The 113,481-nt window shown below is 72.1% G+C and carries 115 protein-coding genes, 1 pseudogene and 1 riboswitch (2 of these 117 cut by a window edge); of the genes and pseudogenes, 30 read left to right on the forward strand and 86 right to left on the reverse strand.

Going from position 1 to position 113,481, the window contains the following annotated elements:
- On the reverse strand, nt 1-1,912 hold the 5' portion of the coding sequence (gene dnaE / locus IOD16_RS28590; protein ID WP_201436833.1) for a DNA polymerase III subunit alpha. It extends 1,619 nt beyond the left edge of the window; the window shows 1,912 of its 3,531 coding nt (coding positions 1-1,912); it begins with the start codon at nt 1,910-1,912; its stop codon lies beyond the left edge, outside the window.
- Nucleotides 1,913-2,125: 213 nt separating this feature from the next.
- Here dnaE and IOD16_RS28595 point away from each other — a divergent pair, with 213 nt between their 5' ends.
- Entirely contained in the window at nt 2,126-3,037 is a 912-nt protein-coding gene (locus tag IOD16_RS28595) for an AsnC family protein (RefSeq protein ID WP_201436834.1), read from the forward strand.
- 211 nt (nt 3,038-3,248) lie between these two features.
- On the opposite strand, the gene IOD16_RS28600 is transcribed toward IOD16_RS28595, so the two are convergent.
- The 5 genes from IOD16_RS28600 to IOD16_RS28620 all read right to left on the reverse strand — a co-directional run bounded on the left by IOD16_RS28600 (nt 3,249) and on the right by IOD16_RS28620 (nt 9,159).
- Nucleotides 3,249-4,463 carry a multidrug effflux MFS transporter gene (locus IOD16_RS28600; RefSeq protein WP_201436835.1) on the reverse strand — a complete coding sequence of 405 codons (1,215 nt, stop codon included), beginning with the start codon at nt 4,461-4,463 and terminating at the stop codon, nt 3,249-3,251.
- A gap of 109 nt (nt 4,464-4,572) precedes the next feature.
- A complete protein-coding gene (locus tag IOD16_RS28605; RefSeq protein ID WP_123746126.1) occupies nt 4,573-5,508 on the reverse strand; it encodes an RluA family pseudouridine synthase in 936 nt (311 codons plus the stop codon).
- Complete coding sequence (gene lspA / locus IOD16_RS28610) at nt 5,505-6,089, reverse strand: signal peptidase II (RefSeq protein ID WP_236594440.1); 585 nt, start codon at nt 6,087-6,089, stop codon at nt 5,505-5,507. Before lspA ends, IOD16_RS28605 begins: the two co-directional genes overlap by 4 nt.
- Nucleotides 6,090-6,112: 23 nt before the next feature.
- The gene (locus IOD16_RS28615; RefSeq protein ID WP_201436836.1) at nt 6,113-7,435 is read right to left on the reverse strand and encodes an aminotransferase class V-fold PLP-dependent enzyme; all 1,323 of its coding nucleotides are present in this window, start codon (nt 7,433-7,435) and stop codon (nt 6,113-6,115) included.
- Nucleotides 7,436-7,472: 37 nt separating this feature from the next.
- Nucleotides 7,473-7,587: riboswitch (SAM riboswitch) on the reverse strand.
- Between the two features lie 90 nt (nt 7,588-7,677).
- Nucleotides 7,678-9,159, reverse strand: coding sequence for a potassium/proton antiporter (locus IOD16_RS28620; RefSeq protein ID WP_201436837.1), 1,482 nt, complete (start codon nt 9,157-9,159; stop codon nt 7,678-7,680).
- A 207-nt stretch (nt 9,160-9,366) separates the two neighbouring features.
- Here IOD16_RS28620 and IOD16_RS28625 point away from each other — a divergent pair, with 207 nt between their 5' ends.
- Together IOD16_RS28625 and IOD16_RS28630 are read left to right on the forward strand one after the other, a co-directional pair.
- Nucleotides 9,367-10,314 carry a M28 family metallopeptidase gene (locus IOD16_RS28625; RefSeq protein WP_201436838.1) on the forward strand — a complete coding sequence of 316 codons (948 nt, stop codon included), beginning with the start codon at nt 9,367-9,369 and terminating at the stop codon, nt 10,312-10,314.
- 119 nt (nt 10,315-10,433) lie between these two features.
- Nucleotides 10,434-11,432 (forward strand): IS481 family transposase, encoded by a 999-nt coding sequence (locus IOD16_RS28630; RefSeq protein WP_201436839.1) that lies wholly within the window; start codon nt 10,434-10,436, stop codon nt 11,430-11,432.
- On the opposite strand, the gene IOD16_RS28635 is transcribed toward IOD16_RS28630, so the two are convergent.
- Nucleotides 11,429-11,710 carry a DUF167 domain-containing protein gene (locus IOD16_RS28635; protein WP_201436840.1) on the reverse strand — a complete coding sequence of 94 codons (282 nt, stop codon included), beginning with the start codon at nt 11,708-11,710 and terminating at the stop codon, nt 11,429-11,431. The genes IOD16_RS28630 and IOD16_RS28635 overlap by 4 nt on opposite strands.
- On the reverse strand, nt 11,703-12,251 hold the full coding sequence (locus IOD16_RS28640; RefSeq protein ID WP_201436841.1) for a TetR/AcrR family transcriptional regulator: 549 nt from the start codon (nt 12,249-12,251) through the stop codon (nt 11,703-11,705). The genes IOD16_RS28635 and IOD16_RS28640 overlap by 8 nt, the downstream gene beginning before the upstream one ends.
- Before the next feature lie 60 nt (nt 12,252-12,311).
- Between IOD16_RS28640 and IOD16_RS28645 the strand changes: the two genes are divergently transcribed.
- From IOD16_RS28645 to IOD16_RS28660, 4 genes are all read left to right on the forward strand, one after another.
- On the forward strand, nt 12,312-12,773 hold the full coding sequence (locus tag IOD16_RS28645; protein ID WP_201436842.1) for an SRPBCC family protein: 462 nt from the start codon (nt 12,312-12,314) through the stop codon (nt 12,771-12,773).
- 68 nt (nt 12,774-12,841) lie between these two features.
- Nucleotides 12,842-13,402, forward strand: coding sequence for an RNA polymerase sigma factor (locus IOD16_RS28650; protein WP_123746119.1), 561 nt, complete (start codon nt 12,842-12,844; stop codon nt 13,400-13,402).
- Nucleotides 13,403-13,500: 98 nt separating this feature from the next.
- Nucleotides 13,501-14,067, forward strand: a complete 567-nt coding sequence (locus tag IOD16_RS28655; RefSeq protein WP_170185472.1) for an RNA polymerase sigma factor — start codon at nt 13,501-13,503, stop codon at nt 14,065-14,067.
- A gap of 281 nt (nt 14,068-14,348) precedes the next feature.
- Nucleotides 14,349-14,912 carry a snapalysin family zinc-dependent metalloprotease gene (locus tag IOD16_RS28660; RefSeq protein ID WP_123746117.1) on the forward strand — a complete coding sequence of 188 codons (564 nt, stop codon included), beginning with the start codon at nt 14,349-14,351 and terminating at the stop codon, nt 14,910-14,912.
- A gap of 56 nt (nt 14,913-14,968) precedes the next feature.
- On the opposite strand, the gene ileS is transcribed toward IOD16_RS28660, so the two are convergent.
- The 15 genes from ileS to IOD16_RS28735 all read right to left on the reverse strand — a co-directional run bounded on the left by ileS (nt 14,969) and on the right by IOD16_RS28735 (nt 30,517).
- Complete coding sequence (gene ileS, locus IOD16_RS28665) at nt 14,969-18,076, reverse strand: isoleucine--tRNA ligase (protein ID WP_201436843.1); 3,108 nt, start codon at nt 18,074-18,076, stop codon at nt 14,969-14,971.
- 263 nt (nt 18,077-18,339) lie between these two features.
- Nucleotides 18,340-18,864, reverse strand: a complete 525-nt coding sequence (locus IOD16_RS28670; protein WP_201436844.1) for a hypothetical protein — start codon at nt 18,862-18,864, stop codon at nt 18,340-18,342.
- 28 nt (nt 18,865-18,892) lie between these two features.
- Nucleotides 18,893-19,708: a DivIVA-like cell division protein Wag31 gene (wag31, locus tag IOD16_RS28675; RefSeq protein WP_073899667.1), complete on the reverse strand. Its 816-nt coding sequence runs from the start codon at nt 19,706-19,708 to the stop codon at nt 18,893-18,895.
- Nucleotides 19,709-19,753: 45 nt separating this feature from the next.
- Nucleotides 19,754-20,038, reverse strand: a complete 285-nt coding sequence (locus tag IOD16_RS28680) for a YggT family protein (protein ID WP_033437765.1) — start codon at nt 20,036-20,038, stop codon at nt 19,754-19,756.
- A gap of 20 nt (nt 20,039-20,058) precedes the next feature.
- Nucleotides 20,059-20,676 carry a cell division protein SepF gene (locus tag IOD16_RS28685; RefSeq protein ID WP_123746114.1) on the reverse strand — a complete coding sequence of 206 codons (618 nt, stop codon included), beginning with the start codon at nt 20,674-20,676 and terminating at the stop codon, nt 20,059-20,061.
- 71 nt (nt 20,677-20,747) lie between these two features.
- The gene (locus IOD16_RS28690) at nt 20,748-21,446 is read right to left on the reverse strand and encodes a YggS family pyridoxal phosphate-dependent enzyme (RefSeq protein WP_201436845.1); all 699 of its coding nucleotides are present in this window, start codon (nt 21,444-21,446) and stop codon (nt 20,748-20,750) included.
- A complete protein-coding gene (gene pgeF, locus IOD16_RS28695) occupies nt 21,443-22,147 on the reverse strand; it encodes a peptidoglycan editing factor PgeF (RefSeq protein WP_123746112.1) in 705 nt (234 codons plus the stop codon). The genes IOD16_RS28690 and pgeF overlap by 4 nt, the downstream gene beginning before the upstream one ends.
- Nucleotides 22,148-22,397: 250 nt before the next feature.
- The gene (ftsZ, locus tag IOD16_RS28700; protein ID WP_201436846.1) at nt 22,398-23,729 is read right to left on the reverse strand and encodes a cell division protein FtsZ; all 1,332 of its coding nucleotides are present in this window, start codon (nt 23,727-23,729) and stop codon (nt 22,398-22,400) included.
- Between the two features lie 209 nt (nt 23,730-23,938).
- A complete protein-coding gene (locus IOD16_RS28705; protein ID WP_201436847.1) occupies nt 23,939-24,451 on the reverse strand; it encodes a DinB family protein in 513 nt (170 codons plus the stop codon).
- Nucleotides 24,452-24,554: 103 nt separating this feature from the next.
- Complete coding sequence (locus tag IOD16_RS28710) at nt 24,555-25,199, reverse strand: cell division protein FtsQ/DivIB (protein WP_236594441.1); 645 nt, start codon at nt 25,197-25,199, stop codon at nt 24,555-24,557.
- A 177-nt stretch (nt 25,200-25,376) separates the two neighbouring features.
- Nucleotides 25,377-26,774, reverse strand: coding sequence for a UDP-N-acetylmuramate--L-alanine ligase (murC, locus tag IOD16_RS28715; protein ID WP_201436849.1), 1,398 nt, complete (start codon nt 26,772-26,774; stop codon nt 25,377-25,379).
- Nucleotides 26,771-27,874, reverse strand: coding sequence for an undecaprenyldiphospho-muramoylpentapeptide beta-N-acetylglucosaminyltransferase (gene murG / locus IOD16_RS28720; protein ID WP_442978065.1), 1,104 nt, complete (start codon nt 27,872-27,874; stop codon nt 26,771-26,773). Before murG ends, murC begins: the two co-directional genes overlap by 4 nt.
- Before the next feature lie 40 nt (nt 27,875-27,914).
- Complete coding sequence (gene ftsW / locus IOD16_RS28725) at nt 27,915-29,360, reverse strand: putative lipid II flippase FtsW (protein WP_201436850.1); 1,446 nt, start codon at nt 29,358-29,360, stop codon at nt 27,915-27,917.
- A gap of 61 nt (nt 29,361-29,421) precedes the next feature.
- On the reverse strand, nt 29,422-29,652 hold the full coding sequence (locus tag IOD16_RS28730) for a DUF397 domain-containing protein (RefSeq protein WP_201436851.1): 231 nt from the start codon (nt 29,650-29,652) through the stop codon (nt 29,422-29,424).
- Between the two features lie 19 nt (nt 29,653-29,671).
- On the reverse strand, nt 29,672-30,517 hold the full coding sequence (locus IOD16_RS28735) for a helix-turn-helix domain-containing protein (RefSeq protein WP_201436852.1): 846 nt from the start codon (nt 30,515-30,517) through the stop codon (nt 29,672-29,674).
- 103 nt (nt 30,518-30,620) lie between these two features.
- Here IOD16_RS28735 and IOD16_RS28740 point away from each other — a divergent pair, with 103 nt between their 5' ends.
- Nucleotides 30,621-30,929, forward strand: coding sequence for a hypothetical protein (locus IOD16_RS28740; RefSeq protein WP_201436853.1), 309 nt, complete (start codon nt 30,621-30,623; stop codon nt 30,927-30,929).
- On the opposite strand, the gene murD is transcribed toward IOD16_RS28740, so the two are convergent.
- The 8 genes from murD to mraZ all read right to left on the reverse strand — a co-directional run bounded on the left by murD (nt 30,917) and on the right by mraZ (nt 40,674).
- Nucleotides 30,917-32,281 carry a UDP-N-acetylmuramoyl-L-alanine--D-glutamate ligase gene (gene murD / locus IOD16_RS28745; RefSeq protein WP_201441616.1) on the reverse strand — a complete coding sequence of 455 codons (1,365 nt, stop codon included), beginning with the start codon at nt 32,279-32,281 and terminating at the stop codon, nt 30,917-30,919. The two genes, IOD16_RS28740 and murD, sit on opposite strands and share 13 nt — an antisense overlap.
- 2 nt (nt 32,282-32,283) lie before the next feature.
- Entirely contained in the window at nt 32,284-33,372 is a 1,089-nt protein-coding gene (gene mraY / locus IOD16_RS28750) for a phospho-N-acetylmuramoyl-pentapeptide-transferase (protein WP_123746101.1), read from the reverse strand.
- The gene (locus tag IOD16_RS28755) at nt 33,369-34,829 is read right to left on the reverse strand and encodes a UDP-N-acetylmuramoyl-tripeptide--D-alanyl-D-alanine ligase (RefSeq protein WP_201436854.1); all 1,461 of its coding nucleotides are present in this window, start codon (nt 34,827-34,829) and stop codon (nt 33,369-33,371) included. The genes mraY and IOD16_RS28755 overlap by 4 nt, the downstream gene beginning before the upstream one ends.
- Nucleotides 34,826-36,355: a UDP-N-acetylmuramoyl-L-alanyl-D-glutamate--2,6-diaminopimelate ligase gene (locus IOD16_RS28760; RefSeq protein WP_236594442.1), complete on the reverse strand. Its 1,530-nt coding sequence runs from the start codon at nt 36,353-36,355 to the stop codon at nt 34,826-34,828. The genes IOD16_RS28755 and IOD16_RS28760 overlap by 4 nt, the downstream gene beginning before the upstream one ends.
- A gap of 114 nt (nt 36,356-36,469) precedes the next feature.
- The gene (locus IOD16_RS28765; RefSeq protein WP_201436855.1) at nt 36,470-38,380 is read right to left on the reverse strand and encodes a peptidoglycan D,D-transpeptidase FtsI family protein; all 1,911 of its coding nucleotides are present in this window, start codon (nt 38,378-38,380) and stop codon (nt 36,470-36,472) included.
- A gap of 68 nt (nt 38,381-38,448) precedes the next feature.
- Nucleotides 38,449-39,129, reverse strand: coding sequence for a hypothetical protein (locus IOD16_RS28770; protein WP_201436856.1), 681 nt, complete (start codon nt 39,127-39,129; stop codon nt 38,449-38,451).
- Nucleotides 39,126-40,073, reverse strand: a complete 948-nt coding sequence (gene rsmH / locus IOD16_RS28775; protein WP_123746097.1) for a 16S rRNA (cytosine(1402)-N(4))-methyltransferase RsmH — start codon at nt 40,071-40,073, stop codon at nt 39,126-39,128. Before rsmH ends, IOD16_RS28770 begins: the two co-directional genes overlap by 4 nt.
- Nucleotides 40,074-40,242: 169 nt before the next feature.
- Nucleotides 40,243-40,674: a division/cell wall cluster transcriptional repressor MraZ gene (gene mraZ, locus IOD16_RS28780; RefSeq protein ID WP_053715381.1), complete on the reverse strand. Its 432-nt coding sequence runs from the start codon at nt 40,672-40,674 to the stop codon at nt 40,243-40,245.
- A 488-nt stretch (nt 40,675-41,162) separates the two neighbouring features.
- Here mraZ and IOD16_RS28785 point away from each other — a divergent pair, with 488 nt between their 5' ends.
- From IOD16_RS28785 to IOD16_RS28795, 3 genes are read left to right on the forward strand one after another with little or no spacing between them, the layout of a single operon-like run.
- Nucleotides 41,163-42,272, forward strand: a complete 1,110-nt coding sequence (locus IOD16_RS28785; protein ID WP_123748408.1) for an AAA family ATPase — start codon at nt 41,163-41,165, stop codon at nt 42,270-42,272.
- 1 nt (nt 42,273) lies between these two features.
- Entirely contained in the window at nt 42,274-43,539 is a 1,266-nt protein-coding gene (locus tag IOD16_RS28790) for a DUF58 domain-containing protein (RefSeq protein WP_123746096.1), read from the forward strand.
- Entirely contained in the window at nt 43,540-45,978 is a 2,439-nt protein-coding gene (locus tag IOD16_RS28795) for a transglutaminase family protein (protein ID WP_201436858.1), read from the forward strand.
- Between the two features lie 191 nt (nt 45,979-46,169).
- Here IOD16_RS28795 and IOD16_RS28800 read toward each other — a convergent pair whose 3' ends face one another.
- The 6 genes from IOD16_RS28800 to IOD16_RS28825 form a co-directional block, all read right to left on the reverse strand.
- Nucleotides 46,170-46,553 carry a DUF3040 domain-containing protein gene (locus tag IOD16_RS28800; protein ID WP_033437744.1) on the reverse strand — a complete coding sequence of 128 codons (384 nt, stop codon included), beginning with the start codon at nt 46,551-46,553 and terminating at the stop codon, nt 46,170-46,172.
- Between the two features lie 1,140 nt (nt 46,554-47,693).
- Nucleotides 47,694-48,617, reverse strand: coding sequence for a hypothetical protein (locus IOD16_RS28805; protein ID WP_201436859.1), 924 nt, complete (start codon nt 48,615-48,617; stop codon nt 47,694-47,696).
- A 177-nt stretch (nt 48,618-48,794) separates the two neighbouring features.
- Complete coding sequence (locus IOD16_RS28810; protein WP_201436860.1) at nt 48,795-49,052, reverse strand: hypothetical protein; 258 nt, start codon at nt 49,050-49,052, stop codon at nt 48,795-48,797.
- Between the two features lie 84 nt (nt 49,053-49,136).
- Nucleotides 49,137-49,778 carry a Crp/Fnr family transcriptional regulator gene (locus IOD16_RS28815; RefSeq protein ID WP_123746092.1) on the reverse strand — a complete coding sequence of 214 codons (642 nt, stop codon included), beginning with the start codon at nt 49,776-49,778 and terminating at the stop codon, nt 49,137-49,139.
- 97 nt (nt 49,779-49,875) lie between these two features.
- A complete protein-coding gene (locus tag IOD16_RS28820; RefSeq protein ID WP_201436861.1) occupies nt 49,876-51,159 on the reverse strand; it encodes a DNA polymerase IV in 1,284 nt (427 codons plus the stop codon).
- A 37-nt stretch (nt 51,160-51,196) separates the two neighbouring features.
- Nucleotides 51,197-52,297 carry an amidohydrolase family protein gene (locus IOD16_RS28825; protein WP_201436862.1) on the reverse strand — a complete coding sequence of 367 codons (1,101 nt, stop codon included), beginning with the start codon at nt 52,295-52,297 and terminating at the stop codon, nt 51,197-51,199.
- A gap of 36 nt (nt 52,298-52,333) precedes the next feature.
- Here IOD16_RS28825 and IOD16_RS28830 point away from each other — a divergent pair, with 36 nt between their 5' ends.
- Entirely contained in the window at nt 52,334-53,665 is a 1,332-nt protein-coding gene (locus IOD16_RS28830; RefSeq protein ID WP_201436863.1) for a glutamine synthetase family protein, read from the forward strand.
- Between the two features lie 6 nt (nt 53,666-53,671).
- On the opposite strand, the gene IOD16_RS28835 is transcribed toward IOD16_RS28830, so the two are convergent.
- The 3 genes from IOD16_RS28835 to IOD16_RS28845 form a co-directional block, all read right to left on the reverse strand.
- Complete coding sequence (locus tag IOD16_RS28835) at nt 53,672-54,283, reverse strand: sigma-70 family RNA polymerase sigma factor (RefSeq protein ID WP_201436864.1); 612 nt, start codon at nt 54,281-54,283, stop codon at nt 53,672-53,674.
- Between the two features lie 210 nt (nt 54,284-54,493).
- On the reverse strand, nt 54,494-55,084 hold the full coding sequence (gene shbA, locus IOD16_RS28840; protein WP_201436865.1) for an RNA polymerase sigma factor ShbA: 591 nt from the start codon (nt 55,082-55,084) through the stop codon (nt 54,494-54,496).
- A gap of 78 nt (nt 55,085-55,162) precedes the next feature.
- The gene (locus tag IOD16_RS28845; protein WP_201436866.1) at nt 55,163-55,885 is read right to left on the reverse strand and encodes a class I SAM-dependent methyltransferase; all 723 of its coding nucleotides are present in this window, start codon (nt 55,883-55,885) and stop codon (nt 55,163-55,165) included.
- A gap of 34 nt (nt 55,886-55,919) precedes the next feature.
- Here IOD16_RS28845 and IOD16_RS28850 point away from each other — a divergent pair, with 34 nt between their 5' ends.
- From IOD16_RS28850 to IOD16_RS28865, 4 genes are read left to right on the forward strand one after another with little or no spacing between them, the layout of a single operon-like run.
- Complete coding sequence (locus IOD16_RS28850; protein ID WP_170185251.1) at nt 55,920-56,756, forward strand: ParA family protein; 837 nt, start codon at nt 55,920-55,922, stop codon at nt 56,754-56,756.
- A complete protein-coding gene (locus IOD16_RS28855; protein WP_201436867.1) occupies nt 56,753-57,385 on the forward strand; it encodes a LysE family translocator in 633 nt (210 codons plus the stop codon). The genes IOD16_RS28850 and IOD16_RS28855 overlap by 4 nt, the downstream gene beginning before the upstream one ends.
- The gene (locus IOD16_RS28860) at nt 57,372-58,166 is read left to right on the forward strand and encodes an Fpg/Nei family DNA glycosylase (protein ID WP_201436868.1); all 795 of its coding nucleotides are present in this window, start codon (nt 57,372-57,374) and stop codon (nt 58,164-58,166) included. Before IOD16_RS28855 ends, IOD16_RS28860 begins: the two co-directional genes overlap by 14 nt.
- A gap of 10 nt (nt 58,167-58,176) precedes the next feature.
- Nucleotides 58,177-59,199 carry a quinone-dependent dihydroorotate dehydrogenase gene (locus IOD16_RS28865; RefSeq protein WP_201436869.1) on the forward strand — a complete coding sequence of 341 codons (1,023 nt, stop codon included), beginning with the start codon at nt 58,177-58,179 and terminating at the stop codon, nt 59,197-59,199.
- A 50-nt stretch (nt 59,200-59,249) separates the two neighbouring features.
- Here IOD16_RS28865 and IOD16_RS28870 read toward each other — a convergent pair whose 3' ends face one another.
- From IOD16_RS28870 to rimO, 7 genes are all read right to left on the reverse strand, one after another.
- Entirely contained in the window at nt 59,250-60,494 is a 1,245-nt protein-coding gene (locus IOD16_RS28870) for a uracil-xanthine permease family protein (RefSeq protein WP_123746082.1), read from the reverse strand.
- A 220-nt stretch (nt 60,495-60,714) separates the two neighbouring features.
- On the reverse strand, nt 60,715-61,494 hold the full coding sequence (gene pspM / locus IOD16_RS28875) for a phage shock envelope stress response protein PspM (RefSeq protein ID WP_201436870.1): 780 nt from the start codon (nt 61,492-61,494) through the stop codon (nt 60,715-60,717).
- Between the two features lie 16 nt (nt 61,495-61,510).
- Complete coding sequence (locus IOD16_RS28880; protein WP_201436871.1) at nt 61,511-62,374, reverse strand: PspA/IM30 family protein; 864 nt, start codon at nt 62,372-62,374, stop codon at nt 61,511-61,513.
- 285 nt (nt 62,375-62,659) lie between these two features.
- Nucleotides 62,660-63,085 (reverse strand): helix-turn-helix domain-containing protein, encoded by a 426-nt coding sequence (locus tag IOD16_RS28885; protein WP_201436872.1) that lies wholly within the window; start codon nt 63,083-63,085, stop codon nt 62,660-62,662.
- 157 nt (nt 63,086-63,242) lie between these two features.
- Nucleotides 63,243-63,716 (reverse strand): CinA family protein, encoded by a 474-nt coding sequence (locus IOD16_RS28890; protein ID WP_201436873.1) that lies wholly within the window; start codon nt 63,714-63,716, stop codon nt 63,243-63,245.
- Nucleotides 63,713-64,246, reverse strand: coding sequence for a CDP-diacylglycerol--glycerol-3-phosphate 3-phosphatidyltransferase (gene pgsA / locus IOD16_RS28895; protein ID WP_170185471.1), 534 nt, complete (start codon nt 64,244-64,246; stop codon nt 63,713-63,715). Before pgsA ends, IOD16_RS28890 begins: the two co-directional genes overlap by 4 nt.
- Before the next feature lie 47 nt (nt 64,247-64,293).
- Entirely contained in the window at nt 64,294-65,670 is a 1,377-nt protein-coding gene (rimO, locus tag IOD16_RS28900; protein ID WP_201441618.1) for a 30S ribosomal protein S12 methylthiotransferase RimO, read from the reverse strand.
- Between the two features lie 647 nt (nt 65,671-66,317).
- Here rimO and IOD16_RS28905 point away from each other — a divergent pair.
- The 5 genes from IOD16_RS28905 to IOD16_RS28925 all read left to right on the forward strand — a co-directional run bounded on the left by IOD16_RS28905 (nt 66,318) and on the right by IOD16_RS28925 (nt 69,021).
- A complete protein-coding gene (locus IOD16_RS28905) occupies nt 66,318-66,818 on the forward strand; it encodes an amino-acid N-acetyltransferase (protein ID WP_123746076.1) in 501 nt (166 codons plus the stop codon).
- A gap of 63 nt (nt 66,819-66,881) precedes the next feature.
- On the forward strand, nt 66,882-67,733 hold the full coding sequence (locus IOD16_RS28910; protein ID WP_201436874.1) for a MerR family transcriptional regulator: 852 nt from the start codon (nt 66,882-66,884) through the stop codon (nt 67,731-67,733).
- The gene (locus tag IOD16_RS28915) at nt 67,730-68,032 is read left to right on the forward strand and encodes a hypothetical protein (RefSeq protein WP_201436875.1); all 303 of its coding nucleotides are present in this window, start codon (nt 67,730-67,732) and stop codon (nt 68,030-68,032) included. Before IOD16_RS28910 ends, IOD16_RS28915 begins: the two co-directional genes overlap by 4 nt.
- Nucleotides 68,029-68,286 carry a hypothetical protein gene (locus IOD16_RS28920; protein ID WP_201436876.1) on the forward strand — a complete coding sequence of 86 codons (258 nt, stop codon included), beginning with the start codon at nt 68,029-68,031 and terminating at the stop codon, nt 68,284-68,286. Before IOD16_RS28915 ends, IOD16_RS28920 begins: the two co-directional genes overlap by 4 nt.
- A 303-nt stretch (nt 68,287-68,589) precedes the next feature.
- A complete protein-coding gene (locus IOD16_RS28925) occupies nt 68,590-69,021 on the forward strand; it encodes a phospholipase (protein WP_236594443.1) in 432 nt (143 codons plus the stop codon).
- Nucleotides 69,022-69,228: 207 nt separating this feature from the next.
- Here the strand turns inward: IOD16_RS28925 and IOD16_RS28930 are convergent, their stop codons facing one another.
- Both IOD16_RS28930 and IOD16_RS28935 read right to left on the reverse strand, forming a co-directional pair.
- Nucleotides 69,229-69,915: a glycoside hydrolase family 12 protein gene (locus tag IOD16_RS28930; protein WP_123746072.1), complete on the reverse strand. Its 687-nt coding sequence runs from the start codon at nt 69,913-69,915 to the stop codon at nt 69,229-69,231.
- A 251-nt stretch (nt 69,916-70,166) separates the two neighbouring features.
- The gene (locus IOD16_RS28935; protein WP_201436877.1) at nt 70,167-72,626 is read right to left on the reverse strand and encodes an FtsK/SpoIIIE family DNA translocase; all 2,460 of its coding nucleotides are present in this window, start codon (nt 72,624-72,626) and stop codon (nt 70,167-70,169) included.
- A gap of 131 nt (nt 72,627-72,757) precedes the next feature.
- Between IOD16_RS28935 and IOD16_RS28940 the strand changes: the two genes are divergently transcribed.
- Nucleotides 72,758-73,537, forward strand: a complete 780-nt coding sequence (locus tag IOD16_RS28940) for a lysophospholipid acyltransferase family protein (protein WP_201436878.1) — start codon at nt 72,758-72,760, stop codon at nt 73,535-73,537.
- Nucleotides 73,538-73,729: 192 nt separating this feature from the next.
- Here the strand turns inward: IOD16_RS28940 and IOD16_RS28945 are convergent, their stop codons facing one another.
- The 7 genes from IOD16_RS28945 to thyX all read right to left on the reverse strand — a co-directional run bounded on the left by IOD16_RS28945 (nt 73,730) and on the right by thyX (nt 80,237).
- On the reverse strand, nt 73,730-74,299 hold the full coding sequence (locus IOD16_RS28945) for a dienelactone hydrolase family protein (RefSeq protein WP_201436879.1): 570 nt from the start codon (nt 74,297-74,299) through the stop codon (nt 73,730-73,732).
- Between the two features lie 26 nt (nt 74,300-74,325).
- A complete protein-coding gene (locus IOD16_RS28950; protein WP_201436880.1) occupies nt 74,326-76,008 on the reverse strand; it encodes a ribonuclease J in 1,683 nt (560 codons plus the stop codon).
- Complete coding sequence (dapA, locus tag IOD16_RS28955) at nt 76,005-76,901, reverse strand: 4-hydroxy-tetrahydrodipicolinate synthase (RefSeq protein ID WP_201436881.1); 897 nt, start codon at nt 76,899-76,901, stop codon at nt 76,005-76,007. Before dapA ends, IOD16_RS28950 begins: the two co-directional genes overlap by 4 nt.
- A gap of 38 nt (nt 76,902-76,939) precedes the next feature.
- The gene (locus IOD16_RS28960; RefSeq protein ID WP_123746067.1) at nt 76,940-77,560 is read right to left on the reverse strand and encodes a TIGR03085 family metal-binding protein; all 621 of its coding nucleotides are present in this window, start codon (nt 77,558-77,560) and stop codon (nt 76,940-76,942) included.
- A gap of 9 nt (nt 77,561-77,569) precedes the next feature.
- Entirely contained in the window at nt 77,570-79,000 is a 1,431-nt protein-coding gene (locus tag IOD16_RS28965) for a serine/threonine-protein kinase (protein ID WP_236594444.1), read from the reverse strand.
- 88 nt (nt 79,001-79,088) lie between these two features.
- The gene (locus tag IOD16_RS28970) at nt 79,089-79,478 is read right to left on the reverse strand and encodes an ACT domain-containing protein (RefSeq protein WP_123746065.1); all 390 of its coding nucleotides are present in this window, start codon (nt 79,476-79,478) and stop codon (nt 79,089-79,091) included.
- A 6-nt stretch (nt 79,479-79,484) separates the two neighbouring features.
- Entirely contained in the window at nt 79,485-80,237 is a 753-nt protein-coding gene (thyX, locus tag IOD16_RS28975) for an FAD-dependent thymidylate synthase (protein ID WP_123746064.1), read from the reverse strand.
- Between the two features lie 165 nt (nt 80,238-80,402).
- Between thyX and IOD16_RS28980 the strand changes: the two genes are divergently transcribed.
- Together IOD16_RS28980 and IOD16_RS28985 are read left to right on the forward strand one after the other, a co-directional pair.
- Nucleotides 80,403-80,927, forward strand: a complete 525-nt coding sequence (locus IOD16_RS28980) for a toxin-antitoxin system HicB family antitoxin (RefSeq protein WP_123746063.1) — start codon at nt 80,403-80,405, stop codon at nt 80,925-80,927.
- Nucleotides 80,928-80,936: 9 nt separating this feature from the next.
- On the forward strand, nt 80,937-81,827 hold the full coding sequence (locus tag IOD16_RS28985) for a DUF4097 family beta strand repeat-containing protein (protein WP_201436882.1): 891 nt from the start codon (nt 80,937-80,939) through the stop codon (nt 81,825-81,827).
- Between the two features lie 59 nt (nt 81,828-81,886).
- Here IOD16_RS28985 and IOD16_RS28990 read toward each other — a convergent pair whose 3' ends face one another.
- From IOD16_RS28990 to IOD16_RS29005, 4 genes and pseudogenes are all read right to left on the reverse strand, one after another.
- Entirely contained in the window at nt 81,887-82,474 is a 588-nt protein-coding gene (locus IOD16_RS28990) for a TetR family transcriptional regulator (RefSeq protein ID WP_201436883.1), read from the reverse strand.
- 70 nt (nt 82,475-82,544) lie between these two features.
- Nucleotides 82,545-83,472: pseudogene (locus tag IOD16_RS28995) on the reverse strand (aldo/keto reductase).
- A 147-nt stretch (nt 83,473-83,619) separates the two neighbouring features.
- The gene (locus IOD16_RS29000) at nt 83,620-84,831 is read right to left on the reverse strand and encodes a winged helix-turn-helix domain-containing protein (RefSeq protein ID WP_201436884.1); all 1,212 of its coding nucleotides are present in this window, start codon (nt 84,829-84,831) and stop codon (nt 83,620-83,622) included.
- Entirely contained in the window at nt 84,821-85,717 is an 897-nt protein-coding gene (locus tag IOD16_RS29005; RefSeq protein WP_236594445.1) for an EamA family transporter, read from the reverse strand. The genes IOD16_RS29000 and IOD16_RS29005 overlap by 11 nt, the downstream gene beginning before the upstream one ends.
- Before the next feature lie 106 nt (nt 85,718-85,823).
- On the opposite strand from IOD16_RS29005, the gene IOD16_RS29010 reads away from it, so the two are divergent.
- The gene (locus tag IOD16_RS29010; RefSeq protein WP_201436886.1) at nt 85,824-86,375 is read left to right on the forward strand and encodes a GNAT family N-acetyltransferase; all 552 of its coding nucleotides are present in this window, start codon (nt 85,824-85,826) and stop codon (nt 86,373-86,375) included.
- Between the two features lie 21 nt (nt 86,376-86,396).
- Nucleotides 86,397-86,897 carry a hypothetical protein gene (locus IOD16_RS29015; RefSeq protein ID WP_201436887.1) on the forward strand — a complete coding sequence of 167 codons (501 nt, stop codon included), beginning with the start codon at nt 86,397-86,399 and terminating at the stop codon, nt 86,895-86,897.
- On the opposite strand, the gene IOD16_RS29020 is transcribed toward IOD16_RS29015, so the two are convergent.
- From IOD16_RS29020 to rimP, 21 genes are all read right to left on the reverse strand, one after another.
- Entirely contained in the window at nt 86,845-87,222 is a 378-nt protein-coding gene (locus tag IOD16_RS29020) for a hypothetical protein (RefSeq protein ID WP_201436888.1), read from the reverse strand. The genes IOD16_RS29015 and IOD16_RS29020 overlap by 53 nt on opposite strands.
- 61 nt (nt 87,223-87,283) lie before the next feature.
- Complete coding sequence (locus tag IOD16_RS29025) at nt 87,284-88,060, reverse strand: cellulose-binding domain-containing protein (protein WP_201436889.1); 777 nt, start codon at nt 88,058-88,060, stop codon at nt 87,284-87,286.
- Between the two features lie 58 nt (nt 88,061-88,118).
- Nucleotides 88,119-88,241, reverse strand: coding sequence for a hypothetical protein (locus IOD16_RS41125; RefSeq protein ID WP_268957644.1), 123 nt, complete (start codon nt 88,239-88,241; stop codon nt 88,119-88,121).
- Nucleotides 88,242-88,288: 47 nt separating this feature from the next.
- A complete protein-coding gene (locus IOD16_RS29030; protein WP_123746054.1) occupies nt 88,289-88,744 on the reverse strand; it encodes a tetratricopeptide repeat protein in 456 nt (151 codons plus the stop codon).
- Nucleotides 88,745-88,804: 60 nt separating this feature from the next.
- On the reverse strand, nt 88,805-89,563 hold the full coding sequence (dapB, locus tag IOD16_RS29035) for a 4-hydroxy-tetrahydrodipicolinate reductase (RefSeq protein ID WP_201436890.1): 759 nt from the start codon (nt 89,561-89,563) through the stop codon (nt 88,805-88,807).
- The gene (locus tag IOD16_RS29040) at nt 89,560-90,966 is read right to left on the reverse strand and encodes a M16 family metallopeptidase (RefSeq protein ID WP_201436891.1); all 1,407 of its coding nucleotides are present in this window, start codon (nt 90,964-90,966) and stop codon (nt 89,560-89,562) included. Before IOD16_RS29040 ends, dapB begins: the two co-directional genes overlap by 4 nt.
- Nucleotides 90,963-93,206 (reverse strand): polyribonucleotide nucleotidyltransferase, encoded by a 2,244-nt coding sequence (locus IOD16_RS29045; protein WP_123746051.1) that lies wholly within the window; start codon nt 93,204-93,206, stop codon nt 90,963-90,965. Before IOD16_RS29045 ends, IOD16_RS29040 begins: the two co-directional genes overlap by 4 nt.
- A gap of 222 nt (nt 93,207-93,428) precedes the next feature.
- Complete coding sequence (gene rpsO / locus IOD16_RS29050; RefSeq protein WP_123746050.1) at nt 93,429-93,698, reverse strand: 30S ribosomal protein S15; 270 nt, start codon at nt 93,696-93,698, stop codon at nt 93,429-93,431.
- A gap of 378 nt (nt 93,699-94,076) precedes the next feature.
- On the reverse strand, nt 94,077-94,565 hold the full coding sequence (locus IOD16_RS29055; protein WP_123746049.1) for a helix-turn-helix domain-containing protein: 489 nt from the start codon (nt 94,563-94,565) through the stop codon (nt 94,077-94,079).
- Nucleotides 94,566-94,656: 91 nt separating this feature from the next.
- Nucleotides 94,657-95,598, reverse strand: coding sequence for a bifunctional riboflavin kinase/FAD synthetase (locus IOD16_RS29060; RefSeq protein ID WP_201436892.1), 942 nt, complete (start codon nt 95,596-95,598; stop codon nt 94,657-94,659).
- Nucleotides 95,599-95,645: 47 nt separating this feature from the next.
- Nucleotides 95,646-96,023 carry a hypothetical protein gene (locus IOD16_RS29065; RefSeq protein WP_201436893.1) on the reverse strand — a complete coding sequence of 126 codons (378 nt, stop codon included), beginning with the start codon at nt 96,021-96,023 and terminating at the stop codon, nt 95,646-95,648.
- Between the two features lie 17 nt (nt 96,024-96,040).
- Nucleotides 96,041-96,943: a tRNA pseudouridine(55) synthase TruB gene (gene truB / locus IOD16_RS29070; RefSeq protein ID WP_201436894.1), complete on the reverse strand. Its 903-nt coding sequence runs from the start codon at nt 96,941-96,943 to the stop codon at nt 96,041-96,043.
- 11 nt (nt 96,944-96,954) lie between these two features.
- Nucleotides 96,955-98,277, reverse strand: coding sequence for an MFS transporter (locus IOD16_RS29075; protein ID WP_236594446.1), 1,323 nt, complete (start codon nt 98,275-98,277; stop codon nt 96,955-96,957).
- A 110-nt stretch (nt 98,278-98,387) separates the two neighbouring features.
- Nucleotides 98,388-99,689 carry an MATE family efflux transporter gene (locus IOD16_RS29080; protein WP_328809366.1) on the reverse strand — a complete coding sequence of 434 codons (1,302 nt, stop codon included), beginning with the start codon at nt 99,687-99,689 and terminating at the stop codon, nt 98,388-98,390.
- Between the two features lie 112 nt (nt 99,690-99,801).
- Nucleotides 99,802-100,809, reverse strand: a complete 1,008-nt coding sequence (locus tag IOD16_RS29085; RefSeq protein WP_201441620.1) for a DHH family phosphoesterase — start codon at nt 100,807-100,809, stop codon at nt 99,802-99,804.
- A gap of 28 nt (nt 100,810-100,837) precedes the next feature.
- On the reverse strand, nt 100,838-101,287 hold the full coding sequence (gene rbfA / locus IOD16_RS29090) for a 30S ribosome-binding factor RbfA (RefSeq protein WP_123746043.1): 450 nt from the start codon (nt 101,285-101,287) through the stop codon (nt 100,838-100,840).
- A 49-nt stretch (nt 101,288-101,336) separates the two neighbouring features.
- Entirely contained in the window at nt 101,337-101,633 is a 297-nt protein-coding gene (locus IOD16_RS29095; protein WP_077006828.1) for a DUF503 domain-containing protein, read from the reverse strand.
- 71 nt (nt 101,634-101,704) lie between these two features.
- Entirely contained in the window at nt 101,705-104,788 is a 3,084-nt protein-coding gene (infB, locus tag IOD16_RS29100) for a translation initiation factor IF-2 (protein WP_201436896.1), read from the reverse strand.
- 88 nt (nt 104,789-104,876) lie between these two features.
- Nucleotides 104,877-105,302 carry a YlxR family protein gene (locus tag IOD16_RS29105; protein WP_123748402.1) on the reverse strand — a complete coding sequence of 142 codons (426 nt, stop codon included), beginning with the start codon at nt 105,300-105,302 and terminating at the stop codon, nt 104,877-104,879.
- On the reverse strand, nt 105,244-106,266 hold the full coding sequence (nusA, locus tag IOD16_RS29110; protein WP_053719952.1) for a transcription termination factor NusA: 1,023 nt from the start codon (nt 106,264-106,266) through the stop codon (nt 105,244-105,246). The genes IOD16_RS29105 and nusA overlap by 59 nt, the downstream gene beginning before the upstream one ends.
- Nucleotides 106,263-106,787: a ribosome maturation factor RimP gene (gene rimP, locus IOD16_RS29115; RefSeq protein WP_123746041.1), complete on the reverse strand. Its 525-nt coding sequence runs from the start codon at nt 106,785-106,787 to the stop codon at nt 106,263-106,265. Before rimP ends, nusA begins: the two co-directional genes overlap by 4 nt.
- A gap of 307 nt (nt 106,788-107,094) precedes the next feature.
- Here rimP and IOD16_RS29120 point away from each other — a divergent pair, with 307 nt between their 5' ends.
- Both IOD16_RS29120 and IOD16_RS29125 read left to right on the forward strand, forming a co-directional pair.
- Complete coding sequence (locus IOD16_RS29120; RefSeq protein ID WP_236594448.1) at nt 107,095-107,541, forward strand: hypothetical protein; 447 nt, start codon at nt 107,095-107,097, stop codon at nt 107,539-107,541.
- Nucleotides 107,538-107,972: a ferritin-like domain-containing protein gene (locus IOD16_RS29125; protein WP_236594449.1), complete on the forward strand. Its 435-nt coding sequence runs from the start codon at nt 107,538-107,540 to the stop codon at nt 107,970-107,972. Before IOD16_RS29120 ends, IOD16_RS29125 begins: the two co-directional genes overlap by 4 nt.
- Before the next feature lie 12 nt (nt 107,973-107,984).
- Here the strand turns inward: IOD16_RS29125 and IOD16_RS29130 are convergent, their stop codons facing one another.
- The 4 genes from IOD16_RS29130 to IOD16_RS29145 are packed head-to-tail and all read right to left on the reverse strand — an operon-like array spanning nt 107,985 to nt 111,085.
- A complete protein-coding gene (locus tag IOD16_RS29130) occupies nt 107,985-108,749 on the reverse strand; it encodes a hypothetical protein (RefSeq protein ID WP_201436897.1) in 765 nt (254 codons plus the stop codon).
- A 25-nt stretch (nt 108,750-108,774) separates the two neighbouring features.
- Nucleotides 108,775-109,782 carry an aminotransferase class V-fold PLP-dependent enzyme gene (locus IOD16_RS29135; RefSeq protein ID WP_201436898.1) on the reverse strand — a complete coding sequence of 336 codons (1,008 nt, stop codon included), beginning with the start codon at nt 109,780-109,782 and terminating at the stop codon, nt 108,775-108,777.
- 7 nt (nt 109,783-109,789) lie between these two features.
- Complete coding sequence (locus tag IOD16_RS29140) at nt 109,790-110,269, reverse strand: DUF4442 domain-containing protein (protein ID WP_201436899.1); 480 nt, start codon at nt 110,267-110,269, stop codon at nt 109,790-109,792.
- A 30-nt stretch (nt 110,270-110,299) separates the two neighbouring features.
- Entirely contained in the window at nt 110,300-111,085 is a 786-nt protein-coding gene (locus IOD16_RS29145; RefSeq protein ID WP_236594450.1) for an SDR family NAD(P)-dependent oxidoreductase, read from the reverse strand.
- A gap of 49 nt (nt 111,086-111,134) precedes the next feature.
- Here IOD16_RS29145 and IOD16_RS29150 point away from each other — a divergent pair, with 49 nt between their 5' ends.
- Nucleotides 111,135-111,542, forward strand: a complete 408-nt coding sequence (locus IOD16_RS29150) for a YjbQ family protein (RefSeq protein ID WP_201436901.1) — start codon at nt 111,135-111,137, stop codon at nt 111,540-111,542.
- Here the strand turns inward: IOD16_RS29150 and IOD16_RS29155 are convergent.
- On the reverse strand, nt 111,438-112,469 hold the full coding sequence (locus IOD16_RS29155; protein WP_201436902.1) for an ABC transporter permease: 1,032 nt from the start codon (nt 112,467-112,469) through the stop codon (nt 111,438-111,440). The two genes, IOD16_RS29150 and IOD16_RS29155, sit on opposite strands and share 105 nt — an antisense overlap.
- A 127-nt stretch (nt 112,470-112,596) precedes the next feature.
- Here IOD16_RS29155 and IOD16_RS29160 point away from each other — a divergent pair, with 127 nt between their 5' ends.
- On the forward strand, nt 112,597-113,481 hold the 5' portion of the coding sequence (locus IOD16_RS29160) for a hypothetical protein (RefSeq protein WP_201436903.1). Its footprint extends 33 nt past the window's final position; the window shows 885 of its 918 coding nt (coding positions 1-885); it begins with the start codon at nt 112,597-112,599; its stop codon lies off the right edge, out of view.

Genomic DNA, 113,481 nt, shown 5'->3' on the forward strand with positions numbered 1-113,481 from the left:
CGCCGCCGTCGAGCTGGAACACGCCCAGGGTGTCGCCGCGGCCCAGCAGCTCGTAGGTCTTGCGGTCGTCCAGGGGCACGGTCGAGATGTCGACGTCGCCCTTGCCGTTGAGCGCGATGTTCTTCAGCGCGTCGTCGATCGTGGTCAGGTTGCTCAGCCCGAGGAAGTCCATCTTCAGCAGGCCGAGCGTCTCGCACGTCGGGTAGTCGAACTGGGTGATGATCGACCCGTCCTGCGGGCGCATCCAGACCGGGATGTGGTCGGTCAGCGGCTCCGCGGACATGATCACCGCGCAGGCGTGCACGCCCGCGTTGCGGATCAGGCCCTCCAACCCGCGGCCGGTGTCGATGATCTCCTTGACCTGCGGGTCCGTCTCGTACAGCGCGCGCACCTCGGCGGCCTCGGAGTACCGCTTGTGCGCCGGGTCGAACACGCCGGCCAGCGGGATGTCCTTGCCCATCACGGCGGGCGGCATCGCCTTGGAGATGCGGTCGGCGACCGCGTAGCCCGGCTGCCCGTACAGCACCCGGGCGGAGTCCTTGATCGCCGCCTTCGCCTTGATCGTGCCGAACGTGATCACCTGGGCGACCTTGTCGACGCCCCACTTCTCGGTGACGTACCGGATCACGTCGCCGCGCCGGCGCTCGTCGAAGTCGATGTCGATGTCGGGCGGGCTGACGCGGTCCGGGTTGAGGAACCGCTCGAAGATCAGGCCGTGCGCCAGCGGGTCCAGGTCCGTGATGCCCATCGCGTACGCGATCAGCGCGCCCGCGGCGGAACCGCGGCCGGGACCGACGCGGATGCCGTTGGCCTTCGCCCAGTTGATGAAGTCGGCGACCACCAGGAAGTACGACGGGAAGCCCATCTGCAGGATCACGTCGATCTCGAACTCGACCTGCTTGCGGTGGACCTCGTCCACGCCCTCCGGGAACCGGCGGCGCATGCCCTCCCAGACCTCGTCGCGGAAGTAGTCCGCCTCGGTCTTGCCCTCGGGGGTCGGGTAGCGCGGCATCAGGTTCTGGAAGGCGAACATGCCGGTGGTGTCGACCTTCTCGGCCACCAGCAGGGTGTTGCGGCACCCCTCCTGCCAGGCGTCGGAGGAGTCGATCGCGCGCATCTCGTCCGGCGACTTCAGGTGGTAGCCCGTGCCGTCGAACTTGAACCGGTTCGGGTCCGCGAGCGTCTTGCCGGTCTGCACGCACAGCAGCGCCGCGTGCGCGTCGCGGTCCTCCGAGTAGGTGTAGTGCGAGTCGTTCGTCACCACGAACGGGATGCTGAGCTTCTTGGCGATGTCGACCAGCCCGCCCCGGACCCGGCTCTCGATCTCGATGCCGTGGTCCATCAGCTCGACGAAGAAGTTGTCCGCGCCGTAGATGTCGCGCCACTTCGCGGCGGCCTCCAGGGCCTCCTTCTCGTGGCCGAGGCGGAGCCTGGTCTGCACCTCGCCGGAGGGGCAGCCGGTCGTCGCCATCAGGCCCGCCGAGTGCTCGGCGATCAGCTCGACGTCCATCCGGGGCCACTTGCCCAGCTGGCCCTCCGTGGAGGCGCGGCTGGACATCTTCATCAGGTTGTGCAGGCCCTCGTTGTTCCGGGCCCAGATCGTCTGGTGGGTGTACGCGCCGCTGGCCGAGACGTCGTCGGACTTCTGGCCGGGGTCGCCCCACAGCACGCGCTTCTTGTTGAAGCGGGACTCCGGGGCCAGGTACGCCTCGATGCCGACCACCGGCTTGATGCCGGCGGCGGTCGCCTGCCGGTAGAAGTCGTACGCGCCGTACATGTTGCCGTGGTCGGTGATCGCGGCGGCGGGCATGCCCATCCGCTCGCACTCGGCGAACATGTCCTTCAACTTCGCCGCGCCGTCGAGCATCGAGTACTCGGTGTGCACGTGGAGGTGCACAAACGAGTCGGACACCCAAACCCCCCTGAAGATCGCAGCGGGCCCGGGACGAAGCGCTCGGGCAGAGACTCGGCCGACCCTATAACGCCCTCCGGGGATCCCGAATGGCGGCACGCCGACGTCACCGGGAGCGACCTCGGCGTCCCCGCGCGTGCAGCGAGGTGAAGACCGCGCGCCGTCGGCGGGGCGATGGCGCGAAGATCCTCCCAGGCGGGTAGCGTTCGAGGTGTGGTAGCGCCGGACCCCGTCGACGCCCGTCTCCTGGCCATGATCGCCGAGATGGGCCGTGCCGCCGTGCACGAGGTGGCCGCGCGACTGGGCATGGACCCGCGGGAGGCCGCCACCCGGTTGATCACGTTGTCCGGCAGCGGGTTGCCGCTGCTCGTCGGCGTGGAGTGCGACCCGAACGGCATCCGCAAGGCGTTGGCCAACAGCGTGGCGTGGGGCAACTACTCGGGGCCCGGCGGCCAGGCCGCCCGCGGCACGCCGAGCGGACCGTACCCGCCCGCGCCCGGCACGGTGCAGGGCACGCCGTCCGGCTCCTACCCCGGCTACCCGGTCCCGCAGGGGCCGCCGAGCACGCCGTTCCCGGCGCAGCCGCAGACCGGCCCGCAGCCCGTGGCGTCCGGCCCGGTGCGCGTGCCCGAGCCGGTCAGCACCTGGGGCGTGCCCGGCACGTCCGGCTGGGCGCGCGGCGACCAGGCCCCCGCGCCCCGCTCGCGCACCGGCAAGATCGGCAGCACGCTGGAGACCGAGGGCCTGGAGGGCGCCCGGTTCACCATCCAGCTGGTCGAGGTGGTCGACCCGGCGGACTTCCTGTTCACCGCGGCCGGCTACAAGCTGGCCGACGGCGAGCGCGCCGTGGTCGTGCACACGGAGCTGGCGAACATCGGCCAGGTGCCGTTCAACGCGCTGCCCGACATGTACCTCGTGCTGATGACCAACAAGGGCGAGACGGTCGGCAAGGCGCCGGTGTCACTGTCCTCCCGCCCACCGCACAAGATCGGCGTGCAGCCGGGCGAGACGGCCGGCGGCCACACCGTCTACGTGCTGCCGGAGGACACCGTGATCTTCTCGGTGCGCTGGAGCTCCCGCCCCGAGACCGACCTGAACACCCTCGTCTGGACCATCGACGACTGACCCGAGAGTCCTACTCCCAGGCCACGAGAGTCCTACCTCCAGAACCCGCGTGTCCTACCTCCAGAACACCCGTGTCCTACGTTCGCGTACCCCGAGTTGAACACTCAGCACAGTCGATCTTGTGCTGAGTGTTCAACTCGGGTGTTCCGAACGTAGGACACGGGTGTTCCGAACGTAGGACTCGCGCGGTCCGGAGGTAGGACTCTCGGGGTCAGGCGGTGGCCGGTGACGGTTCGGTGTCCCGGGTGATGCCGACGTCGCCCCTGGTCATGGTGGCGAACAGGAGCACCGCCAGCAGCGTCGCGCCGGCCATCACGGTCACCATCGGCAGCACGCTCGCCGAGCCTCCGGCACCCACCAGCGGCGCCATCAGGCCGCCCACCATGAACGTCGTCACGCCCAGCACGGCCGACGCGCTGCCCGCCGCCTCCGGGTGCCGCGCCATCGCCAGGGAACCGGCGTTCGGCATGAGCAGGCCCACGCTCATCGTCAGCACGAACAGCGGCGGCAGGAACGTCGCCAGGCCGCCGCCGACGAGCCCGCCGACCAGCAACCCGACCCCGCCGACCGCGGCGCCCGCCAGCCCGATCTTGAGCAGCGGGCGCGGCATGATCCGGCCGGTCAGCCTGGTGTTGAGCACACCGGCCAGCACGATCGCCACCGAGTTGGCGCCGAACACCAGGCTGAACTGCTGCGGGCTCAGCCCGTACACGCCCTGGAGCACGAACGACGCGCCCGCGACGTAGCCGAACAGCGAGCCGAGCGCGAGCGCCGACGCCAGCGCGTAGCCGACGAACTTGCGGTCGGCCAGCAGCCCGCCGAACACCTTGATCGTGAGCAGCAGGTTCGCCGGACGCCGCTTGTTCTCCGGCAGCGTCTCCGGCAGCCCGACGGCCAGGGCGATCAGCAGGGCCAACCCGATGAGCGCGAGCGCGATGAACGTCCCGCGCCAGCTCGTGAACCGCAGCAGCTGGCCGCCGAGCACCGGGGCGACCACCGGCCCGAGGCTGTTGACCAGCATCATCAGCGACATGAACCGGGCCATCGCGAGGCCTTCGAACCGGTCGCGCGCCACCGCCATCGCCACCACGAACCCGGCGGCCACGCCGAGCCCTTGCAGCAGCCGCAGGCCGGAGAGCGCGAACGCGCTGGGCGCCACCGCGCAGAACAGCGAGATCACGACGTAGCTGCCGATCCCGACCAGCAGCGGGCGCCGCCTGCCCCACGAGTCCGACAGGGGGCCCACCAGCAGCTGCCCGACCGACAGGCCGAGGATGAACGTGGTCAGCGACAGCTGGATCTGCGACTCGGTCGAGCCGAACTCCGCCGCGATGCTCGGGAACGCGGGCAGGTACGTGTCGATCGAGAGCGGTCCGAGCAGGCACAGGGTGCCCAGCAGCGCCACCAGTCGGGACCTGTTGTCCATCGCAACCCCTCACAGGCTCGTCTGGCAGAAGCTTCGCAAGCCGAACGATCCGAGGAAAGCGATATGTCCGAGGTCACGCGCCAGGCGCAAGTGTTTCGCCCCGGACGGCTCAATACCCCTCTGCGCGCAGTAGTTCCAGGGCGGCGGAGAGGTCGTCGGGGTACTCGCTGGTGAACGACACCCACTGGTTGTCGGCCGGGTGGTGGAAGCCGAGCGTGCGGGCGTGCAGCCACTGCCGGGTGACGCCGAGGCGCTTGGCCAGCACCGGGTCCGCGCCGTAGGTGATGTCGCCGACGCACGGGTGCCGCAGCGCGGAGAAGTGCACCCGGATCTGGTGCGTGCGACCGGTTTCCAGGTGCACGTCGAGCAGCGACGCGGCGCGGAACGCCTCCACCACCTCGTAGTGCGTGATGCTCGGCTTGCCGTTGGCCATCACGGCGAACTTGTAGTCGTGCTTGGGGTGCCGGTCGATCGGCGCGTCGATGGTGCCCTTGATCGGGTCCGGGTGGCCCTGCACGAGCGCGTGGTAGAGCTTGTCGACCGTGCGTTCCTTGAACGCGTGCTTCAACGCCGAGTAGGCGTGCTCGCTCTTGGCCACGACCATGACGCCGGTCGTGCCGACGTCCAGCCGGTGCACGACGCCCTGCCGCTCGGCCGCGCCCGACGTGGCGATCCGGATGCCGGCCGCGGCCAGGCCGCCGACCACGGTCGGGCCGGTCCAGCCGGGGCTGGGGTGCACGGCCACGCCGACCGGCTTGTCGACCACGATCACGTCGTCGTCCTCGTGCAGGACGACCAGGCCCTCCACGGGCACGGCCTGCACCTGCGCCGGGCGTTCGGGTTCGGGGAGGGTGACCTCCAGCACGGAGCCGGAGATCAGCCGGTCCGACTTGCCGGCGGGCCGGCCGTCGAGCACGACGTCACCCGATTCGGTCAACGCGGCCACCACGGTGCGCGACAGGCCGAGGAGCTTGGCCAGCCCGGCGTCGACCCTCATCCCGTCCAAGCCGTCGGGCACCGGGAGGGATCGGTAGTCGCCGCTCATGCGCCCGCCTTCTTCTCGCTGGACTTCTTCTCCACGCGGGTGCCGTCATAGTCGCGCTGGAGCAACGCCATCAGCACGATCACGCCGCCGCCCACGCAGATGGCGGAGTCCGCGAGGTTGAACACGGGGAAGAAGTTGCCCCACGGGTCGAGCACCGAGATGAAGTCGACGACGCCGCCGCGCAGCGGGCCGGGCGCCCGGAAGATCCGGTCGACCAGGTTGCCCATCGCGCCGCCGAGGACCAGGCCGAGGCCGATGGCCCAGCCGACCGACCGCAGCCGGCGCGCGATCCACAGGATGAACACGACGACACCGGCCGCGATGAGGGCGAGGATCACCGTCCAGCCCTCGGCCAGGCCGAACGCGGCGCCGGTGTTGCGGATCAGCGGCAGGTAGAGCAGGCCGCCGAGCAGCTCGACCGGGTCGCGCCCCTCCAGGTTGTCCACCGCGATGATCTTGGTGACCAGGTCGAGCGCCAACACCAGCGGCGCGATGACGGCCAGCAGCAGGACCCGTCGCTTCGGCAGCGGTGCGTCCGGCTCGTCCGGCGTGTCCGGCTCGGTGTTGGGATCGGTGCTCACCGGGCCATTGTCCAGCATCGGAGTCAGCGCAGGAACGGCGGGAGCGCGCGCTGGTCGTCCGAGGGCGTCCAACGGCCGTCGCGGAGCTCGTACTCCCACCGCGAGCCCTCGACGACGAGCGTGCGCAACGCGGCCACGAACCGGTCCACGTGCTCCTCGGTGGTGCCGAGCCCGATGGACGCCCGCAGCGCGCGTTCACCGCGGGTGAGGCGGTGCACGGCCACGTGGGCGCAGAACGCGCCGTCGCGCACGCCGATGCCGTGCTCGGCCGACAGCACGGCGGCCAGGTAGCCGGCGTCCTGGCCGCCGACGGTGAAGCTGACCACGCCCACGCGGTCCCGGTCCGAGCCGAACAGCGTCAGCTCGTGCACGCCGGGAACGGTCCTCAGGCCTTCCCGCAGCCTCGCCAGCAGCACGCGCTCGTGCTCGGTGGTCTGCTCCCAGTGCCTGCCCAGCACGTCGCACGCCACGGCCAGCGCGTGCACGCCCACCACGTTCGGCGTGCCCGCCTCGTGCCGCTCCGGCACCGCCGACCAGGCCACGCCCAGCCGGTCGCCGTGGTCGGTGACGCGGGCCGTCGCACCGCCGCCGACCAGGTACGGCTCGGCGGCCTGCAACCAGTCGGACCGGCCGACCAGCGCACCGGCGCCGAACGGCGCGTAGACCTTGTGCCCCGACAGCACGGTGTAGTCCACGTCCAGGGCGCGCACGTCCACCGGCCGGTGCGGCGCGAGCTGGGCTGCGTCCAGGGCGATCCGGGCGCCGTGCGCGCGGGCCACCCGGGACAGCTCGGCCACCGGCCAGATCTCGCCGGTCACGTTGGACGCGCCGGTCACCACGACCAGCCGCGGGCCGACCGGCGCCTCGCGCAGCGCCCGGTCCAGCTCCAGCACGGCCTGGTCGGGTGAGGCGGGCGTGCGCAGCCGGCGCACGTTCGGGCCGCGCCACGGCAGCAGCGCGGCGTGGTGCTCGGTGTCGAACAGGATCACGGCGGTCCGCTTGGGCAGGCTCCTGGCCAGCAGGTTCAGCGCGTCGGTCGTGTTGCGGGCGAACACGACGGCGTCGCTGTCGCGGGCGTTGAGGAACCGGCGGACCGACGAGCGGGCCTGCTCGTAGACCTTCGTGCTGACCTGCGAGGCGAAGCCCGCGCCGCGGTGCACGCTGGCGTACCAGGGCAGCACCTCGTCGACGGCGTCGCGGACCTGCTCCAGGCAGGGCGCGCTGGCCGCGTGGTCGAGGTTGGCGTACTCCACGCGCTCACCGGTGACCAGCGGCACGCGCAGCGACGCGCCGACGACGCGGGGAAGGGCAGCGGTGGTGGTGGTGACGGGAACTGCGATCGTCATGACGCCCTCCGGGGGTCCCGGGACACCCGTGGGAGGGAGCCCGCGCTTGCCGGGCGCCCTGCGCGCCAGGCCAGGTCCTCACCAGGGGCACCCCACCGCGGTAGGAGGGTTGCCGGCCAGCAAGCCCGGGCTTAGCGCTGGCACTCATGACCTTCGCGTCGAAGGTAACCCGGCCCGCGCGCCTGCGTCGAGGGGCGTTCACATCCTGGGAGCGCCACGCGCGGGCCGGCGCGCCGCCCGTGTCACGGTCGGCCGACGTCGCCCTTCCAGCGCGCGAACCGGCCCGCCCGGTCCACGGCCCGGATGCGGTCCTCGGTCGCCGTGCGCATGGCCTCGGTGCACACCACCAGCAGCTGGTCGTGCTCCTGCAACCGGGTCGTCGGCTGCGGCGTGAAGCCGTTGTCGTCGCGCACCACGAGGCTCACCGACGAGCCCGGCGGCAGCCGCAGCTCCGACAGGTACACGCCGTGCAGCTTGGAGCCGGGCTGGATGCGCACCTGCAGCAGCTCCGCGCCGAGGTCGTCCAGCGCCGACGAGTCGACCTGCACCTCGTGCGCCTCGCCGGACTTGACCAGCCCCAGCCACTTGGCCAGCCACGGCAGGGACGTGCCCTGCACCAGGGTCAGCACCACGACCAGCACGAACACCGCGTCGACCAGCTGCTGCGCCCCCTGGACGCCCTGGATCAACGGGATCAGGGCGAACACGATCGGCACGGCGCCGCGCAGCCCGGACCACGAGATGAACACCTGTTCCCGCCACGGCACCCGGAACGGCGCCGCCGCGAACAGCACCGACAGCGGTCGGGCGAGCAGCACCAGCACCGCGCCCGCCACCAGCGCGGGCACCAGCGCGTCGAGCAGCCGGCCCGGCGAGGCGTAGAGCCCGAGCAGCACGAACAGGCCGATCTGCGCGATCCAGCCCAGGCCCTCGGCGAAGGAGAGGGTGTCGGCCCGGTGCGGCAGGCGGGCGTTGCCGAGCACCAGCGCGGCGATGTAGACGGCGAGGAAGCCGGACGCGTGCGCGAGGTCGCCGACGGTGTAGGCGAGCAGGCACACCGCGACCGTGGCCAGCGGGTACAGGCCGGTGGCGGGCAGCGCTGCCCGGCGCAGGCCGACGCCGCCGAGCCAGCCGAGCACGATGCCGATCACCCCGCCCGCGATCAGCTCGTAGCCCATCAGCAGCGGCGCGGTCCACGAGATCGGGTCCGGCGCGGCGAGCAGCACGACGGCGATGTAGACCGGCGCGTCGTTGATGCCGGACTCCAGCTCCAGCGCGCCGATGAGCCGCTTGCCCACGCCCACCCCGCGCAACACGCTGAACACGGCCGCGGCGTCGGTGGACGACAGCACCGCGCCCCACAGCAGCGCCGTGCGCCAGTCCATGTCCAGCAGGAAGTGCAGCCCGAACCCGGTGACCGCGATGCTCACGCCGACGGCGACGGTCGACAGCGTGATGCCGAGGCCCAGCGCGGGTTTCACCGCGGTCCACCGGGTGGTCAGGCCGCCCTCGGTGAGGATCAGCACGAGCGCGACCGTGCCGAGCGAGCGGGTCAGGTCGGCGTCCTCGAACTGGATGCCCACCACGGCTTCGCCGAGCAGCACGCCGATGCCGAGGTAGAGCAGGAGGGACGGCAGACCGAGCCTGATCGAGACCCTGACCGCGATGACCGAGAGCAGCAGGACCGCGGCGGCGATGCCCAGGTAGCCCGTCACATCGCCCACTCGACCTCCACATCACCGCTCCGTCACCCGACAGGGTCATTCTCCCCGGTGATACCGAAATGGACGAATCCGGCACCGCACGGAGCGTCACCAGCCGAACGTCGCTAGCGCGAACCATGCGAAACCGTGCATGTTGACAACAGGGTCCGCCGCCCCGGTCAACTCCCCCGTTCCCTCCGAGAGACACCCATCCCCGCGGGAGACACCGTGAAGTTGCGAACGATCTCCATCGCGCTGGTCACCACCGGCGCGCTCCTCGGCTCAGGCCTCGGCTCGGCCACCGCCGCGCCGCCGACCGCCCTGGCCGGGCCGAACATCCCGGTCTCCGCCGTCCAGGCCGACCTGGCCCAGCTCCAGAGCATCGCCACCTCGAACGGCGGCAACCGGGCGCACGGCCGTCCCGGCTACCTGGCCTCGGTGAACTGGGTGAAGTCCAAGCTGGACGCCGCCGGGTTCACGACCAGGGTCCAGTCGTTCACCAGCAGCGGCGCCACCGGCTACAACCTGATCGCCGACTGGCCCGGTGGCGACCTGGACAACGTGGTCATGCTCGGCGGGCACCTCGACAGCGTGTCGGCGGGCCCCGGCATCAACGACAACGGCACCGGCTCGGCCGGGCTGCTGGAGGTCGCGCTGGCCGTGCGGTCCAGCGGCTTCCAGCCCACCAAGCACCTGCGCTTCGCCTGGTGGGGCGCGGAGGAGCTGGGCCTGGTCGGCTCCACCTACTACGTGAACTCGCTGTCTACGACGGACCGCTCGCGGATCGACGCCTACCTCAACTTCGACATGATCGGCTCGCCGAATCCGGGCTACTTCGTCTACAGCGCGTCCGGCCAGCCGTCGGGTTCCCTCCAGCTCCAGCAGACGCTCCAGGGCTACTTCAGCTCGATCGGCGTGCAGACCGAGCTGACCAGCGTCGGCGGGCGGTCCGACCACGCGGCGTTCGCGCGGGCCGGCATCCCGGTCGGCGGCACGTTCACCGGCGCCGAGGGCATCAAGACCTCCGCCCAGGCCCAGAAGTGGGGCGGCTCGGCGGGGGTGGCGTTCGACCGCTGCTACCACCGCTCGTGCGACACCTCGTCGAACGTGAACGCGACCGCGCTCGACCGCAACACCGACGCCATCGCGCACACCCTGTGGACGTTGGCGGCCTAGCTGTTCTGTCCGGGGAGGTTGTGAACGGTCCGACACGTAGTCGGATGATGTTGGAATGAGGGAGGGCCTCCGGGTTCGGTGTGGATTGCGACGTCTACACCTGACCGACGGAGGCCCTCGTGACCCACGCTAACGCACCGCTGACTCCGGCGGGCAGGCTGCGCCTGGCCCGGTGTGTCGTGGAGGACCGGTGGCCGTTGCGGCGGGCCGCGGAGCGGTTCCAGGTGTCGGTGTCCACCGCGAAACGCTGGACGGACCGCTACCGCGACCAGGGTGGTGCGGGCATGGTCGACCGGTCCTCGCGTCCGCGTACGAGTCCGCGCCGCACTCCGACCCGGACCGAGCGGCGGATCGTCAAGGTGCGGGTGCTGCGCCGGTGGGGCCCGGCCCGGATCGCCTCACATCTGGGCCTGGTGTGCTCGACGGTGCACCGGGTGCTGGTCCGCTACCGGTTGGCGCGGCTGTCACACCTGGACCGGGCCACCGGTCGCGCGGTGCGGCGCTACGAACACGCCGCGCCCGGCGACCTGGTCCACGTGGACATCAAGAAGCTCGGCAACATCCCCGACGGCGGCGGCCACAGGGTGCACGGCCGGCACGCGGGTCGGCGCAACAGCTCCGCACATCGCGATCCCGACCGGCCCCGCACGACCCACCGCCATCCCAACCTGGGCTACTCCTACCTGCACAACGCCGTGGACGACCACAGCAGGCTCGCCTACACCGAGATCCTGCCCGACGAGACCAAGGGCACCGCGACCGCGTTCTGGACCAGGGCACAGGCGTTCTTCGCCGCCCACGGCATCACGGTCAAGCGGGTGCTGACCGACAACGGGTCCTGCTACCGCTCACGCCTGTGGCACGACACCCTCACCGGTGCCGGGATCACGCACAAACGCACCCGCCCCTACCGGCCCCAGACCAACGGCAAGGTCGAACGCTTCAACCGCACCCTGCTCGACGAATGGGCCTACGCCCAGCCCTACGCCTCGGAGGCCGAACGACGAGCGGCGCTGCCGCGATGGCTGCACACCTACAATCACCACCGCGGCCACACCGCACTCGCAGGCCAGCCACCCGCCAGCCGCGTCCCCAACCTCACGGGGCAGTACACCTAGCCGTCCAGCAGTCGCGCCAGCACCTCGGCGGCGCCGGCCGGGGCGGGGTCCACCCGCACGACCTTGTCCCGGCCGCGCTCGCCCGAGACCACCTCGACGTCCTGCCTGCGCACGCCGAACGCCTTGGCCAGCGCCTTGCGGACGGCCTCGTTCGCCTTGCCCTCCACGGCGGGCGCGGCGACCGCGACGACCAGCGCGCCGTCACCCCACCGGCCGCCGACGGCTTCGCGCTTCGCGCCGGGCTTGACCCTGACCCCGAACCGGAGCGCGTCAGCCACGGCACAGCACCACGGTCAGCGTCTCCTCCAGCAACGCCCGCCGCTGCGCGACCAGGTCCGGGGCGGCCGACAGCAGCAGCGCCTGCCCCAGGTAGACCGAGTAGGCGAGCACGGCCCGCCGGCGCGCGACGTCCGCGGCGAAGCCCAGCCCGGCGAACAGCTCCTCCAGGTAGCCGATGCGGCGCTCGGTGACGCGACCCAGCACCGGCGCCACCGCCGGGTCGTCCTTGGCCGCGAGCATGGCCAGCTCGACCGCGCTGTGCTCGACGTCCTCCAGCACCGTCGAGAACAGCAGCCGCAGCCGCCGCAACGGCTCCGACGCCGACTCGACCAGCTCGATCACGGCCTCGGTGTGCTCGCGCTCCCAGCGTTCCAGGGTGGCCTTGAGCAGGGCCTCCCGGTTGGGGAAGTGCCAGTAGGCGCTGCCCTTGGTCGCGCCGATGCGCGCCGCGAGCGGTTCCACCGCGACCGCCGCGACCCCGCCCTCGACCAGTGCTCGCAGGGCCACCCGGGTCCAGTCGTCACGCGTCCGCCGTGCCATGAATCCGTACGCTACCGTACGGTAATGGACCGTACGGTCCCGTACGGAAGAGGTGTCGTGATGATCGAGAACGTGCACACCCGGCTGTTCCCCGACAGCGCGGGCCTGGTCGACCGGATCGTCGAGCTGTGGCCCTCCGACCGCTGGCCGCCGCTCGTGCTCGACCGACCGCTCGGCGTCGGCGCGGACGGCGGGCACGCGTTCGTGCGCTACCGCTGCACCGCGCACGAGCCCGGGCAGCGGGTCGAGTTCGCCTTCGACCCCCGCATCGGCATCACCGGCACGCACGTCCTGGAAGCGGTCCCCGGCGGGTTGCGGCACACTCTCACCGGTCGGCCGCACGGCCTGATGCGCCTGGGCTGGCCGCTGGCCGTGCGGTGGTTGCACGACGCCCTGATCGAGGACCTGTTCGACGACGCGGCCCGCGCCGCCGGCCACCCGCCCGCCCGTCCGGCCCGGTGGTCGCCGTGGGTCCGGTTGCTGCGCCGGGCGTCGAGGAGGGGCGCCCAGCGACCCGCTTGACCGGATTTCCTCCACAACCCCCGGTCTCGTCCGTCTACCCGTTACCGGGACCAGAGGGGGGAGGGTTCGTGACGCCGGAGGATCCCGACGACCACGCGGCCACCTTCAGCGACTTCTACCACCGCGAGCGCACCCGGCTCTTCCGCTTCGCGGCGGTGATGTCGCCGCACCTGGACCACGAGTCCGCGGTGCAGGAGGCGTTCGTCGGCGCGTGGCGGCACTGGCCGGTGATCGCTCCCGGTTCCCGACGTGCTTGGCTGGTGAGGACGATTCGCAACCTGCTGGTGGACCAGGCCCGCCGGCGGGAGCGGCCGGGCGACCTGACCGACGAGGTCGTCGCCCGGCAGCGCGGCACGTACCGGATCCTGCTGCCCGGTCAGCGGGACGCCGAGACGTGGCACGAGCTGGTCAGCACGCTGGCGGCGGTCGCGAACCTGCCGGACCACCTGCGCACCGCGCTGGTCCTGCGGTTCTGGGACTTCGACGACGACGAGATCGCCGACGTGCTGGGCTGCCGGCGCGAGTCCGTGCGGCGGTACGTGTCGCAGGCGCGGTCGCGGGTCAGCGTGCGGGTCGGCAACGAGGACCGACGGGTGCGCGGCTCCCAGCGCGGGAAGGAGACGTCATGACCGACGAGCTGGACCCCCGGCTCGACCACCTGCGCGCCGAACTGGCCGACGCCATCCCGGAGGACCCCGGTCCGGACGCCCTCGGCGTGGCGGCGATCATGGCGCAGGCGACGAGGCACGAGCGGCAGGCCGCGCTGGTCGAGGCCGCGCGCGCCGGGTCGCGGCAGGCGCTGGACTCGCTGGTCGTCGAGCTGACCCCGCTGGTGTGGCACGTGGCCAGGGGCAACGGCCTCGACCAGAGCACCGCCGAGGACGTCGTGCAGACCGTGTGGCTGAGTTTGCTGCGCCACCTGGACCGCCTGGTCGAGCCGCGGGCCGTGGCCGGCTGGCTGATCGTGGCCACCCGCCGCGAGGCGCAGCGGGCCTGGCGCGACCGCAACGGCCGCCCCGCCCTGTCCACCGACTCGGCCGTCGACCTGCCCGGCGACCGCTGGCTGCCGGAGCCCGAGGCCCTGCGCGACGACCGCGACCGCCGCCTCTGGCACGCGTTCAACGCCCTGCCCCGGCGCTGCCAGGAACTGCTGCGCCTGACCGTCCTGGCGGGCCGGGCCGAGTACCGCGCCGTGGCCGAGGCGCTGTCGATGCCGAGGGGGTCGATCGGCCCGACGAGGGGCCGTTGCCTGACCCAGCTGAAGGCCCGGCTGGAAGAGGACGACGTGCGCTGAGCGCCGTTCGACGAATTCGACATCGCGATGTCGCGCGGAGAGCCGTCGGGCGGTGAGAGGCGGTCCGTCCGGCCACCGGACGTTTCCGGCAGACAGAACCGGCATCCCACGCGAACCGGACCGCCCTGGTCACGCTGCGGAAGCGGCACTAGGCCGAGCCGGTAGGTGAATTTTCTTCTGAATCAACCGAATGACCGGCGATTGCCGGCGGGATCGCTCCCTACGTTGAGACACGAGCCTCGCGGCTTCCCCTGCAAGTCCCCTGTTTGCGAGGAGTCATCGTGTTGCGCAAAGCACTTCTGTCCTTGGCCTTGGCGGCGTCCGCCGTCTTCGTCCCGCTGAGCGGTCAAGCCTCGGCCGAGGAAGCCTCACCGCCCACCGCGGCGGCGGTCACCGTCTACTTCGACACCACCAGCGCGCCCACCTACCGCAGCGCCATCCGCCAGGGCGCCGCCAACTGGAACTCCCGGGTGACGAACGTCAAGCTGGTCGAGAACGCCTCCGCGGCCACCCTGCGCTACCGCGAGGGCAACGACTCGCGCGGCTCGTGGGCGAGCACCGACGGCCACGGCCGGGGCACGATCTTCATCGACCACACCCAGGCGCGGCAGTACTACGTCGTGCGCATCACCGCGCACGAGACCGGCCACGCCCTCGGCCTGCCCGACCACTACTCCGGCCCCTGCTCGGAGCTGATGTCCGGCGGCGGCCCCGGCACGTCCTGCACCAACGCCTACCCGAACTCCACCGAGGCGAGCCGGGTCAACAGCCTGTGGGCCAACGGCTTCGCGGGCACCTACGAGTGGAAGGTGATCTACGAGCAGCTCCCCGTCGCGGTCGGCTGACCGCGCGGCGGGGTGGCAGGCCTCGACCTGCCACCCCGCCGGGGCGGACGGGACGGTCAGACGCGGGCGACCGCGACCCTGACCTTCTGGCCGTCGCCGACCACGCCGTCCGAGCCCTCGACGACCTCACCGTAGGCGACCGACACGGCGAGCGTCTCCTCCTTCACGAACGCCTCGAACCGGCGCACCGCGGCCTCCACGGCCGGCGGCAGCTGCACCGTCAGCGCGATCCGGTCCGACACGTCCAGCCCGGCGTCCTTGCGCGCCTGCTGCACCACCCGCACCAGGTCGCGGGCGACGCCCTCGGCCGCCAGGTCCTCGGTCACGACGGTGTCGAGCACGACCAGCCCGCCGCTGTTCGGCAGCGCCGCCGTCGCGCCCTGGTCGGTGGCGACCAGCCGCTGCTCGTACTCCTCCGGGAACAGCTCGATCCCGGCGGCCACGACGCGACCGCCCACCTCCTGCCAGTCACCCGCCTTCACGGCCTTGATGACCTTCTGCACGTCCGGCCCGAGCCGGGGACCGGCGGCCCGCGCGTTGACCGCGAGCTGGAAGTGGCCGTGCGCGTCCACGTCCGTGGTGAGCTCGACCTCCTTGACGTTCACCTCGTCCCGCAGGATCCCGGTGAACGCCTCCAGCTGCGCCACCTCGCCGGAGGCGATCACGAGCTTCGCCAGCGGCAGCCGCACCCGCAGCTTGTTCGACTTGCGCAGCGACAACGCCGTGGACGCCACCTGCCGCACCTGGTCCATCGCGGCCACCAGCGCGTCGTCCGCGGGCAGGTCCGCCGCCGAGGGGTAGTCGGCCAGGTGCACCGACCGGCCGCCGGTCAACCCGCGCCACACCGACTCGGTGGTCAGCGGCAGCAGCGGCGCCGCCACCCGGCACACGACCTCCAGCACGGTGTGCAGCGTGTCGATCGCGTCCTGGTCGCCCGACCAGAACCGGTCGCGCGAGCGCCGCACGTACCAGTTGGTCAGCACCTCCAGGAACTCCCGGATCGACGCGCACGCGCCGGAGATGTCGTAGGTGTCCAGCTGCGCGGTCACCCCGGCCACCAGGTCGTGCGCCTTCGCCAGCGCGTACCGGTCCAGCACGTGCTCCGACGACGTCCGCCAGTGCCCCTCGACCCCGTCCGCGTTGGCGTACAGCGCCAGGAAGTACCAGGAGTTCCACAGCGGCAGCACGGCCTGGCGCACCGCGTCGCGGATGCCGCGCTCGGTCACCACCAGGTCGCCGCCGCGCAGGATCGGCGACGCCATGAGGAACCAGCGCATGGCGTCCGAGCCGTCGCGGTCGAAGACCTCGTTGACCTCGGGGTAGTTCTTGCGCGACTTGGACATCTTCTGCCCGTCGTCGCCCAGCACGATCCCGTGCGCCACGCAGTTGCGGAACGCGGGCCGGTCGAACAGCGCCGTGGCCAGCACGTGCATGGTGTAGAACCAGCCGCGCGTCTGGTTGTTGTACTCCACGATGAAGTCGCCCGGGTAGTGGTCCTCGAACCACTGGGCGTTCTCGAACGGGTAGTGCACCTGGGCGAACGACATCGAGCCGGACTCGAACCAGCAGTCCAGCACCTCGGGCACGCGCCGCATCACCGACTGCCCGGTCGGGTCGTCCGGGTTCGGCCGGGTCAGGTCGTCGATCGTGGGCCGGTGCAGGTCGGTCGGCCGCACGCCGAAGTCGCGCTCCAGCTCGTCCAACGACCCGTAGACGTCCACCCGCGGGTGAGCCGGGTCGTCCGACACCCACACCGGGATCGGCGAGCCCCAGAACCGGTTGCGGGAGATGTTCCAGTCGCGGGCGTTCTCCAGCCACTTGCCGAACTGGCCGTCCTTGACGTGCTCGGGCACCCAGTTGATCTGCTGGTTCAGCTCGACCATGCGGTCCTTGAACCGCGACACCGCGACGAACCACGACGACACCGCCCGCTGGATCAGCGGGTTGTCGCACCGCCAGCAGTGCGGGTACGGGTGGTCGTAGGTCTCGTGGCGCAGCAGCAGGCCCGCTTCCTTCAGGTCGCGGATGATCGGCTTGTTGGCCTCGAAGACCTGCAACCCCTCGTACGGCGGCACGTCGGCGGTGAACCGGCCGTGCGCGTCGACCGGCACGACGACCTCGATGTCCGCCGCGTCGGTGACGACCTTGTCCTCCTCGCCGAACGCGGGCGCGATGTGCACGATGCCCGTGCCGTCCTCGGTGGTGACGTAGTCGGCGGCCAGCACCTGGTGCGCGTTCTCCCGGCCCACGAAGAAGTCGAACGGCGGCGCGTACTTGCGCCCGACCAGGTCGGCGCCCTTGAACCGGGCCACGACCGGCGGCTCCTCGCCCAGCTCGCGGGCGTACGCGGGCACGCGCGCCTCGGCGAGCAGGTAGCGCTCGCCGTTCGCCTCGACCGCCACGTAGTCGACGTCCGGGTGCACGGCGGCGGCCAGGTTGGACGGCAGCGTCCACGGCGTCGTCGTCCAGACGAGGGCCAGCTCGCCGGTCTCCAGGCGCAGGCCGACGGTCACCGCCGGGTCCTGCCGGTCCCGGTAGGTGTCGTCCATCTTGGTCTCGGTGTTGGACAGCGGCGTCTCGCAGCGCCAGCAGTACCAGAGCACCCGGAAGCCCTCGTAGACCAGGCCCTTGTCCCAGAGGGTCTTGAAGGCCCACATGACGCTTTCCATGTAGTCCAGGTCGAGGGTCTTGTAGTCGTTGTCGAAGTCCACCCAGCGGGCCTGCCGGGTCACGTACTCGCGCCACTGGTCGGTGTAGCGCAGCACCGACGTGCGGCACGCCTCGTTGAACTTCTCGATCCCGAACGCCTCGATCTCGCTCTTGGACGAGAACCCGAGCTGCTTCTCCGCCTCGACCTCGGCGGGCAGGCCGTGGGTGTCCCAGCCGAAGCGGCGCTCCACGTGCTTGCCGCGCATGGTCTGGTAGCGCGGGATGAGGTCCTTGACGTAACCGGTGAGCAGGTGGCCGTAGTGCGGCAGGCCGTTGGCGAACGGCGGGCCGTCGTAGAAGACGAACTCGTTCACCCCGTTGTCCCCGGCCGGGCGCGCGTCGATCGAGGCCTGGAACGTCCGGTCGGACTTCCAGAAGTCGAGGACGCCCTCCTCGAGGGCGGGGAAGGACGGCTGGGAGGGAACGGAACCCTCGCCTGCCTTCGGGTAGGCCATCGTGCTGCTCCTCGCGTGCGTCCAACCGGCTCACGGGGACGACACGCCGGTCAGGCGCACCGCGGTACCACCCCGCTTGCCAGGGCGCGAAGGCACTGGCCTCTCTTCGACGGCTGTGACGGGCCGCTCCCGTCCGGTTCTACTGGGGCGCGCGCCCGTTCCTCCGGAGGCTCCCCGGTGATGGCCGGATCAACGCCGTGCTGCCACCCAGGGTAGCCGAACGGCGCAACCGCTTTGCGCGGGTTCCCCCTCGGGCGGGCGGGTCAGTCGGCTGCCGACCGGTCCGCGGTCCGCTTGCGGGCCGCGAGCCCGGCGTCCGGGCGGCACACCGCGCACGGCGTGAAGCCCAGGTGTCGGGCCTCGTCGACCGGCAGGCCCAGCGACGCCCGCGAGGCGAGCCAGGAGCAGTCGGCGAGGTGGTAGCGAGGACGCTCGTCCAGCACCCGGACCTCGTCCGTGAGCTCGCTCACGACCAGGGCGTCGGCCGCGTCCGCGTCCTCCTCGGCAGGCTCGAGAAGTGCCTGGTCGGGCGGACTTCGCAGGGCTTCGTCCCCGGCACCCCGCGGCGCCTCCCGCCGATCGCCGGCGCTAACCTGGTGATCAACAACTGCGGCGCCGGCAGCCCTGGCGCCCGTCCGGCGGCGAAGCCACCAGTCGAGCACCAGAACCGCGGCAGCGGCCCCGCTCGCACCCACGGACAACCAGGCCCAATGAGTCTGGGCGCTGGTCAGCGCGGGCACGAGCAACCCCAGGGCTGCCAGCACCAACAGCAGGACTATGTACAGCACGTCGAGCAGACTAGATCAGCAACGCCGATCAGCCGGCCTCAGCACGCGCCCCGAACGAGTAACCACCCTGCTGACGGCCGTCGGACGGCGCGGCGGGGCCGCGGTCCTGCAGGTCGCGCAGCGACGACTCGAGCATCGTCTTGAGCCTCGTCCGGTACTCGCGCTCGAAGGTCTGCAGCTTGTCGATCTGCTTCTCGAGCGTGTTCTTCTCCTGGGTGATGTTGCCCATCACCTCGGCGTGCTTGCGCTGCGCGTCGCGGTCGAGCGCGCTGGCCTTCTCACGGGCCTGCCGCTCCAACGTCTCGGCGCGGGTCCGCGCGTCGTTCAGCATGGTCTCGGCACGCGTGCGCGCCTCGTTGACCATCGTGTCGGCCTTGGCTCGCGCCTCGGACAACAGCTGCTCCGACTTGGTCCTGGCCTCCGACAGCATCCCGTCGGCCTCGGCCTTGGCCTCGCCGGTGAGCCGGTCTGCCATCTCCTGGGCCAGTCCGAGGACCTTGGCGGCCTGGACGTGGTGGTCGCCACCACCACCGGGCGATGTCTGCTCCAACGCCGAAGGGGGCGGCACCGGAGCGAGCCTTCGGGGCTCGTCCACGACGCGGCTCGGGCCGACGCCCGCGGCAACCTTCGCCCGGGCGTCTTCGAGGTCGGCACGCGCGGTCTCGACCTGCTGGTCGAGCTGCTCGACCTGCTGGCGCAGGTCGTTGTTCTCCTCGATCAGGCGGGCCAGTTCGCCCTCAACCAGGTCGAGGAACGCGTCCACCTCGTCCTCGTTGTAGCCCCGCTTGCCAATCGGCGGCTTGCTGAACGCGACGTTGTGCACGTCCGCGGGGGTCAACGGCATCAGATCACCTCACGCACTCCTGGGCTGTGGACATCCCTGGTCCCCTCACCTGGGATCGGCTACTCGCATCAGAATGATAACGACCAGCAACAGCACAATAATGGACAAGTCCAGTCCGATGCCGCCGATCCGCACGGTCGGGATGATCCGACGCAGCAAGCGGACCGGGGGATCGGTCACGGTGTAGACGGTCTCAAGCGCCACCGCCACCCCGCCCGCAGGCCGCCATCCCCTGGCGAAACTACGGACGAGTTCCACGACGACACGCGCCGTGAGCAGTAGCCAGAACGAGAACAACACGTAGTAGACCACGAGCCAGAGGGCATCCACATCGTCAACTGTGCCACCACTCAGCCCTGGCTGAGGAACCCGCCCTCCGCGAGTCGCCTCCGGTCCTCCGCGGTGACGTCGATGTTGGGGGGTGAGAGAAGGAACACCTTGTTCGTGACCTTGTCGATCGAGCCGCGCAGCGCGAACGCCAACCCGGCCGCGAAGTCGACCAGCCGCTTGGCGTCCGCGTCGTTCATGTCGGTGAGGTTCATGATCACCGGCGTGCCGTCGCGGTAGTGCTCCCCGATCGTCCGCGCCTCGTTGTAGCTGCGGGGGTGCAGCGTGGTGATGCGGGCGAGCGGGTTGCCCGCGGGCTCCGGGGCGGGCCGCAGCCTGCCGACGGGCTCGCGCTGCGGCTCCACGGCCAGCGCGCCGTGCGTGTCCGGGCTCCACGTCCGCCGCGGGCGGGCGCCGCGGTCGGGCTCGTAGTCGTCCGCTTCGTCCAGCTCGGCCCGGTAGCCGTTGAACGAGCGGCGACGCGCCGTGCGCTGCTCGGGGTACGCCTCGTACTCTTCCGGGTCGGCGTACTCGGACCGGTAGTCCGCGTAGCGCCGGTCGTCCTCGTAGGCGGCCGGGTCGTCGGCGTACTCGGCGGGAACCATCCCGAAGTAGGCCTTCAGCTTGTGAAACCCGCTCATGGCTCGAGCCCTTCCTCCGCCGAAATCCCCACCCGCAAGGACGTCGCGGCCGTCCCAGAGGTTCCAGACAGTTACGGCGAGGCTAGTCTCCGGCTGCCCAGCAACGCTGTTCCGACACGCACGCACGTGGATCCGTGCGCTATCGCATCCTCCAGGTCACCGCTCATCCCCGCCGAGATCACGGTGGCATCGGGATGATCGACCCGCAAGCGGGTTACCGCTTCGTATAGAGCGGCAAACGCCTGCTGTGGAGACATCCCAAGGGGTGCGACGGTCATCACACCTCGGAAAATAAGTTCACCCGAACGTGCTACGTGGTCGGCCAGTCGCGGAAGGTCACCGATGGGGTGGCCGCCGCGGGCGACGTCCCCGTCGATGCTCACCTGGAGGAGCACCTCGGTGGGTTCGGTGGCGGCCTTGGCGACGGCGTCGGCGAGCCGGACCGAGTCGACCGTGTCGATCCGGTCGGCCCAGCGGAGGACGGACCTGGCCTTGTTCCGCTGGAGCGAGCCGACCATGTGCCACGTCGCCGGCGCGTCCGGCCGCAGCTCGGCGAACTCGGCGGTCTTGCGGCTCGCCTCCTGGTCGCGGTTCTCGGCGAAGGCGGTGAGGCCGAGGTCGCTGAGGATGGCCACGTCCTCGGCCGGGAACGTCTTGGTGACGGCCAGCAACTCGACCTCATCGGGTGATCTTCCGGCGGCCGCGCACGCCTTGGCGATGCGTTCCCGGACCTCCGCCAGCGACAGGGCCAGCTCCTCGCGCCGGTTCACGGCTCCATCCAGACGACGCCCGCGAGCCGTCCCGTCCCGGGGTCGCGACGGTGGCTGAACAGGGACTTCTCCTCCACCGTGCAGCGCGGGTCGACGCCGATCCGGCCGACGCCCGCGTCGGCGAGCTGCTGCCAGAGGCCGGCGCGCAGGTCGAGGGAGGGCTTGCCGGACCGGGTCTTGGCGGCGCTGCCGGGCAGGTGCTTCTCGACGTCGTCGCGCATCGCCGCGGGCACCTCGTAGCACTGGCCGCAGACGGCCGGGCCGAGCAGGACCTCGATCCCGTCCTTGCGGGCGCCCAGCTCGACCATGCGGTCCAGGGTCGCCGTGACGACGCCGACCCGTGCGCCGACCCGTCCGGCGTGGACGGCGGCGACCACACCGGCCTCGGGGTCGCCGAGCAGCACCGGCACGCAGTCGGCGGTCAGCACGACCAGCCCGAGCCGTTCCCGCGTCGTGACCACGGCGTCCGTGGCCTCCAGCGGCTCGCTCACCGGCCCGTCGACGACCCCGACCGTCCGGCCGTGCACCTGCTCCATCCAGACCAGCCGGTCCGGGCTGAGCCCGATGCCCTCGGCCAGCCGCTTCCGGTTGGCCTCGACGGCCGCCGGGTCGTCACCGACGTGGTCGCCGAGGTTGAAGGAGTCGTAGGGGGGTTTCGACACGCCGCCTTCGCGGGTGGTCAGGACACGACGGATGCGCACCCCCCAAGCTTCCCAGACCCGAGAGTCCAACGTTCACGCCTCGTGAGTCCTACCTCCACGCGGCGAGAGTCCAACGTCCACGGCACGTGAGTCCAACGTTCAGGACACTTGAATTCAACGTTCAAGACCCCCGCGTCCGGTCCTCAGGCCGACTGGGCGGCGGCTGAGCGTTGAACTCGGGGGTCTTGAACGTTGGACTCACGACGCGTGAACGTTGGACTCTCGCGGCGTGAAGGTAGGACTCTCGGGGTCAGCGACGCATGAAGGGCGGCACGTCGACCTCGTCGTCGGGGTCGTCCGTCACCGGCACGGCCCGGTTCGGCAACGACCCGCTGGTGTTCCCCGGCACGCCCGGCGACAGCGACCTCGGCATGGTCGGCTGCGGCGTGGCGTACGGGGACTGGCCGTTGCCCTGGCCGGGCTGCGGCTGCTGCGGCACGGTCGGCCGAGGCACGACCGGCTGCTCCACCTGCTGCACGGGCTGCGGCTGGTGCTGCACGGGCTGCGGTTGCTGGACCTGCGGCACCGGCTGGGGCTGCGGGGTGTGGGTCACCTGACCCGCGGTGGCCGAGGCCACGGGTGTGCCACGCGGCGGGCTGGACAGAGCCTGGGGCTCCAGCTTCTTGTGCGTCGGCCCGCCACTGTCAAAACCCGCCGCGATCACCGTCACCCGGACCTCGTCACCGAGCGAGTCGTCGATGACCGTGCCGAAGATGATGTTCGCGTCGGGGTGCGCGGCTTCCTGCACCAGCGAAGCCGACTCGTTGATCTCGAACAGGCCGAGGTCGCTGCCGCCGGCGATCGAGAGCAGCACGCCGTGCGCGCCCTCCATCGAGGCTTCCAGCAACGGCGAGTTGATCGCCTTCTGGGCGGCCTGGACCGCCCGGCCCTCGCCTCGGGCGGAGCCGATGCCCATCAACGCGCTGCCCGCGCCGGACATGACCGACTTGACGTCGGCGAAGTCCAGGTTGATCAGACCGGGCGTGGTGATCAGGTCGGTGATGCCCTGGACACCGGACAGCAGCACCTCGTCCGCGGAGCGGAACGCGTCCATCAGCGAGACGCCGATGTCGCCGAGCTGCAGCAGCCGGTCGTTCGGGATCACGATGAGGGTGTCGCACTCGTTGCGCAGCGCCTGGATGCCCTCTTCGGCCTGCTTGGCGCGGCGCTTGCCCTCGAACGAGAACGGTCGCGTGACCACACCGATGGTCAGCGCGCCGAGCTTGCGGGCGATCGAGGCGACGACGGGCGCGCCACCGGTGCCCGTGCCACCGCCTTCGCCGGCGGTCACGAACACCATGTCCGCGCCCTTGAGGACTTCTTCGATCTCTTCGCGGTGGTCTTCGGCGGCCTTGTGGCCGACTTCGGGGTTGGCGCCTGCACCGAGGCCGCGGGTGAGTTCGCGGCCGATGTCGAGCTTCACGTCGGCATCCGACATGAGCAGCGCCTGGGCGTCGGTGTTCACCGCGATGAACTCGACGCCCTTGAGCCCGACCTCGATCATGCGGTTGACGGCGTTGACACCGCCACCGCCGATGCCGACGACCTTTATCACCGCGAGGTAGTTGTGCGGGGGCGTCATCGGTCCGCCTTCCTGATCGTGTCCGTGCTCATGTGCTGGAGTGGATGACCACCGGTGTCACAGCCCGGACGGATCTCCACCCGGATTGAAACTCTCAACCAGAGGTTCAGAGTTATGTCAACCCCGTATGTTCCTGCTGGACGTTATGCATCGCGAATGCCTCGGTCCAGCAGCCACGCCGTGTTGTGTCCTGACCGGGTGAGCGGTCCCTACTCGCCGGTCATCCCGTCGAGCAGTTCCCGCACCACGTCCAGGTGTCCCGCGTGCCGACCCGTTTCCTCGATCATGTGGATCAGCACCCAGCGCGCGGAAAGCCGATCGTCCCCGCGGAACGCCACCTCGTGGTCGAGGTCGAGGTCCGCGAGGAGTTCCCGACTCACCGTGCACTGCTCAGCGTAGTCGGCGATCAATCCCGAGATCGTCTCCCCCGGCTCGACGCGCCAATCGGCGTCCGGGTCCTCCCGGGTGTATGGCGCGCGCGAGGGCCGTCCGGACAGGGCCACCTCGAACCAGAAGTGCTCGACCCACCGCAGGTGCTTGACGATGCCCGCGGCCGTGTTGAGCTGCGAGGGGAGCACCGGGCGCGCGGCGTCCTCGGTGGACAGCCCGGCGCACTTGAACTCGATCGTGCCGCGCAGGAAGTCGAGGAAACCGGTGAGCAGGGCGCGTTCGTCACCGGTGTGCGGAAGTTGGATCCGGTTGTCCACCGGCGTCTGCGTCATGCCCGAAGTATCACTGCGGGACCACGCCGGGACGATCGACTTTCGCGGATGCGCCGTGTGGCGGGTTTCACCGCCGCCCGGGGTTTGCGAGACGCCGTCGCATTTACGAGACGGTGGGCAACTCGGGGCTGGACACGTCGAACATGGTGCCCTTGCGGGTCATCAGGACGTCCAGCACGGCGGCCTTGCGCGGGGTGTCGGCGGGCGAGCCCCAGCGGGCTTCGCGGTCGCCGCTGAGCATCAGCCGGATGTCCAGGGGTGAATCCGCGGTGACGCTCAGCACGTCCTCGCGCAACGCCTCGGGCACCTGGGTGAGCACGGACACCGCCGCCGCGACCGCGTCCGGCGACACGTTCAGCTCCGGCAGGCCGTCCGGCGGCTGCACGACGGTCGCGTAGTCCTTGCCGGTCACGTCGACCAGGTGCGCGCCCTCGGGCGCGACGACCACCGCGACCGGTTGCCGCTCGTCCACGGTGAGCCGCACGGTGCCCGGCACGACCCGCTCGACCTCCACACCGGCGACGCGCGGCAGCTCGCGGACCCGGGCGGCGACCGCGTCGACGTCCAGCCGCACCAGCGGCGTGCCGGGCTCGATCGCGGCGGCGGTGCGGACCTCGTCGACGGTGAGGTCGGCGAGGCCGAGCACCTCCACCTCGCGGACGCCGAGCGCGGGGGTGAACCAGACCGTGCAGATGACGACGGTCACGACGAACATCGCGAGGACCGCGCCGAGCCGGCGGCGGACCACCTTGCGCCGGTACCGGTCGGCCCGCGTCGGACGTCGGGTCGGGCGTCGGCGCGCCGCCGGCCGGGACCCCGGGCCACCCGGGGAGCTCGGGCGACGACGCGCCGCCTGTGTGCTCATGTCACGCCTCGCCGGCGCTCGTCGCGGCGAGGACGCCGGGTGTTCCGCTCGCGAGCCCGCTCATGCCCGGTCCAGCTCGCCGACGATCTCCGGCCCCAGCATGGTCACGTCGCCCGCGCCCATGGTCACCACCACGTCGCCCTCGCCGACCATGCTCGCGACCAGCGCGGGCACCCGGTCGAACGACGGCTCGTAGACGACCTCGCCGACGTTCAACGGCACCAGGCCCGACACCAGCGCGCCGGTGACGCCGAGCTCCGGTTCCTCCCGCGCGCCGTAGACGTCGAGCACGACGACGCGGTCGGCCGTGCCGAGCGCGGCGGCGAACTCCTCGGCGAACAGCCTGGTCCGCGAGTACAGGTGCGGTTGGAACACCACGACCAGCTTCCCGTCTCCCGCGACGGGCCGGGCGGCGGCGATCTGGGCGGCGACCTCGGTGGGGTGGTGGGCGTAGTCGTCGTAGACCCGCACGCCCCCGGCCTGACCCTTGAACTCGAACCGCCGCCGGACGCCACCGAACGCGGCCAGCCCGGCCAGCACGCCTTCGCGGTCCGCGCCGAGCTCCAGCGCCGCGACCAGGGCGGCGATGGCGTTGCCGGCCATGTGCTCGCCCGGCACGGCCACGCGCACGTCGACGACCTCACCGTCCAGCTCGACCGCGGCGATGCCGCCGGAGTCGGCTGGCCGGTAGTCGACCAGGCGGGCGGAGCCGTCGCCGGTGGCCGTGCGGCCGTACGTCCGGACCCGGATGCCGAGCTTCGCGGCCCGTTCGGCCAACGCCGCCGAGCCGGGGTCGTCCGCGCACGCGATCAGCACGCCGCCGGGCTGGACGCGTTCCAGGAACGAGTCGAACACCGCCACGTACGCCTCGACGGTGCCGTGGTGGTCGAGGTGGTCGGCCTCGACGTTGGTCACCACCGCGACCGAGGGCGAGAAGAACAGGAACGAGCCGTCGCTCTCGTCGGCCTCGGCGACGAACACGCCGCCGGTGCCCTGGTGGGCGTTCGCGCCGGACTCGTTGAGGTCGCCGCCGATGGCGAACGACGGGTCCATCCGGCAGTGCTGCAACGCGACCGTGAGCATGGACGTGGTGGACGTCTTGCCGTGCGTGCCGGCCACGCAGGCCACCCGGTGGTCGAGCATCAGCGCGGCCAGCGCCTCGGCCCGCCGCAGCACGACGGCGCCGCGGGCGCGGGCCTCCACCAGCTCCGGGTTGTCCTCGCGGATCGCGGTGGACACCACGACCGCCGTGGGCCCGTCGGGCAGTTGGTCGAGGTTCGCGCCGGCGTGGCCGACGGCGATCGCCGCGCCCTGCGCGCGCAGCGCGAGCACGGTGCGCGAGTCCTTGGCGTCCGAGCCGGACACCTGCGCGCCCCGGGCGAGCAGGATCCGGGCGATGCCGCTCATGCCCGCCCCGCCGATGCCGACGAGGTGCACGCGGTCCAGGACGTCGCTCACTTCTCGATCACCTCGAGCACGATGCGGGCCAGCACCTCGTCCGCCTCGCGGTGGCCGGTGCTCAGCGTGGCCGTGGTCATCGCGGCCAGCCGGTTGCGGTCGGCGACCAGCGGGACCACGTTCGCCGAGATCCACTCCGGCGTCAGCTGCTCGTCGGGCACCAGCAGGCCACCGCCGGCGGCGACCACGGGCCCCGCGTTGAGCGACTGCTCGCCGTTGCCGATGGGCAGCGGCACGAACACGGCGGGCAGACCCACGGCGGACACCTCGGCCACCGTCATCGCGCCGGACCGGCACAGCACCGCGTCCGCCGCCGCGTAGGCGAGGTCCATGCGGTCCAGGTACGGCACCGGCACGTACGGCGGCGCGCCCGGCACCGACTGCACCGCGACCGTGTTCTTGGGCCCGTGCGCGTGCAGCACGCCGATACCGGCCTGCGCGAACGCGGACGCGGCGCCGGACACCGCGTTGTTGATCGACCGGGCGCCCTGCGAGCCGCCGAACACCAGCAGCGTCGGCGCGGTGGGGTGCAGCCCGAAGTGGGCGCGGGCCTGCTGGCGCAGCTCGGCGCGCTTGAGGGAGGTGATCGAGTAGCGCAGCGGGATGCCGATGATCTCGGCGTCGGTCAGGCCCGAGTCGGGCACCGCGGCGGCGACCCGGGCGGCGAACTTCGCGCCGACCTTGTTGGCCAGGCCCGCCTTGGCGTTGGCCTCGTGCACGACGATCGGCACCCGGCCGCGCGCGGCGAGGTAGGCGGGCAGCGCCACGTAGCCGCCGAAGCCCACCACGACGTCGGCGCGGACCCGTTCCAGCACCTCACGGGTGTGCTTCACGGCGCCACGCACCCGCAGCGGCAGCTTGAGCAGGTCCGGCGTCGGCTTGCGCGGCATGGGCACCGGCGGGATCAGCTCCAGCGGGTAGCCGCGAGCGGGCACGAGTCTGCTCTCCAGGCCACGCTCTGTGCCGAGCGCGACGACCCGCGCGTCGGGCCGAAGCCGCATGACCGCGTCGGCCAGGGCCAGGGCTGGCTCGATGTGCCCGGCGGTGCCGCCTCCGGCGACCACCACGCACGGTCCGGCCTGCTGGGGAACCCCGGTCACGCATTTCCTCCTCGCGTCGGTGTACCGCTGTCCGGTACCGCTAACGCCCGTCACGCCGCCTGGACCGCGCGTCCCGGTCCTGGCCGGCCTTTCGGGATTCGCGACGACGGTACTCCGACGGCGGAGCGTGACGGCCGGCCATCCTCCGCTCGTCCACGGGCGGCGGGGCGGCCTTGCGGCCGCGGGGTGGCGGCGACGGCCGCACGGGACGCCGCTTCGGCGGCGGCTTGTAGACCACGGGCGCGGGCAGCTTCAGCACGCCGCCGACCCGGCCTGGTCCGAGGGACCGCAACGCCGAGACCGCTTCCGGCTCGTGCCGCGCGCAGTTGGCGAGGATGCCGAACACGAACATCGTCGTGACGACCGACGTGCCGCCGGAGGAGATCATCGGCAAGGTGATGCCGGTGACCGGCAGCAACCGCACGACGTAGCCGATGTTGATCGCGGCCTGCGCGACCAGCCACACCGTCAGCGTCGCCGACACCATGCGGATCCACGGGTCGGTGTTGCGCGCCGCGATCCGCAGGCCGACCACCGCGAGCAGGGCGAACAGGCCGAGGACCAGGACGCAGCCGATGAAGCCCAGCTCCTCGCCGATGACGGCGAAGATGAAGTCGCTGTGCACGTTCGGCAGGTAGCGCCACTTGGAGCTGCCGTTGGTGAGGCCCTTGCCGAAGAACCCGCCCTCCGCCAACGCGTACATCGCCTGCAACGCCTGGAGGCCGGAGCCCTGCGGGTCCGCTTCCGGGTTCAGGAAGGTCTGCACGCGTTCCAGCCGGTAGTCCGCGCCGAGCGCCAGCACCAGCGCGCCGGTGACCGCGCCGATCGCGATGATCCCGAAGATCCGCGCGGGCGCGCCGACGAACCACAGCAGGCTGATCAGCACGACACCGAGCGTGATCGTGCCGCCGAGGTCGGGTTGCAGCATCACCAGCGCGAACACCAGCATCGCCACCGGCACGACCGGGACCAGCAGGTGCCGGTACTGGTCGAGCAGGGCGCGCTTGGTCACCAGGACGTGCGCGCCCCACAGCGCGAGGGCGAGCTTCGCCGGTTCGATCGGCTGGAACGAGGCCGGTCCGACCTTGAACCAGGACTGCGCGCCGAAGTCCGTCGTCCCCAGCGGGGTGAGGACCAGGACCAGGAGGATCACGCAGACGAGCATCGCCATCGTGCTGCCGTGCCGGATCGTGCGCAGCGGTACGCGCAGGACGACCAGGAAGACGACCGCGCCGACGCCCACGTACAGCAGTTGCTTCTTGAACACGCTGTAGGCCGACGCGCCGACCGCCACCTCGCCCGGCGCGGACGCGGACAGCACCATGATCAGGCCGAGCACGGTCAGCACGCCGAAGATCGCGAGCAGCAGGTGGAAGTCCGCCAGCGGACGACCCAGCCAAGCGGTCAACGACGTCCGCACCGCGCGCTTGGCGCGCGGCGCCCTGGGCGGTCGCTCCCCCACCGGCTTCCGGTCCACCGCAGTCATGCGCCCATCGTCTCCCGCGCGAGCCGGTGAGACGCGCCTATCGGCCGCGTGTCAGCGAGATTCATCCCCGCTTGACACCGGCCAGGAAGAGCGCCATGGCCCGGCCGTCGAACTCCAGGACCGGCCCGGAGGTGTTCTTGCTGTCCCGGACCCGGAACGCGTCAGCCGAAACGGCCACCTCGACGCAGTTGCCGCCCGCGCCGTTGCTACGGCTGCTCTTGCGCCATATGGCCACCTCGACGCAGTTGCCCGTGCCGTTGCTGCGGCTGCCCTTGCGCCACTCCGACCACATCGCGTTCTCCTCGGCCGAGCTAGAGGTCTCCGATCGCCCGCCTGATCAGCGCAACCGACTCCTGTGGGTCGAGGGCCGTGGCTCGCAGGTGATCCATCACCAGGCTATACCGCTCGACCTCGGCGGCTTCGTCCAAATATAGGCCACCGGTCAGGTTGTCGATGTAGATGACGCTCGGCAAGTCCACGAACTTGAGCATGGTGAAGGCAGTTCCCATCGCCATGTGTTGTCCTTTGCCGAATGGCAGGACCTGCAAGGTCACATTAGGCAGTTCAGCCAGCTTGAGCAGGTGCACGAGCTGCTCCTCCTGCACATCCCGACCGCCGACCGACCGCCGGAGGGCCGCCTCGTCGAGGATCGCCCACACGGCGAGCGAGCCGTCCTCGACCCGGCGCTGGCGGGTTTGACGCAATTCGACTCGCTTGTGGAGCACGTCGTCGGTCGCGTCCGGCGTTCGCGCGCGCATGACCCACCGGGCGTAGGCCGGGGTTTGGAACAGGCCCGGGATGAGGTCGATCTCGAAGGTGTCGATGGCGACCGCTTCGGACTCCAGGACCACGTACTCGGAGAACCAGTCGAACAGGACATCGCCGTACACGTGCCACCAGCCGCGCTTCTTCGCGACCTTGGCCAACCGCAGCAACCAGGCGGTCTTCTCGGCATCGGCCCCGTAGAGATCGGCCAGCGCCCGGGTGTCTACTATGGACACACCGGTGTACGCGGACTCGATGCGGCTGATCTTCGACTTCGAGTAACCCAGGTTCTCGACCACGTCGTCGAAGTCGAGCCCTGCCTCTTCGCGGAGTTGGGTCAGCGCGCTCGCCAGGACGCGCCGCCGGACTCCCGGGCCTTGGTTCTGCGGCATGGTGCGACATTAGCGGGAATCAGGACCACTGATCGGGTGAACTTCTGCGGATATGCAGATTGCCGTGTTGCACCACAGATCGCTGAGGTGCACCTTTGCCCGCATGACCTCCGCTGCGCTTGCTCGCGCCCACCACCTGCTGAACCAGGACATGCTCGGCTACCTGGACACCGTCGAGCTGCTGACCACCGAGCACGACACCGACGACCAGACCGTGCTCGCGGTCGCGCGCACCGAAGTCCCGCGCCTGGTCGCCGCCCTGCGCGCGACCCTGACCACCCACAAGGCCGACACCGCCGGCCAGTGCCTCACCTGCCGCACGACCTGGCCGTGCGCGGTGATCGACGCCGCCCACGCCTACCTGAAGGACCCGGACAGCATCTACTCGATCCACTCGACCTACCCGGCCTGACCGACCAGGCCCAGCACGGCATCGGCGAACGACTGCCCCCGGTGGGCGTAGTCGGTGAACATGTCCATCGACGCGGCAGCCGGGGCGAGCACCACGGCGTCCCCCGGCTTCGCCAGCGAACGGGCCTCGCGCACGGCGTCGGCCATGGACCCGTCGTCCAGCACCACCACGGGCACGGACGGCGCGTGCCGGGCCAACGCCGACGCGATCACCTCGCGGTCCGCGCCGATCAGCACCGCCCCGCGCAGCCGGTGGGCCTCGTCACGCACCAGCTCGTCCACCGACGCGCCCTTGAGCAGCCCACCGGCCACCCACACCACGCTGTCGTGCGACCGCAGCGACGCCGCCGCCGCGTGGGGGTTGGTGGCCTTCGAGTCGTTGACGTAGGCGACGCCGTCGACCGTCGTCACCAGCACGGCCCGGTGCGCCCCGGGCTTGAAGTCGCGCAACCCGCGCGCCACCGCGTCGGCGGGCACGCCGTGCGCACGGGCCAGGGCCGCCGCCGCCAACGCGTCCGCGATGCCGGGCGGCCCGCCGGGGTGGACGTCGGCGACGGGCAGCAGCACCTCGTCGGCCTGCCCGAACGCCCGGTCGACCAACTGGCCGTCGTGGACGCCGAGCTGGCCCTCCTCCGGCGACCCGAGGGTGAACCCGACGTGCGTCGCGGCCGGGGACGAGGCCAGCAGGTCTGCCACCACGGGGTCGTCCACCCCGCCCACGGCGACCTCGCCGGTCAGCACACCGGCCTTCGCCGACGCGTACGCCTCGAACGTGCCGTGCCAGTCGAGGTGGTCCTCGGCCAGGTTCAGCAGCACCCCGGCGAACGGCCGCACGGACGGCGACCAGTGCAGCTGGAAGCTCGACAGCTCCACCGCCAGCACCCGCCGACCGGCCAGCAGGGCGTCCACCACGGGCAGGCCGACGTTGCCGCACGCCACGGCGTCGATGCCGGCCGCCCGCAGGATCGACTCCAGCATCCCGACCGTGGTGGTCTTGCCGTTCGTCCCGGTCACGGCCAGCCACGTCGGCGGGTCGGCCAGCTCCAGGCCCATCCGCCAGGCCAGCTCGACCTCGCCGATCACCTCGATGCCCGCCGCCGTCGCCGCCTCCAGCAACGGGCTGGACGGACGCCACCCCGGGCTGGTGACGACCAGGTCGGTCCCGTCGGGTGGGGTGACCAGGCCGGGTGTCAGCGTCACCCCGGGCAGCAGCTGCTCCAGCGCCGCGAGGCGGTCGGCCGAGCCGTCGGTCACGGTGACGACGGCGTCGGCCGCCAGCAACGCCTCCGCCGCCGACCGGCCGGTCACGCCGGCGCCGGCCACGAGCACGTGACGACCTGCGAGGAAGCCCATCGTCAGCTCTCGACCGCGGTCAGCCACTCGCTGTAGAACAGGCCGAGCCCGAGCATGCAGCACATGCCCGCGAGCAGCCAGAACCTGATGATCACCGTGGTTTCCGCCCACCCGGCGAGTTCGAAGTGGTGGTGGAACGGCGCCATGCGGAACAACCGCCGTCGTGACGTGCGGAAGACCGCGACCTGCAGCACCACCGACAAGGCCTCGACCACGAACAGGCCGCCGATGACGACCATCAGCAGCTCGGTGCGGGTGGCGATGGACAGGCCGGCGACGAGGCCGCCCAGCGCGAGCGAGCCCGTGTCACCCATGAAGATCTTGGCGGGCGCGGCGTTCCACCACAGGAAGCCGATGCAGCCGGCCATCGCGGCGGCGGCGACCAGCGCCAGGTCCAGCGGGTCGCGCACGTCGTAGCAGCCGGCCACGAGCAGGTTCGAGCAGTTGTAGCGGAACTGCCAGAAGCTGATCACCACGTAGGTGCCGAGCACCATCGCGGACGTGCCGCCGGCCAGGCCGTCCAGGCCGTCGGTCAGGTTCACCGCGTTCGACCAGGCGCTGATCGCGGCGTAGCAGAACACCACGAAGCCGACGACGCCGAACGACACCACGCTGATGTCGCGCACGAACGACAGGTTCACCGAGGCCGGCGTGTACCCGTCCCGGTTCGGGAACTGGATCACCAGCACGGCGAAGATGATCGTGGCGACGAACTGGCCGACCAGCTTCGCGGTCTTGTTCAGGCCCAGGTTGCGCTGCTTGCGGATCTTGATGAAGTCGTCCAGGAAGCCGACCACGCCCAGCGACGTGGTCAGCATCAGCACCAGCAGGCCGGACGCGCTCGGCGTCTGGTCCTGCGCGGACGCCGACATGGAGTTCACCAGGTGCGCGCCGAGGTAGCCCGCCCACATCGCGACCAGGATCGCGACGCCACCCATGGTGGGCGTGCCGCGCTTGGTCTTGTGGCTCTGCGGGCCCTCTTCGCGGATCTCCTGGCCGAAACCCTGCCGGGAGAAGATCTTGATCAGGTAGGGCGTCAGCATGATCGACGTGATCAGGGCGATGGCCGCCGCGATCAGGATGCTCTTCACTTGCTGCCCGCCTCCAGGAGAGCCTCGGCAACCCGCCACAGGCCGTATGAGTTGGATGCCTTCACCAGGACGACGTCACCGGGCCGCACCTGGTCGCGCAGCAGCTCGACGGCCGCCGTCACGTCGGGCACCAAAATCGCTTCTTCGCCCCAAGATCCTTCCAGGTGCGCCCCTTGGTGCATCGCGCGGGCGTCCTGACCGACCACGACCAGCTTGTTGATGTCCAAGCGGACCGCGAGCCTGCCGATCTCGTCGTGCGCGCGGATCGAGTCCGCGCCCAGTTCGGCCATCGGCCCCAGCACCGCCCAGCTGCGGCGGGCGGGCGTGGCGGACCGGGAGATGGTGGCGAGCGACTTGAGCGCCGCGCGCACCGACTCCGGGTTGGCGTTGTACGCGTCGTTGACGACCGTCACACCGTCGGGACGTTCGGAGACCGCCATGCGGTGCGCGGACACCCGTGCCGCGGCGCCGAGGCTCTCCGCGACCTGCGCCGGGGTCGCGCCCAGCTCGATGGCGATGGCGGCGGCGGTCAGGGCGTTGCCGACCTGGTGCGGCCCGTGCACGGCCAGGCGGACGTCCGCCTCGCCGACGGGCGTGACCAGGGTGAAGCGGGCGCGTGCCTGCTCGTCCAGCTCGACGCCCTTCGCGCGGACCTGCGCGGACGGGTTCTCGCCGACGAGGACGACCTTGGCCTTCGTGCGGCCGGCCATGCCCGCGACCAGGGGGTCGTCGGCGTTGAGGATCGCGATGCCGTCCTCGGGCAGCGCCTCGACCAGCTCGCCCTTGGCCAGGGCGATGTTCTCCCGGGAGCCGAACTCGCCGACGTGCGCGCTGCCGACGTTCAGCACCGCGCCGACGCGGGGCACGGCGACCCGGCACAGCTCGGCGATGTGGCCGATGCCGCGCGCACTCAGCTCCAGGACGAGGAACCGGGTGTCCTCGTCGGCCCGCAACGCCGTCCAGGGGTGGCCCAGCTCGTTGTTGAACGACCCCGGCGGCGCGATGGTCGGGCCGAGCGGGGCCAGCACCTGGGCGATGAGGTCCTTGGTGGACGTCTTGCCGGACGACCCGGTGACGCCGACGACGGTCAGGTCCTCCAGCCGGTCCGTGACGTGCCGGGCCAGCTTGGCCAGGGCGGTCAGCACCGCCGCGCCCGCGCCGTCGGTGTCGCCGGACAGCACGTAGGCGTTGCCCTCGGCCCGGTCGACGGGCGGCGCGATGACCGCGGGCGCGTCGACCTCCCGGCCCGCGAGCACGCCGACCGCGCCCCGCTCCACGGCCTGGGCGGCGAAGTCGTGGCCGTCGACGCGCGCGCCGGGCAGCGCGAGGAACAGACCGCCGGGGGTGATCTCGCGGGTGTCGAACTCGACGCTGCCGGTGACCACCTCGGCGCCGGTGGCGTGGTGCAGCGTGCCGCCGACGACCTCGGCGATCTCGGCGAGGCTGAGCTGGATCACCGGGTGGCTCCTCTGATCGCGTCGGTCAGTGCGTCCACGTCGGAGAACGGCTGCACGACGCCCGCGACCTCCTGGCCGGTCTCGTGGCCCTTGCCCGCGACCACGACGACGTCGCCGGCGCGCGCGAGGGACACGGCGTGCTCGATGGCGCGGCGGCGGTCGCCGATCTCCACGACCTCGCCGCGCTCGGCGTCGGGCACGGCCAGCGCGCCGTGCAGCATCGCGGCCCGGATGCGCGCCGGGTCCTCCGTGCGCGGGTTGTCGTCGGTGACGATCAGGACGTCGCTGCGCCGCGCGGCTTCCTCGCCCATGAGCGGGCGCTTCGCCGTGTCGCGGTCACCGCCGCAGCCCAGGACCGTGATGACGTGGCCGGTGGCGCGGGCGCGGACCGCCTGGAGCGCGAGGGCGACGGCGGCCGGCTTGTGCGAGTAGTCGACGACGGCGGTGAAGTCCTGGCCCTCGTCGACGCGCTGCATCCGGCCGGGCACCTGCACGGTGCGCAGGCCCTCGCGGACGGCGTCGAGCGGGATGCCCCGCACGTGCAGGCAGGCGATGGCCAGCAGGGCGTTGGCGACGTTGAAGTCGCCGGGCAGGCTCAGCTCGACGTCGAGCGTGACGCCGTCCGGGCCGTGGGCGGTGAACGTCTGCTCACCGGTGGCGGAGACGGTGACGTCGGTGGCCGTCCAGTCGGCGGGCTTCGTGGTCGCGACCGTGACGGTGGCGTCCTTGACCAGGCGAGGGCCCCACTCGCCGTCCACGCAGACCACCTCGGTGCGGGCCCGGCCGTCGAACAGCTCGGCCTTGGTCCGGAAGTAGTCCTCCATGTCCGGGTGGAAGTCCAGGTGGTCCTGGGAGAGGTTGGTGAACGCGCCGATCGCGAACCCGACACCGCCGACCCGGCCCAGGCGCAGGGCGTGGCTGGAGACCTCCATGGCCACGTCCGTGGTGCCGCACTCGACCATCACGGCCAGCAGGGCCTGCAGGTCGGGGGCCTCGGGGGTGGTGAGGGCGCTGTCGAGCCGGTTGCCCGCGACGCGCGTCTCGACCGTGCCGATGAGCCCGGTGGCGCGACCGGCGGCCCGCAGCGCCGACTCGATCATGTAGCTGGTGGTGGTCTTGCCGGAGGTGCCCGTCACCCCCCACACGGCGAGCTCGGTGGACGGGTCGCCGTACACGCCGGAGGCGAGCAGCCCGAGGACCGCCCGGGGGTCCGGGTGCACCAGCACGGGCACGCCGTGGACCTTCGCCGCTCCTTCCGCGTCGGTCAGCACGGCCACCGCGCCGTTCTCGACGGCTTGGGCGGCGAAGTCGGCGCCGTGCACCCGCGTGCCCGGCAGCGCGGCGAACAGGTCGCCGGGTCGCACGTGCTGGGCGCGCAAGGTCACGCCGCTGACCTGGACGTGCGCCCGGTCGGGGGCGGTCAGGTGAGCGTCGATGGTCGTGGCGAGCTCGGACACGGCAACGGGCTGGGTGCGGGAAGGGCGAGGCGGAGCGGTCGCGACCTTGCCCTCGAGCTTGGCAGGCACGCGCGGAAGGCTACCGGCGCACGGAGAGTGTTCGTCCGGCACGTCCACTCCGGACCGCCTTGCCGTCACCAAACCTGAATAGATTCCACGTAGTGCGAGGTCGAGCCGCTGCCCCTAGTGCACCAGCGGCACGATCGGGCTCTGCTCCGCCGACAGCGGGATCTGGTAGCGCTGCGCCAGGTACGACGCGATGTCGTGGAACAGCGGCGCGGCCGACTGGGGGCTCTGGGTGGGGTTGTCGAGCATGATGCCGACCACGAACCTGGGGTCGTCGGCGGGCAGGATGCCCGCGAACGTGATCCAGTACTGCGAACTGCTGTAGCAGCCGCACTTCGGGTCGATCTGCTGCGCCGTGCCCGTCTTGCCGCTGATCTGGTACCCCGGCAGCGCCGCCGGCGTGCCCGTGCCGCTCTGCAGCGCCGAGTCCGGCCCGGACGCCTTCTGCACCACCGCGCGGAACATGTCACGGACCGTGCGGGCCGTCTGCGGCGACACGACCTGCTCGGTCTCCGGCGGGCTCATCTCCTTGCGGCTGCCGTCGGCCGACACCTCGGCCCGCACGATGCGCGGCGCGATGCGCACACCGTCGTTGGCGATCGCCTGGTACATCCCGGTCATCTGCAGCAACGTCATGTTCAGGCCCTGGCCGATCGGCAGGTTGCCGAACGTCGAACCGGACCACTGCTTCAACGGCGGCACGTACCCGGGCTCCTCGCCGGGCAGCCCCGACTGGGTCCGCTTGCCGAGCCCGAACTTGCGCAGCATGTCCGAGTACCGGTCCTGGCCGATCTTCTGCGCCGTCATCAGCGTGCCCACGTTGGACGACTTCGCGAACACGCCGGTGAACGTCATGTCCAGCAGGCCGTGGTCCCACCAGTCCCCGATCACCCGGTCGGCGACCTCGATGCTGCCGTCGACCCGCAGCACGCTGTCGGGCTGGTAGACGCCGTCCTCGACGGCCGTCGCCGCGGTCACCACCTTGTTCACCGACCCCGGCTCGAACACCGAGGTGACGGCGATGTTGCGCAGCTGGTCGTCGGTGGCCTTGCCGAAGTCGTTCGGGTCGAACGTCTTGTCGTTGGCCATCGCCAGGATCTCGCCGGTCCGGGAGTCCATCACCACCGCGGAACCGCTGCGCGCCGCCGTCCGGACCGTGTAGTCGGTGACCATGCGCTGCAACGCGTACTGCGTGTCCAGGTCCAGCGTCAGCTCGAGGCTCTTGCCGGGCGTGGCGGCGGCCAGCTCCTGCGACCGGTTCGGCCCCGGGATGACCACGTCGTCGTTGCCCTGCATGGTGTCCACGACCCGCAGCCCGTTGCGCCCGGCGAGCAGGTTGTCCTGCGCGTTCTCCAACCCGAGCAGGCCGTGCGTGGCGGGCGGCTCCGTGTCCTTGCGCCAGTTCGCCGCGCCGATGATGTTCGAGGCCAGCTCGCCGTTCGGGTACACGCGCACGGCCCGCGCCTCGGAGCCGATGTCGTAGTACTTGTCCGTGATGACGGCGGCCTTGCCGGGGTCGACGTTGTCCACCAGCTCCACGTACGTGGTGTCCTGGGAGAGCTTCGCGAGCATGGTGTCGCGGTCGGTCTTCTGCCCGGCGACCTCCTTGCCCAGCGTCTGCTCGACGAACTCGGCGATGTCGGCGAGGCGGTCCTCGAAGGTGCCGATGTCCGGGTCGCTCTCCAGCGCCTTCGCCCACTCCAGGCGCATCCGCTGCGGCACGACGTAGAGCGCGCGCGCCTCCACGCTGAACGCCAGCTGGTTGCCGTTGCGGTCCAGGATCGAGCCGCGCGGCGCCAGGATCTCGATCTGCGTGGCGCGCTGCTGCTCGGCCTGCGCGGACAACGCCTCCGCCTGGAAGCCCTGGACCTGCACGAGCTTCAGCCCGGCCAGGAGCAGCGCGCCCACCAGCAGCAACCGGCCGACCGTGAGCCGGACCCGGCTGTTGCCTCCGCGCCGCGCACGGGGAGCGGGTCCCCGGACGGACAACGGGCGTCGCACGGGTCTGCCCCGGCTGGGCCCCGGCATCACTGACCTCCTGGTACCGGCTGTTCCACTGGTTCGTCCGTGCTCCGCGTCCGGGCTGGTCCGCCCGGTCAGCCCGGCGGCGGCTGCTGACCGCCCGCCTGCTGCCCGGTCTGGTCGCCGGTCGGCGGTTGCTGCCCGGTCGGCGGTTGCTGCCCGGTCGGCGGTTGCTGCCCGGTCGGCGGTTGCTGCCCGGTCGGGGGCTGCCCGGTCGACGTCTGCGCGGGCGGGGTGGTGGACGACGTGGGCGGTGGCGGCGGCCGCACCGCGGACGGCTTGCCGTAGATCTCGACCGAACCGTCCGGCAGCTGCCGCAACCGCGCCGGGTCGCCCGCCGGGACCAGGCCCAGCTTCGTCGCGGCGTCGGCCAGGCCGGGCGGCGACTCGGCCAGCGCGACCTCCTGCCGCAGCTGCTCGACCTGCCGGGCGAGCCGGGTCTCCTCGGCCCGCGCGTCCTGCAACCGGTACGAGTCCGCCGTCGCCTGGGTCGCCAGCCACATGATCGCCGCGATGCCGACGCCGAGCACGATCATCACCATCACCACGAACGGCGCCTTGGGCGCCGCCGCCGGCTGACGGGTCACCGCCGGACGGCGCTTCGACGACGTGCGCTGCGCACGTCGCGCGTAGGCCCGCTCCGCCGCGGCCGACCGGCGGCGCTCCGCCGGCACGGCCTTCAACGAGCGCTCACGGGGCTTGGACGACCTGGCCGGTGACGACGCGCCGCCCCCGGTCCGTGCCGGTGCGCTCATGTCGCCTCCCGGACGCGTTCCGCCGCTCGCAGCCGCACGGAGGCGGCCCTCGGGTTCTCCTCGATCTCCTGCTCGTTCGCCTGCTCCGCGCCCCTGGTCACCAGCCGCAGCTGGGGACCGTGGCCGGGCAGCTCCACCGGCAGGTCCTGCGGTGACGTCGACGTGGCCAACGCGGTGAACGCCCGCTTGACCATCCGGTCCTCCAAGGACTGGTAGGACTCCACGACGATGCGCCCGCCGACGGCCAGCACCGACAGCGCGGCGGGCAGCGCCAGGCGCAGCGACTCCAGCTCCTCGTTCACCTCGATGCGCAACGCCTGGAACGTCCGCTTGGCCGGGTGGCCGCCCGTCCGGCGGGTCGCCGCGGGCACCACCGCGTACAGCAGCTCGACCAGCCGGCCGCTGGTGGTGAACGGCTCGCGCTCGCGCTCCCGCGCCACGGCCCCGGCGATCTTGCGGGCGAACCGCTCCTCGCCGTAGTCGCGCAGGATCCGGGTCAGGTCGTCCACCGAGTACGTGTTCAGCACGTCGGCCGCCGTCGTCCCGGTGCCGGCGCTCATCCGCATGTCCAGCGGCGCGTCCTTGGAGTAGGCGAACCCGCGTTCCTCGGCGTCCAGTTGCAGCGAGGACACCCCGAGGTCCATCAGGATCCCGTCGACCTTCGCGCCGCCGACCGCCGAGGCGATCCCGTCGTACGTGGTCTGCACGAACTCCACGCGGTCGCCGAACGGCGCCAACCGCCGCCGGGACAGCTCGATGGCCTGCGGGTCGCGGTCCAGCCCGATCAGCCGCACCCGCGGGTGCGCTCGCAGCACCGCTTCGGAGTGCCCGCCGAGACCGAGCGTGCAGTCGACGAACACGGCGTCCCGATCGGCCAACGCGGGGGCCAGCAGGTCGAGGACGCGATCGAGCAGCACCGGCACGTGACGCGCCTGCTCCACCATGTCCCCTCCCTCGATGGTCCCCCCTCACAAGACAAGAAAATTCGGGTGTCGTCAGGTCCCCGCCCGCCCGTCGGACCTGGCGCCGGGGAAGGTGCGCCAGGGCCGAAAGCCGAGCGGACCGAGGCCTCACGGCACCCGAAACCTCGAAACAACGGCCTTTCCAGCCGATCTAGAAGACGCCGGGCAGCACCTCCTCGCGCGCCGTGGCGTAGCTGTCCTCGTGTTCTTCGAGGTAGCGCTGCCACGCCTGCGCGTCCCAGATCTCCAAGCGGTTGATCGCGCCGATGACCACGCACTCCTTGGTCAGCCCCGCGTACCGCCGCAGCTCCGGTGCGATCGACACCCGGCCCTGGCCGTCCGGCCGCTGCTCGTCCGTCCCCGCGAACAGGTAGCGCTGGTAGGCGCGGACCGCCTCGTTGGTGAAAGGAGCGTCCGCCACCTTGCGCGCCATCTGCTCGAACTCGGCCCGAGGGAACACGTAGAGGCAGTGGTCCTGGCCCTTGGTGACCATGAGACCCCCCGCTAGCGCGTCCCGGAACTTCGCAGGCAGCGTCAGTCGGCCCTTGTCGTCCAGCCTCGGGTAGTGCGTGCCCAGGAACACGGCGCCCACCTCCCGACGCCGGAAGCTTCACTTCCGACCGGCAGTGGAGCCCCCGTCTGCCCCACCGGCCGCCACAGTACCCCACTTTTCACCACAGTCAACGCTGAAACGGGTGGTCGCACAGCCCTTGCCGGAGCGTTTGCGCAGGTAGAAGGAAGATGGCCACTGTGGAGCGTGGTGGGGGACGCCGAGCGCGACCACCCCCGCAGGTGAGCCGATCCGGCCCGAACTCCACCCGGATGGCCCAGCGAAATCGGGCAAAACCGGTTCTCCGGCGACCCTGGTGGGGAATCGTGGTGGAGCGGGGGTGAACCGGCCGGTTCGGCGGCCCGTGGAATCCCCAGGCACGAAACTGTTCAATCGGTGTAGGGCGCTTCGCCCTGGTTTGACACACTGCGTGAAACGCTCACCGCCACCGCGAACCGGTCGCGGTAGGGCCGCGCCCTGCTCCAGGAGGTCGAGTGACTCCGAGTACACAGCCAGCCGCGCTGCCAGAACACTCCTACGGGGGCAGCGGCTCGCCGGCGGGCAACCAGGCGGGACCCGCCGCCGGAGCCGACAACCGGACCCCGCACGCCAACCACGTGCCGGTCCGGGAGGAAGCGCTCGCGGAGCTGCACGCCACGGTGGCCCGGATCGCCGCCAACGTGGAGAAGGTGATCGTCGGCAAGCCGGACGTCGTCCGCGTCGCGCTGGTCACCCTGCTGGCCGAGGGCCACCTGCTCGTCGAGGACGTGCCGGGCGTCGGCAAGACCTCGCTGGCCAAGGCGCTGGCCCGGTCCATCGACTGCACCGTGAGCCGCATCCAGTTCACGCCCGACCTGCTGCCGAGCGACATCACCGGCGTGTCGATCTACAACCGGCAGGACAACGACTTCGAGTTCCGCCCCGGCCCGGTGTTCGCGAACATCGTGGTGGGCGACGAGATCAACCGGGCCTCGCCGAAGACCCAGTCCGCGCTGCTGGAGTGCATGGAAGAGCACCAGGTCACGGTGGACGGGCAGACCTACCCGCTCGGCGCGCCGTTCATGGTGATCGCCACGCAGAACCCGATCGAGATGGAGGGCACCTACGCCCTGCCCGAGGCGCAGCGCGACCGGTTCACCGCGCGCGTCTCCATCGGCTATCCGGACCCGGCGGCCGAGCTGGCGATGGTCGACGAGCACGCGGGCCACGACCCGATGGCCGACCTGCGCGCGGTGTCCGACGCCGAGCAGGTGCTCCGGCTGGTCACCGTGGTGCGGCGGGTGCACCTCTCGCCGGAGATCCGCCGGTACGCGGTGGACCTGGTCGGGGCCACCCGGCGGCTGCCCGAGCTGCGGCTGGGCGCGTCGCCGCGCTCGACGTTGCAGCTGGTGCGGGCGGCCCGGGCGCAGGCCGCGCTGGCCGGTCGCGACTTCGTGGTGCCCGACGACATCCACGCGGTGGCCGTGCCGGTGCTGGCGCACCGCCTGGTGCTGACCGCGGAGGCGCAGGCGGCCCGCCGGTCGTCGGCCGACCTGGTGCGCAACCTGCTGCAACGGGTGCCGGTGCCGCAGGCGGCGCTGGACCCGGCCGGGCAGTTCCTGCACAACGTCAACCCGAACAACCACCGCTGACATGCGCGGAGCCCTGTCCGGGCTGACCACCCGGGGCCGGTGCCTGCTGGCCGCGGGGTTCGCGGCCGGGTTGTGCGCGATCGTGCTCAACGAGCGCGACCTGCTGCGCGTGGCCGCGTTCGTGGTGGCCCTGCCGCTGCTGGCGGCCTGGCTGGCGCAGCGGGCCAGGGTCGGCCTGCACGCGACCCGGCTGCTGCACCCCAGCCGCGTCCAGGTGGGCTCGGCGACGGACGTGCGGGTGGAGCTGCGCAGCGCCGGACGACTGCCGACCGGCGGGCTGCTGCTGGAGGACGCGGTGCCGTACGCGCTGGGCGCGCGCCCGCGGTTCGTGGTGGAGCGCCTGCCCCGCAACACGGTGACCGTGCTGCGCTACCCGCTCAAGCCGGTGATGCGCGGCGTGCAGCAGGTGGGTCCGCTGATGGCGCGGATCACCGACCCGTTCGGCCTGGCCGAGTTCGACCGGGAGATGGCGGGCCGCAGCAGGCTGGTCGTGGTGCCCCGGGTGGTGGGGCTGGCCGGGCTGCCGAGCGGTTCGGGCATGGGCTCCGGTGACGACGGCTCGATCCGGCTGCGAGCCGGCCAGGGCGAGGACGACGCGGTCGTGCGCCCCTACCGGCACGGCGACGACCTGCGGAAGGTGCACTGGCGCTCGACCGCGCGGCGCGACGAGCTGATGGTGCGGGTCGAGGAACGGCCGTGGCGCGGCGGCACGACGGTGCTGCTGGACCACCGGCTGGCCGCGCACCGGGGCAGCGGTCCCGGCGCGAGCCTGGAGTGGGCGGTCTCCCTGGCCGCGTCCATCTGCCTGCACCTGCACCGGTACGGCCACCAGGTGCGCCTGGTCGGCGACGACGGCCGGGTGCTGGCGGGCGGTCCGGGCAACAGCGGGTACAGCGACGCGGTGGTGCTGGACGCGTTGGCCGCGCTGGCGCCGTCGCACCGCCGTGAGCCCGCCACCGGGGTGGACCCCGGCGCGGGCCAGGAAGTGATCGCGATCCTCGGCGGCAGCACGCCCGCCGTGGTGGACGCGTTGGTCCGCAACCGGCCGCGCGGGATGCGCAGCCTCGCGGTGGTGATGGACGTCCGCGCGTGGGCGTCCGCGTCCGAGGACCCGGCGCCCGACCCGGCCGACGCCCAGCGGCTGCTGAGCGGCGCGGGGTGGGGCGTGGTCGTGGCGCGGCCGTCGACGCCGATGGGCCAGGTCTGGCAGGAGCTGTGCCACAGCGCGGGCAACCGCGGCCCCGTGGTGCGCACGGAGGTGGGCTAGGTGACCGGCAGGACCAGTGCGGTGGGCAACGACAACTGGGTGGTCAACGCGACACCGGCGGTGGCCGGCCTGGCCACGCTGTGCGCGGCGACGGCGTTGTCGAGCGTGCTCGACGGCGTGCTGTGGCTGGTGTACCTGGCCGTGGCGATCGCGGTGGTCGGCGGCACGGGCGTGCTGCTGCGCGCGACGCGGGTGCCCGCGCCGGTGGTCGCCCTCGGGCAGCTGCTCGCGCTGACGTGCCTGCTGGTGACGATCTTCACCCGCAGCGGTGTGCTCGTCGTGCTGCCCGGTCCGCAGTCGTTGCAGGACCTGCTGTCGGTGCTGGCCGACTCGATGGCCGAGGTGCAGACCGGTGTGCCGCCGGTGCCGGACAGCCCGGCCATGCGGTGCCTGGTGATGGTGGCGATCGGCGTGGTCGCGATCCTGGTGGACACCCTGGCGGTCGGCCTGGGGGCGCCCGCCGCATCGGGGCTGGTGCTGCTGTGCGTGTTCGCGGTGCCCGCGTCGCTGGCCGACGAGATGCTGCCGCTGTGGACGTTCGTGTTCGGCGCGGGGGCGTTCGCGCTGCTGCTGGCCGTGGACGGGCAGCACCGGCACGAGGCTTGGCGCGGCCGGTTGCCCCACCGCGGGCAGAGCGGGTCGGGACCGGCGGCGACGGCGGTGGCCGGGATGGCCGTGGTCGTCGCGCTGCTGGCGGGCCTGAGCCTGACCGTGGTCGGCACGGTCGGCCGGCTCCCCGGCACCGGCGAGGAGATCGGCGGCGGCAACGGCGGGCTCGGCATCGACCCGATGACGCAGCTGCGCGGCATGCTCAACCAGGGCGCGCCGCGCGAGCTGTTCCGGGTGCGCAACATGCCGGGCACCTCGGCGTACCTGCGGGCGATGACGTTGCGCCAGTACGTGCCGGACAAGGGCTGGGAGCTGGGCGGGAGCATGCCCGAGGGCGTGCCCGCGAACGGCCCGCTGCCCTGGCAGCCCGGCGACCCCGGCGGCGGCGAGGTCTCCGACATCCGGATCGAGCCGGTGAACTGGGTGGACAACTGGCTGCCGGTGTACGGCCGGCCGCGCGAGGCGCGGGCGGTCGACGACAACTGGAGGTTCGACCCGGAGCGCGGGATGATCTACAGCGTCCGGCCGCGCAAGTCCGGTGAGTACACGCTGGAGACGGTGTTCGACACGCCGTCGGCGGACACCCTGCGCAAGGTCGGCCGGCAGGCCGACATCGACCCCGCCTACCTGGAGGCGCCGGGCGTCGAGGGCCGGGTCGCGGAGCTGGCGCGGCGGATCGTGTCCGGGAACGACAACCAGTTCGACCAGGCGACGGCGTTGTACCGGTACTTCACCGACGGCACGCAGGGCTTCGAGTACACGACCCAGACCTCGACCGCGAACACGTCGGTCGACGCGCTGGAAGACTTCGTGTTCAACGGCAAGAAGGGGTACTGCGAGCAGTACGCGTCGGCGATGGCGATCATGGCGCGGTCGGTCGGCATGGCGTCGCGGGTGGCGCTCGGCTTCACCGCCGGCTACGCCACCGGCGACGTGCAGACCATCACGTCGCAGGACGCGCACGCGTGGGTCGAGATCTACTTCGCCGGCTACGGCTGGATGACCTTCGACCCGACGCCGCTGTCGGACGGCCGCGGCGTGACCCCGCCCTACATCTCCGGGTTGGACGCCGACGACGAGGAAGACGACCCCAGCGCGAGCGCCACGACGACCACGACCACCACGGTGGCTCCGGGCACGTCGGCGTCCGCGTCGGCCGTGCCGGACGCGTTGGGGCAGGACGGGACGTCCTCGGCGGACGAGTCCACGCCCACGTGGCACCTGGTGACGCTCGGGGTGGTCGCGCTGCTCGCGCTGCTGGCGACGTTGGCCGTGCGGTTCGGCGGTGCGCGACTGGCCCGGCCGGTGTGGCTGCGGACGGCCGCGGTGGTGGCGGCCGTGGCTGGTTGGGCGGTCGTGGCGGCGTTGGTGTTGGCGCTGCTGTCGTGGTGGTTGGCGGTGCTGCTGCTGCTGGCGTTGGCGGTGGCCACACCGGCGGCCGTGCGGACCTGGCGGCGGCAGCAGCGGTTGCGCGCGGTGGCCGGGCTGGGTCCGGAGGCGGCGAGCGCGGCGTGGCAGGAGCTGGTCGCCGAGTCCGTGGACCGGGGGACGCGGGTGCCGCGCACGGAGACCGTGCGGGTCGCGGCGCGGCGGCTGGTGCGGGTGCACAACCTCGATGAGCAGGGGCGGGACGGGCTGCGTGCGGTCGTGGGCGCGGTGGAGCGGTCCTGGTACAGCGCGCAGTCGGCCGCGGACCCGTCGTTGCCCGGGGCGGTGGACAACGTGCGCCAGAGCCTGAACCGCAACGCGCCGTTGGCGCTGAAGGCCAAGGTCCTGCCGCGTTCGGTGCTCCAGCCGAAGCCCCCGGTGGAGCAGGACCCGGACGAGTGACCGCGGGGCGGCGAGCGGCGTGAGTCGGCTGAGGGCCGGGGGACTTCGACACTCCCCCGGCCCTCTTCCTGCTGCCTGACCGAAGGGCTGCTGCCTGGCTTGGACTGCCCCGCACGCAGACGGCCCGCCCCGGAGGTTCCCGGGGCGGGCCGTCTGCGTTGTTCAGTCGTTCAATCGGGCTGTCGCGCGGACTACTCGTCCTCGAAACGGCGACGGAAACGTTCTTCCATCTTCTGTGAGAACGAGCTGCGGCTGGGCCGGCTTCCCTCTTCGCTGGGCTCTTCGGCACCCTGGTCACCACGACGCAACGTCGTCACGGTGAGCAGTACGCCGAAGAACATCAGCAGGAAGCCGACCACGCTCACCACCGGGATACCAGCGAGCTTCGGCAACATCACACCCGTCACCAGCAGTGCCACACCCACGGCGAACAACGCGATGCCTTGGATGCGACGCCGTCGGGACGGCTTGCGCAGCTTGGCACCGCGCACAGTGGATGCGAACTTCGGGTCCTCGGCGTAGAGCGCGCGCTCGATCTGGTCGAGCAGTCGCTGCTCGTGCTCGGAGAGTGGCATGGCTCCTCCTCCGGCACAGCGGTCGCGGGCGCCGGGTAATCACGGTTGCCGCCGGTCCCGGCGGACGCCCCGCCCTGGGGGCGTCACAACCAGGATACGATTCGCGAGGCTTGGCGACTACCCAGTCCGTGCCCCTAAGCGGTTCGTTCTGTCACCATCATCCTCACGGGTCAACGGTCAGACCACCGTGAGGTCGCACAAGTGGCCCCGAGGTCAACTGTCAAGCCCCCGGAAAGCTCCGATGTTCACTCCCCTGCGAGGGTGATCCAGAGCCCATGACTACGCAACCGTGACCCCTGAACGACCCACGGTGCCCGCTCACCTCTTCTCCGGTCCCACTTTCGGACCTCCCGCGCACGGCCCGTAGTCGACCGGACACGCCGCCGACCGAGCCGGCGGAGACCAAGATCACAGCCGGTCGCGCCCCCTCCCCGCCCCGGCGAGCTGCGCCGAGGGCCGAGTACGGAACTACGAACCGGACCCGAACCGACCCGCATCGCATTGTTAGCTCAGCGTGTTTGTCACTTCGCTTTGCGTAGCGACTGCCTCTTGAGTGGATAGATCAGCAAGCGGGCGTGCGGGACGCGATCCGCTTGATTTGCCCTCCTTTCTTCCCGGGCCGGTGGAGCCGGACAGGACCGGCCCGACGACCCGTGATCGACCGCCGCCCCGGACCGACTCCGGTCGGTTCGGGACGGCCGCGGTTGATCGGGGCGGTTGAGCTGGGCAGGCAGCGGTGTTGGCTGCCAGGTCGAGCCGGGTTGCGACGGACCGGCCGGCGCGGTGGGTCCGGATCGGACGGGTAGTTGTCGGCGGGAGGGCGCGATCAGGTCGCGGTCGGCGGCAGGTTGAGGTGGCAGCGGTTCGGTGAGGTCGGCGGAGCAGGTTGAGGTCGACGGTCGGAGGGCCGCGACCATCGGAGGGCGGCGACCATCGGAGGGCGGCGGTCAGAGGACGGCGGTCAGAGGACGGTCGTTGGGGAGGCGGGTTGGTGGCTCGGTGGGATGAGGTGAGGGCTCGGCGAGCTGGAACGGAGTTAGTGGCCGGGATGTGACAGAGCCGCCAGGCACAGCCGCCAGGCACAGCCGCCAGGCAGGGTCCGGGGTGGACGAGGTCCGGGGTCGGTGGGGTTCGGCCCGGTCAGTGGTGGGGTGGGGGCCTCCTTGGGGGTGGGAGGTGGCGGGTGGTGATGTGAGGGGTTGGGCGGGTGGTGGCTTGGGTGGCCGCTCGCAGTAGGTCTTGGGCCACGGCTGTGGGTGATTGACGCAGGCGGGTCGGGGTGGTGTGCAGGACGATGACGCCGGCGGCTTTGAGGAGGTCCGGCCGGGGGTGCGCGGTGGTGAACTGCCAGGCCAGGGCGAGGTCGGGCCACCAGGCGTCGGCGATGCCCAGGGGCCGGCCCTCGGCGCTCGCCAGGGGGACGCCCCACGCCGGTGGCGGCAGGGGCAGGTCGTCCAGGACGGCCCTCGCCCAGGCTTGGGGCACCGACCGCACACCGTCGGCCAGTTCGGAGAGGACTTGTCTGGCCTGTTCCGACGACCTGGCCAGCCCTGCCCTCAGCTCGGCCACCGGGACCCCGCCGTGGCGCACCACCTCGGTCAGCACGGCGCGGAGGTCGTCAGGCTGGTGCAGTGACTTGGCGGTGTCGACGGCGGCCCTCGCCAGCGGTGCGGTCAGGAAACCTCGGCGCAGGACGGGGGCCGGTAAACGGCTGACCCTGGTGACGCGGACCTTCGCGGCCGGTTCGAGGGCGCGGTCGACGAGGATCTGGACCGGGCCGGTGGCGGGCAGCGCGCGGAGGCCGTGCAGTTGCAGGGCGTCCACCCCGGTGATCAGGCTGCGCGGGCCGCCGTACCGGAGGGCCGCGCGGACCAGTTGCGCGCGCGTGGGCGGGGTCCGGGCCAGGAGCAGGATTCCCGGTAGGACGTGCTGCCACGGGCCCCTCGGGCGGCAGCGGGCGGCCAGTTCCCCGCTCGGCAGACCCAGGCCCAGGAGCTCCGACGCGGTGGCGACGCGGTGGGGGAAGAGACCGCCCAGGGCGTCGAGGTCGATGGTGGTTCGCATGTGTCCACCATCGGCGGTCCGGGTGGGAGGGTCGAGAAGAAGATCGCGAACTGTGGACAACTCGACGGGCTGTGGACAACTCGGCGAGGACGGACGTGAATGAGGCCTTCCGCAGACCCGACCGTCTGCGGAAGGCCTCGGCGAACGGCGGCCACCCCTCGTTGGCCACCGCGTGGTCTACAGGCGGACGAGGTCCTCGTGGATCTCCACGTCCAGCTCGCGGCGGACGGAGCGGACCTCGCGCCAGGCGTCGTACACGGCGACCAGGCCGCCGGCGAGCACGAAGGAAACGGCGAGCGCGACCACACCGTCGAGATCGGACTTGACGACCACCACCACGGCGGCCCACGCCATGACGGCGGTGAAGGCAAGGGTGCTCGCGAGGCGTTCGGTGAACCGCCGGCGAGACCTGGCGGGCTCCTCGATGTGGTTCATGGCTCCCCCTCTGAACTCGGCTGATGACTCATTTCTACGAGTCCCTGGCCTGGAGTTCTGCGTCAGATGACGCACAAGGGGACATCAGTTGGTGAAGTCGTAGAGCCTGCTCACCCGGTGGATGTCGATCTTTCGCCGCCCGGTGCTGATGATGCCCTCCTCGCGCAGCCCGCGCAGCACCCGCACGAGCGATTCCCGTGACGTGCCCGCGATGCCGGCGAGGTCCTCCTGGCTCAACGCGATCGCGCCCTGGTCGGCGATCCCCCGCTCCAACGCCATGTCGATGAGCACGGCGGCGACGCGCTGCGTGGCCGTGCCGCTGATCTGCACGCGCTGGCGGTCGGTGTCCCGTTGCCGCGACACGACGACGATCAGCACGGACCACGCGATGCGCGGGTGCCGCTGGCACAGGCCGGCGAACGAACCGGCCGACAGCACCAGCGCCCGCACCTCGCCCAGGGCCCGCACGGTCGCCGAACGCGGCCGGCCGTCGACCGCCGAGCGCTCACCGACGATGTCGCCCGCGCCGCGCACGGCCAGCACCTTCTCGCTGCCGTTCGCCGTGGTCGCGGTCACCCGCAGCAGACCTCGGCGCACGACCAGCACGTGCCGCGTCACCTCGCCCTCGTGGCAGATCACCGAGCCGGGCGGGTAGTCGCGCTCGACACCCGTCGCCATGAGCACCTCGTGCTCGGAGGGCGAGAGCAGACCCCAGAACCGATCCACGCCACCACTGTGCCCGGTGACCGGCGCGCGGGACGCCGATCAGGCCCGCGACCACCCGAACGGCGCGATCACGGGGGTCGGGAAGCCGAACGCGCGCTCAGTCCCCGCGGTCCGGTTTGGGCTCGTCGTGCCCCGACCTGGTCGGCCCCTGGCTCAGCAGCGAGGCCGGGCGGATCGCCGCCGTGCCGAACCTCGACCGCGCCTGGTCGGCCGCCTGCTCCGCCTCGCGCCAACCGCGCTCCGGCGCGTCGAACATCAGCTGCTCGCCGTCGTCGCCCTCGACCAGCTGCTCGATCCGCACCCCGATCAGCCGCACCGCGCCCGGCGGCACCTGCTCGTCCAGCAGGGTCGACGCCGTCTTGTAGACCTCCTGGGTCACGTCCGTGGCCACCCGCAACGTCTTGGAGCGGGTGATCGTGGTGAAGTCGGCGAACCGCACCTTGATCGACACCGTGCGCCCGCGCAGCCCCCGCGCCCGCAACGTCGCCGCCGAGCGCTCCGAGAGCCGCAACAGCTCACGGCGCAGCAGCCCCCGGTCGAAGTGGTCGACCTCGAAGGTCTCCTCCGCGCCGATCGACTTCTCCCGCGTGGACGGCACCACCGGCCGGTCGTCGTGCCCCTGCGCCAACGCGTGCAGGTGCTCGGCCAGCGCCACGCCGATCAGCCTGCGCAGGCGCGGCAACGGCGTCGCGGCCACGTCCGCCACCGTCTCCAGCCCCACCCGGTCCAGGCTCTCGGCCGTCCGCTTGCCCACGCCCCACAGCGCCGACACCGGCAGCGGGTGCAGGAAGGACAGCACCTCGTCGCGCGGCACGACCATGAAACCGTCCGGTTTGCACATCCCGGACGCGAGCTTGGCCAGGAACTTCGTCGGCGCCACGCCCACCGAGCAGGTGATCCCGTGCGCCTCCTGCACCTGCTCGCGGATCAGCTTCGCGATCTGCGCCGGGCCCAGGCGCAGCCGCTTCAGCGCCCCGCTCACGTCGAGGAACGCCTCGTCCAGGCTCAACGGCTCGACCAGCGGCGTGATGTCGCGGAAGATCGCCATCACCCCGCGCGAGATTTCCTGGTACCGGGCGAAGTTCGGCGGCACGAACACCGCGTGCGGCGCGAGGCGGCGCGCATGCGAGGTGGGCATCGCGGAGCGCACCCCGAACTCGCGGGCGATGTAGTTGGCCGACGCGACCACGCCGCGGTTCGCGGTGCCGCCCACGACCACCGGTTTGCGCGCCAGCTCCGGCCGGTCGCGGATCTCGACCGACGCGTAGAAGGCGTCCATGTCCACGTGCAGCATCGAGCAGCCGGTGTCGTCCGGCCAGACGTCGCCGCGGGCGAGGAAGCGATCGACCAGACCGCGCGGCAGGTTCGCGCTGCGGCCCACGACCACCTCCACCCAGACCGAACACCCGTTCGAGACTCTACTCCAGGCGGTAGACCCGCTGCGCGTTCTCCCACCCGATCAGGCGAGCGATCCGCTCCGCGTCCGCCAGGGCGAAAGCATGCTCCCTCAGCCCGGCCGACAGGAAGTCCGACAGCGCGCGGCGGAACGACAACGCGCCCAGGTAGTACAGCTCGGCCAGCGCGTACGCGTCGGTGGAGAACAGGAACTTGCCGAACGGCACGATCTCCAGCGCCTCCGCCAGCACCCGGCTCGCCCGGTGCGCCACCGAGTGCGTGGCCAGCCCCAGGTCCACGAACACGTGCGGGAACACCTGCGCCAGGTAACCGGCGGTGCGGTGGAACGGGTAGTTGTGCAGCAGCATGACCGGCACGCCGAGCGGCGCGGTGGCCCGCAGCAGGTCGGTGAGCAGCGACGGGTCGCACTCGTGCAGCGACAGGTCCGCGTCCCCGTAGCCGACGTGGAACTGCACGGGCAGGCCGCGGTCCAGCGCCTCCCACACCAGGAACCGGCTGATCACCTCGTCCGCGCACCGGGTCGAGCCGGACCTCAGCCAGCGGTCGGCCGCCGCCACCACCTCGGCGTCCGCCGGCCGGGCCGGGTCCAGGGCCAGCCCCACCCGGTAGGCCGCGACCGACTTCGCCGCGACCGCCGGCGACGAGTCCAGCACCGCCCGCACCCGCGCCGGGAACACCGAGGCCCCCTCGGCCACGACGTCCTCCGCCACCCGCTCCAGCCGCAGCACGCGATGTTCACGCGAACCGGTGAACGCGGAGGGGCTCACGAAGTCCTCCGGCCACACCCCGTCGTCCACCAGGAACGCCGAGATCTCCGCCGCCGACACCAGCGCCCGGTTCACCTCCGCCGCGCCCAGCGACCGCCGCCGCGCCACGTACTCGTCGGCGGGCGCGAGGACCGGCAGGTCCAGCAAAGGCGCACACCAGCGCCGCACCGCCAGCCCCAACGAGGAGTCGAACAGCGACGTGCCCAGCGGCGACGCGGACCCGGCCTCGGTCAGGTTCGACTCGAAGCCGTCCCGGTCGAGGTCGGCGTCGAGCACCCCGTGGCAGTGGTGGTCCACGAGGCGCAACGACGCCACGCACGGCAGCAGATGGTCCACTTGTTGAACAGTAGTGAGCTGGTGTAACCACGCACGATGGACACAGCGGAGCGGGAGCACCGACGTGCGCTGGCGGCCGAGATGGTGGACGACCTGCTGGAGCAGGACGTCGTGGCGGTCGCGTTGACCTGGGTCGACCACAGCGGCATCACGCGGGTGAAGTCGGTGCCGCTCGCGGGGTTGCCCAGAGCCGCCGCGGACGGTGTGGGCGCGTCACCGGTGTTCGACGCGTTCCTGCTGGACGACACGATCGTCACCGGGCGGCACGCGGGCGGGCCCGTGGGCGACCTGCGGCTGTACCCGGACCTGGACCGGCTCACCGTGCTCGCGGGCCAGCCGGGCTGGGCGTGGGCGCCGGCCGACCGCTTCGACCAGCGGGGCGAGCCGCACCCGCAGGACGAGCGCGGCCTGGCGCGGGCGGTGGCCGACCGGCTCACCGTGCACGGCTACGAGGTCCAGGCGGGTTTCGAGGTGGAGTGGGTCGTCGGGCAGGGCGACACCGACGAGTTCCGGCCCGCCACCACCGGGCCCGCCTACGGCCACGCCCGCCAGGTCGAGCTGTCCGACTACGCCGCGGACCTGCTGTCGGCGCTGGCCGAGCAGGACGTCGAGGTGCTCCAGTTCCACCCCGAGTACGCGCCGGGCCAGTTCGAGCTGTCCACCACGCCCGAGGACCCGGTGCACGCGGCGGACACGTCGGTGCTGGTGCGGGAGACGGTCCGGGCCATCACGCTGCGGCACGGCCTGCGGGCGTCGTTCTCGCCGAAGGTCACCGCCGACGGCGTCGGCAACGGCGGCCACCTGCACCTGAGCCTGTGGCGCGACGGCCGCAACCTGTTCGCGGACGGCGAGAGCTGGTTCGGCCTGACCGAGGACGCCGACGCGTTCGCCGCGGGCGTGCTGCGCCGGCTGCCCGCGCTGTGCGCGATCGGCGCGCCGTCGGTGGCCAGCTACCTGCGGCTCGTGCCGCAGCACTGGGCGGGCGCGTTCGCGGTGTGGGGGCTGGAGAACCGGGAGGCGGCGCTGCGCCTAGTCGCGGGCCGCGACCTGGAGGTCAAGTGCTACGACCTGTCGGCGAACCCGTACCTCGTGGTGGCGGCCACGATGGCGGCGGGCCTGGCCGGGATCGTGGAGCAGGCGCGGCTGCCGGAGCCGGTCGGGGTCGACCCGGTCGGGCTCCCGGGCGTCGAGCGCCTGCCGACGTCCCTGGCGGAGGCCGTGGCGGCGTTCGAGGCGGACGAGGCGCTGACCGAGGCGTTCGGCGCGGAGTTCGCCGCGACGATCGCCGACGTGCGGCGCGGCGAGATCGCCCGGTTCGCCGACTGCTCACCGGAGGAGGTCGCCGCGCTGACCCGCTGGCGGCACTGAGCGCCGTCAAGCGCCGCGCTGTGCCTCGTCCATCGCCTTGCGCAGCCGCGTGAGGGCCCGGTGCTGGGCCACCCGCACGGCGCCGGGCGTCGAGCCGACCGCCTCGGCGGTCTCCTCGGCGGACATGCCGAGGACCACGCGCAGGACGAGGATCTCCCGCTGCCGGTCGGGCAGGACGCCGAGCAGCCGTCCCATCCGCTCGGACAGCTCGCCCTGCAACGCCCGCTGCTCGGGGCCCGGCTCGGCGCCCGCGCTGTCGGGCAGCTCCGGCACGGACTCGGCGCGGTTGCGCGCCGACGCGCGGTGCGCGTCGGCCACCTTGTGCGCGGCGATCCCGTACACGAACGCCATGAACGGCCGGCCCTGCTCGCGGTAGTTCGGCAGCGCCTTCAGCACGGCGAGGCAGACCTCTTGGGCCACGTCCTCCGCCGACGCCGACGACCGCTGCCCCTGGCCGATCCTGGCCCGGCAGTACTTCACGATCACGGGTCTGATCGCGGCCAGCAGCGCGTCGACCGCCCGCCGGTCGCCGCGGACCGCCCTCTCGACGTACGCCTCGGGTCCCCCCTCCACACGTGCCGGTGGAGAGGACGGGACGTCCTCGCACTGCACGGACATCACCGACCTCCCCGGACTACCACGAAGTTCCGGCATAACCGACAGACCAACCACCATCGTTGCCATCGCGAGCTCCTCGGCGTCCGCGCGCTGGACGCCTCTCGGGGGCACATGCGAACGCGACGTCGACGACATACGGAGATGACGCGACTCACAAGAAGTTACCCCGAATGGCTGCGTTTGTTCCTCGAACGGAGTAAGCGTGCCCGATCACCGGTTGCGCTGCGTGACCAAGGATCGTCCAATCTCCCGTCGGAGCCGGACCAGCGCCCGGTGCTGCGCGACCCGGACCGCGCCCGGCGTGGCGTCGACGACCTCGGCGGTCTGCTCGGCCGTGAGCCCGACCACCACCCGCAGCACCAGGATCTCCCGCTGCTTGTCCGGCAGCAGGCGCAGCAGCCGGCCGATCCTCCGCGACAGGTCCGCCCGCAACGCCGACTGCTCCGGGCCGACGTGCTCGTCGTCCGGGCCGTCGGGCACCTCGGGCACCGGCTCGGCGCGGTTGCGCAACGCCGCGCGGTGCGCGTCCGCGACCTTGTGCGCCGCGATGCCGTACACGAACGCCAGGAACGGCCGCCCGTGGTCCTTGTAGGTCGGCAGGGCGGTCAACAGCGCCAGGCACACTTCCTGGGCCACGTCGTCGGCCGACGCGGACGACCGCTCCTGCCTGCCCACGCGGGCGCGGCAGTAGCGCACGACCAGCGGGCGGACGGTGGCCAGCAGGGAGGCGACCGCCCGGCGGTCGCCGGCGGCGGCGGCGCGCACCTCGTCTTCCAGGTCTTCGGGCACGGGTCCGGCCATCAGCCGGCCCAGGCTAAGTGCGGGTCTCCCACGGCGGGTCCTCTGCGGGTAGGCGGCGGAGACTCCGTTCTACCGCACTCAGGCCGGCTTTCGGCCCAGGACGTGCAACCGGGCGGCCACATCGCGCAGCGGCGGGCGGGTCGACGCGGCCAGCTCCAGCTCGGCCAGCGCCTCCGCCGCGCCCGGGTTGGCCTCCAGCACGGCGCCCGGGACCAGGTCGGACACCACGCCGTGGCCCTGGACCAGCTCCACCTTCAGCCCGGCCGCCACCACCGACGCCTCCAACCCGGCCACGTCGAACCGGCGCCGCAGCGGGTCGCGGGTCCCGGTGAGCTGACCGGCCTCGTCGTCCAGCAGCCGCCGGGCGTCCACCAGCCGGCCCGCGATGGCCCGGTGCAGCACGGCCGCGTACCGGTTCGCCACCAGCAACGACACCGCGCCGCCCGGGATCACCGCGGCGGCCAGCGCGGCCAGGGCGGCGCCGGCGTCGTCCACGACCTCCAGCAGCCCGTGCGCCAGGACCAAATCCGCCGAAGCGACCCGGTCCAACGCGTCGGTGTCGCCCTGAACAGCGGTGACCCGGTCCAGGACGCCTTCGTCGGCCGCACGGCGGTGCAACGTCGCCAGCGCGTCGGGGCTCGGGTCGATCACCGTCACGGTGCACCCGGCCACGGCCAGCGGCACGGCCCACACACCGCTGCCGCCGCCGACGTCGAGCACCCGCGGCGGTTCGCCGCCCCTGCGGTCCCGCGCGGCGGTCAGCTCGGCGTCGAGCACCCTGTGTACGGCGTCCGGTCGCATGGACGTAGAGCGTAAGGGCCGTAGGCTGCACTACGTGCATACGGTGGCGGTGCTCAGCCTCAAGGGTGGCGTTGGGAAGACGACGGTCGCGCTCGGTCTGGCGTCGGCGGCGCTGCGGCGTGGCGTCCGCACGCTGGTCATCGACCTCGATCCGCAGTGCAACGCCACCTCCACGCTGGAACCGGGCGACACCGAGGCCAGCATCTACGACGTCCTCCAGGACCCGAGCCGCGACACGGTGGACAAGGCGATCGCGCCCAGCGCGTGGGGCGACGGCGTGGACGTGCTGGCCGGTTCGGAGGACGCGGAGTCGCTGAACCACCCGGACCCGGGCGAGACCCGGCTCGGCAGGCTGCGCGAGGCGCTGCGGCTGCTGCAGGACGACGAGGACCCCTACCAGCTGGTGCTGCTGGACTGCCCGCCGTCGCTGGGTCAGCTGACCCGGTCGGCGCTGGTCGCGGCGGACCGCGCGCTGCTGGTGACGGAGCCCACGATGTTCGCGGTCGCGGGCGTGCAGCGGGCGTTCGAGGCGGTGCAGGCCGAGCGCGAGCACAACGAGGACCTCCAGCCGCTCGGCGTGGTGGTGAACCGGGTGCGGCCGAGGTCGCACGAGCACCAGTTCCGCATCGAGGAGCTGCGAGACATCTTCGGGCCGCTGGTGATGCCGGTGGCGCTGCCGGACCGGCTCGCCGTGCAGCAGGCGCAGGGCGCGTGCATGCCGATCCACGAGTGGGGCACGCCCGGCGCGCGCGAGGTGGCGTTGGCGTTCAACCTGCTGCTGGCCCGGATACTGCGGATCAGCCGGAGCAGACGCAGGGCCGTGCACCACGACTTCAACGACGAGGAGATCGAGGAAGCGGTGGACGCGTGAGCACGGGCGCCCTCCTGGCGTTCACCGTCGCCGCCGTCCTGCTCACGATCACACCCGGCCTGGACACCATGATGCTGCTGCGCATGGTGCTCGGCGGCGGGCGCAGAGCCGGTGTGGTCGGCGGGTTCGGCACCACCCTCGGCTGCCTGGTCTGGGGCGCGGCGAGCATCGCCGGGCTGACCGCGCTGCTCGTGGCGTCTCAACTGGCCTACGACGTGGTGCGCTACGCGGGCGCGGCGTACCTGCTGTGGCTCGGCGGTTCGGCGCTGTGGAAGTCGACGCGCGGCGCCGTCGAACGACCGGCCGACGTGCTGGTGATCACACCGGCGCAGGCGTTGCGGATCGGGTTCACCACGAACCTGCTCAACCCCAAGATCGGCGTGTTCTACCTGAGCCTGCTCCCCCAGTTCCTGCCGTCCGACCAGGCGTCGGCCGGCTGGGGCGCGCTGCTGGTGGGCGTGCACGTGACCATCGGCCAGGTGTGGCAGCTCGTCGTGGTGTGGCTCGCCGGGCGGGCGGTGGTCGTGCTGGCGAAGCCCGCGGTGCGGCGGTGGACCGAGCGGCTGACCGCGTCCGTGCTGGTCGGGTTCGGCCTGAAGATGGCGTTCGACAGCGGTGCCCGAGGGTGACACGGTCTTCCTGGCCGGGCAGCGCCTGAACGAGGCGCTGGCCGGCCGGCCGCTCCTGCGCGGTGAGATCCGCCACCCGAGGTGGGCCACCGCCGACCTGGCCGGGCGGGACGTGCTGGCGGTGCGCTCCGTCGGCAAGCACCTGTTCACCCGGTTCTCCGGCGACCTGAGCCTGCACAGCCACTTCCGGATGGACGGCGCGTGGCACCTCTACCGGCCGGGCCAGCGCTGGCAGCGGCCGGGCCACCAGGTGCGGGCGCTGCTGGAGGTGCCCGACCGGGTCGCGGTGGGCTTCGCGCTGCACGACCTGGAGCTGCTGCCGACCGACCAGGAGTCGCGGCTGGTCGGCCACCTCGGACCGGACCTGCTGGGTGACTGGGACGACGAGCAGGCGGCCGAGGCGGTCGCCAGGCTGGTGGCCGACCCGGACCGCGAACTGGGGCTGGCGCTGCTCGACCAGCGCGTCATGGCGGGCGTGGGGAACCTCTACAAGGCGGAGGTGTGCTTCCTGCTCGGCGTGTCGCCGTGGAGCCCGGTGTCGGCGGCGGACCCGGCGGAGGCGGTGCGGCTGGCGCGCAAGCTGCTGCTGGCCAACGCGTGGCGCCCGGAGCAGAGCACGACCGGCCTCATGGGACGGGGACGGCAGCACTGGGTGTTCGAGCGCGGCGGCAAGCCGTGCCTGCGGTGCGGGACCAAGGTGCGCGTCGGCGGGCAGGGCGCGGGCGTGCGCGAGCGTCCCGCGTACTGGTGCCCGCGCTGCCAGCCAGGGCCGATCGCTTAGGGTTACCGCCGTGGTCTACAAGAGCGTGGTGCGCAAGGCGTTGTTCCGGATGCACGGCGGGGACGCGGAGCGGGTCCACGAGACCACCCTCGGCGTGATGGCGAAGCTGAGCCCCGCGGCGAAGCTCGTGAAGCGCAGTCCCTCCTCCGCGCGCACCGTCTTCGGCGTGCGGTTCCCCAACCCGGTCGGCCTGGCCGCCGGGCTGGACAAGAACGGCCGGGCGCTGCCCGCGTGGGGCGCGCTCGGGTTCGGGTTCGTCGAAGTCGGCACGGTCACCCGGCACGCGCAGCCCGGCAACCCGAAGCCGCGCCTGTTCCGGCTGCGCGACAGCGAAGCGATCATCAACCGGATGGGCTTCAACAACGACGGCGCGCTGGAGCTGGCCAACCGGCTCGACCGCCTCGGCCCCCTGTCCGTGCCGCTGGGCATCAGCCTGGGCAAGTCCAAGGTCACCCCGGTCGAGGACGCGGTCGAGGACTACCGGACGTCCCTGCGCGCGCTCTACCGGCACGGCGACTACTTCGCCATCAACATCAGCTCGCCCAACACACCGGGCCTGCGCAGCCTCCAGGACCGCGGCGCCCTGACCGAGCTGCTGTCCGCGCTCGACGCCACCGCCCGGGACCTGGCCGGGTCGAAGCCGCGCAAACCGATCCTGGTCAAGATCGCGCCCGACCTGACCGACGAGGCGATCGCCGAACTGCTGGAGGTGTGCGCCGCGCACGACGTCAGCGGGCTGATCGCGACCAACACCACGCTGTCGCGCGACGGCCTGGCGCCCGCCGACCGGCACCTCGCGCACGAAGCAGGCGGGTTGAGCGGCAAACCGCTGACCGAACGCGCCCGCGAGGTGGTGCGGTTCGTCAGCCGGGAGACCGGCGGCAAGCTGCCGATCATCGGCGTCGGCGGCATCGCGAGCCCGGACGACGCGCAGCGGATGCTGGACGCGGGCGCGAGCCTGATCCAGCTCTACACGGCGTTCATCTACGAAGGCCCCGGGCTGGTGCACCGCATCAACCGCGGGCTCCGTTGAAACGCCGCTGCTCCGCGGGCGGCGGCCCGGTAGGCGGGTGAGGCGCGGGGTCAGGCGTTGCGGGCGGTTCGCAGCCAGCGCAGGATCGGGTGCAGGATCACCACGAGCAGCGAGCCCCACACCAGGCCGCCGAGCTCCATGTCGCCCAGCTCCAGCGTCAGGTCACCCACCCCGGCGACCAGGGCCGTGCCGCCGACCAGCGCGTTGCCCGGGTTCGTCAGGTCGACCCGGTTGTCCATCCACACCCGCACGCCGACCAGGCTGATCAGGCCGAGCAGCACCAGCGTCGCACCGCCGACGACACCCGCCGGGATGGTCGAGAGCACGGCGGTGACCTTCGGCGAGAACGCCATCAGCACCGCCGCCACTCCCGTCACGGCGTAGGCGGCGGTCGAGAAGACCTTCGTCACGCCCATCACGCCGATGTTCTCGGAGTAGGTGGTGGTGCCCGACCCGCCGCCGAGACCGGCCAGCGCGGTGGACACGCCGTTGGCGATGATCGAGTCGCCGACGTTGCCGTCGAGGTTGCGGCCGGTCAGCGCGCCGATCGCCTTGACGTGGCCGACGTTCTCCGCGACCAGCACGATCACCACCGGCAGCACGAGCAGCGTGACCGACGGCCGCAGCTCCGGCGCGTGGAACTCGGGCAGCCCGAACCACGCGGCCCGGCCCACCGCGGCCGTGTCGACCAGGCCGAGCCAGAAGCCGAGCGCCCACCCGACGACCACGCCGAGGAGCACGGAGAACCGGAACGACGAGCCGCGGCCGAGCACGCCGCACAGCAGGATGATGCCCATCGTGACCACGGCGGGCAGCGGCTGCTGGGCGAACGAGTCGGTGGCCCGGTGCGAGAGGTTGAGCCCGATCAGCACGACCACCGCGCCGGTCACCACCGGCGGCATCACGGCCTCCAGCAGCCGCACGCCGAGCGCCTTCACCGCGACCCCGATGATGATCACCAGGAGGCCGGCCGCGAGCACGCCGCCGAGCTGCGCGGCGATGCCCTCGTCACGGGCGGCGGACAGCGGCGCGATGAACGCGAACGACGCGCCGAGGTAGCTGGGCACGCGGTTGCGGGTGATCAGCAGGAACAGCAGCGTGCCGAGCCCGGAGAACAGCAGGGTGGTGCTGACGGGGAGTCCGGTGGTGGCGGGGACGAAGATCGTGGCGCCTGCCATCGCGACCAGGTGCTGGACGCCGAAACCGATGGTGCGCGGCCAGGTCAGCCGCTCCTGCGGCGCGACGGCGTCACCATCGGTGGGGCGGCCATCGCCGCGCACGGTCCACAACGCCACTCAATGACCTCCCCGGCGACCAGGACGGACCACGCTGTCCGACCCAGGGATCCTGCCACGCCAAGTAGTGGCTGCGGCTATATAACGGTCTGATAATCACACGATCGCAGCAGCGTACGCCACTGTGGACTCGAAGATAGCCCAACTTCGCTACGCAACGTGACGTAATCCTGGTTCGTGCAGATGGCCGCGCGCCAAGTGCGCAGTGCCGCGAACGGCGTCAGCTCGACAGTTCGCGCAACGCCGAAGCGAGGCCCGCCAGGTGGTCCGTCGCGTCGCCCAGGACCTGCCGGGGGTTGTTGGCGGTGCTCTCGGCGAGCACCCGGCCGGCGGCGGCGACCAGGCCGCAGTAGCCGTCCACGCCCTCGTCCAGCTGCGTCCGCAGTCTTCGCACCCCTTCGACCAGCGGCGCGCGGTCCAGCGGCGGGGCGGTGTCGCGCGCCCGTTCGACGGCCTGCAACTGGCGGGACACGGCCCGGATCGCGGACACGGCCTCGGCGCCGGTGGCGCGGGCCTGCTCGACCGAGTCGGTGGGGATGGACGTCAACGCCGCCGAGTCGAGCTGGCGCAGCAGCTCCCGCAACGTGTCCTGGGCGTCCTCCAGCCGTTCCATCGGCTGGCGTGCCGCCGAGGACCGGGCGGGCAGCGGCTCGGGCGCCGGCGCGGCCTCCAGCTGCCGCCGCTGCACGTCGATGCCCCTCATCCTGATGTTCGTGCGCACGGCCAGCACGGACGTGCCGGCGAACCCGAGGGCCGCCACCACGCCGGGCGCCGCGCCGAGCACGCCCACCAGCGTGAGCGTGCCGACCACCGCGAGCAGGGCCAGCACGATCAGCCAGAAGGTGAGCACGCGGCTCGATCGGCGGTACCGCCGATCGAGCTTCGCGCGCGGGTCGTTCCAGGCGGCGTACCGCCGTTTCACCTGGTCCGCGATCTGCCCTTGGAGCTGGCCGCCGATGACCTGGACGATCTCGCCGGCCACCTTCCGCCGGGGTTCCATCGCGGACACCACCCTCTCAGCCCTGGCTCGCCGGCGGGTTCTGCTGGATCTGCTGGGTCGGCTGCGCCTGCGTCTGCTGCACGCGCTGCTGGATCTCCTGCTGGATGCCGGCGCTCGCACTGGCCGGCTGACCGCTGGTGACCTCGCCGGCGACCTTGCCGCCCGCCATCGACGCGCGGATCTGCTCGAGCCGGGAGTGGCCCGCCATCTCGGTGGTCGACTGCTGGACCTCCAGCATCCGGCCCTGCACCGAGTTCTGCGCCAGCTCCGCCGAGCCGAGGGCGGTGGTGTACCGCTTCTCGATCTTGTCGCGGACCTCTTCCAGCGAGGGCGTGTTGCCCGGCGCGGCCAGCTCGGTCATCTGGCGCAGCGAGTGGGAGACCTGCTCCTGCATCTTCGCCTGCTCCAGCTGGCTGAGCAGCTTGGTGCGCTCGGCCAGCTTGGTCTGCAGCACCATCGCGTTGCGCTCGACCGCCTGCTTCGCCTGCGTCGCCGCCTGCAACGCCTGGTCGTGCAGCGTCTTCAGGTCCTCGATGCTCTGCTCCGCGGTCACCAGCTGGGTGGCGAAGCCCTGCGCCGCGGTCTCGAACTGCGTCGCGCGCTGCTCGTCACCCTTCGCCCGCGCCTCGTCGGCGAGCACGAGCGCCTGGCGTGCGGATGCCTGGAGCTTCTCCACTTCGCCGAGCTGGCGGTTGAGCTTCATCTCGAGCTGGCGCTGGTTGCCGATCACCGCGGCGGCCTGCTGCGACAGCGCCTGGTGCTGCCGCTGCGCCTCCTCGATGGCCTGCTGGATCTGCACCTTCGGGTCGGCGTGCTCGTCGATCTTGGACGAAAAAGCCGCCATGAAGTACTTCCATGCCTTCACGAAAGGGTTGGCCATCTCCTACGCCTGCCTTCTCCGCACTTCCCTGGCTCGCGCTCGTGATTGGCAACGACCCGGTGCCGGTGTTGGTTCCATCGTGTCAGTTGTCCCGCGCTGCTTCCACCGACCTGGGGAGATATCCGGGATCACCCTGAGTCACCCCCCGACTTTCGTCGGCATGGTCATCCTGCCCGCCCGGCTCCCGGCCTACGCGGCGACCCCGCCCTGGGTTGCCAACTCGTTGCACGCGCCGAAAGCCGAGCCGGTCGGGACCGGCTCGGCTCAGGCAGGTGTGAGCTGGGGTTACGCCGCCACCACCGCGTTGCGCGGCTTGCTGATCGAAGTGGACAGCCGGTGCGTCAGCACGGGCTGCAACCGCAGGTCGGACAGGTCGTTGCCGATCACCGCGGGCACCATCGTGCCGCCCTCCAGGCCCGCCGACGCGGCCGCGGGGGCCCGTTCGGTGAGCTCGGCCGGGGTCGGCACGGGGCGCTGGACGGCGCCGATGTCCGAGGCGACCAGGTGCAGCAGCTCCCACAGGGGCAGGTCCAACGCCTCGCAGATCGCGGCCAACAGCTCGCTGGACGCCTCCTTGCGGCCACGCTCCACCTCGGAGAGGTACCCCAGGCTGACGCGGGCGGTCCTGGAGACCTCGCGCAGCGTGCGGCGTTGGGTGGTGCGGGCATGGCGGAGCCGATCACCGATCGCCTCGCGTAGCAGCACGGTCATCGCGCGCCTCCTTCCGGCCGGCCGTGCCACCACGTTACCGACCCGTCCCGTCGACGGGCAGTGACTTCCCGACACGTCCGCCAAAGGGCGAACGAGTGAACTCACCGGTAAGTTCCCGCGTGCGTGTCCGGGTGTGACGGGAAACGCGCTGCTCACGTCACTCGACGGGGATCTTGAGGTGGTCGAGCAGGAAGGTCAGGGCCGCCATTGTCGAACTCTTGCGCACTTCGTCACGACCACCACCGAGAGTGAGCGTCCGGACACTCGACCCGGATGGGCCGGACAAACCGATGTGGACGGTGCCGGGGCCGACGCCGTCCTGCGGGTCGGGACCGGCCACCCCGGTCAGCCCCAGGCCCCACGTCGCCCCGCAGCGCTCCCGTGCGCCCTCGGCGAGCTGCCGGGCCACCTCGGGGTGCACGGCGCCGTGCTCGGCCAGCAGCGCCGCGTCCACGCCCGCGAGCGAGTGCTTGAGGTCCGTGGCGTAGACCACGAGCCCGCCGCGCACCACGGCGCTGGACCCGGGCACGGAGGTCAGCTCGGCGGTCACCAGGCCCGCGGTCAGCGACTCGGCGGTGGCGACCGTCTCACCGCGTCCGGCGAGGGTCCGCACGACGTCGACGGCGCTCACGCCCCGGCCACCGCCCGCTTGCCCCTGGCCCGCAGCCGCAACGCGCGGATCACGTAGTCGACGCCCGTGACGACGGTCAGCACCACGGCCGCGCCCATCGCGGTCACCGAGACCGCGTCCAGCCAGGACGGCAGCGGCAGCACGTACAGGCCGATGGCGACGATCTGGACGAGCGTCTTGGCCTTGCCGCCGCGGCTGGCCGGGATCACGCCGTGCCGGATGACCCAGAAGCGCAGCAGCGTCACCCCGAGCTCGCGGACCGCGATGACGACGGTCACCCACCACGGCAGCTCGCCGAGCAGGCTCAGGCCGACCAGCGCGGCGCCGGTCAGCGCCTTGTCCGCGATCGGGTCCGCGATCTTGCCGAAGTCGGTGATCAGCCCGTGCTTGCGGGCCAGGTTGCCGTCCACGTGGTCGGTGACCGACGCCACGGCGAACACCCCGAACGCGGCCAGCCGCCACCAGGTCTGGTGGCCGTCCTCCTCGAACAGGAAGTAGAGGAACACCGGCACGAGCGCCAGCCGGGACATCGTCAGCACGTTGGCGATGTTCAGCACCGGCACGCGCGCGGGTTCGGTCACCTCGGGAGCACCTCGATCGCTGTCACGACCAGGTCGACGCCCTCGGACGAGTCGACCCGGCAGCGCACCAGGTCGCCGACCCGGAGGCCGTCGGCGTTGGTGATGACGCACTCGCCGTCGACCTCGGGCGCCTGGTGGGCGGCGCGGCCGACGCAGTCGCTCTCGTCGTCCTCCTCGGTCTCGACCAGGACGACGACCTCCTCGCCGACGCGGTCCTCGGCGCGCTGGGACGTCAGCTCCTCGACCAGGTTGGAGATGCGGGCCACGCGCTCGGCGATGGTGTCGGCGTCCAGCTTGCCCGGCAGGTTCTCGGCCTCGGTGCCGTCCTCGTCGGAGTAGCCGAACACGCCGACCGCGTCCAGCCGGGCGGCGGTGAGGAAGCGCTCCAGCTCGGCCACGTCCTCCTCGGTCTCGCCGGGGAAGCCGACGATGACGTTGCTGCGGATACCCGCACGCGGCGCGAGGGAGCGGATCTGCTCGACCAGGCCGAGGAACGACTCGGTGGAGCCGAAGCGGCGCATCCGGCGCAGCACGGGCTCGCTGGAGTGCTGGAAGGACATGTCGAAGTAGTCGGCCACGCCGTCGGTGGTGGCGATGGCCTTGACCAGCGTGGGCTTCGTCTCGGCGGGCTGCAGGTAGGACACGCGGACGCGGTCGATGCCGGGCACCTTCGCGAGCCGCTGCAGCAGCAGCTCCAGGCCGCCCAGCTCGCGGGGCAGGTCCTTGGCGTAGGAGGTGGAGTTCTCCGAGACCAGGAACACCTCGCGCACGCCCTGCTCGGCCAGCCACATCGCCTCGGCCACGACCTCGTCCGGGTGGCGGGAGACGAACGCGCCGCGGAAGGACGGGATCGCGCAGAACGAGCAGCGGCGGTCGCAGCCGGAAGCGATCTTCAGCGGCGCCACGGGGGTGTCGGCGAGGCGGGTGCGCAGCACGCGCGGGCCCCAGCCGTGCCCCGGGACCTGCACCTCTTCGGCCGCCTTCGGCCGCTGCACGGGCGTGAGCGGCAGCAGCGTGCGGCGGTCGACCGGCTGGTGGGACTCGATGGTCTGACCGGCCAGGACGTCGTCCAGGCGGTCGGCGAGGTCGGTGTAGTGGTCGAACCCGAGCACGGCGTTCGCCTCGGGCAGGCTGTCGGCCAGCTCGGCGCCGTAGCGCTCGGCCATGCACCCGACCGCGACCACCTTCGCGCCGCTGTCGGCGGCGGCGAGGAGGGTGTCCACGGAGTCCTTCTTCGCGGACTCCACGAAGCCGCACGTGTTGACCACGACCACGTCGGCTTCGTCGTCGACCAGCTCCCAGCCGCCGGCGGTGAGGCGCCCGGCGAGCTCTTCGGAGTCGACTTCGTTGCGGGCGCACCCGAGGGTCAGCATGGCGACGCGCTTGGACGTGGTGGGGGAAGACACGGTGCTCAGCGTAACCGGCGCCGTCCCCCTCCCCTCCCGCTCACCTCCACCGGCCGCCGGGCCGGCCGTCGCCCGGTCCCGCCGGGCCCCCGCGCGTCGCCGCGGTTCGAGCCGGAGCCGCACCGACTGCCGGACCTCGCGCTCGGGCAACCCGCGCACCTCGACGAATCACGCCACCTGCGCTGAACGCACTCGGACCGCTTTCGCGATCGCGCGGATTCACCTCGTCCGCGGTCTGGTGCTCGAGGGCCGAAACGGTCTTCTCGACACGTCACCACCCCCCTGGTCGCGCCTGGTCCGCGGACCCTCGATCGGGGTGGAAAGTCAAGGCGGACAACACTTGCGCCGCAACCAGTCGAACGCCTGCCCGCACTCGACGGCACGTCCAACGGCATTGCGAGCAGAGGACTGCCGTCCGCCCGAGAAAAGCCGGAATCCTTTGCGGGAACACCCTTCGGCACCGGTGACCGATCCGGCTCACCCGCGGCCGATGTTCCCCGAAATACCCGATCGGGTGATTTCCCTTTTCGTGTCCCGCGTCACGCGCACGCGACGCGCCGGCCGGACGCCGGGGTGGAGCGGGCGGCTCCTCGCACAGGGCCTACCTTTGGACCGTGAACGACTCGATCAACGTGCGTCGCGCCCGCACCGGCGACGTTCGGGCGATGAAGGCCCTCATCGACGCCTACGCCGGCAAGGTGCTGCTGTCCAAGCCGCTCGTCACGCTGTTCGAGGACATCCAGGAGTTCTGGGTCGCCGAAGAGGACGGCGTGGTGCTCGGGTGCGGGGCGCTGCACGTGCTGTGGGAGGACCTGGCCGAGATCCGCACGGTCGCCGTGTCGCCCGCCTCGCTGGGCCGGGGCATCGGCCACCGGATCGTGCACCGGCTGATCGAGACCGCTCGCGAGCTCCAGCTGGAGCGGTTGTTCGTGCTGACCTTCGAGACCGACTTCTTCGGCAAGCACGGGTTCGTGGAGATCGACGGCACGCCCGTCTCCCCCGAGGTCTACGAGGAGATCATGCGGTCCGCCGACGAGGGCGTCGCCGAGTTCCTCGACCTCTCGTACGTCAAGCCGAACACCCTCGGCAACTCGCGCATGCTGCTGCACCTGTAACTCTTCGAGTATTCACTCGAAGAGTCTTGACTCCACGAACTCCGGGCCGCCAAGATCGGTGGCGTGGAGCAGTTGACGGTCGACGAGTTGGCGGTCCGGGTCGGCCTGCCGGGCAGCACGATCCGCATGTACCAGACCAAGGGCGTGCTGCACCCGCCCCGCCGGCAGGGCCGGGTCGCCTACTACGACGCCTCCCACCTGGAACGCCTCACTCTCGTCCAACGCCTGCAGTACCGCGGCTTCTCCCTGCCCGCCATCGCCGAGCTGGTGAAGGCGCGGGAGAAGGGCGCGAGCGTCGCGGCGGTGCTCGGCGTCGGTGAGGCGGAGGGCCCGGACGACTGGGTCCGGATCAGGGCCCGCGACATCAGCCGCCTGGTCCCGCTGGGCGACGTCCGCCCGCGCGTCCTGCGCCGCGCCATGCAGCTCGGCCTGGTCCGCTGGCGACTCGGGTGGCCGCACGTGCGCCGCTGGGCGCTGGACGCGGGCAACCGGCTGGCCGCGCTGAGCGTCCCGAGCGACGACGTGCTGGCCAAGTTCGCGAACCTGCGCACGGCCACCGATGGCATCGCGGCCGACTTCGTGGAGGTCTTCGAACGCCGGCTGTGGCCGCAGCTGGCGGACAACGCGGACCAGGACGACCAGCTCGACCGGATGCGCGCGTTGCTCGTGGAGCTGACCTACACCGCCGAGACGGTGGTGATCGGCACGCTGCGCGAGTCCATCCGCGAGGCCGCCGAGCAGTTCGCCCGCCGCCACCAACTGCTGCCCAGCGGCGACTTCCAGCCCGCGTGGGCCGAGGAACCACTGCCCATCGCGGAACGTCTCATCGAGACCGGCGAGGACGAGTTCCCCGACGAGCCGACGATCCAGCGGTTCCTCGACCGGGGCGACGACCACGACGAGCCGGGCAGATGACCGGGCGCCTCCCCGAGGCGCCCGGCTCCGGAGCACGGGTGCGGGTCGAGCTGTTCGAGCCGGTACGGAGGGGTTCGGCTCGCCCGCTCGCGCACCCGGGGTCGCCGGGCCCGGCGGGCTCGACCGTGTCGGACGTGCCGCCGAACGTCGGCGCGCACGTCGTCGGCACGGAGCCCGCCGGGTCCGGCGCACACCTCCCGCCGCCACCGGGAGGTGCCGTCGTGGCGCGGGCGCAAGCGCTTGCCCCGGTGGTGGCCGCACTGCCGGGTGGTTCCCGCGAACGGAGGGCGGCGGCGTGATCGCACTGATCGGCGCGGTGGTGGGGCTGCGCGCGGGCTACCGGTACGACCGCTCGATCGGCAAGCACCCGTTGCGCTCGGGGGTGAAGCGGTTCGCGTTCTGGGTGCTGCTGTTCACCGCCGAGTGCCTGGTGGTGCCGCCGGTGGTCGACGCGGTCGGCCCGGCGGTGTGGGTGGTGGCGTTCGGGTACGTGATGGCGGCGGGCCTCGCCGGGCCGTGGGTGGCGGAGTACTACCGCCGACGGGCGGCGTGACCGCGCCCCGGAGCGCCCGACGGCCTGCGGCTGCGCGAAGTGCCGGCCGCACGTCCGGTCGTCCCGGCGGACCAGCCGGGGTTGGGCCGGCTCAGGCAGCCCGGTGGGCGGTTCGGTCCGCGCGGGGTGGGCGGTGCGGCGCAGCAGGTCTGCCCCCGGACGGCCCCGCGGGCGGTTGACGCCGGTGGGCGCGGGCGGGCGGAGTTCACCCGTCGTCGGCGCGGTATGAGCCGATCGGGGCTGTCGGGCGTTGATCTGCGACCGGTAAGAACCCCTCAAGCCCGAAAACCGAGGGGAACAACAGTGCTCGCGAAATCCCTGCGCAACGCTTTGACCGTCCTGCTCGCCTCGTTCGCCCTGCTGGCCGGCGCCGGTGTCGGCCAGGCGGCCATCAACGCGCCCGCCGTGACCGACGACTACGTCTTCAGCAAGTCCCTGTCGCAGTTCAGCACGCTGCGGACGCAGCGGCCCTACAGCGATCAGCTCGACTGGTCGTCCGACGGTTGCTCGTGGTCGCCGGACAACCCGTTCGGGTTCAAGTTCCTGCCGGCCTGCCACCGGCACGACTTCGGCTACCGCAACTACAAGCGGCAGGGGCGGTTCAACGAGACGACCCGGCTGAGGATCGACAACAACTTCAAGACCGACCTGTACAACCAGTGCGCGGGCAACTGGTCCTGCAACCGCACGGCGGACCTCTACTACCAGGCCGTGCGCGAGTTCGGCGCGAGCTGACCTCCACCTGGCCGGCTCGCGGGTCCCACAACCGGCGTCCGCGAATCTGCGCTCGCACGACCGGCCGCTGGGCAACCGGAGGCCGGCGAGATCGCGTCCACCCGGAGAACACCTCAATGCCGAGCAGGGGTCCCCGCCAAGGGGACCCCTGCTTTTATTCTGCCCCAGGGGTACGACAATTCCGGGGCGCGGAGGTCGGGCTGTTGATCAGCTGGTGACCGAGTAGCTGTTCGACATGAAGTCCATGCCGCCCGCGGACGACGTGATCTCGAACCCGAACTGCACCTCGCCCACGGTCACGTCGCCGTACCAGCCGCGCGAGCTGATCCACTTCAGCACCGCCAGCAGGTCGACCGAGCCGGAGTTCGTGTTGCTCGTCCGCAGGAACGAGAACACGGCGTTGGCCCCGTTCGAACCCCGGTACACGTCCCAGGTGTGACCGCCCACGGTCACCGTGGCCTGCTTCGACCCGATGGGGCCCACGGCGCCCTGCTTGTTCATCCAGATCATGATCTCGTAGGCGTTGTTGTTCGCCCAGATGTCGTAGGTCGTCGCGTACGAGCCCGAACCCGGCCGGGACACGTTGAAGGAGCTGGACAGCCTGCTCAGCCCGCTGAGGTTGCGGTTCACCGCCTTGGCCACGTGCGGGTAGGACTTCACGCCGCCCGTGTTCGGGTGGTCGGCCCACACGCCCCAGTTGCCGTAGGAGTTGGCCCAGATCGCCTGGTACCCGGCACCGGAGCCCCACACGTCGTTGCGGACCGTGTAGCCGCCGTTCGACCACGTGCCCCACTTGTCGCTGGAGGACCAGGTCGCGGCCTGCGCGACACCCGTCGCCCCGAGCAGTGAACCCACCAAAGCGACCGCGATCGCGGCCGAGCGCATCCTGTTCATGACGCTTCTTCCCGGGCATCGTTGCCCACTCTGAGCGGCTGTCGAATCGCTTCGATTCGAGAGAGCGCCGGTTACCTGGCGATACAGCAGCGGTAGAGGAACTATTACAGCCCAATACGTGCCGGGTCAATGACCGGAACTAGCCACGAGGCAGTCGCGCAGAAGGCAACCCAGCAAACCGGCGCATTCGATCCATTCGACCGCGCCATTCGACCGGCTATTCGACATCACGAAATGACCGACCGATCCGGTCAGTCGTCCCCGTCGTCGTCCGGGCCGGAACCGCCGCGGATCAGGTAGACGAGCGAGTCCAGCTCATCGGGCTTGATCAGCACCTCGCGGGCCTTCGAGCCTTCCGACGGCCCGACGACGCCGCGCGTCTCCAGCAGGTCCATGAGCCGGCCCGCCTTGGCGAAGCCGACCCGCAGCTTGCGCTGCAACATCGACGTGGAGCCGAACTGGGAGGTGACGATCAGCTCGGCCGCCTGGATCAGCACCTCGAGGTCGTCGCCGATGTCGGCGTCGATCTCCTTCTTCTCGCCCGCCTTCGCCGCCGTGACGCCGTCGGTGTACTCCGGCTGCGCCTGGTCCTTGGCGAAGTTGACGATCTCGGAGATCTCGTCGTCCCCCACGTACGCGCCCTGGACGCGCACCGGCTTCGAGGCGCCCATCGGCAGGTACAGGCCGTCGCCCATGCCGATCAGCTTCTCCGCGCCCGGCTGGTCCAGGATGACCCGCGAGTCGGTCAGCGAGGACGTGGCGAACGCCAGCCGTGACGGCACGTTCGTCTTGATCAGGCCGGTCACCACGTCCACCGACGGCCGCTGCGTCGCCAGCACCAGGTGGATGCCCGCCGCACGTGCCTTCTGGGTGATCCGGACGATCGCGTCCTCGACGTCGCGCGGCGCGGTCATCATCAGGTCGGCCAGCTCGTCCACGATCGCCATGATGTAGGGGTACGGCCGGTAGACGCGTTCGCTGCCCGGCGGCGCGGTGATCTCGCCCGACTTGACCTTCCGGTTGAAGTCGTCGATGTGCCGCACCCGGTTGACCTGCATGTCCTGGTAGCGCTGCTCCATCTCCTCGACCAGCCAGGCCAGCGCGGCGGCGGCCTTCTTCGGCTGGGTGATGATGGGCGTGATCAGGTGCGGGATGCCCTCGTACGGCGTCAGCTCGACCATCTTCGGGTCGATCAGGATCATCCGGACCTCGTCCGGGGTGGCGCGCGCGAGCAGGGACACCAGCATCGAGTTCACGAAGCTCGACTTGCCCGAACCGGTGGAGCCGGCCACCAGCAGGTGCGGCATCTTGGTCAGGTTCGCGGTGACGAAGTGGCCCTCGATGTCCTTGCCCAGCCCGATGACCATCGGGTGGTTGTCCTTCACCGTGGACGGCGAGCGCAGCACGTCGCCCAGCCGCACCATCTCGCGGTCGCTGTTGGGCACCTCGATGCCGACCGCGGACTTGCCGGGGATCGGCGCCAGCAGGCGCACGTTGTCCGTGGCGACCGCGTAGGCGATGTTCTTGGTCAGCGCGGTGATCTTCTCGACCTTCACGCCCGGACCCAGCTCCACCTCGTACCGGGTGACGGTCGGGCCGCGGGTGAAGCCGGTGACCTGGGCGTCGATGGAGAACTGGTCGAGCACGCCGGAGATGGCCTCGATCATCACGTCGTTGGCCTTGCTGCGGGCCTTCGGCGCGTCGCCGTCCTTGAGGATGGTCGGCGGCGGCAGCCGGTAGTCGCCCTCGACCGCGCGCACGGCGATCGCGGCGGGCTTCGGCGTCTCCGGGGTCGCTTTCGGCTTGGGCGTGGGTCTGACCGGCGGCGGGGGCGGCGGCTCTTCGTCCAGCGGCAGCTCGGGCTGCTCGTCGTCGGCGGCCGGGGTGGCGACGGCTTGGCGGCGGCTGCGGGACGGGCGGCGCAGCTTGGCCGGCTTCTCCTCCGGCTCGGGCTCGAGCTCCGGCTCCTCGGCGTCGAACCCGTCGAGCTGGTCGGGCTTGCGGTGCAGGAGGCTGCCGAGCTTGGCGGGCACGTCGCGGATCGGCAGGTGCACGAGCAGCAGCACGCCGTAGGCGAAGATCAGCACCAGCAGCGGGCCGGCGACCCACGACGTGAGGCCCTGCGCGAGGAACCCGCCGGAGAGGTAGCCCAGCGCGCCACCGGCGTCACGGCGGGCGAGCGGGTCCGTCGGCAGGCCGCCCACGAGGTGGAACATGCCGAGGAACCCGACCGCGACCAGGATCGAGCCGATCACCAGGCGCGGCCGTGCCTCGGGGTTCGGGTCGGTGCGCATGAGCGCCACGCCGATCGCCAGCAGCACCACGGGGAAGATCACGGCCGGGCCGCCGACGGAGCTGCGCACGGCCACGTCGACCCACTGGCCGACCGGACCGCCCGCCCGCCACCACACGCCGGCGGCGGTGATCACGGCCACCGAGATGAGCACCAGCGCCAAGCCGTCCCGGCGGTGCGCGGGGTCGAGTTCCTTGCCGCGGCCCACCGCGCGGACCACCGAGCCGACGCCGCGGCCGAACAGCCCCCAGACCCGGCCGACGGAGCCGGAGGACCGCTTCGCCGGCGCGCGCCTGGCGGGTGGCCGCTTCGAGGCCGGGCGGGAGGCGCCGGCACGGGACGCGCTCGCACGGGCCTTCGACCCGGAGCCGGTGCTGCGGGTCGTGCCCTTGCGAGAGGTCCCAGTTCGGCCGGCCATGGTGTATACGGTAGTCCCTCTGGCCTCAGCGGCCCCAACGTTCACGGCCGACGTGACGTGCGCTGCTCGACGCCCATGGTTGCCCCGAACCCGGTGCGCCGACACCTCGACACGCCGTAGCCTTTCGCGCTGTGCCCACACCACTGCTGTGGCGCGTGCTGACCGCCGTCGACCAAGGGGTCGTCGGTCTCAGCGGACGACTCGAAGTCACCGGCGACATCCCGGCGGACCTCAGGGGACGTCCCCTGCTGCTCGCGTCCAACCACATCGGCAACCTCGACCCGTTCGTGCTCATCGCGGCGTGCCGCAAGATCGGGGCCGCGCCGCGCTTCCTGCTCGCCGGGGGGCTGCTCGACGCACCGGTCCTGGGGCCGTTGTTGAAGGCGTCCGGCCACCTGCGCGTGGACCGCGCGGCGGCGGACGTCGGCGACGCCTACCACCGCACCGTCGAGGCGTTGCGGCGCGGCGGCGACCCGATCGCGATGTACCCGGAAGGCCGGATCAGCCTCGACCCGGGTCTGTGGCCGGAGCGCGGCAAGACGGGTGCGGCGAGGTTGGCGCTCAGCGGCGGGATCCCGGTGGTGCCGGTGAGCCAGTGGGGCGCGCACGAAGCCGTCTACTGGGGCAACACGCACGTCGCCGGGTGGGCGGACGCCAAGCCGTACCTGACGTCCTACGCGCGCGGGCTGCGCAAGCGGCCGACGTTCAAGGTGCACTTCGGCAAGCCGGTGGACCTGTCCGGGTTGGAGGACGGCAAGCCGGGCGACGCGCGGCGGGCGCACGAGCGGATCATGCGCGCCATCACCGCGGGCCTGGTGCCGTTGCGGATCGACGAGCCGGACCTGCCGAAGTTCCACGACCCCACGCGGCCGACGACGGGCAGGAGCCCGTGGCGCCCAGAACAGGACTGAGCAGAACAGGACTTGCCGGGACGAGCCGGCCGGAAAAGCGCGCCCTCGGAAGGGTTTCCGCTCAGACGACGAGGCGGTCCGGGTGGGACGTCGGGAACCGCCGACGCCCCACCCGGTCCGACAGGACGAAAGCCTCGTCGCGCGAGGGCCTGATCGTGACGTCCTCGCCCGCCCCTCGCCGCGAGCAGACCGCTAGTTCAGGAAGGCGAGGACGCGTTCCATCAACAGCACGGCGGCCACCTCGTCGTAGGACGACAGGCTGCGGTCGGCGAAGAGGTGCCGGTCGCCGGGGTAGAGGAACAGCTCCCCGTCCGCCGCGCCCGCGACCAGGTCCCGCGCCGCGTCGAGGTCGCCGTCGTTCACGAACAGCTCGTCCGAGGCCATGCCGTGGACCTGCACCGGCACGGTCGCGGGCCACGCGCCGCCGAACTCGGTCACCGGCACGCACGCGCTGACCAGCAGCGCGCCCGCCGCGCCGGGTTTGGTCTGGGCCAGCAGCTGCGCGGGCAGCACGCCCAGCGAGAACCCCAGGTAGACGACGTCGGCGGGCAGGCCCTCGGCGGCGAGTCGGCCGCGTTCGGCGATGGCGCCGAACCCGACCCGCTCCGCGTAGTCGAGACCGTCGACCAGGTCGACGAACACCTGGCCGTCGAACAGGTCCGGCACGTGCACGGTGTGCCCGGACTCCGCCAGGTGCTCGGCGAAGGCCTCGACACCGGGCGTCAGCCCGTGCCCGTGGTGGAACAGCAGAATCTCGGCCACGTCACGCCTTTCCCGCCGCGAAGCGGTCAGTTCACCGGGATGATGGTCGGCACGATCATCGGCCGCCGGCGGTAGGTCTCGGCGACCCAGCGGCCCACCACGCGGCGCACGGCCTGCGCGATGCGGTGCGAGTCGGTGATGCCCTCGGCCTCCGTGCGGGACAGTTCCATCTCCACCAGGGACACCGCCTGGTCCAACGCCTTGGGGTCGTCGGAGAAACCCCGGCCGGACACGGTCGGCGGCGCGACCGCGCGACCGCTGCTGGAGTCGACGGCCACGGTGATCGCGATGAACCCGCCCTCGCCGAGCACGAGCCGGTCGGAGAGGGTCGACTCGCCGACGTCGCCGACCGACAGGCCGTCCACGTAGACGTGGCCCACCTCGACCCGGCCGCTGATCGCCGCCTTGCCGTCGACCAGGTCGACCACCACGCCGTCCTCGGCGATGACGACCTGATCCTCGGCCACGCCCGTCGCCACGGCCAGCGCCGCGTTCGCCCGCAGGTGCCGCCACTCGCCGTGCACCGGCATCACGTTCGACGGCCGCACCGCGTTGTAGAGGAACAGCAGCTCGCCGGCCGGCGAGTGCCCGGACACGTGCACCTTGGCGTTGCCCTGGTGCACGACCGTCGCGCCCAGCCGCGCCAGGCCGTTCACCACGCCGAACACCGCGTTCTCGTTGCCCGGGATCAACGACGACGCCAGCACGATCGTGTCGCCGGCCCTGATCGAGATCTGCCGGTGCTCGCCGCGCGCCATGCGGGACAACGCCGACAGCGGCTCGCCCTGCGACCCGGTCGACACGAACATGACCTCGTCCTCGGGCATGTCCATCGCCTCGTTGAGGTCGACGAACAACCCGGCGGGCACGTTCAGGTAGCCCAGCTCGGCCGCGATGCCCATGTTGCGCACCATCGACCGGCCGACCAGCGCGACCCGCCGCTCGTGCCGCACGGCCACGTCCAGCACCTGCTGCACCCGGTGCACGTGGGAGGCGAAGCACGCCACGATCACCCGCTGGTCGGCCTTGCGGACCACGTTCTCCAGCACCGGCCCGATCTCGCGCTCCGGCGCGACGAACCCGGGCACCTCGGCGTTGGTCGAGTCGACCAGGAACAGGTCGACGCCCTCGTCGCCGAGCCGAGAGAACCCGGCCAGGTCGGTGAGCCTGCCGTCGAGCGGCAGCTGGTCGAGCTTGATGTCGCCGGTGTGCAGCACGAGCCCGGCGGAGGTGCGGACGGCGACCGCGACCGCGTCCGGGATGGAGTGGTTGACCGCGAAGAACTCCAGCTCGTACGGCCCGTACGAGCGCCGGTCGCCGTCGGTGATCTCGATCAGCCGGGGCGTCTGGCGGTGCTCCTTGCACTTCGCCGCGAGCAGCGCCAGCGTGAACCGCGAGCCGACCACCGGCAGGTCGGGGCGCAGCTTCAGCAGGAACGGCACCGCGCCGATGTGGTCCTCGTGCCCGTGGGTGAGCACCAGGGCCTCGATGTCGTCCAACCGGTCCTCGATGGCCCGGAAGTCCGGGAGGATCAGGTCGACGCCAGGCTGGTCGTCCTCGGGGAAGAGCACGCCGCAGTCCACGACGAGCAGCCGGCCGGCGTGCTCGAACACCGTCATGTTGCGGCCGATCTCGCCAATTCCACCCAGAGCGACGACGCGCAGACCTCCGTCGGGCAGTGCGGGCGGGGGTGAGCTCGGGTTGATCACGCGTTGACTCCCAATTCGGCCTCGACGGCCTCGATGTCCTCTGTTGAAGCGGGTACCAGCGGCAGCCTCGGGTCGCCCACGTCGAGGCCGCGCAGGCGCAGGGCGGCCTTGGCGTAGGTGACGCCGGGCATCCGGCTGAAGGGCCGCAGCAGCGGCAGCAGCGACTGGTGGATCGCGGTCGCGCCGGCGACGTCGCCGGACTCGAACGCGTCGAGCATGTCGCGCAGCCGGTCCGCGGCGATGTGCGAGACGACGCTGACGAAGCCGACCGCGCCGACCGACAGCCACGGCAGGTTCAGCGGGTCGTCACCGGAGTAGTAGGCCAGGTCGGTGGCGGCGATGACCTTGCTGCCCGCGTGCAGGTCGCCCTTGGCGTCCTTCACCGCGACGATCCGCGGGTGCTCGGCGAGCCGCAGCAGGGTCGGCACCTCGATCGGGATCACGGCGCGCGGCGGGATGTCGTACAGCATCACGGGCACGCCGACCTGGTCGGCCACGGTGGTGAAGTGCGCGAACACACCCTCCTGGGTGGGCCGCGAGTAGTACGGGGTGACCAGCAGCAGGCCGTGCGCGCCGGCCGCCTCCGCCTGCTTGGCCAGGTGCACGCTGTGCGCGGTGTCGTAGGTGCCCGCGCCGCTGACCACGGTGGCGCGGTCGCCGACCGCCTCGACCACGGCGCGGAGCAGGTCCGCCTTCTCCGCGTCGGTGGTGGTGGGGCTCTCGCCGGTGGTGCCGTTGACCACGAGACCGTCGTTGCCCAGCTCGACCAGGTGCTCGGCGAGCCGCTGCGCCTTGGCCAGGTCCACCGCCCCCTCCGCGTCGAACGGGGTGACCATGGCGGTGAGCACGCGGCCGAACGGTCGGCCGGGCGCGGCGGTAGGACTTCCGGTCATGGGCGGAAATCTACCGCGTCACCCTCGGCAAGCTGCGACTACATGCTCCGGTCGAGGCCCCGCACCAGCCGCACGGCCTCGTCCGCGCCGTCGTACTCGACCCTCGCGGCGGACCGGCCGAACACGTGCACCAGCAATTCCGAGACTTGCCCGGTCAGCACCACGGGGTCCGCCCCACGCTTGGCCACGACCGCGTCGCCGTCCGGGCGGCGCAGCACCACCCCGACCGGGCTCTTGCGGTACATCAGCCGGGCGACCGGCGCGAGCCGCCGCCACAGCACCGCGTCTCGTACCGGATCGGGTGAACGCGGCTCCCAGTCGTCGCGCGCCCGGCGCACGTCCTCGTGGTGCACGAAGTACTCGACGGAGTTCACCAGCTCGTCGACCAGCGCGTAGGGCGAGTACCAGGGCGGGCCGCCGCGCACCAGCCCGACCAGCTCGTCCCACGGCCGGGCCGCGAAGGCGTCCTGGACGCGCTGCGTGTGCCCGGCCAGCGGCTTGAGCAGGATGCCCGCCCCCGCGTCCGGCCGGCGGTCCCGCAGCACGAGGTGGGCGGCCAGGTCGCGGGCGCGCCACGGGTCGCACAACGTGGGCGCGTCCGGCCCCACCTCGGCGAACAGCTCGCCCAACTGCCTGCGTTCGTCCTGTGCGACGCCCATGGCCCCACGTTACTTGGCGTACAGCTGGTCCTTCAGCGCGGTGCCGTCCTTGTTCCACAGCACGCACGCCACGTCGCGGTAGCGCTTGTCCGACGACGAGGCCTTCGCCGGGTCCTCCGCCCAGACGCCCGAGGTCGGCACGACGGCGACGTAGCGGAGCTTGGTCTGCTTGTCCTTCACCGGCACCCGCTCGGACATGAAGTACATCGTGCAGAACGTCTCCGCGTACCCGCGCAGCCACTCGTCGCCCGGGTAGGGCATCTTGTCCGACCCGAACGGCTCGGCCGCCGCGTAGACCTCGACCCGGTGCGGCTCCTCGCAGTCGGTGTAGTTGACCGTGGTGTTGGGGTCGACCAGGTTGTCGCCGCACTGGCCGTTGCCCGCCTTGAACTGGGCGGGCTCGATCGTGCCGCCCGGCCCGTAGGTGACCGTCTCGGCCATCGCGGCGGGCGGCTTGTCGGTGAACCACCACCGGCCGAGGAGCACGCCCGCGACGAGCAGCGCCACGGCCGCCACCGCCGTGCCGGCGATCAGCAGCTTCTTGAGCCACGGCTTCCGCGCGGCGGTGGGCGGGGTGTAGTGCATGGTCGGGTTCGGCGCGCCGAACCCGGTCGGCGGCGTCGGCTGGGCCGCCGCGCGTTCCAGCATGGCGCGCGCCTGCGGACCGGTCAGCCGGGCGTTCGGGTCGGGCATCATCAGGCCGGTGATCACCGCGCCGAGCACGCCGTGCGCCCTGGTCAGCCGGGGCATCTCGTTCATGATCGCGTGCAGGGTGGACGCGGTGGTCGGCCGGTCGTACGGGTTGGCGCCCTCGACGGCGTAGCAGAGCGTCGCGCCGAGCGCCCACAGGTCGGAGGCGGGCGAGGCCTCGTTGCCGTGGATGCGCTCCGGCGACATGTAGGCGGGCGAGCCGATGAGGCTGCCGCTGGTGGTCAACCGGGGGTCGTCCACGGCCTGGGCGATGCCGAAGTCGGTGAGCTTCACCCGGCCGGCGGGCGTGACCATGAGGTTGCCGGGTTTGACGTCGCGGTGCACGATCCCGGCCTGGTGCGCGGAGTCCAACGCGGACAGCGCCTGCACGGCCATCGAGATGACCCGGTCCTGCGGCATCGGGCCGTGGGCGCTGATCAGGGTGGACAGGGTGGCGGCCTCGACCAGCTCCATCACGATGTAGGTCATGCCGTGCTCGGCGACCACGTCGAACACGGTGACCACGCCGGGGTCGTTCAGCCGGCCCGCGGTGCGCGCCTCGCGCAGCACCCGCTCCTCCAGCACCCGGCGCTCCTCCAGCGCGATGCCGTCGGGCAGGTGCAGCTCCTTGATGGCCACCTGGCGGCCGATCACGTTGTCCTGCGCGCGCCAGACGACGCCCATGCCGCCGCGTCCCAGCTCGGCGAGCAGGGTGTACCTGCCCGCGATCACCCGGGGTTGAGTGCTCACACCTTGCGTCGGACCAGTCACCGTCACTCCTCGAAACCCGCGGACCGGGCGGAACGCTACTTCAGACCGCGTGTCGCCCGATCCGGTTTCACGGTTTCGTGACTTCGTGCCCGGACGACCGCAGCGCCTGCACGGCCCGGGCCAGGTCGCCCGACTTCACCAGCAGGTGGTCGGTGTCGTAGGTGGACAGTGCGAACAGGCTCACACCCGCCGCGGCCAGTTCACCCGACAGGGCGGCCATGATGCCAGTGAGGGTGAACTCCAGCGGACCGCGCACGGTCAGCAGCCGCCAGCCGGGCTGCGCGGTGTCCGCTTCCGGCGCGTGCTCGACCGGGCACACGATCGACAGCTCGTCGGGGGTCCTGGTCACCGACACCAGGCCGGGCGCGTCGAGCAGCCCGGCCGGGACGGGCGCGTCGGCGGGCAGCCGCACGACCGCGTACTCGCCCGGCCGGACGTCGACGATCAGCCGCTTCACCGGCCGTCAGCCTTCGGTGACCAGCGGGCTGGAGGCGACCTCGGAGCCGTCGGCCAGGGTGGAGATGGCGAAGTCGGCGAACACGTTGGCTGCCGCCTTCTGCAACTGGCGCAGGCACTCCACGGCCAGCGCGCGGATCTCCACGTCGGCGTGCTCGGTGGCGCGCATGGCGATGAAGTGCCGCCACGCCCGGTAGTTGCCGGTCACCACGATGCGGGTCTCGGTGGCGTTGGGCAGGATCGCCCTGGCCGCCTGACGGGCCTGCTTGCGGCGCAGGGTGGCGCTGGGCACGTCGGAGAACTTCTCCTCCAGGCCCTTCAGCAGCTCGTTGTAGGCCTCGACGCTGGCCTGCGCGGCGGCGAGGAACTTCTCGTGCAGCTCCGGGTCGTTCGCGATGACGTCCGGCTCGACCATGGCGGCGTTGCGCTCGGGCACGTACCGCTGGGACAGCTGCGAGTACGAGAAGTGGCGGTGCCGGATCAGCTCGTGCGTGAGCGAGCGGGAGATGCCGGTCAGGTAGAAGCTGACCGAGCCGTGCTCCAGCACGGACAGGTGGCCGACCTCGATGATGTGCTTGATGTAGCCAGAGTTCGTGGCGGTGGCCGGGTTCGGCTTGGTCCACGACTGGTAGCAGGCGCGGCCGGCGAACTCCGCCAGCGCCTCGCCGCCGTCGGCGTCGGTGGACCACGGGACGCCGTCCGGGGGGAAGAACTCCGTCTTCGCGATCAACTGCACCTTCGGCGCCACCGTCTCAGCCATGGCCCGAACCCTAACCGAAGCCGTCCGGGCCGTTGCCCGACACCGGGGCCCGGACGCCGCCGTTCGGCGGACGGGTCGGCGTCCGTTCGCGACCCGCACCGTGCCGTCATGAACGACATCACCGATCCGCTTGACTGATGTCAGATTTGACGTCATGGTGGTGTCATGGATCTGTCGCCGTACATCGCCGCACTGCGCGAGGACCTCGCGACGGCCGCGTCCGCCGGGGACGACAACACCCGGCGCACCGCGGCCCTGCTGTCCGCAGCCTTGGAGCCCGCCGCGCGGCTCGCGCTCATGAACGCGCTGTCCGACCTGGCCGCGGAGGTCACCGCGGCCCTCGACGGCCCTGTGGTCGACGTGCGGTTGGACGGACGGGACGTGCAGGTGGTCGTCACCGGCACGGCCGCTCGGGAAGAACACGAACCCGAGCCCCGGGAAGTTCCCCGGCCCTCCGCCGGTGACGCCACGCGCGTCACCCTGCGCCTGCTGGACGAGCTGAAGTCCAAGGCCGAGCAGGCGGCCGCGGCCCAGGGGATGTCGCTCAACACGTTCGTCGCGCAGGCCGTGCAGGGCGCGGTCGGCGGGCGGCGCGGTGGCGGCGGCCACAAGCACTGGGGGCCGCCGAAGGACCAGTCGGGCGGCGATCCGTCGTCGTCCTCCCGCGTCCGCGGCTGGGTGCAGGGCTGAGGGGGAGAGATGGAATCGGATGTCGTCGTGCGACAGCAGAGCTTCGAGGTCGACGGGACGGTGGAGGTCGACGTGGCGCTGCTCGCCGGCCGGGTGCGGGTGCACCTGGTCGACGAGCCGGGCGTGCACGTCGAGGTCAAGCACGACCCGTCGCCGGGCGAGTCCTGGTCGGCAGGCCTGTCCGGGCTGCTGAGCTGGGTGAACGACCAGTTCGGCAACGGGCGGGCGCAGCCGGCCGGACCGGCGGAGGCGGTGCGCGACGCCCGCCTCGAGCTGTCCGGCGGGCGGGTGAAGGTGCACTCGTCCAAGGCGCTGCCGCTGCGCGCCGTGCCGCTGAGCGTGACGGTGCGGGCGCCGGCCGGCTCCCACGTGATCACCAAGGCGGGCTCGGCGGAGGTGACCGTGACCGGCTCGGCGGGCCGGTTGGAGCTCCAGACCGGCACCGGTGACGTGACCGCGGATCGCGCGGAGGCCTCGTCGCAGGTCAACTCGGGTTCGGGCAAGCTGAGGCTCGGGCCGATGCTCGGCGGGCTGCGGGCGAAGACCGGCAGCGGCGACGTCGAGGTGTCGTCGGTCGGCGGGAACACCGTGATCTACACGGGCACCGGCGACGTGTGGCTGGGCGCCGTGCAGAACGACGTGCAGGTGCGCACCGGCGGCGGTGACGTCACCATCGCCGACGCCGCGTCCGGCAAGGTCCAGCTCGGCACCGGCTCGGGCGACGTGCGGGTCGGCGTGCGGCCCGGGGTGGCGGCGCAGGTCGACCTGGTCTCCAACTCGGGCTCGGCGCGCAGCGAGCTGGACGTCTCCGACACCCCGCCGGCGGACGAGCCGTCCCTGTTCATCACCGGCCGGACCGGCAGCGGCACCGCCATGGTGACCACGGCGACCACGGCCTGACCCCCGGTCCTCGGACCGAACCGCGGCGCGCGCACCCCCGATGCGCGCGCCGCGGTTCCCTACTGCCCGGGTCGCAGTCCCGCCACCAGCAGTGACACCACGGCGTCGAACACCTCGTCGACGTCCGGGGCGGACCACTCGCCGGCGTGGGCCGGGTCGTGGAAGCGCGCGGTGGCGGCGAAGACGGCCTTGGCGCTGACGGCCGGGTCCTCGGTGGCGAAGTCGCCGGCGGCCACGCCGTCGGCGACGATCCTGGTGAGGTCGTCGACCATCGCCGCGATGTGCGTGGCGACGACGGCGCTGTTCTCGTTCACCAGCACGGAGAACGTGGCGAACAGCTCCGGGTCGCCCAGGGCCTTCCTGCGCTTGGCTTCGAAGAGGGCCGCCAGCCAGTCGCGCAGGCGCTGCGGCGCGGGCGTGTCGGCGGCGGCCAGCTCGGCGAGGCCCGCGTGCGCGCGGTCGAGCCAGCGCTGGGTGACGGCCTCCCGCAGCGCCGTCTTGGTCGGGAAGTGCCGGTAGACGCTGCCGTGGCTCACGCCGAGGGCGCGGGCCACGTCCACCACGGTCGCCTTGGCCGGGCCGAAGCGGCGCAGGACGTCCTCGGTGGCGCCGAGGACGACCTCCGCGGTCAGTGGGCCTTCCGCCACGTGGTGCTCCCTGGTGTCGCCGGCTGGTCCGGTCAATTGTGCGCGCACCGGCCGGCGGCACGGACCGCGGTCAGCGCTCGCTGTCCAGGTGCGCCATCAGGGCCGGCGCGTACCGCTCCCCCGCCGCGGCGTCGGCCGGGACCGCCGCTTCGATCCGGGCCAGGTCCGCCCCGGTGAGGGTGACGTCCAGCGCGCCCAGCGCCTCGGTCAGCCGGTCGCGGCGGCGGGCGCCCACCAGCGGCACGATGTCCTCGCCCTGGGCCAGGACCCACGATGGCCAGCTGCGCGACCGTGGCGCCCTTCTCGGCGGCCACCGCGCGCAACGCCTCCACCAGCGACAGGTTGTGGTCCAGGTTCTCGCCCTGGAAGCGCGGCGAGACGGCGCGGAAGTCGCCGGCGCCCTTGGTCGCCGTCCAGTGGCCCGAGATCAGGCCGCGCGACAGCACGCCGTACGCGGTGACGCCGACGCCCAGCTCGCGGGCGGTGGGCAGGATCTCCTCCTCGATGCCCCGCGAGATCAGCGAGTACTCGATCTGGAGGTCGACGATCGGGTGGACCGCGGCGGCCCGGCGGAGCGTGTCCGCGCCCACCTCGGACAGGCCGATGTGGCGGACCCGGCCCTTCTCGACCTCCTCCTTGATCGCGCCGACGGTCTCCTCGATCGGGACGGCCGGGTCGAGGCGGGCCGGGCGGTAGACGTCGACGTGGTCCGTGCCGAGCCGGCGCAGCGTGTAGGCGAGGAAGTTGCGCACCGCCTCGGGCCGGGCGTCGTTGCCGTGCCAGCCGCCGTCCGCGTCGCGCAGCGCGCCGAACTTGACGCTGATCGCCACGTCGTCGCGGTCGCGCTCGCGCAGGGCCTGGCGGATCAGCAGCTCGTTGTGCCCCATGCCGTAGAAGTCGCCGGTGTCGAGCAGGGTCACGCCGGCGTCGACGGCGGCGTGGATGGTGGCCACGCTCTCCGCCTCGTCGGCCGGGCCGTACAGGTCCGACATGCCCATGCAGCCCAGGCCGAGCGCCGACACCTCGGGACCGGTCGTGCCCAGGACTCGACGCCGGGTCACGCGGTGGGTGGAGTTCGTCATGTCTCCACTATGGGACTTGGGCTGACAGATTTCAACTTCTGTCAGCCCATCGAGTCCCCGGTCTCAGCGAGCCACCGCTTTCAGCACCCCCGCGAGGTCCCCCTTGAGCACCACCTCGACGTCGTCCAGGGCCAGCCAGTCCGCCATGTGCCGCAGCTCGGCGGCCAGCTCGACCGCCACCCGGCCCACGTCCGCGGTCGGCTCGGCGTACGCCGCCTGCACCCGCAGCACGCCCGCCGCCCGGTCCGCCTTCAGGTCGACCCGCGCCACCAGCTCGCCGTCCAGCAGGAACGGGAACACGTAGTAGCCGTGCACCCGCTTCGGCGCGGGCACGTAGATCTCGATCCGGTAGAAGAAGCCGAAGATCCGCTCGGTCCGGGCCCGCTCCCAGATCAGCGGGTCGAACGGGCACAGCAGCGCCCGGCCGGTGATCCGCCGCGGCACGCGCGCCTCGACGTGCCGGTACGCGGGCGCGCCCCACCCCTGCACCTCGACCGGCTCCAGCACTCCGGCCTCGACCAGCTCCGCCACGGCCTGCCGGCTGCGCGCGGGCTGCAAGCGGTAGTAGTCGCGCAGGTCGGGCTCAGTCGCCACGCCCAACGCCGTCGCCGCGCGCGCCACCAGCTCCCGCGCGCCTTCCTCCGCCGACACCGACCGCCACCGCGCCGACACCTCCGGCGGCAGCACGCGTTCGCTCAGGTCGTAGAGCCGCTCGAACCCGCGCCGCGACCCGGTGGTCAGCACGCCCTCGCCGAACAGGTACTCGCACACCTTCTTGACCTCGGACCAGTTCCAGCCCCAGTGGTCCTTGGCCCGCGGCCCGCCACCGGCCAACGCCTTCTCGATCGCGCCCGCGCCGAGCGGCCCCAGCTCCCGCACCACCGCCAGGATGTCGTCCACGAGGCGCGGCGAGCGCTCGGCGACCGCCGTGTGGTTCTTCCACCAGCCGGGGCGCTTGGCCCCGGAGTGCAGCAGCGGCCAGTCCTCCACCGGTACCAGGCTCGCCTCGTGCGCCCAGTACTCCACCAGCAGCCGCGGCTTCTGCGCGCTGTGCGACCACGCCGCCTCGTCCACCAACGACGGCGAGTAGGCGCCCAGCCTGCTGAACACCGGCATGTAGTGCGCGCGGACGGCCACGTTCACCGAGTCCAGCTGCAACAGCCGGACCCGCGACAGCACCTTCCGCAGGTGCCGCCGGGTGGGCTCGGCGGCGGGCCGGGCGTCGGCGAAACCCTGTGCCCCCAGCGCGATCCGGCGGGCGACGTCAGCGTTCATCTTCTGCACGGGGCGATACTCCCACCGGGGTACGACGTTTCCGCTCGGCCCGGACCACCAGCACCACCGCCGCGACCACCAGCAGACCGCCGAGCAGCTGCCGCACCCCGAACCGCTCGTCGGCCAGCCACACCCCGAGCACCACCGCGATCACCGGGTTCACGTACGCGTAGGTCGCCACCGTCGACACCGGCAACTGCCCCAGCACGTACACGTACGAGCTGAACGCCAGCAACGACCCGAACACCACCAGGTAGCCCCACGCCACCCACGACGACGTGGTGATCGCGCCGAACGACACCCGTTCCCCCGCGGCCAGCCCCGCCACCGTCAACGCCACGCCGCCGGCCAGCATCTCCACCGCCGACAGCGCGAACGGGTTCGCCGGCGTGTCCAGCCGGCTGCTCAGGAACGACCCCAGCGCCCACCCGAACGCCGCCAGCAGCACCACCCACGGCCCCCACCACGACGACTCGCCCACGTCGTCCGACAACAACACGGCCAACCCCACCAGGCCGATGGCCACCCCCGCGTACGTCACGCGGTGCGGCCGTTCACCGGCGAACCGCCGCATCAGCACCACGTACAGCGGCACGGCCGCCACCAGCAGCGCCGCCAACCCCGACGCCACGGACTGCTCGGCCAGCACCACGAGCCCGTTGCCCCAGGCGGGCAGCAGCAGTCCCAGCAGCACCGCCGAGCCGAACTGCCGCCGCGTCATCCGCAGCCCGCCGCGCCACGCGACCACCACCGCCAGCACCGCGCCGGCGAGGAAGAACCGCGTGCCGGCCGACACCAGCGGCGGCATCGACTCGATGGTGAACCTGATGCCCAGGTAGGTCGAACCCCAGACCACGTACACGACGCCCAACGCTGCCCAACGCACGTCACCGACGCTTTCACGCCGCACCGCCGGAATCACGCGGATTTCCGCCGCGGGGACCGTGACGTCCGACGCTCCCGGCCCGGGCGGCGGCCGATAGGGTGCCCGCATGGCCGACGCCACCGTGCGCACCGCGCAGCCCGACGACGTGGCGGAGATCGCCCGCATCCACCGAGACACCTGGCGCACCGCCTACCGGGACATCGTGCCCGCCGAGGTCCTGGAGGCCATCGACGTCGACCGGACCGCGACCGCGTGGGCCGAGGCGGTCGGGCACGGTCAGGTGTTCGTCGCCGCCGAAGGCACGTGGACGGTCGGCTTCTGCGTCGCCGGGTCGGCGCCCGAGGAGGAAGTGGCGCGCGCCGACGGTTCGCTGCCCGAGGACGCGGCGACGACGGCGTTGCTGAGCGTGCTCGTGGAACCGCGTTGGGCCCGGCGCGGGCACGGCGGCAGGCTGCTCGCCACGGCCGCCTCCCACCTGCGTGAAGCCGGTGCGACGAGGGGCGTCGCGTGGGTGCCGGAGGCGGACAAGGCGTCGATCGGCTTCTACGGCAAGGCGGACTGGGAGGCCGACGGCACGGTCCGCACCCTGGACGCCGGCGGGCGGCCGTTGCGCGAGATCAGGGTTACCGGGGGGTTGTCCCTACTGCTCGAGCCGTGACGGCGCGGGTAGCCTCGCCAAGTGGTCGGGTGGTTGTGCCTCACGTTCAGCGTCGCCTTCGGGTCCGCGCTGGTGCCGCTCATCAGCATCGAGATCTTCGTCATCGGGCTGGTCACCCAGCAACCGGGCATCTCGTGGTGGTGGATCGGCATCGCGGTCGCCGTGGGCCAGGTGCTGGGCAAGATGTTCTACTTCCTGGCCGCACGCGGCTCGTTACGCCTGCCCTCGTTCCTGAAGCGCGAGGAGAAGCCCGCCAAGACGCTGTCGCCGTGGCGGCTGAAGTGGAAGACCAGGTTGGAGTGGGTGCGCGTGCGCTGCCACCGGCACCCCCACTGGATGTTCGGCACGCACGCGGTGAGCTCCGTGGTGGGCCTGCCGCCGTTCATGTTCACCACCGTGCTGGCGGGTCTGGCCGGCATGTCGTCCTGGCTGTTCATCTCCACCAGCGTGGCCGGCCGGTTCGCCCGGTTCAGCGTGCTCGCCGCCTCGCCTGCGGCGGTGGCTGGCTGGTGGGTGCACTGACCGCGCGCTGGTGGCGCACCAGGCGTTGCTCGGGCACCGTCAGCCCGTAGTGGTCGTGCAGCTCGGCCTGCTCGGCCTCGGAGAGGTCGCGGTCGCCGACCCTCGGCGCGTCCTCCACCTCCCGCTTGTCCACCGGCACCACGAGCCTGCGGTCCCGCACCTGGGCGCCGCGGATCGGGACGAGCGTCGTGCCCCCGTCGCGGCGCACGGAGGCCCACAGCGGCCGGTCGCCGGCCAGCCACACCCCCGCGACCGGGCCGATGGGCCGGCCGTGCCGATCGAGCACGTCACAGTCGTAGAGGCGGTCCACTGCTGCACGATCCATGCCTCACCGGTTACCCCGCCATCCGGCCGAGTGCGCGGTGAACCACCCGGTCGTGTGACGCCTAGGGCTGGTCGTCGGGGTCGCCCGCCCGACGGAGGTGACGGCGCACGACGAGCAGGACGGCGATGCCCACGGACGCCACGAGCAGGCTGATGACCAGGCCCAGGCGCAACGCGTCCACCCCGCTGTCGGGGCTCACTTCCGCGGACAGCACCACCGCCGGCTTCGGCGACGCGGTCGGCCAGGTGAACGCGGCGCCGGAGGCCGCCGACGACTCCGACGGCGTGGTCGTGGCCGATGACGACGAAGAGGACGTCGACGTCGTGGTGGAGGTCGTGGTCGTGGTCGTGGCGGACGGCGCGGTCGTGAGCGGCGGCGCGGACGTCGGCTCCGGCGCGTCGCTCGTCGTGCCCGCGGTCACGGGCGCGCCGGTGCACGGCACGCCGTCCACGGAGAACGACGTCGGCGCGGGGTTGCTGCCCGACCAGGCGCCGTTGAAGCCGACCGTGACCGACCGGCCCGTGGCCAGCGCGCCGTTGTAGGCGGTGTTCTTCACCCGCACCGCGCTGCCGCTCTGGCTGAACACGCCGTTCCACGTCTCGGACGTGATCCGCTGCCCGGCGGTGAACTCCCACTCCAGGGTCCAGCCCGAGAGCGGGTCGCCAAGGTTCGTCAGGGTGACGCGCGCGCCGAACCCGCTGCGCCACTGGTCGGTGACCACGTAGGCGACGTCGCAGCCGGCCGCGGCGCGCGCGGTGGCGGGCGACGTGACGAGACCGGTCGCGACCAGGGCCGCGGCGACGGCGAGAGCCGCCCGGACGATCCGAGCGAAGGTCATGGGCACTCCTGGGAACGGGCGGCGGTTCGCCTGATTCTTCCCCAGGAAGCCGGCCCGGTCAGCCGATCACGAGCGCGAGGCCCAGCGCGGCGACGACGACCAGGCAGGCGACGGTCAGTCTCAAGGTCTCGCAGGTCTTGGCCACGTCACCCACGGTAATCACGGCTACCGCAAGATCCAAGGTGACAGAGGGTGAAGACCGAATGAATCGCATCTCACCCGAGCGGACTAAGCCCGATTCTTCGGCGGGGAGAACAGATCGATCGCCGTCCGCATGGTCTCGCGGGCCCGGCCCCGGTCACCGGCCAGGTCGTAGGCCTGCGCGAGCAGGAACCACGCCCGCCAGTCCTCCGGCCGCGCCTCGACGTCGACCCGCCGCTGCTCGAACCAGGCGTCGGCCGCCTCCCGGTCCACTCGGCCGGACGGGCGACGCGGCAACCCGGACGTGTCGAGGAGCGCGCCCTCGGCGTCGAGCTGCCGCGCCATCCGCTCCGCGGTGAAGCCGAACCTCAGGTTCGTCCACGCGATCCACGCGCCGATCAGCGGCAGCAGGAGCACGCCTACCCCGAGGCCGATGCCGACCGGGTCGCCGGTGCCCAGCAGCACCACGGCCCGGCCGCCGAGCAGCACGAAGTACACCGCCAGCGCGGCGGTGATGACGAACGCGGCGGTGCGGGTCCTCACGGCGTCGGCTCCGTCGAGGACGGGTGCGGGTTCATCGGGAGCGGCGTCATCGCGGGCAGGTCAGAGGTCCATGTACTTGTCGAGCCCCACGGAGAGCCCGGGGTGCTTCGCGATCGACCGCACGGCCAGCAGCACGCCCGGCATGAACGACTTGCGGTCCAACGAGTCGTGCCGCAGCGTCAACGTCTCGCCCTCCGTGCCGAACACGACCTCCTGGTGCGCGATCAGCCCGGCCAGGCGCAGCGAGTGCACCCGCACGTCGTCCACGAGCGCGCCACGCGCGCCGGGCGCCTCCTGCGTGGTCGCGTCCGGCATCGGGCCCACGCCCGCCGCCGCACGCGCCTGCGAGATCAGCCGGGCCGTGTGCGCGGCCGTGCCGGAGGGCGCGTCCACCTTGCGCGGGTGGTGCAGCTCGATGACCTCGGCCGACTCGTAGTACGGGGCGGCCAGCTCCGCGAACCGCATGGACAGCACCGCGCCGATGGCGAAGTTCGGCGCGACCAGCACGCCGAGCCCCGGCTTCGCGTCGAGCCACTCGGAGACGGCGCCCAACCGCTGCGCGTCGAACCCGGAGGTGCCGACGACGGCGTGGATGTCGTTGTCCACGCAGAACCGGAGGTTGTCCATCACCACCTCGGGGCTGGTGAAGTCGACCGCGACCTGGGCGCCGGCGTCGGCCAGGTTGAACAACCAGTCACCCGCGTCGACCATGGCGACGACTTCCAGGTCCGCCGCGGCCTCGACCGCGCGGCACACCTCGGCGCCCATGCGGCCCCTGGCGCCGATGACGCCTACGCGGAGTGGTTCAGCGGAACTCAAGAGATCACCTCGTGCACCTGGGACGGCAGATCGTCGGCGTGAGCGTAAGGGCCGACCACGGCGGCGGCGACGGGGCGTCGCAGCAAGTCCTTCGCCAGCGTGGCGACGTCGGCCGCGGTGACCTCGTCGATGCGCGCCAGCGTCTGCTCCACCGACAGGTAGTCGCCGTAGTTCAGCTCCCCCTTGCCGATGCGCGACATCCGCGAGCTGGTGTCCTCCAGGCCGAGCACGAGCCCGCCGCGCAGCTGGCCCTTGCCCCGGGCCACCTCCGCCTCGCTGAGCCCGTCACGGGCCACGGTGGACAGCACGTCGCGCACCACGCCGGCCACGTCGCCGAGCCGGTCCGGCTGGCAGCCCGCGTACACCGACAACGTGCCGGCGTCCGCGTAGAGGCCGACCGACGAGTACACCTGGTACGCCAGGCCGCGCCGTTCCCGGACCTCCTGGAACAGCCGCGAGCTCATCCCGCCGCCCAGCGCGGCGTTGAGCACGTTCAACGCGAACCGGCGCTCGTCGTGCCGGTCGAGCCCGCGCACGCCCAGCATCAGGTGGGCCTGCTCGGTGTCGTCGGAGTGCAGCACCAGCTTGCGCGAACCGGGGATGCGCGCCCGACCCGCCCGGGGCACGACGGGCGTGCCCACGCGGTCGAGCCGGTCGCCGATCTGCTTGCGCACCAAGCGCATCACGTGCGCGTGGTCGATGTTGCCCGCCACCGCGAGCACCATCCGCGGCAGCGTGTAGCGCTTCTTGTAGAAGCCGAAGAGGGCGTCGCGGTCCATGTCCCCGATGGACTGCTCGGTGCCCAGCACCGGGCGGCCGAGCGCGTGCTCGCCCAGCAGGGCGTCCAGGAACGCGTCGTGCAGCAGGTCTTCCGGGTCGTCGTCGCGCATCGCGATCTCTTCGAGCACCACGCCGCGCTCGGTCTCGAAGTCGCGCGGCTCGCACAGCGCGTCGAACACGACGTCGCACACCAGGTCCACCGCCAGCGGCAGGTCCTCGTCGAGGACGTGCGCGTAGTAGCAGGTGTGCTCCTTGGCGGTGAACGCGTTCAGCTCGCCGCCGACCGCGTCGATCTCCTCGGCGATCTGCGCCGCCGTGCGGTTCACCGTGCCCTTGAACAGCAGGTGCTCCAGGTAGTGCGCGGCGCCCGCGACCTCGACCCGCTCGTCGCGCGAGCCGACCTGCACCCACAGGCCGACCGACGCCGACCGGACGCCGGGGATGCGCTCGGTGATGACCCGCAGCCCCGACGGCAGCACGCTGCGGCGCACGGCCACGCCCGCGTCACCGCGTTCCAGCGACACCGTGCTGCCGGGCTTCTGCAGGTGCCCGAGCCGGCGCGCAAGCGGACGGCCGCGGGTGCCAGAAGCACCCGCGGCCGTCCTGTTGACGCTCGTCGTCACTGCGCGTTGGCCTCGGCCTCGGCGGGTGCGGTGTCCTGCGCGGGCGCGTCGCCGGCCGGGGCCTGCTCCGCGTCGTCGCTGACCAGGACCAGGCTGATCTTGCCGCGCTGGTCGATGTCGGCGATCTCGACCTGGAGCTTGTCGCCGACCTTGACGACGTCCTCCACCTTGGCGATGCGCTTGCCGTTGCCCAGCTTGGAGATGTGGATCAGGCCGTCCTTGCCCGGGAGCAGGGACACGAACGCGCCGAACGCCGCGGTCTTCACCACGGTGCCCAGGAAGCGCTCGCCCACCTTCGGCAGCTGCGGGTTCGCGATCGCGTTGATCAGGCCGATCGCGGCCTCGGCCGACGGGCCGTCCGCCGCGCCGACGTAGATCGTGCCGTCGTCCTCGATGGAGATGTCGGCGCCGGTCTGCTCGGTGATCGAGTTGATCATCTTGCCCTTCGGGCCGATGACCTCGCCGATCTTGTCGGTCGGGATCTTGACCGACGTCACGCGCGGCGCGAACGGGCTCATCTCGTCCGGGCTGTCGATGGCCTCGGCCATGACCTCCAGGATGGTCAGGCGCGCGTCGCGGGCCTGGCCCAGGGCCGCGCCGAGCACCTCGGACGGGATGCCGTCCAGCTTGGTGTCGAGCTGCAGCGCGGTGACGAACTCCTTGGTGCCGGCGACCTTGAAGTCCATGTCGCCGAACGCGTCCTCGGCGCCGAGGATGTCGGTCAGCGCGACGTACTCCGTCTTGCCGTCGACCTCGTCGGACACCAGGCCCATGGCGATGCCCGAGACCGGCGCCTTCAGCGGCACGCCGGCGTTGAGCAGCGACATCGTGGACGCGCAGACCGAGCCCATGGACGTCGAGCCGTTGGAGCTCAGCGCCTCGGAGACCTGGCGGATCGCGTAGGGGAACTCCTCGCGCTTGGGCAGCACGGGCATCAGCGCCCGCTCGGCCAGCGCGCCGTGGCCGATCTCGCGGCGCTTGGGCGAGCCCACGCGGCCGGTCTCACCGGTGGAGAACGGCGGGAAGTTGTAGTGGTGCAGGTAGCGCTTGTGCGTCTCCGGGGCCAGCGAGTCGATCTGCTGCTCCATGCGCAGCATGTTCAGCGTGGTGACACCCAGGATCTGGGTCTCGCCGCGCTCGAACAGCGCCGAGCCGTGCGCCCGCGGGATCAGCTCGACCTCGGCCGACAGCGACCGGATCTCGGTGAGGCCGCGGCCGTCGATGCGGACCTTGTCGCGCAGGATGCGCTGGCGCACGAGCTTCTTGGTCAGCGAGCGGAACGCCGCGCCGACCTCCTTCTCGCGACCCTCGAACTGCTCGGCCAGCTTCTCCAGCACCGACGCCTTGATCTCGTCGATGCGGGACTCGCGCTCCTGCTTGCCGCCGATGGTCAGCGCCTGCGACAGCTCGCCGGAGCCGGCCTGCTCGACGGCCTCGAAGGCGTCGGACTGGTAGGCCGGGTAGGTCGGGAACTCGCCGGTGGCCTTCGCCGCGACCTGCGCCAGCTGGGCCTGCGCGTCGCACAGCGCCTTGATGAACGGCTTGGACGCCTCCAGACCGGCGGCCACGACCTCTTCGGTCGGCGCCTGCGCGCCCTCGCCGATCAGGTCGATGACGTGGTCGGTGGCCTCGGCCTCGACCATCATGATCGCGACGTCGTCACCGACGACCCGACCGGCGACGACCATGTCGAACACGGCCTTCTCGAGCTGCTCGTGGGTCGGGAACGCCACCCACTGGCCCTCGATCAGCGCCACCCGGACGCCGCCGATGGGGCCCGAGAACGGCAGGCCCGCGAGCTGCGTGGACGCCGACGCGGCGTTGATCGCCACGACGTCGTACAGGTCGGCCGGGTTCAGGCTCATCACCGTGATGACGACCTGGATCTCGTTGCGCAGACCGTCCACGAAGGACGGGCGCAGCGGCCGGTCGATGAGGCGGCAGGTCAGGATCGCGTCGGTCGACGGGCGGCCCTCGCGGCGGAAGAACGAGCCGGGGATGCGGCCCGCCGCGTACATGCGCTCCTCGACGTCCACCGTGAGGGGGAAGAAGTCGAAGTGCTCCTTGGGGTGCTTCGACGCCGTCGTCGCCGACAGCAGCATCGTCTCGTCGTCCAGGTAGGCGACGACCGAGCCCGCCGCCTGGCGGGCCAGGCGACCGGTTTCGAAGCGGATGGTGCGCGTGCCGAACCGACCGTTGTCGATCACGGCTGAAGTCTCGTGGACCTCGATGTCCGTCATATGGGTACTCCTCGTCATGCGGGTCACAGCGCGCTCAGGGCGCGGGATCGCGGTTCGGACGAGGCCGGTCTTCGATCGAAGTCCCCTGGGTTTCGTCTACCAGGGGGCCACTACCGAGGACCGGCGAACTGTCGTCCCGGGCGCCGCGCGTGCTTCCCTCGTCTTGTCTTCGATTTACGCCAAGGGGGAGTGACCTTGGTGGTCACTCCCCCTCGGCACGTCTCACCTGCGCAGGCCGAGCCGCCCGATGAGGGCGCGGTAGCGCTGGATGTCCACCTTCGAGAGGTAGTTCAGCAGCCGGCGGCGCCGGCCGACCAGCAGGAGCAGGCCACGACGCGAGTGGTGGTCGTGCTTGTGCTGCTTGAGGTGCTCCGTCAGGTCGGCGATGCGCTTGCTCAGCAGCGCGACCTGGGCCTCGGCGGAACCGGTGTCCGTGTCGTGGACGCCGTACTCGGCGAGGATGGTCTTCTTCTGCTCGGTGGTCAGTGCCACGTGCTCGCTACTCCTTGTGCTGGTTAAGTGCCGTGCGGCCCCGCGTGAGCGGGGTAGTCGGTACTGGCCGCCACGGACCGCAGCCAGACCCAAATGTCGAGGTTACCAGCAGTGGCGACGCGCTACGCGCCTGACGTGCCCAAGCGCACCCGGTCGAGCACCGCGCAGCCCTCGGGACCAGGGCCACCTCGGTGGCCGTCCACTCACGACCGGTGAGCTCCACGTGCGGCAGCACGGCGCCGCGGGCCGCGGTGAGGCGCGGGCCGGGTGCTGCCGGCGCAGCCGGGGTGCGCGGCGCGGACCGGGCGGAGGGCGTCGTGCGGCTCGTCGACGACGTCGGCGGGCGGGAAGATGGCGCAGGAGAGGCTCACGGGCGGGTCAGGCGTCGCGGACCTTGCCCGCGCGGCGCAGCAGCTCGGCCAGGGCCGGGAAGTCCTCGCCGAGCACGTCGGCGGCCTGCGACAGCTCGCGGCGGTCGGCCAGGCGGCGCAGGAACGGGAACACCACGGCCTCGTCGTCGGCGCTGCCGTTCACCGGGAGCGAGTCGCGGCTCACGGTCGGCTTCGACTGGCGGACGTCCTCCAGGGCGCGCTGCAACGCGTCGGGCGAGCCGGAGGCGACGTCGGGGGTGAGGACCTTGCGCTCCAGCATGATCATCCGGGCCAGCACGGACGGGTTGCCGATCTTGGCCCGGCGCCCGCTCATGACCTGGCTCAACATCGGGGCGCTGATGCCCAGCACGTCCGCGAGCTGGGCCTGGGAGACGCTGAACGCGACCACGAGCCGGCGCACCCGGTCGCCCAAGGGCTCCCCGTACCACTCCCGCTGCAGCGCGAGATTGCGCTGGACGATCTTGTGGTCCTCCACCTTCGCCTCTCCCCTGACCGACGGACGTGTCAGGCATCTTGCCAGGTCGTCAGGCGTCGCACGGTCGGTTCCACCCACCTGGTTCAACCCGTCAGGCGTCACCCGGATCCGGCAGGAGCTCACGCGTCGTGGCCACGTCGCGGTGCATCTGCGCGAGCAGCGACTCGACGCCGTCGAACTTCTCCATGTCCCGGAGCCGGTCCACGAAGTCGAGCGCGACCCGCTGGCCGTAGAAGTCCTCGTCCACGTCGAGCACGAACGCCTCGACCCGCCGTTCCCGGCCGGAGAACGTCGGGTTGGTGCCCACGCTCACCGCGGCCTTGAGGCGGCGGCCCGAGCTGTGCACGAACCAGCACGCGTACACGCCGTCCGCGGGCACGGCGGCGAACCGCGTGGTGGACAGGTTGGCCGTGGGGAAGCCCAGCTCCTTGCCGCGGCCGTCGCCGCGCACCACGATCCCCTCCAGCCGGTGCGGCCGGCCGAGCGCCTGCGCGGCGGCGGCCACGTCGCCCGCGTCGATGCACGCCCGGATGTAGGTCGACGAGTACGTGACGCCGTCGTCGGTCACCAGATCCGCCCCCTCGGTCACGAAACCGAACCGCTTGCCCAGCGCGCGCAGCAGTTCCACGGTGCCCGCCGCCCTGTGGCCGAACGTGAAGTTCTCGCCCACCACCACGGCCGCCACGTGCAGCCGCTCCACCAGCACCTCGTGCGCGAACTCGTCGGCGGGCGTGCGCGCCACCTCGGCGGTGAACGGGATCACGCAGAACACGTCGACGCCCAGTCCCTCGACCAGCTCGGCGCGCCGGCGCAGGCTGGTGAGCTGGGCCGGGTGGCTGCCCGGCCGGACCACCTCGGACGGGTGCGGGTCGAAGGTGATCAGGACGCTCGGCACGCCCCTCTCCTCGGCCAACCCGACCGCGCGGCCGATCAGCGCCTGGTGCCCGCGGTGGACGCCGTCGAACACGCCGATGGTCACCACGCAGCGGCCCCAGCCGCCGGGCAGGTCGTCGAGCCCTCTCCAGCGTTGCACGCGGGCCAGCCTAGGGGGTCGACCACGACGTGCCGGCCGAGGTCGGGCTAGTCGTGACGGATGTCGCGGCCGGCCTGGTGGACGGTGCCGCCGTCACGCGCGACCGCGGTCTGGTTGACGGTGGTCGGCGAGTTGACCGTGAGGCCGCCGCCGATGTCGCCCGCCTGCACCACGGGACCGGTCACGGAGCCGGTGATGCTGTTGCGCACGGTCGACCCCGGCGGCGCCGGCGTCGGTGGTTCCGGGGTGGGCGGCTTGGGCGCGGACGCCTGCACGCGCAGGGCGATGACCACGCCCAACGCGGTGAGCAGCACGACCGTCACCCACGCCCACGGGTTCGCGCCGCCGTCGGTCGCGAGGTTGATCGCCACCCCCGTGGCCGAGGTCACCACACCGGCCGCGGCCGGCCACACCCATCTCGACATGCCGTCCACGGTAGGCCCTATCCGATCGGGGTGAGTACCACCAACGGCTTGGCGATCGGCCCCTCGTCCTTCGCCAGCGCCACCACGTGGCCGTCCGGGCCGAAGACGCCGTAGGTGCCGTCCAGCCCGCCCGCGGCCAGGCGTTGGCCGTGCGAGAGGGCGACCGCCTCGCGCGGCGCGATCTCACGGCGGGGGAACGCGGTGGCCACCGCGGCGTCCAGGTCCAGGGACAGGCCCGGCGCGCCTTCCAGCTGCTCCAGGGTCTTGGCCACGCGCAGGTCGAACGGGCCGACGCGGGTGCGGCGCAGGGCCGCCAGGTGGCCGCCGACGCCGAGGTCCGCGCCGAGGTCGCGGGCCAGCGCGCGCACGTAGGTGCCGGACGAGCACTCCACCATCACGTCCAGCTCGGTGACGCCCTCGCCCTCGCGGCGGATCGACAGCACGTCGAAGCGGTGCACGGTCACCGGGCGCGCCGGGATCTCCACCGCCTCGCCGGCGCGGACCCGCGCGTAGGCGCGCTTGCCGTCGATCTTCACCGCGCTCACCGCGCTGGGCACCTGCTCGATCGGGCCGGTCAGCTTCGCCACGCCCGCCCGGATCGCGTCCTCGTCCACTTCGGACGCGTCGGCCGTGGACAGCACCTCGCCCTCGGCGTCGTCGGTCGTGGTGGAGGAGCCGAGGCGGATCGTCGACAGGTACGCCTTGCTGTCCAGCGCCAGGTGGCCGAGCAGCTTGGTGGCCCGCTCGATGCCCAGCACGAGCACACCGGTGGCCATCGGGTCGAGCGTGCCCGCGTGCCCGACCTTGCGGGTGCCGAGGATGCGGCGGACCTTCGCCACCACGTCGTGGGAGGTCATGCCGTCGGGCTTGTCGATCACGACGAGGCCGGGCGGGACAGGGTGACGAGAAGATGCGGACACGGACGAGGATCCTAGGCCTCGACGAGCACGTCCCACCGACGGCGGCGCAACTGCACGGGCACGGACTCGCCGCGGTCCTCGGCGGCGAACACCGCGGTGCGCGCCCGGCGCCACCACACGACCGTGCGCCACAGGCCCACCAGCAGCACCGCCACCACGGACGAGAACGCGACCCGGTACGCCTGCGGCGCGGAGAGCACGGGCTCGACCACGTCCAGCACCACGCCGACGGCCAGGGCGGTGAACGTGATCGCGGCGAACCCGCCGACGTTGGCCACGCCGGTCGCCGTGCTGACCCGGTGCAGCGGGTTGTAGTCGCGGACCAGGGCGAACGCCACGCCGGACGCCGGGTTGCCCAGGGCCAGCACCGCGAACACCGCGTACAGCGCGGGCGTCGGCAGCACACCGCCCGGCCAGCCCAGCAGCACGGCCCAGCTCACCACGGCCGCGGCCAGGTAGGAGCCGACGATCGGCATCCGCCACTCCGGCCGGCCGCCGATCACCGTGCCCATCACCGGCCCGGTCACGATCGCCACCAGCACCAGCGTGCTCAGCACCGCCGACGCCGACGGCCGCGACAGGCCCTGCGCCTCGACCAGGTACGGGAAACCCCACAGCAGGCCGAGCACGGCGGGCGCGGACATCGACGTGAAGTGCACCCAGAACCCGAGGCGGGTGCTCGGCTCGCGCCACGCGTCCTGCACCTTCGCGCCCACCGCGCGCAATGGCACCGGCTCGACCGCGGGCTGCGGCACGCCGTCGGGCACCTCCCGCACGCGCCACCCGACCACCGCCGCGTACGCCGCCGTGGCCAGGCCCGCGACCAGGAACGTCACCGTCCAGCCCGCGCCGTCCAGCAGCAGCGTCAGCGGCACGGTCGCGACCAGGTTGCCCGCGCCGCCCAGCGCCGCCGACAGCGTCATGACCAGGGTGAAGCGGCGGGGCGGGAAGTGCGCGGCGGCCAGGCGCAGCACGCTGACCCACGTCATGGCGTCGCCGACGCCGAGCACCGCCCGCGCGGCCAGGCCGAGCGGGTAGGAGTCGGCGAGGGCGAACAGGGTCTGGCCGACGCCCATGAGCAGGGCGGCGGCGGTCAGCACGCGGCGCGGGCCGAAGCGGTCCACCAGCAGGCCGGTGGGGATCTGCATCAGCGCGTAGAGGCCGATCTGGAGGACGGTGAACGTGCCGAGCGCGGCGGGGCCGACGGCGAAGCGGTCCCCCGCCTCCAGGCTCGCCACGCCCAGCGAGGTCCGGTGGAACAGAGCGGCGATGTAGACGACGACGGCGGTGGACCAGATCAGCCACGCTTGTTTCGTGGCACGATCGACCGGCAAGGCGGATCTCCTAGGCTTCCGTGCGGCAGCACTCCCAGTATCGAGAAACAGTTGCCTACTGTTAACGATTCCTGGGGGTGCCGCGCACCACATCACGCCTGGTCACCGGCTCACCACGTGGTGCCGACGCGCGCCCACTCCCCCGACTTGGTCCGGACCAGCACGAGCACCAGCCGCAGCACCATGAACGCCGACAGGCCGCTCCAGATCCCGACCAGCCCCCAGCCGAACGCGTAGGACGCCCACACCAGCGGCAGGAACCCGAGGGCCGCCGAGGCCAGCGTCGCGGTCCGCAGGAACGCCGCGTCGCCCGCGCCGAGCAGGACGCCGTCCAGCGCGAACACCACGCCCGCGATCGGTTGCAGCCCCACGAAGAACCACCAGGCGTGCGGGATCTCGTCCAGCACGGCCCGGTCGGTGGTGAACACCTGCGGCAGCGGGCCGGCCAGCGCCGCGAACAGGGCGCCGAGCAGCACGCCGAACCACAGCCCGTACCCGGTCACCTGCCAGGCGAACCGACGGGCCTGCTCGCGGCGTTCCGCGCCGAGCGCCGCGCCCACGATCGACTGCGCGGCGATCGCCAACGAGTCCAGCACGAGCGCGAGGAACGTCCACAGCTGCAACACGACCTGGTGCGCGCCGACCGCGCCGACCGACGTGCGCGCGGCCACCGACGCGGCCGACAGGAAGCACGCCTGGAACGCCAGGCTGCGCAGCACCAGGTCCCGGCCGAGGCCCAGCTGGGCCTTCATCCGGCGCGGGTCGGGCCGCAGGCTCACCCGTTCCGAGCGCAGCGCCTTGCCGAACAGCCCGGCCGAGAGCACCTGCGCGATCACGTTCGCGACCGCCGAGCCCTCCAGTCCCCAGTGCGCGCCGTGCACCAGGACCGGGCACAGCACGGCCGAGATGGCGTTGCCGACCAGCACGTACCGCAGCGGGCGGCGGGTGTCCTGCACGCCGCGCATCCACCCGTTGCCGGCCATCGTGACCAGCACGAACGGCGCGCCGAACAACGCGATCCGCAGCCACGCGACGGCGTTGTCGGCCACCTCGCCGCCACCGCCGAGCAGCCGGGCGGCAGGACCGGCCAGCAGCTGCCCGAGCACGATCACCAGCGCGCCGACGGCCAGCGCGAGCCACGTCGCCTGCACGCCCTCCTCGACCGCCTCGCGCCGCCGGCCGGCGCCGAACAGCCGCGCCGTGCGTGCCGTCGTGCCGTAGGAGAGGAACGTCAACTGGGTGGCGACCTGCGTGAACAGCACGCCGCCCACCGCGAGCCCGGCCAGCGGCAGCGCGCCGAGGTGCCCGACGACCGCGGTGTCCACCAGCACGTACAGCGGCTCGGCCGCCAGCACCACCAGCGCGGGCGCGGCCAACCCGACCACCCGCCGCGCCGGAACCCGCTCCTCCACCTGATCCCCTCGATGCACGCGTAGCACCCCCGCGGGAGTCCTACATCCAGAACCCGCGTGTCCTACGTCCGGAACGCGTGTGTCCTACGCTCGGAACACCCGAGTTGAACGCTCAGGACCGCGCGGCCACGGTTTCCAGGGCCGCGCGCAGGTTCGCCAGCACCTCGTCGGCCGGGCCGGAGGCGGTGAAGCCCGCGGCCAGCCGGTGGCCGCCGCCGCCGAGCAGCTGCGCCACCTCGCGCACGTCCACCGCGCTCACCGCGCGCAACGACACCGACCACGACGACGGCCGCAGCTCCTTCAGCACCGCCGCGACCTCCGCCTCGGCCGTGGTGCGCACCAGGTCGACCACGCTCTCGACCTCCTCGGGCCGCAGCCCGGAGGCGTCCTCCAGCGTCACGACGGCGTGCACGAACCCGAGCCCGCCGGCCGCGTCGCGCTCCAGGCACGCCCGGCTCAGCACCTTCGCCAACATGCCCAGGTACCCGAACGGGTGAGAGTCCATCAGCGGCCGGGCCACGGCCTCGGCGTCCACGCCGGCCGCGAGCAGCCGGGCCGCCACCTCGTGCGTCGCCGCCGACGCGTGCCGGAACGACCGCGTGTCCGTCACCAGACCCGCGTACACGCACCGGGCCACCGGCTCGTCCAGCTCCACGCCCAGCACGTCCAGCAGCCGCAGCACCACGAGCGCGGTCGCCTCGGCCCGGTCGTCCACCACGTTCACGTGCCCGAACCGCGGGTTCGACACGTGGTGGTCCACCACCACGACCACACCGGCGGTGGACACCCGATCAGCCAACGGACCGAGCCGCCCGACACTGCCCGTGTCCAACGCGACCAGCACGGGCGGCGCGGCGGGCACGGCGGACGCGGGCACCAGCAGCCCGGCCACGTCGAGGTCCCGCAACGTCTCCGGCACCTCGTTCGGCGCGCCGAACGACACCCGGACCGCCACGCCCCGCCGGTGCAGGGCCAGTCCCAGCGCCAACGCGCTGCCCAGCGCGTCCGCGTCGGGGTTCACGTGCGCCAGCAGCGTCACGTCGGTGGCGGTGGACAGGACGCGAGCGGCCTCGGCGAGGTCCGCACTCAAGTGGTCCCCGGAGGCGCCCGGGTCGTTCATGCTCGGATCGTTGTGCACGGCGAGAACGCTAGTCGGCGTCCTCGGCCTCACGCGGAGGCTTGTACGGGTCGGGCTCGCCCGCGGGTTCCGCGCCGTGCGCGATGCGGGCCACCTCCGCGTCCAGCTCCCGTGCCTTGGCCAGCAGTTCGTCCATCCGACGCGCCTCGGCGGGCACGTTGTCGGTGACGAACGAGAGGGTCGGCGTGAACCGGACACCGGTCTGCTGGCCGACCATGGTGCGCAGCACGCCCTTGGCCTTCTCCAGCGCCGCGGCGGCCCCCGCGAGGTCCGGCTCGGAGTCCAGCTTCTCGCCGAGCACGGTGTAGTAGATCGTCGCGTCGTGCAGGTCGCCGGTCACCCTCGTGTCCGTGATGGTGACGCGAGCCAGCCGAGGGTCCTTCACCTCGTGCTCCAACGCGGAAGCGACGATCTGCGAGATCCGCTTGGCCAGCTTGCGAGCCCGTGCCTGGTCGGCCACGGCGCTCCCCTCCTGTCGTTGCGATTCGTCGCCTGCTCGGCGACGCCTGCTAGTCGTCCTCCGGCCCGACCAACCTGTGGCGGGCGGAGAGAAGTTCCAATTCGGGCCGTCCGGCCACCAGCCGCTCGCAGGCGGCCATCACGTCCCTCACATGCTCGGCGTCGGCGGCGACGGCCGCCACTCCGATCAGGGCTCGGCGGTGCAGGTCGAGGTGGCCCGCCTCGGCGACCGAGACCTCGAACCTGCGGCGCAGCTCGGCCACGATCGGCTTCACCACGGACCGCTTCTGCTTCAACGAGTGCACGTCGCCGAGCAGCACGTCCAACTCAAGGGCACCGACGAACACAGATGATCACCAGGGGTGTCCAGGGGTGCGGGGCCGCCGGTCACGACGGCCCCGCACCTGGCTGAAGACGATCAGGCGCGCGGCTTCTCGCGCATCTCGAACGTCTCGATGATGTCGCCGACCTTCAGGTCGCTGTAGTTGCCGAGCGTCAGACCACACTCGAAGCCCTCGCGGACCTCGGTCGCGTCGTCCTTGAACCGGCGCAGCGAGCTGATGGGCAGGTTCTCCTGCACGACGTTGTTGTCGCGCAGCAGGCGGGCCCGGGCGTTGCGCCGGATCTCGCCCGACATGACGAGGCAACCCGCGATCGTGCCGACCTTGGAGGACTTGAAGACCTCGCGGACCTCCGCGCGGCCCAGCTGGACCTCTTCGTACTCCGGCTTGAGCATGCCCTTCAGGGCCTGCTCGATCTCGTCGATCGCCTGGTAGATCACCGTGTAGTAGCGGACGTCCACGCCCTCGCGGTTGGCGAGTTCGGTGGCCTTGCCCTCGGCCCGGACGTTGAAGCCCAGGACGATGGCGTTACCCGCGACGGCGAGGTTGATGTCGCCTTCGGTGATGCCACCGACGCCGCGGTGGATGACCCGCAGCTCGACGTCGTCGCCGACCTCGATCTTCATCAGCGCGTCCTCGAGGGCCTCGACGGTACCCGAGTTGTCGCCCTTGATGATCAAGGTGAGGGCGCTCGTCTCCTTCAGCGCGGCGTCGAGGTCTTCCAGGCTGACGCGCTTGCGCTTCGCGGCGTTCATCGCGTTGCGGTTGCGGGCCTGGCGGCGCTCGGCGATCTGCCGGGCCACCCGGTCCTCCTCGACCACGAGGAACGTGTCGCCCGCGCCGGGCACCGAGGTGAGGCCGATGACCTGCACCGGACGCGACGGCGTCGCCACCGTGACGTCCACGCCGTGCTCGTCGACCATGCGGCGCACGCGACCGTAGGCGGCGCCCGCCACGATCGAGTCACCGACGCGGAGCGAGCCGCGCTGCACCAGCACCGTGGCCACCGGGCCGCGACCGCGGTCCAGGTGCGCCTCGATGGCGACGCCCTGCGCCTCCATCTCCGGGTTGGCCCGCAGGTCGAGCGAGGCGTCGGCGGTCAGCAGGATCGCTTCCAGCAGGCCGTCGATGTTGATGCCCTGCTTCGCCGAGATGTCGACGAACATGGTCTCGCCGCCGTACTCCTCGGCGACCAGCCCGTACTCGGTGAGCTGCTGGCGGATCTTGTCGGGGTTGGCCCCCTCCTTGTCGATCTTGTTCACCGCGACCACGATCGGCGCGTTGGCCGCCTGGGCGTGGTTGATCGCTTCCACCGTCTGCGGCATCACGCCGTCGTCGGCCGCCACCACGATGACCGCGATGTCGGTCGAGTTCGCACCACGAGCACGCATGGCGGTGAACGCCTCGTGACCCGGGGTGTCGATGAAGGTGATCAGGCGCTCGTTGCCCTCGAGCTCCGTGTTCACCTGGTAGGCGCCGATGTGCTGGGTGATGCCACCCGCCTCGCCCTCGGCCACCTTCGCCGTGCGGATGGTGTCCAACAGGCGCGTCTTGCCGTGGTCGACGTGACCCATGACGGTCACGACCGGCGGACGGATCTGGAGGTCCTCCTCGCCGCCAGCGTCGTCGCCGTAGGTGATGTCGAACGTCTCCAGCAGCTCGCGGTCCTCTTCCTCAGGGGACACGACCTGCACGTTGTAGTTCATCTCGGAGCCGAGCAGCTCCAGGATCTCGTCGGAGACGGACTGCGTCGCGGTGACCATCTCGCCGAGGTGGAACAACACCTGCACCAGCGAGGCCGGGTTGGCGTTGATCTTGTCGGCGAAGTCGGTCAGCGAGGCGCCACGCGGCAGGCGGATCGTCTCGCCGTTGCCCTTGGGCAGGCGGACGCCACCGACCGACGGCGCCTGCATGTTGTCCATGTACTCCTGGCGCTTCTGCCGCTTCGACTTGCGGCCACGACGCGCCGGACCACCGGGACGGCCGAAGGCGCCCGCGGCGCCGCCGCGACCACCCGGGCCACCGGGACGGCCGCGGAAACCGCCGCCGCCACCGGCCGGTGCGCCACCACCGGCGCCGCCACCGCCACCGGGACGGAAGCCACCGCCGCCGCCACCGCCGCCACCAGGGCGGAAGCCGCCACCGGCGCCACCGCCGCCGCCACCGGGGCGGAAGCCGCCACCGGCGCCACCGCCACCACCGGGACGACCGCCGCCGCCACCAGGACCGCGGCCACCGCCGCCGCCACCGGGACCGCCGGGGCCACGACCGCCGCCGCCACCGCCACCGGGGCGGGGAGCCGGACGACCGGGCATCATGCCCGGGTTCGGCCGAGGCGGCATGTTGCCGGGGTTGGGCCGGGGACCGCCGGGACCGCCGCCGGAGCCACCCGGACGGGGGCCTGCCGGACGCGAGTCACCGGGCTTGGGGCCGGACGGCCGCTCGCCGCCACCCGGCGCGGCCGGGCGCGGGGCCTGCGGACGCGGCGCCGGAGCGCCACCGCCGACGCCGAACGGGTTGTTGCCCGGACGCGGGGGCCGCGGGCCTGCGGGCTTGGGTGCCTGCGGGCGCGGCGGGACCACGGACGGGGCGTTCTGCGCCGCGGCGGGCTGCTGCTGCGGCGCGCGGGGGCCGGGACGAGGGCCGGGGCCACTGGTCCGCGGCGCCTGCTGGGGTGCCTGCTGAGGCTGCTGGGGCTGCTGCACCTGGGCGGCGGCCGGCTGCTGCTGCTTCGGCGCCTGGACGGGCGTCGGAGCCGCCGCGGCGGCCGGGGCCGGGGCCTCGGGCTGCGCGGCGGGGGCGGCCGGAGCCGGCGTGGCGGGCTTGGCCACCGGCTTGGGCGCCATCGGCTTGGGGCCGGGCACCGGACGCGGACCCGGCTTGCCGGCGGGGGCCGGCGGGCGCGGGGTCGTGTCGCTCTTGGTCTCGCCCGAGGCCGCGCTCGTCGGAGCGGGCTTCGGCGGCGCCGGGCGGGCGCCTGCGGGCTTGGGCTTGGACTCGCCCTTGGCGTAGGCGTCACGAAGCCGCCGGGCCACGGGGGCCTCGACGGTGCTGGACGCGGACTTCACGTACTCGCCCTGGTCGGCGAGCTTGGTGAGTAGTTCTTTACTCGTGACTCCGAGCTCTTTGGCGAGCTCGTGCACGCGGGCCTTACCTGCCACTGCACTCCTCTGTGAGGGAGGCCGGCGGGCAAGTCCCGTCGACCTCGTCTTAACGTCGCGCGTTCATGTCTTCAGCTTCACGGCTGACTCATGACGGGTCGACCTGCTTCCTTGCTTCCTGCTGGTCACGGGGCGATCCCGCGACCTCCTGCCCACACTGCTCGAGATGACCGCGCACGCGTTGCACGTCGAGCGGTCCCTGGACCTTGAAGGCCCTGGGGAACGCCCGCCGCTTCTCGGCGTTGCGGAGGCAGTCCGGATCGGGGTGCAGCCATGCTCCCCTACCGGGCAACCGTCGACGTGTGTCCGGGACCACAGTCCCGTCCACGACCACCACGCGCAGCAGCTCGGAGGGCAACGTCCGAGCGCGGCATCCGATGCACGTACGAACCGGGCCGATGTGCGTGAGATCCGATCCCCGACGTTGAACCACTGAGAAGTCTATCCCCTGTTGCTTATTCAGCCGAACCGGATGCCGATGCGCCCGCCGGAGCGGACCCGCCGGCCTCCGCATCACTGCGGATGTCGATGCGCCAGCCGGTGAGCCTGGCGGCCAACCGGGCGTTCTGGCCCTCCTTGCCGATGGCGAGGGAGAGCTGGAAGTCCGGGACCACGACCCGTGCCGTCTTGGCGCGCTCGTCGAGCACCCGCACAGACACAACCTTCGCCGGTGACAAGGCATTCCCGACGAACGTCGCCGGGTCGTCGGAGTGGTCGATGATGTCGATCTTCTCACCGGCCAGCTCGCTCATGACGTTGCGCACCCGGGCGCCCATCGGCCCGATGCAGGCGCCCTTGGCGTTGACGCCGGGCACCGTCGTGCGGACCGCGATCTTCGAACGGTGACCTGCCTCACGTGCCACCGCGGGGATCTCCACGGTGCCGTCGGCGATCTCGGGCACCTCGAGCGCGAACAACCTGCGCACCAGGTTCGGGTGCGTGCGCGAAAGGGTGATCTGCGGGCCGCGCGAGCCGCGGGACACGCCCACGACGTAGCACTTGAGCCGCGAGCCGTGCTCGTAGGACTCGCCGGGCACCTGCTCGGCGGGCGGCAGCACGCCCTCGGTGTCGCCGATCTGGACCACGACCATGCCGCGGGCGTTGGCGCGGGCGTCGCGCTGCACGACGCCGGCGATGATCTCGCCCTCCTTGGCGGAGAACTCGCCGAACGTGCGCTCGTGCTCGGCGTCGCGCAGGCGCTGGAGGATGACCTGGCGGGCGGTGGTGGCGGCGATGCGGCCGAACCCCTCGGGGGTGTCGTCCCACTCCTCGGCCACGGTGCCGTCCGGGTTCAGCTCCTGCGCGAGCACGCGCACCACGCCGGTCTTGCGGTCGATCTCGACGCGTGAGTGGGAGTGGTGGCCCTCGGTGTGCTTGTAAGCGGTCAGCAGGGCCGTCTCGATGGCTTCGAGAACGGTGTCGAAGGGGATGTCCTTGTCCCGTTCGATCGCCCTGAGAGCGGCGATGTCGACGTTCACTCCGACTCCTCCTTCAGGTGCTTGCCCTCGAGGAGCGCGAGCTCTTCGACCGGCGGCTGCTTGAACTCGACTTCGACGACGGCGCGCTCGATCGTCCGGTACTCGACGCGGCGCAGCTCGCCCTTGACCAGCAGCACGACGCCGGTGTCGTCGGCATCGCCGACGCGGCCGAACCACTCGACCTGCTCCGGCTGCTTGACCTTCACCAGGCGCAGCCGGTTGCGCTTCCAGTGGCGGGGCCTGGTGAGCGGGCGGTCCGCGCCGGGCGAGGTGACCTCGAGCGTGTACGGCCCGGCGATCAGGTGCTCGTTGGCGTCGAGGGCGGCGGAGACGGCGCGGCTGGCCTGCGCCACCTCGTCCAACCCGATCCCGTCGTCGCCGTCCACGACCACCTTGACCAGCCTGCGACGCCCAGCCTGGTTCACGTCGAGCAGCTCGAGGTCGAAGCCGATCGCCTCGACCGCTTCCCGCACGACGGGTGCTAGCTGCGCGGCGAGTTCTCCGCGCGGCGGGCTGGACACGTGGTGACTCCAAGTTCTCTTCGAGTGCAGAGGGCACGGCAACCCCGGCCGACGCTGCACTTCGCCGGCCGTGGTCGCCCAGACTATCTGGTTCGGCGGCCCCCCACGTGCCACGGCGACGCGTCGTGCGCGGCGGGCAGGCGGGCGGCGACGCGGTGGGCGGGTGCGCGGGGGGAAGGTGGCGACGGCGCCGGGCAGGCAGGTGACAGCGCTGTGAGCAGGGGGTCGGCGGTGGTGCGGCGGGCGTGGCGGGGGTGGCGGGCCGTGGACCACCGGGGGCGGCGGGGCTCTGGCAGGATCGGGACACGTGATCGGAAGAACGGCGTTCAGCAGGCGCGCGGTGCTGCTGGTGGCGGCCACGGCGCCGTTGGCAGTCGCGTGCACCACACCCCCTCCCCCGCCTCCGCCACCGGACCCGCTGGCGGAGTTGGTGAAGGCGGCGCTGTCGGACGCCGCGCTGGCCACGGCGGTCGGAGCGCCGGAGACCGCCGCCGCGCGGACCGAGCACGCGACGCGGTTGCAGGCGGAGGTCGACCGGGCCACGCCGCGCGTCGCGGGGTCGGCGGCGCCGTCGACGTCGGCTCAGCCGTCGGTCACGCCCCCGGCGGGGGCGACGCGGGAGGCGTTGGCGGCGGCGTTGCAGGCGGCGCAGAAGCAGGCGGGTGACCTGGTGGCGACGGTGGAGTCGCACCGGGTGGGGTTGGTCGGCTCGGTGGCGGCCGGGTGCGCGAGCTTGCTGGAGGCGCTGTCGTGAGCGTGGAAGCGGTGCAGGGCGCGCTGGCGGCGGAGCACGCGGCGGTGTGGACGTACGGGCTGGTCAGCGCGTTCATCGCGGTGCCGCAGCAGGCGGCGGCGGTGGCGGACGGCGCGAACGCGCACCGGTCGCGGCGGGACGTGACGGAGCGGTGGTTGCGCGACGCCGGCGCGACGCCCGCGCCCCCGGCGGCGGCCTACCTGCCGCCCCAGCCGGTGGACAGCGCGGCGTCGGCCATCGCGGCGTTGGTCGCGGTGGAGACCGATGCGTGCGTGGCCTGGCGAGGGGTGTTGGAGCGGACCGACGACGGCGCGCTGCGCACGTCGGCGTTGGACGCCTTGACGGTGTCCGCGGTGCGGGCGACGCGGTGGCGGAAGGTGGCGGGGCTGACGCCGACGTCGATCGCGTTCCCCGGCGCGGGGGTCGGCTGAGGCGCCGCGCCGTCAGGCGTCGAGGTCGGCGGCGAGGCGGAAGGCGTCGTTGCTGATCCGCTTCATCAGCTGGTTGTGCGCGGTCGCGTCGGGGCCGTGCTTGACGGAGTCCGACTCGATGATGATCACGGCCCGGTCCTCCAGGCGGGCCGCGAAGCCGCCGTTGGCCAGGGTGGCGAGGTTCGGCACGCGCACCGCGCCGTCCTTGACCAGGTCGTTGACGTTGCCGGTGCCGTCGCGGCTGGTCAGGTCCTTCAGCTTGGCGGCGTCCTCGGCCGTCCTCATCCGGACGATCGACACGGACGTGTAGACCTTCACCCCGTCAGGGGTCACCGTCGTGTACAGACCGCGGGTGAGCTGCTGGCACGGCGTGCTGGTCAGGAACGTCTTGGTCTGCCCGTAGGCGTGGGACGCGCAGTCGCTGTCCTTCAGCGGCTCGGGCACGTCCGGTGACGCGGCGAAGGAGAACTCGCCCGACGGGGCGGACGTGGGGGTCGGCGTGCCGGTGGGCGCGTCCTTCGGCATCACGACCAGCCACACCAGCCCGGACACGACGGCCACGCCGAGCAGGCCGAGGCCCTTGAGCAGCAGTCCGCGACGCGGGTGGGCCGCCGGGGCGGCGGCGGGCCCGCGACGCGGCGGGGGCGGGGGCGGCGGTGAGCTCAGCAGCGAGTCCAGCTGCCCGATCTCCGACCGCCACAGCGGCGCGGTGTCCGACGGCCGGATGGGCGGGATCCGCTGCGTCACCTCTTCGGGTGATTCGGGAGGAACCGACACAAAGACCCACGGTAACGGAAGAGGGTCAGGCGAGCGCTGTGAGCACCTGATCGACATCCTCGGCGGTGTTGTAGAGGTGGAAGGCCAGCCGGACGCGTCCGGCGCGGATGCCGGACCGCACGCCGGCCGCCGCGAGCCGCTCGGCGGCGCCGGGGAGGTCCAGGGAGACGATGGCGGTGCCGCGCGGGGGCAGGCCGAGGCCGGTGAGCAGGGCGTCCGCCAGTCCCACGGCGTGCTCGCGGACCGCCGCCAGGTCCAGCGAGGCGAGGTACGGGAGCGAGACGGCGGCGCCGAACTGGGACAGCCAGACCGGGGAGAGGTCGAGGCGGCGGGCGTCGGGGGCGAGGCGCAGCGGGAGGCCGTACACGGTGCTCCAGGGGTCGTCGCCGGCGAACCAGTTGGCCGCGACGGGCACCGTGCGCTCCAGCGCCGAGGGGGAGCACGCCAGCCAGGCGCAGCCGCGCGGCGACATCAGGAACTTGTACCCGACGGCCACGACCCAGTCGGCCCACTCCAGGTCCAGCGGCAGCCAGCCGACCGCCTGGGAGGCGTCGAGCAGGACCGGCACGCCGGTCGCGCGCAGCCCGTCGAGGTCGACCACGCGGCCGTCGGCGGACTGGGCGACGCTGACCGCGACGAGGTCGTGCCCGCCCGCGTGGGCGACGATCTCCTCCAGATCGACTTCGGTGACCCGCAGGCCGCGGGCGGCGAAGGGGAACGTGAGGCTGGTGAACTCGCCGCGCGCGACGAGGACCGAGGCGTCGGCCGGCAGGCCGGCGGCGACCAGGGAGACGAGCTGGGAGCCCGACGCGCCCATCGCGACGCGTTCGGCCGGCACGCCGACGAGCCGGCCGAACGCCTCGCGGGCGGTGGTCGCGTGCTCGTCCGCCGCGCCCGGGCCGTCCGCGCCGACCGACCACCGGCGCACGGCGTCCGCGACGGCCGTGGCGGTGGGCGTCGGCGGCACGCCGATGCCGGCGGTGTTCAGGTAGCCGAGGGGGACGTCGAAGGTCGTGCCGAAGGCTGCGCGCATGGGGTGATCACACGGTCTCGGTGACCCCGTCGTCCACCGATTTGCGGTTCTTGCGACGCGCGTAGACCTGCTTGCGGGTGCGGGCGACGACCTCGCCGGAGGCGTCCACGATGTCGGTGGAGAACCACATCAGGGCCTTGTCGTCGCCCGCGGCCCGGGAGCGCAGCTCGTCCAGGTGCTCGTCGGTCAGGTCGAACTCGGCGTGGACGGTGCCGCGGCCGGGCTTGACGAAGTCGATCTCGCCCGCGCGGTCCCACACGAGGTGCTCGCGGCCCAGGTGGTGCAGCACGAGCAGCATCCAGAACGGGTCGGTCATCGCGAACAGCGAGCCGCCGAAGTGCGTGCCCACGTAGTTGCGGTTCCACCAGTGCATCCGCATCCGGACCTTGACGTGGCGGTAGTCGTCGGACAGCTCGACCACGCGGATGCCGGCGAACAGGAACGGTGGCCACAGGTTCATGCCGCGGCGCAGTCGGGAGGCCTTCACGGCGGCTATGTTACCAGCGGGTAATGAAGGTCAGTGCAGCGTGATGACGTTCTTCGTCACCTTGGCGGCGGCGTCCGAGCAGAGGAACGCGACCACGTCGGCCACGTCCTCGGGCTGGGAGACGTCGTGCCGGGCGCGCACCGCGTCGTTGACCCAGCCGGTGTCGGTGACGCCCGGCTTGACGACGTTGGACGTGATGCCGTGCGGCCACAGCTCGGCCGCCGCCGACATGGCGTAGTTGTCCAGCGCCGCCTTCGCCGCGCCGTAGGTGACCTCGCTGGGGAAGCCGAGCGGGCCGCCGGAGGTCAGGCCGACGATGCGGCCCCAGTTGCCGCCGCGCGCGATGTGCCGGCGGGCGAACTCGGCGATCAGCAGCGCGCCCGCGCGGGCGTCCACGGCGAACTGCGCGTCGAACGTCTGGGGCGTGACGGCTTGCAGGACGCGGCCGAACTGGTCGGTGTCCACGGCGAGGAACGTGTCCTGCACCCAGCTGGAGGCGTTGTTGACCAGGATGTCGACCGGCCCGAAGACCCGTTCCGCGGTGTCGAAGAGCGTGGTGGGCGCGAGCGCGTCGGTGAGGTCGACTTCCAGCGCGTGGGCCTTGCCGCCCGCCTCGGTGATGGCGGCGACCACGTCCGCCGCGTCCGACTCGCGGGCGGTGAAGTACGCGCCCGGCAGGCTCGGGTCCGGCGCGGGCGCGAAGCGCAGGAACGTGATGAGGACGTTGACGCCTCGGGCGGCGAGCGCCTTGGCGGTCGCCGCCCCGATGCCCTGGTTGGCCCCGGTGACGATCGCGGTGTGGATCACGGACGGCATGGTGCCCGATCGGGCGGAGGTGGCGCACCGCGATTTAAGCTCTGGAGGCATGCGCAGCGAAGAGATCGAGATCCGCACCGGCTCGACCGAGGTCGTCCACGATCTCACCCGCGCCTGCGAGGACTTCCTGGCCGACGTGGACGGCGACGGGCTGCTGCACCTCTGGGTGCCGCACGCGACGGCGGGCCTGGCGGTGCTGGAGACCGGCGCCGGCAGCGACGACGACCTGCTGGCCGCGCTGCGCGAGCTGCTGCCCGCCGACGGGCGGTGGCGGCACCGGCACGGGACGCCCGGTCACGGCCGTGACCACGTGCTCCCCGCGCTGATGCCGCCCTACGCGACGATCCCGGTGCTAGGCGGTGTGCCGGCGCTCGGCACCTGGCAGTCGGTCTGCCTCGTCGACACCAACGTCGACAACCCCGTCCGCAAGGTCCGCCTGACCTTCCTGGCCGGGTAGCAGGAGCACGACCAGGCCGACCGCGGCGAGTGCGACGAACACCCAGACCTGGGCCGCGCCGGGCGACCCGCCCTGCAGCAGGGCGCGCACGCCCTCGGTGGAGAAGCGGAACGGGGTCCAGGACCACAGCAGGGCCCGGTAGACGGGGTCGATCAGCTCCGGCACCTGGCCCGCGACGGCGGGCGCGATCAGGTACAGCGGGCCGAGCACGGCCATCGCGCGGATGCCCAGCAGCCGCAGCAGCGCGCCTTGGACCAGCGCGAACGCCGCTCCGACCAGGGCGAGGTAGCCGAGCACGGCCGCGGTGAGGGGCAGGGCCGAGTCCCACAGCGTGAAGAGGCCCGCGACCACGGCGACGCCGAGCACGGTCGTGGTGGCGACGCCGGCCAGCCGGCCGAGCGCGGTCGCCCTGCGGGCCACGAGCGTGAACGCCGCGCCCGCGACCAGACCGGCGATCCACAGCAATGCGCTCGCGGCCAGCGGCGCCGTGCGGCCGGCGGCGGACGCCGGGTCGAGCGTGACGACCTCCGCCTGCATCCCGGCGCCCTGGACCACGCCGCCGAGCACCTGCTGGGCGACCTGCGTGCCGGACGGGTTCACCGCGCCGGACAGCAGCACGGTCGCGCCGCCGGGCGCGAGTTCGAGCACCCCGTAGACCTCCCGGCGCGACAGCAGGTCCCTCGCCTCGTCGGGCGTGGCCACGCGCCACGAGACTTCCGCCACGTCGCTGCCGGCCAGCTCGTCGGCGACGCCGCGCAGCTGCGGCGGCGCGTCGGCGCCGACGGCGACCGCGAGCGGCACCCCGTCCGGGTGCGCCGTCGCCTGGACGCCGAACGTCAGCAGGCCCAGCACGAGCGCGATCAACGCGCCCGCGACGGCGGTGGCCACCGCGATGACCGGCGGCGGCCGGTCGTGCAGTGCGGCCATGGTGACCTCCCAGTTGATTCATCATGTGTTGAATTGGAGGCTACGGCGGGCCGCCCGCAGAAGTCAACGCGCGCTGAATTGATCGGAGCGGTCCAGGCCCCGAGCGGCACCGGGTACGGTTTGGGCCGTGACTCACCCAGGTGATGGGCAGTCCGGCTGGGGCGGCCAGCCCAACCAGGGCGATTGGGGCCGGCAGGACCAGGGCTACCCGCAGCAGGTCTTCCCGCAGAACTACGGCGGCTCGTACGGCGGCCTCGGCGTCTTCTCCGGCGGCGAGGAGCCGCCGCCCGAGAAGAAGAGCAAGGCCAAGCTGTGGCTGGTGATCGGCGCGGTCGTCGTCCTGCTCGTCGGCGGCGGCGTGACCGCGTTCGTGCTGACCCGGCCGGACGGCTCGTCGACGGTCGCGCAGAGCACGACGAGCACCACGTCGACGACCACGACCACCACCACGACGAAGACCACGCCGTCGACGCCGCCGAACGCCACCTGCGAGCCCGTCAAGCAGGGCTGGAACTGCCTGCCGGTGACCGCCCTGTCCTACAGCTACGACGTGCCCAAGGGCTGGTCGCCCGCGCCGGGCAGCGCGCCCGTCGAGGCCATGGAGGACGTGAAGCTGACCGGCCTCACCGTCAGCGGCGCGTACGACTGCGGCGGCAACGGCTTCACCCGCGGCGGCGCGGGCGGTGTCGTGGTGCCGCAGACCGACCTCACCGCCGTGGCCAAGGACTTCGCCCAGAAGCTCGCCACGCAGTACTACAAGTCCGCGCCCAAGTCCGAGGTCAAGCTCGGCGAGCCGAAGCCGGTGAAGCTGCCGAGCTCGCTGGGCGACATCGAGGGCGTGCAGGTCGACGCGGTCGCCACCACCTCCGGCAACGAGTGCCTGGCCACCAAGGGCATGGTGAAGGTCCTGGTCCTCAAGGGGGACAAGGGTTTCCACGTGTTCATGGCGAACGGCGACCTCGAGGGCGGCCCGGCCGAGCCGAAGCCGCCGACCGAGGCCGACCTTCAGGGC

Origin of the sequence: Saccharothrix sp. 6-C (assembly GCF_016695385.1) — a bacterium.
GTDB classification, from domain to species: Bacteria; Actinomycetota; Actinomycetes; order Mycobacteriales; family Pseudonocardiaceae; genus Actinosynnema; species Actinosynnema texasense.

Excerpts from the sequence above, each read along its gene's own strand:
- pgsA (WP_170185471.1), bottom strand. The coding sequence starts at position 64,246 with ATGTCCCGGCTGGCGCTCGTGCCGGTGTTCCTCTACTTCCTGTTCGAG.
- ftsZ (WP_201436846.1), bottom strand. The coding sequence starts at position 23,729 with ATGACGCCCCCGCACAACTACCTCGCGGTGATAAAGGTCGTCGGCATC.
- IOD16_RS28915 (WP_201436875.1), top strand. The coding sequence starts at position 67,730 with ATGACCGGGCGCCTCCCCGAGGCGCCCGGCTCCGGAGCACGGGTGCGG.
- shbA (WP_201436865.1), bottom strand. The coding sequence starts at position 55,084 with ATGGCCGGACCCGTGCCCGAAGACCTGGAAGACGAGGTGCGCGCCGCC.
- IOD16_RS28735 (WP_201436852.1), bottom strand. The coding sequence starts at position 30,517 with ATGCCGCAGAACCAAGGCCCGGGAGTCCGGCGGCGCGTCCTGGCGAGC.
- IOD16_RS29045 (WP_123746051.1), bottom strand. The coding sequence starts at position 93,206 with ATGACGGACATCGAGGTCCACGAGACTTCAGCCGTGATCGACAACGGT.
- IOD16_RS28765 (WP_201436855.1), bottom strand. The coding sequence starts at position 38,380 with ATGCCGGGGCCCAGCCGGGGCAGACCCGTGCGACGCCCGTTGTCCGTC.
- rimO (WP_201441618.1), bottom strand. The coding sequence starts at position 65,670 with ATGCTGACCCTCGGGTGCGCCCGCAACGAAGTCGACTCCGAAGAGCTC.
- IOD16_RS28705 (WP_201436847.1), bottom strand. The coding sequence starts at position 24,451 with ATGACGCAGACGCCGGTGGACAACCGGATCCAACTTCCGCACACCGGT.
- IOD16_RS29145 (WP_236594450.1), bottom strand. The coding sequence starts at position 111,085 with ATGCCGTCCGTGATCCACACCGCGATCGTCACCGGGGCCAACCAGGGC.
- ftsW (WP_201436850.1), bottom strand. The coding sequence starts at position 29,360 with ATGACTGCGGTGGACCGGAAGCCGGTGGGGGAGCGACCGCCCAGGGCG.
- IOD16_RS28835 (WP_201436864.1), bottom strand. The coding sequence starts at position 54,283 with ATGTCCGTGCAGTGCGAGGACGTCCCGTCCTCTCCACCGGCACGTGTG.
- IOD16_RS28655 (WP_170185472.1), top strand. The coding sequence starts at position 13,501 with ATGGCGCAGGCGACGAGGCACGAGCGGCAGGCCGCGCTGGTCGAGGCC.
- IOD16_RS28880 (WP_201436871.1), bottom strand. The coding sequence starts at position 62,374 with ATGGCCAACCCTTTCGTGAAGGCATGGAAGTACTTCATGGCGGCTTTT.
- IOD16_RS28600 (WP_201436835.1), bottom strand. The coding sequence starts at position 4,463 with ATGGACAACAGGTCCCGACTGGTGGCGCTGCTGGGCACCCTGTGCCTG.
- IOD16_RS28740 (WP_201436853.1), top strand. The coding sequence starts at position 30,621 with ATGACCTCCGCTGCGCTTGCTCGCGCCCACCACCTGCTGAACCAGGAC.
- thyX (WP_123746064.1), bottom strand. The coding sequence starts at position 80,237 with ATGGCTGAGACGGTGGCGCCGAAGGTGCAGTTGATCGCGAAGACGGAG.
- IOD16_RS28830 (WP_201436863.1), top strand. The coding sequence starts at position 52,334 with ATGGACACAGCGGAGCGGGAGCACCGACGTGCGCTGGCGGCCGAGATG.
- IOD16_RS28885 (WP_201436872.1), bottom strand. The coding sequence starts at position 63,085 with ATGACCGTGCTGCTACGCGAGGCGATCGGTGATCGGCTCCGCCATGCC.
- ileS (WP_201436843.1), bottom strand. The coding sequence starts at position 18,076 with ATGGCCTACCCGAAGGCAGGCGAGGGTTCCGTTCCCTCCCAGCCGTCC.
- IOD16_RS28770 (WP_201436856.1), bottom strand. The coding sequence starts at position 39,129 with ATGAGCGCACCGGCACGGACCGGGGGCGGCGCGTCGTCACCGGCCAGG.
- IOD16_RS28645 (WP_201436842.1), top strand. The coding sequence starts at position 12,312 with ATGATCGAGAACGTGCACACCCGGCTGTTCCCCGACAGCGCGGGCCTG.
- IOD16_RS28935 (WP_201436877.1), bottom strand. The coding sequence starts at position 72,626 with ATGGCCGGCCGAACTGGGACCTCTCGCAAGGGCACGACCCGCAGCACC.
- wag31 (WP_073899667.1), bottom strand. The coding sequence starts at position 19,708 with ATGCCGTTGACCCCCGCGGACGTGCACAACGTCGCGTTCAGCAAGCCG.
- IOD16_RS28985 (WP_201436882.1), top strand. The coding sequence starts at position 80,937 with ATGGAATCGGATGTCGTCGTGCGACAGCAGAGCTTCGAGGTCGACGGG.
- IOD16_RS28980 (WP_123746063.1), top strand. The coding sequence starts at position 80,403 with ATGGATCTGTCGCCGTACATCGCCGCACTGCGCGAGGACCTCGCGACG.
- IOD16_RS29000 (WP_201436884.1), bottom strand. The coding sequence starts at position 84,831 with ATGAACGCTGACGTCGCCCGCCGGATCGCGCTGGGGGCACAGGGTTTC.
- IOD16_RS28730 (WP_201436851.1), bottom strand. The coding sequence starts at position 29,652 with ATGTGGTCGGAGTGGCGCAAGGGCAGCCGCAGCAACGGCACGGGCAAC.
- IOD16_RS29065 (WP_201436893.1), bottom strand. The coding sequence starts at position 96,023 with ATGTCGAGATGGGTGTGGCCGGCCGCGGCCGGTGTGGTGACCTCGGCC.
- murD (WP_201441616.1), bottom strand. The coding sequence starts at position 32,281 with ATGGGCTTCCTCGCAGGTCGTCACGTGCTCGTGGCCGGCGCCGGCGTG.
- IOD16_RS28805 (WP_201436859.1), bottom strand. The coding sequence starts at position 48,617 with ATGCGAACCACCATCGACCTCGACGCCCTGGGCGGTCTCTTCCCCCAC.
- IOD16_RS29150 (WP_201436901.1), top strand. The coding sequence starts at position 111,135 with ATGCGCAGCGAAGAGATCGAGATCCGCACCGGCTCGACCGAGGTCGTC.
- IOD16_RS29105 (WP_123748402.1), bottom strand. The coding sequence starts at position 105,302 with ATGCGGAGGCCGGCGGGTCCGCTCCGGCGGGCGCATCGGCATCCGGTT.
- pspM (WP_201436870.1), bottom strand. The coding sequence starts at position 61,494 with ATGGAACCCCGGCGGAAGGTGGCCGGCGAGATCGTCCAGGTCATCGGC.
- IOD16_RS28605 (WP_123746126.1), bottom strand. The coding sequence starts at position 5,508 with ATGAGCGGCGACTACCGATCCCTCCCGGTGCCCGACGGCTTGGACGGG.
- IOD16_RS29155 (WP_201436902.1), bottom strand. The coding sequence starts at position 112,469 with ATGGCCGCACTGCACGACCGGCCGCCGCCGGTCATCGCGGTGGCCACC.
- IOD16_RS29135 (WP_201436898.1), bottom strand. The coding sequence starts at position 109,782 with ATGCGCGCAGCCTTCGGCACGACCTTCGACGTCCCCCTCGGCTACCTG.
- rsmH (WP_123746097.1), bottom strand. The coding sequence starts at position 40,073 with ATGGTGGAGCAGGCGCGTCACGTGCCGGTGCTGCTCGATCGCGTCCTC.
- dapA (WP_201436881.1), bottom strand. The coding sequence starts at position 76,901 with ATGACCGGAAGTCCTACCGCCGCGCCCGGCCGACCGTTCGGCCGCGTG.
- IOD16_RS28790 (WP_123746096.1), top strand. The coding sequence starts at position 42,274 with ATGCGCGGAGCCCTGTCCGGGCTGACCACCCGGGGCCGGTGCCTGCTG.
- IOD16_RS28810 (WP_201436860.1), bottom strand. The coding sequence starts at position 49,052 with ATGAACCACATCGAGGAGCCCGCCAGGTCTCGCCGGCGGTTCACCGAA.
- IOD16_RS29025 (WP_201436889.1), bottom strand. The coding sequence starts at position 88,060 with ATGACCTTCGCTCGGATCGTCCGGGCGGCTCTCGCCGTCGCCGCGGCC.
- IOD16_RS28800 (WP_033437744.1), bottom strand. The coding sequence starts at position 46,553 with ATGCCACTCTCCGAGCACGAGCAGCGACTGCTCGACCAGATCGAGCGC.
- IOD16_RS28640 (WP_201436841.1), bottom strand. The coding sequence starts at position 12,251 with ATGGCACGGCGGACGCGTGACGACTGGACCCGGGTGGCCCTGCGAGCA.
- IOD16_RS28930 (WP_123746072.1), bottom strand. The coding sequence starts at position 69,915 with ATGAACAGGATGCGCTCGGCCGCGATCGCGGTCGCTTTGGTGGGTTCA.
- IOD16_RS28685 (WP_123746114.1), bottom strand. The coding sequence starts at position 20,676 with ATGAGCGGGTTTCACAAGCTGAAGGCCTACTTCGGGATGGTTCCCGCC.
- IOD16_RS29020 (WP_201436888.1), bottom strand. The coding sequence starts at position 87,222 with ATGGATCGTGCAGCAGTGGACCGCCTCTACGACTGTGACGTGCTCGAT.
- IOD16_RS28615 (WP_201436836.1), bottom strand. The coding sequence starts at position 7,435 with ATGACGATCGCAGTTCCCGTCACCACCACCACCGCTGCCCTTCCCCGC.
- IOD16_RS29085 (WP_201441620.1), bottom strand. The coding sequence starts at position 100,809 with ATGAACGACCCGGGCGCCTCCGGGGACCACTTGAGTGCGGACCTCGCC.
- IOD16_RS29010 (WP_201436886.1), top strand. The coding sequence starts at position 85,824 with ATGGCCGACGCCACCGTGCGCACCGCGCAGCCCGACGACGTGGCGGAG.
- IOD16_RS28960 (WP_123746067.1), bottom strand. The coding sequence starts at position 77,560 with ATGGGCGTCGCACAGGACGAACGCAGGCAGTTGGGCGAGCTGTTCGCC.
- IOD16_RS28845 (WP_201436866.1), bottom strand. The coding sequence starts at position 55,885 with ATGCGACCGGACGCCGTACACAGGGTGCTCGACGCCGAGCTGACCGCC.